A 111,121-nucleotide genomic window follows, 5' to 3' on the forward strand; every position below is an offset into this window, starting at 1 on the left:
CCGGGCGTGCGCGTCCGCCAAGGCCAGACCATCGGCTTTCTCGGCCAGACCGGCCTCGCCACCGGTCCGCATCTCCACTACGAGCTGATCGTCAACGGCACCAAGGTCGACCCGATGCGTGTTCGCCTGCCGGTCGGCAAGGTGCTGAAGGGCGACGACCTCGTCGCCTTCAAGCGTGAGCGCGGGCGCATCGATGATCTGCTCAAGCAGGAAGACAGTGATTCGCTGAAGGTCGCGAGCGCCAAGATCGAAGGCTGAGCCGACCTCGGAGCCTTTCTGGGCTCCTCAGCTTTGCGGATTTTCAGATCCACGCGACCATGGCAGTCGCTCGCCGGAAACAGTCGTCCACGCCACGACCGCCGAGAGCAGGCAAAGCAGCGCGGTCACCAAGGCGACGGCCGCGAACGCTGCGTCGCTGGCGGCAAGCCTTGCTGCATCGAGGTCCGATGCCAGGCCCGCCGGCGCCGGTTCGCCGAAACCCGGAACGCCGGATGCGGAACCGATGTTCAGCGCTGCCGCATAGACCCAGGCCGCCAGTGATCCCATCGCCGCCACCGCGATCAGGCCGCCAATGCGCGAGACGGCATTGTTGATTCCCGACGCGGCACCCGTATCCTTGTCCTCGACCGCCGTCATGATCGCCGTCGACAGCGGCGACACGACCAGCGCCATGCCGAGCCCCATCAGCGCCATCAGCGGAAACACTCCCCACCAGAAACTGTGGATCCCGGCATAGGCCAGCAAGGCAAGCCCGGCAAAGGCGACAGCGACGACAAGACTGCCGCTGGCGATCGGAAAACGCGGACCGATCCGGTCGGACCACTGGCCGATCGGCCCCGACAACAGCGCGATCAAGACCGACAGCGGCAGGAAGATGAAGCCGACCTCGGCCGCGCTCATCCCCCATCCGGCGATCAGCAGCATCGGCAGGTAGAACAGATTGGCCGACAGCGCGAAATAGAGGAAGAAGGTCGCCACATTGGCGCCGGCGAAAGCGCGGACCCGAAACAGCGAGAGATCGATCATCGGCTCGCGCTGCCGGCGCTCGAAGACAATGAACACGATGAGCAGCACAGCGCCGGCGGCAATGCTCGGGCCGGACATTTGCCCCTCGCCCTCTGCGCTCATCGAGGTCAAGCCATAGGCAAGCGCCCCGAACGCCAATGTGGCGAGGGCAGCGCCGCCGAGATCGAGGCTGCGCTTTTCCGTCGGAGCGTCGGCCGGGACCTTGGCGAGCAGGAGATAGATCGAGACAAGTCCAAGCGGCAGATTGACCGCGAAGATCACCCGCCAGATGCCGTCGCCGAAGGCCGACAAGACAACGCCGCCCAGCACCGGGCCAAGCGCCGTCGTCAGCGCCGAGGCCGCCGCCCAGATGCCGATCGCCCTGCCGCGCTCCTTCTTCGGATAGGCCTTGGCGATAATGGCGAGGCTGCCCGGCACCATGATGGCGGCACCGATGCCCTGAATGGCGCGAAACGCAATGAGCACTGGCGGATTCGGCGCCACCGCGCAGGCAAGCGAGGCGGCAATGAACAGCGCGATGCCTGCCACGAAAGCATGCCGCAGACCAAAACGGTCGCCGGCGGCGCCGCCGACAAGGATGAGCGCCGAAAGCGTCAGCGCATAGGAGTTGGAAATCCACTGCGCCTCGGCGAAACTGGCGCCGAGGTCGAAGCGGATCGCCGGCGTGGCGATAGCCAGGATCGAACCGTCGATGAAGCCGAGCGCGGAAGCCAGGATCGCCGCGATCAGCACGAACCTGCGCCGCGATTGCGGGCAAAACGTATCGGCCGGGAGCGGCCTGACCAGGGGGACGGCGTCGGCGCCGACTTCGCATGGAGAACGCATGAAGCCTGCTTAGACCTCCTACGCGCCCGCAACAACCGGCCAGAGGCTTGCTGTCGTTGAAACCAGAACAGGATCGAGACCTCTAAGTCGCCCGTCCGCGGTTCCTTGTCGTGCGAAGGATTTGGGATATGGCGCTCAGTCGATGAACTCCACCGTGACGCCCGGCGACACGATTTTGGCCAGTTCGCGCGCGTCCCAATTGGTCAGCCGCACGCAGCCATGGCTTTCGGTCTTGCCGATCTTGGAGGGGTCGGGTGTGCCGTGAATACCGTAGGTCGGCTTGTCCAGCGCGATCCAGACCGAGCCGACGGGGCCGTTCGGGCCCGGCGGGATGGTCAGTATCTTGTTGTTTTCGCCCTGCTTGAAATTGATGTTCGGGTTGTAGGTGTAGTTCGGGTCGAGAGCGATCCGCGACACCGCATGCGTGCCGGTGGGCGAAGGCGTGTCCGCCGAGCCGATGGTGGCTGGATAGGCCGCGATTAGCTTGCCCGACGCGTCATAGGCGCGGACCTGCTTCTTGCCCTTGTCAGCGATGATGCTTGCCACCGGCTTCGCTACCAGTCTGCCGAAATTGACGACCTTGATGATCGTGCCAGGACGGTTGAAATTGGCTTCCGGATTGAGCGCCTTCAGATAGTTCTCGTCCATGTGGAAGCGCTCGGCGAGCGCTTCGGTGACGGAGGTGTAGCTCAGCCGGTCGAGCTGCGCCTTCTGGCTGTAGTCTTCCGGCACCGAGGCGACATAGGGGCCGGCCGCATCTTCGGGCGTGATATTATAGGAGGCGAAGGCATCGCCGCCGGATTGCTCAAGGGCCGCCTGGATGCCGACCACATCGGTGGACCTCAGATTGCGGCCGGTGATCTCGTTGTAGGCGGCGAGCGCCTTGTCGACATTCGAGCCGAAGCGTCCGTCGACGACGCCGGGCGAAGCGCCGGCGCGGTCGAGCAGCACTTGCAACGCCGCAACATCCTGGCGCGCACCGAGCGAGAGCGACGGGTCGACCGCCGTTTCGCCGCCGATCTTTGGCGGCAGCGCCGCCTGGTCGCCCGGCGCCGTCGGCTCGACTGGCTCGATCGAAGCCTCGTTGAGTGGCTGGCGCTTGACGGTGCGCGGCTTTGCCGGCTGCTGCGCTTCCGGATAATTATTGCCATAGCTGCCGTCATCCCGCGGGGCTTCGGGAAAAGCTTCCACCGAATTGTCGCTGTAGGGGTCGTATTCATCGACCGGCGGCACGACGATCAGGCCTTCCTCTTCCAATTGCCTGCGGCGCAGGCGCGCCGTGTCTTCCGGATCGTCGAGATAATAGCGGTCGTCCTCGACCGGTCCGAGATTGCGCAAGCGCTCTTGGCGCAGCGCACGGCGGTCGAACCTGGTCTGCGGCGGCTGGATGGCAAGAACCTTGCCGGTTTCCGCATCGACGATGACGCGGTTTCCCCTGGCGTCGTAATAGACGTCGAAATCACCGTTCTGGGCGACCAGCACACCACCGGCATCGGCCGCACGGGCAGATCGCGGCGCGATGTCTTCCGTCGGCGCGGCCACTGCGCTCGAAGAGAGCAGCCCGGCGGCGAGCGCCGAAAGGGTGAAGATCGTGCGGAACATGTTGGCCAAATTCTCCGGTCCGTAATTGCCGCCGCCCGGCGTTGTCTCTTTAGAGCGCCGCGCGTCCTTCCGGACGCGCAAAGGGCGCTCTAACACTTTAATCTCCGCATCGCGCTTTTTTAAAATCGAATTGGATTTTCGGGCCGACGCGATAGATCAACCCCTTCGCCAGCAAATCAGTTAGCGACCATAAGGTTCCAACATGAACCGGGCATGAAGATGGCGGATTTCTGGCGGTCTGGAGCAAGAACACTAGCTGGCGGCGAGCCCCAATTCCTTGCGCACCTGTTTGGTCAGCTTGAGGACGACAAGGCGATGGCTTTCGCGCAGATAGTCCTTCAGCGCGTCATCGTCCATGCTTTGGCTTGTCTGGCGCTGGATCCATTTCATGCCGCGTGACGCGAGATAGGGCGCGGGCCGAAGGCCCGGCTGTTCCTTCAAGATGTCATAGGCGATGTCGGAGCATTTGAAGGTGACGAACGGCTCCTTCCCCTCGCTCCAACCGCCGATCGCAAAGACCTTGGCTCCGACCTTCCAGACATGGGCGCCGCCCCATTGGACGACATGGCTCGTTGCAGGCAACGAGGCGCAGAAGCTGTTGTAGTCATCCAGCGTCATCTGCGCCCCCGCCATTTATGCAAGCCGACTCGAAGTCAGGCCGCCGCCTCGGTCGCCACGACCGTCGGCTTCGACCGGAAATTCAACCGGTCGGAACCGGCGGTGACCTTGACGGTCGAGCCGTCGAGGATGTCGCCGAGCAGGATCCTTTCCGCCAGCGGGTCCTGCAACTCCTTCTGCATCACCCGCTTCAGCGGCCGCGCGCCATAGGCCGGATCGTAGCCCTTGGCCGCCAGCCAATCGACCGCCTCCTGGTCCAGCGAAAGCGTGATCTTGCGATCGACGAGCAGGTTTTCCAACCGCTTGAGCTGAATCTCGACGATGCGGCCCATATCCTGCCGGCGCAGCCGGTGGAACAGGATCACCTCGTCGACGCGGTTGAGGAACTCCGGCCGGAACGACGCCCTGACGACGCTCATCACCTCGTCGCGCACGACATCGACGTCCTGGTTCTCGCCGAGATTGACCAGATATTCGGCGCCGAGGTTCGACGTCATGATGATCAACGTGTTGCGGAAATCGACCGTGCGGCCCTGCCCGTCGGTCAGCCGGCCGTCATCGAGCACCTGCAGCAGCACGTTGAACACGTCGGGATGCGCCTTCTCGATCTCGTCGAACAGCACGACCTGGTAGGGCCGGCGCCGCACCGCTTCGGTCAGCGCGCCGCCTTCCTCATAGCCGACATAGCCGGGAGGCGCGCCGATCAGCCGGGCGACCGAGTGCTTCTCCATGAATTCCGACATGTCGATACGCACCATCGCGCTCTCGTCGTCGAACAGGAAGCTGGCGAGCGCCTTGGTCAGCTCGGTCTTGCCGACGCCCGTCGGTCCGAGAAACATGAACGAGCCGATCGGCCGGTTCGGGTCCTGCAGGCCGGCGCGGGCACGGCGAACGGCTTTCGACACGGCCTGCACCGCTTCGCCCTGGCCGACGACTCGCTTGCCGATCTCATCTTCCATGCGCAACAGCTTGTCGCGCTCGCCCTGCAGCATCTTGTCGACCGGAATGCCGGTCCAGCGCGACACGATATGGGCGACATGATCGGGAGTGACCACTTCCTCGACCATGCCGACCTTGCCGTCTTGCGCCTCGGCCTGCGTCAGCTTCTTCTCGAGTTCCGGGATCTTGCCATAGGCCAGCTCGCCGGCGCGCTGGAATTCACCCTTGCGCTGGGCGATGGCGAGCTCGTTGCGTGCCTCGTCGAGCTGTTTCTTCAGGTCGGCGGCGAGCCCGAGCTTCTGCTTCTCGGCCTGCCACTTGGAGGTCAGTTCGGTCGATTCCTCCTCCAGGGCGGAAAGATCCTTTTCGAGGCGGGCAAGCCGATCCTTCGACGCGTCGTCCTTTTCGACTTTCAACGCCTCACGCTCGATCTTGAGCTGCATGATACGGCGGTCGATCTCGTCCAGCGCTTCGGGCTTCGAATCGACCTGCATCCGGAGCCGCGACGCGGCCTCGTCGACAAGGTCGATCGCCTTGTCCGGCAGGAATCGGTCGGCGATATAGCGGTTGGACAGCGACGCTGCCGCGACCAGCGCCGAATCCGAGATGCGCACCTTGTGGTGCTGCTCGTATTTTTCCTTCAGGCCGCGCAGAATGGAGACGGTGTCTTCGACGGTCGGCTCATTGACGAAGACCGGCTGGAAGCGGCGGGCAAGGGCCGCGTCCTTCTCGACATGCTTGCGGTATTCATCGAGCGTCGTCGCGCCGACGCAATGCAGTTCGCCGCGTGCCAGCGCCGGCTTCAACAGGTTCGACGCATCCATGGCGCCATCCGCCTTGCCGGCGCCGACCAGCGTGTGCATCTCATCGATAAACAGGATGATGCCGCCAGCGGCAGCGGTGACTTCCGAAAGCACCGCCTTCAGCCGCTCCTCGAATTCGCCGCGATATTTTGCACCGGCGATCAACGACCCCATGTCGAGCGCCATCAACTGCTTGTCCTTGAGCGATTCCGGCACGTCGCCATTGACGATGCGCAACGCCAGCCCTTCGGCGATCGCCGTCTTGCCGACGCCGGGTTCACCGATCAGCACCGGATTGTTCTTGGTGCGGCGCGACAGCACCTGGATGGTGCGGCGGATCTCGTCGTCGCGGCCGATGACGGGGTCGAGCTTGCCGGCGCGGCCGTCGGCGGTGAGGTCGCGCGCGTACTTCCTCAGCGCATCATAGCCCTGCTCGGCGCTCGCCGAATCGGCGGTGCGGCCCTTGCGGACGTCGTTGATCACCTGGTTCAGCGCCTGTGGGGTCACGCCGGCTTTGGTCAGGATATCGGCGGTCTTGGCGGATTTCTCCACCGCCAGCGCCGTCAGCAGCCGCTCGACCGTGACGAAGCTATCGCCGGCCTTCTTGGCTAGTTCTTCGGCTGTCGAGAACACTTTGGCCAGCGGCTGCGCCAGATAAAGCTGGCCGTTGCCGCCTTCCACCTTGGGCATTGCCTCAAGTGCCGTCTCGACGCCAAGCTTGGCGTCGCGAACGCTGCCGCCGGCGCGCTCGATCAACGACGCGGCCAAGCCCTCGTCGTCGTCGACGAGCACCTTCAATATATGTTCAGGGGTGAACTGCTGGTGGTTGCGCGAGAGCGCCATGGTCTGCGCAGACTGGATGAAGCCGCGCACGCGCTCGGAGTATTTTTCAAGGTTCATATCTGTCTCCTTCCGTCACCGGCCCGCTTTGCGGCACCGGATCAGATTGCGGTGACGGACCCGCCCGTTCGAGCCGGGTCCTGTTCACGCGAGATATGGTGCGCAAGCCACGGCCCCTCAAGACGTCCGGTAATGGCGAACGCATAATATTCCACGGGGCGCACAAACAAAAACGGCGGAGATTTCTCTCCGCCGTCCAAGAATGTCTGAAAGCCTTGCTCGATCAGTTGTTGACGTCGACGATGGCGGGCTCGCCACCGGCGTCTTCCGCCGGCGCTGCATTCCCATTATCGGCGCCAGCATTGTCGATGCCGCCATCCACCTGGTTAGCATTGACGCGCGGACGGCGCGGACGCCTGGGGCGGCGGGCAGCGCCGCTTTCAGTGGCTGCTTCGTTCATCTCGGCCTGGGCAGCGAGAGCCGCCGGCGAAAAGTTTTCGAACTGCGGCGCGGGTTCGGCCACAGAAGCAGGCTCAACCGGAGACACAGCTTGCGCCTGCACGGGCGTTTCATTCTGTACCGGCGTCTCGTTGCGCCGGTTCTGGTCGCTGCGCTGTCCGCCCTGCTCGCCGCGCGCACCATATTCGCCGCGCTGGCCGTTCTGGCCGTAGCCGCCATTGGGGCGACGGTCACGATGGCGGCCGCCATCGCGCCCACCATTATCGCGCCCATCGTTATCGCGCCCACGGTTATCGCGATTGTCACGGCCGTTTTCCTGGTTGAACGCCAACTCGGCTGGCGTGCCGTCGATAACCGGCTGCGGGCCGGCCCCGTGGTTGACCACCGGAGCCGCCGTCTCACCGACGTTGCTGTTGCCGGCATTGTCGAACTCGTCGCGATCTTCGTCGCCGTCATCGTCAAAATCGTCGCGATTCTGCTGAGCGCTCTGGATCGGTATCTGCGCCTGCGCGGCAGCGATGATGCGATTGTAGTGCTCGGCGTGCTGGAGATAGTTTTCCGCCATCACCCGGTCGCCGGAGCTTTGCGCGTCACGGGCAAGGGTTGCGTATTTTTCGGCGATCTGCTGAGCCGATCCGCGGATCTTTACGTCCGGACCGTTGCTCTCGTAGTTGCGCGTCAGGGGATTTGGTCCCTTGCGGTTGTTGTTATTATTATTGTTACCACCGCCGCCGCTATTGTTGCGACCGCGCATGCGCCTGTTCTGCTGTTGTGGCCTCATTCGACTCTCTTCATTTTGAAATTTTCGAAAACTCTTCACGAACGGAGGCGCTCATGCAGCCAGCCGTTTCGTCTCTTCACCGGCGTTCGCCCGCATCGATTGCGTTGGCGCCACGTGTCATCCTGTTCCGGTTACATCACTTGTCGGACGATTCCCGCACGAAGCTTGGGCGTCGTTTGCGCAAGAAGGCAGCTATTTCCAAGGAAACCGAATCGCTAAGAGCACTGCCTGCTTCGTCTCATCCGGTTAAGGCGACCCTAGCCGCATTCCCCGGCATTGCCAAGCGTTTTTTCGCACTGCATCACGGCTTTGTCAGTTCAAAGATCAGAACCCTGTCGTTTCCGCCAAGATCGCGAAAAACCCCGGCCGAACCGTAGCCGGCTGCGGAGAATATGTCGGTGACCTCTTGGCGTTGCGTGTGGCCGATCTCGACCACAATCCTGCCCTCGGCTTCCAAAAAACCTGCCGCCTCGGCGGCGATGATCCTGTAGGGACTAAGACCGTCCACGCCGCCATCGAGGGCTTGGCGTGGATCGAAATCGCGGACTTCGTCCTGCAGATTTTCAATGTCTATGGACGGTATATAGGGAGGGTTGGCGGCAATTACATGGTATCGGCCAAAAACTTTTTCGAACCAGTCGGATTTGAGCACCTGGAACCGGGTGGCCAACCCCAATTCCCTGGCATTGCGCATGGCAGTGACCAGCGCGTCTTGCGAAATGTCGGCCCCAGTGGCGACCGCCGCCTGAACGGCGCTGAGCAGCGCCAGTGCGATAGCGCCGGTGCCGGTGCCGAGATCGAGGATGCGGCATTCGCCTTGCCGTTCTGCTGTCGTCTTCACAAAGGGCAGCACCGCTTCGACCAGCGTTTCGGTATCTGGTCGCGGCTCCAGCGTTTCCGGTGAAAGCGACAGGCGCAAGCCGTAGAATTCGCGATGGCCGAGGATGCGATGCACCGGTTCCCCGCCGATCCGCCGTCTCAAGGCTGCGTCGATCGCGGCAATCGCGCCGGCATCGACCCTGCATTCGGGATCGGCGATGGCTTGTGTGCGGGTGGTACCGGACAGATGTTCGACGATCAGCCTGGCATCCAGCGCCGGATCGGCGACTGCGGCCGCGGCAAGGCGTGCCCGCGCCGCTTTCAGCAGCAACCCGAGCGTACCGGGCAGATTGTCAGCCATCGAGGCCGATATCGGCGAGCAGCTTCGACTGGTGATCGGCCATCAGCGCGTCGATGATCTCGTCGAGTTCGCCCATCATTACCCGGTCGAGCTTGTAGAGCGTCAAATTGATGCGATGGTCGGTGACGCGGCCCTGCGGGAAATTATAGGTGCGAATGCGCTCCGAGCGATCGCCCGAGCCGACCTGCGATTTGCGCGATTCGGAGCGCTCCTCGTCAGCCTTGCCGCGCTCGAGGTCGTAAAGCCTGGCGCGCAGGATCTGCATGGCTTTCGCCCGGTTCTGGTGCTGCGACTTCTCCGCCTGCACCACCATGATGCCGGTTGGCAGATGGGTGATGCGCACCGCCGAATCGGTGGTATTGACGTGCTGGCCGCCCGAACCCGAGGCGCGCATCGTGTCGATGCGGATGTCTTCGGCCCTGATGTCGATGTCGACCTCTTCCGCTTCGGGCAGCACTGCAACCGTCGCCGCCGAGGTGTGGATGCGCCCGCCGGCCTCGGTCGCCGGCACGCGCTGCACGCGATGCACACCGGACTCGAATTTCAGATGGGCAAAGACCCCCTTGCCCGAAATGGTGGCGATGATTTCCTTGTAGCCGCCGACCTCGCCCTCGCTTGCCGATGCCGTCTCGAAACGCCAGCCGCGTGCCGCAGCGTAGCGTTCGTACATGCGAAACAGGTCGCCGGCAAAGAGAGCCGCCTCATCGCCGCCGGTGCCGGCGCGGATTTCGAGGATGGCGTTCTTGTCGTCGGCGGCATCCTTGGGCAGAAGCAGGATCTGGATGTCCTTCTGCAGCGCTTCGATGCGTTCCCTGACCTCGGGCAGATCGGCCTCGGCCAATGCGCGCATTTCGGCATCTGTGCTTTTGTCGGCGAGCATCGCCTCCAGATCGGCCTGTTCGTGCTCGGCGGTGCGCAGCGCCCTGATCTTTGCCACCATCTCCTGGATGTCGGCATATTCCGACGCCATCTTGACATAGGCGTCCGCCGCAGGCCCGGCCGACATCTGCGCTTCGAGCATGTCGAAACGCTTGACGACTTGATCCATACGGTCGCGGGGCAGGTTGATCATGTGAAAGTCTATAGCGGAATTGAGCGGTCGTCGGCAAAGGCCTGCAGCAGCGCCCGCATCGGCACTTTCTGGGACGGCGCCATGAGATTGTCGTCGAAAAACGCTTGCAGCTCGGCTAGCGGCAGTTCCGTCAGCATCGCCTTGACCGGACCGATCGAGGCCGGCGACATCGAGATCGATCGGTAGCCAAGGCCGATCAGCGCCATCGCCGAGATCGGCTTGCCGGCCAGTTCGCCGCACAAGGTCACCGGGGTATTATTGCGCACCCCGGCGTCGGCGACCTGTTTCAGAACGCGCAGGAATGGTGTCGACAGCGTGTCGAAACGGTCGGAGAGCTGCGTGTTGCCGCGATCGACCGCCATGACGAACTGGAACAAATCGTTCGAGCCGACCGAGACGAAATCGACGGCCTTCATCAGCTCGTCGAGCTGGAACAGCAGCGAAGGCACTTCCAGCATGGCTCCGAGCTTCAGGCTGGTCGGCAAATGATGGGCAAAACGCGACAGATGCCGCACCTCGCGGTCGACGATTTCGCGCGCCTGCGCTATCTCGCCGAGTTCCGTCACCATTGGCAGCATCAGCTTCAGTTCACGCCCGCCGCAGGCCTTTAGAAGCGCGCGGATCTGGGTGCGCAACAGGCCCGGCCGGTCGAGCGTCAAGCGGATGGCGCGCCAGCCGAGCGCCGGATTCTCTTCCTGGATCGTGTCCTTGAAGTAGGGCAGCACCTTGTCGCCGCCGATATCGATGGTGCGGAAGGTCACCGGCTTGCCGCGCGCCGCGTCGAGCACGTCACGGTAGAGCCGTTCCTGGGCTTCCGCACGCGGAAAGGTCGAAGCGACCATGAATTGCAGCTCGGTGCGGAACAGGCCGATGCCGGCGGCGCCCGCCTCGGCAAGCTGCGGCAGATCGACGGCCAGGCCCGCATTCATCAAAAGGTCGACCTGGACGCCATCCTTGGTCACCGACGGCTTCTTGCGCAGTTCGCGGTAGACCTCCTGCCGCCGCGCCCGGAAGCGGACCTTTTCGGCATAGGCGGCTTCGAGGTCGGGCTGAGGGCGCAGATGGATCGCGCCTTCTTCGCCGTCGACAATGATAGCGTCGCCGTTTTCCGCCATGGAAACGGCGCCCTTCATCTGGCCGGCGACCGGTATGCCCATAGCCCGCGCCACGATGACGACATGGCTGGTCGCCGCGCCGTCCTCCAGCACCACGCCGCGCAGCTTGTCTCTGGGATAATCGAGCAGTTCGGCGGCGCCCATCGAGCGGGCTACGATGATAGCGTCCTTCGGCAGCGAGGCCGCGACATCGTCCGGCCCGCGCCCCATCAACTGGCGCAGCAACCGGTTGGCCAGATCGTCGAAATCGCTCATCCGCTCGCGCAGATACGGATCGGTCATGTGCAGCATGCGGGCACGCATGTCGCTCTGCACTTTTTCCACCGCCGCTTCTGCCGTCAGGCCGTTGCGGATCGCCTCTTCCAGCCGGCGCACCCAGCCGCTGTCGTTGGCGAACATGCGATAAGCTTCGAGCACCTGGCGATGCTCGCCCTCGAAGGCGACTTCGCGGCGTTCCAGCATGTCGTCGATGGAGAGCCTGAGCGAACCGAGGGAAGCATCGAGCCGCTTGATCTCCTCTTCGCTGTCCTCGTTGAACAGATTGGTGACGACGATGCGCGGCTCGTGCAGCACGACATGACCAAGCCCGACGCCCTCGTTGAAGGACAGGCCGGTAAAGCTCACCGGGCGGCGCAGGTCGAGTTCGAGCCCGGGCCGGGTCAGCCGGGCAAGGTCGCCGGTGGCAATCATCTCGGCGATCACCATCGCCGTCGTTTCCAGCGCCTCGACCTCGTCGTCGCGATAGTGGCGCATGGTCTTGTTCTGGACGACCAGCACACCGAGCGTGCGCCCTGCCCTGAGCACCGGCACACCAAGGAAGGAATTATAGATCTCTTCCCCTGTCTCCGGCAGATAGGCGAAGGCGGGATGTTCCTGCGCGTTGGAGAGATTGAGCGGCCGTGCTGAGGCCGCGATCGTGCCGACGAGGCCTTCCCCCAGCCTGAGCTGCGCCAAATGGACGGCTTTCGGGTTCAAGCCCTCGGTGGCATAGAGTTCGAGCACCGAATCGGCGCGTAGCACATAAAGCGAGCACACTTCGGCGACCATGTTGGAGGCGATGTCGCGCACGATACGGTCGAGCCGCTCCTGCGGCTCCAGCGGCTCCTGCATGAGCTCGCGGAGCCGTTTCAGCAAAACGCGCGGGCCGCTGGCCGTATCACGCATCGCGGCTTGTTCTCCAATGGACATTCTGCCCGCCGCAGTTTCTCCCGCGGCCGGCGCTCACGCAACAACTCAATTAGAGCGCCATGCATCCAATTGGACGCACAAAGGACGCTCTAAGACTTTCGATCTGCTGCATCGTGCTTTCCGAGAATCGACTCCGATTTTCGGGCCGATGCAGTCTGCTACTGCTTATCCAGACCGTAGACGGAATGCAAAGTACGAACCGCAAGTTCGGTGTAGGGACCGTCGATCAGGATCGAAATCTTGATCTCGGAGGTCGTGATCGCGCGGATGTTGATCGCCTTGTCGGCCAGCGCCTTGAAGGCGGTGGCCGCAACGCCCGCATGGCTACGCATGCCGATGCCGATGACCGAGACCTTCGACATGCCGGCTTCCGACTGCACGACGTCGTAGCCGATCGTGGCCTTCAGCCGCTCGAGCACGGCAAGCGCCTTGTCGACATCGCCGGACGGCACGGTGAAGGTCATGTCGGTGAACTTGCCGTCCTCGGAAATGTTCTGGACGATCATGTCGACATTGATGTTGGCTTCGGCCAGCGGCCCGAAAATGCCGGCGGCGACGCCCGGCCGGTCGCCGACACGGCGCAGCGAAATCTGCGCTTCGTCCTTCGCGTAGGCAATTCCGGTGACGACCTGCTGTTCCACGATCTCTTCCTCGTCGCAAATAAGCGTTCCGGGCGGATTGAGCAAATCCCCCATTCCGGGCGCGTCGGGATCGTCGAAGGACGACCGCACGAAAGTACGCACCCTGTGCACCATGGCAAGCTCGACCGAGCGCACCTGCAGGACCTTGGCGCCGAGCGAGGCCATTTCAAGCATTTCCTCGAAGGAAATCTTGGCCAGCCGCCGCGCCTTCGGCTCGATGCGCGGATCGGTGGTGTAGACCCCGTCGACATCGGTATAGATGTCGCAGCGGTCAGCCTTGACCGCCGCCGCGATGGCGACGGCACTGGTGTCGGAGCCGCCACGGCCGAGCGTCGCGATGCGGTTGTCCGGCCCGATGCCCTGGAAACCCGCGACCACCGCCACCTGGCCCTCGCCGAAGCGCTTGATCAGGAACGCGCCGTCGATATCGAGAATGCGCGCCGCGCCATGCGCATTGTCGGTCTTGATCGGGATCTGCCAGCCTTGCCAGGAACGGGCATGGACGCCCATGTTCTGCAGCGCGATCGCCAACAGGCCGGCAGTCACCTGCTCGCCGGAGGCAACGACAGCGTCATATTCGCGTGCATCGTGCATGGGCGAGGCTTCGCGCGTCCATTGCACGAGCTCGTTGGTCTTGCCGGCCATCGCCGAGACGACCACCGCGACCTCATGGCCGGCATCGACCTCGCGTTTGACGTGGCGCGCCACATTGCGGATGCGGGCGATGTCGGCGACGGAGGTTCCGCCGAATTTCATCACGATGCGCGCCATGGAAGCGAAATGCCTTTGACTGGATGCCGGGCCGACGGCCGAAAAGCGGAAAGGGAGCGTCCGGCCGGGCCGGTCGCTGAATTCGCGGCCTCCTTAGCCAAATGCTTAGGGTTTCGCAAGGCATGCCGCCAGTTGCCGGTTGGGTGACGAGGCGCAGATCGCAGTCAGTGCCGCCTGGCATCATGAGCACTGGCCTGTCGACAGGCGAAATTGCTGCCTTGACATTCGCTGCCTCGCGACCGACTTCCTAGCGCACCAGAGCGCGATCAGCAAAAGTCGTATCCGGTTTTGCACCCGATCGCGCTCTGAACTTTTGAGTCTGCGGGAGACACGCCATGCCAGAACCCCGACGGTCGACGATCGATGCCGGAGAAGTGGAGCGCTTTTCCGCCCTTGCCGCCGAATGGTGGAATCCGAACGGCAAGTTCCGTCCGCTGCACAAGTTCAATCCGATCCGGCTTGCCTATATACGCGACCAGGTGGCGACGCGCTTCGGCCGCGACCCGCGTGCGGCGCGGCCGTTCGAGGGCCTGCGCTTCCTCGACATCGGCTGCGGCGGCGGGCTGTTGTGCGAGCCGATGGCGCGGCTTGGCGCCGAGGTGGTCGGCGCCGATGCATCCGCCACCAACATCGAAGTGGCCAAGCTGCATGCGGCGGAGGTCGGGGTGACGGTGGATTACCGTGCCACGACGGCGGAGGATCTGGCCGACGCCGGCGAGAAATTCGACGTCATCCTCAATATGGAAGTGGTCGAGCACGTCGCCGACATCGACCTGTTCGTCGCCAAATGCGGCGAGATGGTCAAGCCCGGCGGTATCATGTTCGTCGCTACCATCAACCGCACGCTGAAGGCGCTGGGCCTGGCCATCATCGGCGCCGAATATGTGCTGCGCTGGTTGCCGCGCGGCACCCACCAGTTCGGTAAGCTGGTGCGGCCAGACGAGCTGGAAAAGGCGCTTGCCGGCGCTGGTCTGAGCATCATCGACCGCACCGGCGTCGCCTACAATCCGCTCGCCGACCGCTGGCAGCGGTCGAAAGACATGGACGTCAACTACATGGTGCTGGCGGAGAAGGCACCCGCCTGAACTTTGTCACGAAATGCCTGAACCTTCTCACGCCGCCACCTTTTCACCCGTCTGGTTCTGCGCCTTTGTGGTGATCTGGCTTTGCGCTTTGGTGGTGATGAAGACGCCGGCGGTGATGATGACAGCACCCGCCCAGGTCAGCAATTGATAGTGCTCGCCCAAAACGATCGTCCCGGCAAACAACCCGACCGCAGCCGCGACATAGCCGATCTGGCTAAGATAGACCGGGCCGCCGACCGCCTGCAGGCGGAAGAAGAAGGCGAACATCGCCGCGGCCGACGCGATCTGCCCGACGACCACCAGCGGCACGCCGCCGAGCAGGGCGAGCGACCCCCCGCCTTGCTGCATGAGGATACCGCCCAAAAGCAGCGCAGCCGCTGCCAGATGGCTGCCGACGGCAAGCTCGATCGGTCCGGTCCCTTCGGGCCAGTCGACGGTGCGGTAGATGTTGCCGGCGGCAAGGCTGACCGGGATGAGCAGCCCTATCGCTACCCAGAAAAATTCGGCCGGCTGTCCGGCCTCGCCGCGCGTCATCGCCACCATGACAGCACCGACGAAGCCGACGGCAATGCCGACAACACCAAGCAGGTTGGGACGGCGAACGCCGAGCAGGATCGAAAACACCAGCGTGATCACCGGCGACAGCGTGAACATGATGCCGGTATAGCCGGCACCGAGATGCGGAATGGCCGAGAACATCAAGAGATTGGGGAAGGCGTAGGACACTGCCGCGGTGACGAAGAAGTAGCGCAGTCTGTGCGGGGTAAGCCGGATGCGCTGCCCGCGCAGCAGCAAGGCGCACAGAAGCACGCCGCCGGCGCCGAGCGATATGACGAGGGCCCAGACCATGGCGGAAACGCCAGCTGCCGTCGCGATCTTGCCGAACGGCAGCGTCAGGCCGAGCAGCCCGCCGGTGACGATCAATAGGCCGAGCGCCGAATCCCAGAGAAATTTCATTTCGTAGCCCTTTCGCCTATTTGCGGCTCTTGGCCGGCACTGCATCTTCAGATAAGATAATACAAAGATTCTTAACGTCAAGATATTTAATGGTGAGATAGATGGATCGCGCAGCGAACGCCATCGAGCAGTGGAAAAGGGAACGGCCGGATTTGGATGTTTCGCCGATGGCCGTGCTTGGACGATTGAACGAGGCCTCGTCGCTGATAGCACGAGAACGCCTCGCTCCGCTGTTTGCCCGTTTCGGTTTGCAGACCGGGGAATTCGATGTGCTGGCGACGCTGCGCCGTTCCGGGCCCCCTTATGCGCTGACGCCAACTGCTCTCTATGAAGCGACGATGGTGACGTCGGGCGCCATGACCAACCGGCTCGATCGGCTCGAAAAGTTAGGATTGATCATGCGCGGGCCGCATCCCAACGATCGGCGCGGAATTGTCGTCCAGCTGACCGACAAGGGCCTGACATTGATCGATGAGGCGGTCGCCGCCCACGTCGCCAACGAGCACGAGATACTTTCCGGTTTGACGCGCCAGGAGCAGGAGATGCTTGCTCGCCTGCTTGAGAAGTTGATAGCGAGCGTGAGATAACCTGTCAGTTCCGCTCGTCGGGAAAACTCGGAATCGGCATGAATTCGACGCCGTCCTCTATCAGGCTCTTCGCCTCCTCCAGCGTCGCCTCGCCATAGATGCCGCGCGGATCGCTCTCGCCGAAATGGATCTTGCGCGCTTCCTCGGCAAACTTGTCGCCGACATAATCGGCGTTCTCGCGCACCTTCTCGGCCATGGCTTTCAGTTGCGCCAGCGCCTGCTTCTGGGCCTCGCCCATGGCGAGCGCGATTTTTTCCTGTTTGCGCCCGGTGGAGACGGCCGGCGCCATCAACGCCTTCTCGACCTTGTGCGAGCCGCAACTCGGACAATCGACGAAGCCACGTTTCTTCTGGGTGTCGAAATCGTCATTACTGCGAAACCAACCCTCGAATTCGTGCTCGTGTTCGCAGATCAGGGAAAAGCGGATCAAGATGCTGCACCCCTAAGCGGCAGCGCCTCGGCCGATCCGCCGTTGACGGCAAAATCCCGCGCATTTTTCAGGTTCGGGATCTTCTTGCGCGCGGCGACCGACTGCGCTGGGTCGATCTCGGCGACGATCACGGCGGGCTCGTCATGCGCCGCCTCGGCGACGATACGGCCCCAGGGATCGACGATCAGCGAATGGCCATAGGTCTCGCGGCCGTCCTCGTGCAGTCCGCCTTGCGCCGCGGCGACGACATAGGCGCCGTTCTCGATGGCGCGTGCCCTGAGCAGCACATGCCAGTGCGCTTCGCCGGTCTGGCGGGTGAAGGCGGCGGGCACCGAAAGCAGGTCGGCGCCGGCCAGTGCCTCGGCGCGGAAGAGCTGCGGAAAGCGCAGATCGTAGCAGACGGCGAAACCCAGCCTCGCGCCATCGACCTCGGTAACGATGGCCTCGGTGCCCGGCTCGTAGGCGGCGGATTCGCGCCAGCTCTCGCCATTGTCGAGATCGACGTCGAACATGTGGATCTTGTCGTAGGTGGCTAATGTCGCGCCATCCGGCCCGAACAGAAGCGCGCGATTGGCGAGCTTGCCGTCGGCGCGCAGGATGGCGGTCGAGCCTATATGCAAGTAGACGCCAAGCTCTTTCGCCAGCTTGCGCGACGTCGAGACGATAATGTCCTTGTCCTCGGACGTGAAAGAGGCGGCCCGCGCCTGTTTGTCGCGGACCAGGGCACCGGTCATTTCCGGTGACTGGATATAGGTCGCGCCCTGGCTTGCCGCCTCGCGCACCAGCCGCTCGAGATCGACCGCGTTGTGCTCGGGGCTGGTGCCCGAACGCATCTGGATCGCCGCCGCCTTGAAAGCACCCATCGTCATGTCCTTAAATCGTCGAGCCATTGGCGAGCAGACGGTCCAGCCGACCCTCCGCCTCCAGTTCGTGGAGATCGTCGGAGCCGCCGACATGCGTATCGCCGATGAATATCTGCGGAAAGGTCGAGCGGCCGTTCGCGCGGGAGATCATTTCCTGGCGCAGTTCCGGCGAGAAGGAGGCGTCGTGCTCGGTGTAGGCGACGCCCTTGCGCTCGAGCAGCCGCTTGGCCGCCGCGCAATAGCCGCACATCACCCGTGTATAGATCGTCACGTCGACCATCGGTCAGCAATCCTGCCTTGTCTCAAAATCTTATATAGTCGCGGACTCGTCGGCCCGAAAGTCCCCCGGCAGCACGCGCGCAAAGGTCAGCACGTCGACGGTCCCGGCACCGCCCTTCTTCAGCGCCTTGGCGACCGCGCGGACAGTGGCGCCGGTGGTATAGACATCGTCGATCAAGAGCACCCGGCGGCCGGCAATCTCGATCTCGGCCTCCTCGGGCACGCGAAATGCGGCACGCACATTCTCCTCGCGTTCCCGCCGCTCCAGCCCGACCTGCTGACGAGTAAGCTTGACGCGCCTGACCGCTGAGGGCGCGAAAGGCAGGCTGCCAAGCTGCGATACCGCCCTTGCCAGCTCCGCCGACTGGTTGAACTGACGCCTGAAAAAGCGCCGCCAGTGCAGCGGCACCGGCACGACCACATCGGCTTCCGCGATCAGTTCGGCGCCGGCGCGCAGCATCCAGCGCGCCATCCACGGCGCCAGATCGGTGCGATCCTGGTATTTCAACCCTTGCACCATCTGGCGGGCGACACCGGAGTAAGCGACCGCGGCCCGCGCGCGCTCGAAGGGCGGCGGGTCGGCGATCGCCTCGGCCGACAGGAACCCCTCGCCCATGTGATGGATGAACGGTGTGCCCATCACCGGGCACCAAGGCCGTTCCAGGAGCCTGAGCTTCGGCCAGCAGGCGCCGCACAGCACGCCGGGCTGCGAGACATGCCGGCGGCAGCCGGCGCAAACCGGCGGAAACAGGATGCGCGCCGGCCAGTCCAATGCCTTTCGGGCGATACTCTTGATATCTGGCATTGGATCGGCCACGTGATTGGTTCTCCGCCACCCTATATCAGAGAGCGGAAACCAGGAACCAGCCGTTGCAGCCCATAGTCGACACCTCTCTCTGGCTGACGCACAAGCGCCGGGCCCTTGCCCGTCCGGCTGCGGGTGCGGATTTCCTGATGCGGCGGGCAGCCGAAGAGCTTGCCGACCGGCTGGGCGCCGTGGAGCGTAAATTTGACAGAGCGGCCGTGCTGTTTTGCCAGACGCCGGCGGCCGTCGACGTGCTCGCGACAAGCGGCAAAGTGACGGACATCGCGCGCGTGGAGGCGGATGCGTTGTTCCTAGACAATGCCGCGGGATTGGTGGCGCCGCTGGAGACCGTGCCGTTCGAGCCGGAAAGCCTCGACCTCGCCGTGTCTCTTCTGTCCCTTCAGGCAATGAACGACATTCCCGGCATGCTGGTGCAGATCCGTCGCGCACTGAAGCCGGACGGTCTTTTCCTCGGCGCCTTTGCCGGCGCCGGCACGCTTTCCGAGCTGCGCGAAAGCCTGCTCGCCGCCGAGACCGAGCTTTATGGCGGCGCCAGCCCGCGCGTCATCCCGTTCACCGACGTGCGCGACGCCGGGGCGCTTCTGCAACGCGCCGGCCTGGCTTTGCCCGTCGCCGACGTCGAGACGGTGACGGTGCGCTACGATTCCCTGTTCGGCGTGATGGCGGACCTGCGGGCGATGGGCGAGACCAGCGCGCTCATCGACCGTAGCAGGCGACCTGGGACGCGAAGGCTGTTTGCCCGCGCCGCCGAAGTCTATGCCGAGCGATTTTCGGATGCCGATGGCCGCGTCAGGGCGAGTTTCCCGATCGTCTGGATGTCAGGCTGGGCGCCCGACGCCTCGCAGCAAAAGCCGCTGAAGCCCGGCTCGGCGAAAATCTCGCTGAAGACAATACTGGAAAATCCCGAAGGGCACTGACCGGATCTTCGGATGCGGGTGCCCGGTCGTGATCACTGCGCGAAAGCGTTCACAAGCCTGCTGTTGTTGTCGCTGAACAGCCATTTGAGGGCATCGAACACCTGACCGGCCCCGGCAACGATGGCGAGCGACAGCACGGTCACGATGACGCCGTATTCTATGACCGTCGCGCCGGTCTCGTCTTCCAAAAACCGTTGCAACAATGTTTTCATGGCCGTCGATCCCGCCTGCCGGAACCCTAGTGCCGACCTGTTAAGAAAGGTTAATGGCACAGGCTTAACAGGCGATGAAACGACGCTTTAAAGGATGTCAGCAGTCGCCGCTGCGCTTGCCATTGTCGCGTATCACGCAGACCGAACTGGGCAACGGCTGCAGCACGCTCCTGCGCAGTGTGTAGGTATGGGCGATCGAGCCCGTGCTTCCAATCGACCCCGTGCTCATCCTGTCGAGGCCGCCGGCAAACCCATCGCGGGCGGACTGCAATCGCGTCCGGCTGTCAAGGAATGGCGTCGCGATCAAGGCCAGCGCCACCGCAGCCGAGCCGAACAGCAGCGTGATCCGCAATATGCCCATGCCAGCATGAACAGCGCTATCACGGCGGTCGGGCCGGATCGAATCCCAGTCCTTGTCGAGGCTCATGCAGTCGCTCTCCGGCGAAGGCCTGGACATGGCCTTCCCTCGATTTCCATGCCGTCAATTTTTCACGGCAAGATAAATCTTGCATTAACGCTGTCTAAAATCAGGCAGTGACGGCGCAAATCACAGAAGATCGATGAGGAACTGGATCAGCGGCGCGTCGGCCGGCGGCATCGGAAAATCGCGCATCTGGCGCGGCCGCACCCATTTCAGCACCTGCCCCTCCTTCGGCTGCGCGATGCCGCGGAAGCGGCGGCAGACGAACAGCGGCATCAGCAGGTGAAAATCATCGTAGGAGTGGCTGGCGAAGGTGAATGGCGCCAGGCAGGGAATATCGGTTTCGATGCCGATCTCCTCGTACAACTCCCGGATGAGGCATTCTTCCGGCGTCTCGCCGGGCTCGACCTTGCCGCCCGGAAACTCCCACAGGCCGGCGAGCTGCTTGCCTTCGGGCCGCTGCGCCAGAAGCACGCGGCCGTCGGCATCGACCAGCGCGCAGGCTGCGACCAGGAGCAGGCGCTTGCCCACAGGGTTCGCGCCGGTCATGCGCCGGGCGGCCGGCGATAGTGGTAACGATAGACTTCATCGAACCCGAGCGAACGATAGAGCGCCAGCGCCGGCGCATTGTCGGCCTCGACCTGCAGCCAGGCTTCCCGGGCGCCGCGCAGCCGTGCCCATTTCAGCGCCGACAGGATGAGATGGCGGCCATGGCCCTTGTTGCGCACCGATTTGTCGGTGGCGATCTCGAACAGTCCGGCAAGATCGCCATCATGGACGCAGATCAGCGTCGCCAGCGGCTCGGTGCCCTCTTCGAGCGCGAACAGCCCGGCTTCCGGCTGGATGGCGCCGATGATCTCCGACAGGCCCGGCCGCAGCGACACATCCGAGCCGCTCACCTTGAGCGACGCCCCGATGAAGCGGCTGATGTCCTTCAGCGGAATCTGGTCCATGGCGGCATCGAGCTGGGCGTCCGCGAGCGGCAGCCGCATGACCAGCGATTCGTCGAATGTGCTCCAGCCTTCGCTGTCGAGATGTTTGGAAAGAACCGGCCCCGACAGCGGCGATATGCGAAAGGTCAGCGGCCGGCCATAGGCGTCGAAACGGCGGCTGGCGCGGCCGATGCGCTCGGCAATGTGCTGGATGTCGCCCGGATCGAGCGGGTTGACCGAATTCAGCCGCTTGGCCGGGTGGCCCGCCGTCAGCCGCACCACCCAGGTGCCGTCATAATGGACGGCCGCCGCCGGCCAGGCGCGAAAGCCGGCCGCCTCGTAGCGCCGCACGATGGCAAGCACGCTTGCCGGATGTCTGGAAACCAACGCCATCAGCTCCGATAATCGCCGTTGATGGCGACATACTCCTTGGTGAGGTCGCAAGTCCACACCGTCGCCTTGCCGCGGCCGATGCCGATATCGGCACGGATGCGGATCTCGTCGCGCTTCATGTAGGCCGATGTCGCCTCTTCGGAGTAGGCGGCATCGCGCTCACCCTCATGCGCCAGCCTGTTGTCGCCGAACCAGATCGACAGAAGGTCGCGGTCGGCCGGTTCGCCGGCCTTGCCAACGGCCATGACGACGCGGCCCCAATTGGCGTCCTCGCCGGCGACTGCCGTTTTGACCAGCGGCGAATTGGCGATCGACAGCGCGATGCGCTTGGCCGAGCGGGCCGATTTTGCGCCGGTGACGGTGACCTCGACCTGCTTGCGGGCGCCCTCGCCGTCGCGCACCACTTGCAGGGCCAGCGATTTCAGCACCTTGCCGAGCGCGCGGCGGAAGGCGCCGAGGCGCGCATCCCCGGCATCCGTGATATCGGGCGCGCCGCGCCTGGCGGCCGTGCCGGTGGCGAACATCAGCAGCGTGTCGCTGGTCGAGGTGTCGCTGTCGACGGTGACCGCATTGAAGGTCTTGGCGGTGCCGCGCGCCAAAAGATCCTGCAGCACGGGCGCGGCGATCGGCGCGTCGGTGGCGATGAAGGAGAGCATCGTCGCCATGTCGGGCGCGATCATGCCGGCGCCTTTGGCAATGCCGTTGATGATGACGTCGGCGTCGCCGAGCTTCACCGTCGCGGTCGCCAGTTTCGGATAGGTGTCGGTGGTCATGATCGCCTTGGCGGCTTCGGTCCACAGATCCGGTCTGCCGTCCTTGACCAGTCCGGCGAGCAAATGGCTGAACTTGCCGGCATCCAGCGGCTCGCCGATGACGCCGGTCGAGGCCAGAAACACCTCCTCCGGCGCGCAGCCCACAGCCTTGGCTGCAGCCTCGCCGGTCATTGCCGTGGAGGCTCGGCCCTTCTTGCCGGTGAAGGCATTGGCGTTGCCGGAGTTGACGACAAGGACGCGCGCCTTGCCCTGCCCAAGGTTCTGCCGGCAGAAATCGACCGGCGCCGACGGGCATTTCGACTTGGTGAACACGCCGGCGACCGTGGTGCCGGCATCGAAGACCATGGTCAGCAGGTCGGTACGGTTCTTGTACTTTATCCCGGCCTCGGCTGTGGCGATGCGGGCGCCCTCGATATCAGGCATTTTGGGGTATTTCTTCGGCGCGAGCGGCGAAATCGTGGCTGACATGAAGACCTCGGGCGGGAAAAACGCAAGGGAACGCCGGTTTGCCCGATAGCGGGCGCCGGCGCAAGGGCGTTTTCCGACCGTTGCGGGCGGCGCTAAACTGCCGGCGGCTCGTCTGCTTTATTGGGCAGGATTGAGGAACCTCCGGAACGTCCTCTGCACGCCCGGAATGAGCCCCCAGATCATGATCGAGACCATCAACGGGGCGATGACCAGCGTGCGCTGCCAGATTTCCCACTCTTCGGTCAGCGGGAACACCGCATAGAGGATGGCTGTGATCAGCGGATAGACGCCGGCAAGCACCAGCAGGGCAAAGCGAGGGCGCGAGAAGCGGCTGGCGGCAGCAGTCGAGGTCATTGTTCTCTCCTTATCGTTACGAAACGTTCCGTTATATAAAACGAGCCGTTCCGTTTCGTCAAGCGGTCGTATATGAATGCTGAGGGGAAACTTGCCGGCAAGGAAAATGGTGGATGGGTGAAGACGCAGATCAGGCCCGCAAGTCAATTGGCGCGCGGCGCAACCCCGACAGCGCCGACGCCATTCTCGACGCCGCCGAGGCGGTGCTGGTCGAGGCCGGCTATTCCGGCTTCTCGATCGAAGCGGTGGCGCGGCGGGCGCGTGCTGGAAAGCCCACGATCTATCGCTGGTGGCCGAGCAAGGCCGCTTTGCTCTTCGACGTCTATCAGCGGCTCAAGCGCGTCGAGAATCCCGATACCGGAAACCTCGAGGATGATCTTGTCGGCTTCCTGAAGAACCTGTTCTCGCACTGGCATGAAACATCGTCAGGCAGCGTCTTCAGGTCGCTGATCGCCGAGGCGCAGTCGGATGCGACTGTTGCCGCCGTCCTAGTCGAATACACGAAAGGACGCCACGCCCATACCGGCCGGATGATCGAACGCGCCAAGGCAAGAGGCGAAGTGGCGGCCGACGTCGATCCCATGCTCGTCGCCGACCTGGTCGCCTCCTTTGCCTGGACGCATCTTTTGACCAATCGCCTCGACGAAGACGAAACGACCATACGCAAAGCGGTCCGCTATGTGATACAAGGCATCGCTCACAAGCGTTGACAGGGGGATCGGCGGCTTGCTTGAAAGAACATCTCCAGTGCTGCCCGTCAGCCTGATCATCGTGTCAGACTATCTGACGGCGGACGGCGACGCGGAATTGCGGCGCTCGCTGCGCGCCTACGCGCAGGACACGCGTGGCGTGCCGGCCGAGATTGTCATCATGCTGCCCAGCGGCCGTGCTTCAGAAAGCGGGCCTACCTCAAAAAATGAACATGCCTCTGCAATCGAGGCCGAGCTTGCCGGCAAGGCATATCTCTGCCCGTCGGTGATCGTGGCCACGCATGACAGCGACGAATCCTCGCAACTGAAGGACGCTGCGCTGTCATATTGCCGCCATGACCTCGTTGCGGTGGTCGAGGCCGATTGCCTGCCCGGTCCGCGATGGTTGGCGGCGTTGTACGAGACCGTCGAGAAAAACCCGAAGCTCGACGCGGTTTCAGGACGGACCAGCTACGGCGAAGAGAGCATGATGAAAAGGGTGATGTCGCTGCTCGACCGCGGCTTCATCGAGCGCCGCAACAGACTTGGCCAGATCATTCATGCCAGCAACAATGGCGCGCTTTATCGACGGTCGGTGCTTGAGCAATATCGTTTCGAGGCCGACCATGGACCCTTCATCAGCTCGCATCTGCGCCAGCACGCTATGCTGAGGGATGGCGTGGCGATGGAGCTTGCCGCTCAAGCCGTCTCGATCCACGCCTATGAGGGACTAGGGTTCATCTGGGATGTCCGGCGCAACAAGGGCTACCAGTTCGCGCGGATGCTGCTGCGCAGGAAGCGTCGCTTTTCAAGGCTCGGCCTGGCCGTTCGCGCCGTGGCGACATCGTTCAAGGAAAACCGCCAGACCGCGCAAGCCGTGGGCAATGAGTTCTGCCGATGGACGGACTGGCCGCTGTTCTGGGCAATGATGCTTCTGGTGCGGATCCCGGAATTCGCCGGCGCACTCGCCGCCGGCGATCCGGCGGCATTCAAGGCGTCGACGCACTATAGGTAAAGCGATCTCGGCGCCGCGCTCCTTTCCTTCTCCCCTTGTGAGACCTTTGCACAGAAGCCGAACGGTGATTCTGTGGTGAAGGTTGGAGCAGGGAGATTCGGGATGGCGGATCGTGTTTTGGGTCAGTTGAGTCTGGCGGACGGTCTGGCGGCGTCGGATGAGACGATTTTCGACCTAGTATCGAAGGAACTGGACTGGGCGCCGATCCGAACATTGCTGGGTCAGCGCAGCGGTCCTGGCTCGGGCAACACCAGCTATCCGGCGGAACCGCTGGTGCGCTGTCTTTTGCTGGGCATGTGGCATGGGCTGAGCGATCCGGCGCTTGAGGCGCAGATCCGGGACCGATTGTCGTTCCGCCGCTTTGCCGGTTTCAGCCTTTCGGACCGCACGCCCGACCATTCGACACTGTGGCGCTTCCGCGAGGAGCTGACGCGTGAGCGACTGATCGACAAGGTCTTTGAGGAGATCAACCGTCAGCTGGAGGAGAAGGGCCTGATCGTCAAGCGCGGCACCTTGGTCGATGCCACGTTCCTGCAGGCTCGTGGCCGTCCGCCCAAGCAGCCGAAGAAGGGCCACCAAGGTCCGGTCAAGCCGTCGGCCGATAAGGATGCGCGTTGGGGCAAGAAGGGCAAGAAGAGCACCTTCGGCTACAAGATGCACATCGGCGTCGACCAGGAGCACACCTTGATCCGGCGTGTCGAGGCGAGCGACGCCTCGGTCACCGACACCGAGCCGGCCGACCAGTTGATCTGCGGCGACGAGAAGGCGGCCTATGGCGATCAAGCCTATTACACCCACGCCCGCCATGCCCGGCTCGCCGCCGCCAACATTAAGGACCGGCTGATGCGGCGGCCCAACAAGCATCACCCCGAGTTGCCGCCGCGCCACAAGCTGCGCAACCGGCTGATCGCCAAGGTGCGGGCGGCAGTGGAGCGGCCTTTCGCCGTGTTCAAGGAGCGTTACGGCATGCGACGCCTGCGCTTCTTCAACCTCGCCACCAACCGCACGCAGTGCATACTGGCCGCCTGCGCTTACAATCTGCGCACCATGATTGGCGTCCTCTATCCACCCGATGAGAGGCGGACATGAGGGAGGAGTGCGTCCACAATCCGGCAGGATGGCTGCCTAAACCGACAAAGGCCCCGCAAGGGCCGCGGAAAACCGCTCTGCCGGCCTTCAAAAAGGCCCTCACTGACCACCGAAATCCACTTCGCTCCCCGTGCAAAGCCCTCCTTGTGGGAGAAGGTGGATTGGCGCGCAGCGCCAAGACGGTTGAGGGGTGTTGGACGGAGCGCTGTTGGTGCCAAGCTGGAACACCCCTCATCCGACCGAGCTTCGCTCGGCCACCTTCTCCCACAAGGGGAGAAGGGAAGACCTGACGCCAACGCCCCATAAGGTGGCGGGCAACTCAACCCTAAACCGACGGCCCTGCTTACCCTAGCCTCACGTTGGACTACTTGGTGTTTTCCAGCGCGTCGACCGTCTTCTTCAGCTTTTCGTCCGGAATCTCGACTTTGGCGTCGGCGCGCAGCGTCTTGACCAGCGCGACATACTTGTCGCGGATGACCGCCTGACGGGCCTGATCCTTGACAGCGTCGAAAGCCGGCGGCTGCTTGGTCCGCTTGTCCTCGACCTTGATGACGTGCCAGCCGAACTGCGTTTGCACCGGCTGCTCGGTGTATTTGCCGACCGCCAGCGCGGAGGCCGCCTTGTCGAATTCCGGCACCATCTGGCCGGGTCCGAACCAGCCGAGATCGCCGCCGCTGGTCTTGCCGCTCGGATCGCTGGTGTGCTCGTTGGCGAGCTTCTGAAAATCGGCGCCGCCGTCGAGCTGCTTGATGATCGCATCAGCCTCTTCCTTCGTCTTCACGAGGATGTGACGGGCATGCACTTCGTTGGTCGGCGGTGTGTTGGCGATTTCCTGGTCGTAGCGGGCGCGAACCTCGGCATCCGTGACCTTGTCGACGACATCCTTCTCGACCATTTCGCCATGCAGCGCGCGCTGCTGCAGGAACGCCATGCGGCGCTGGAAGTCGGGATCCTTGTCGAGGCCGGTGGTGACCGCTTGGGTTGCCATGACCTTGATTTCGATCGCCGCCGACAACGCGGCCGCGCGGCGCTGTTCGGGCGGCATCTGCGCGAATTGCTGCGACAGCTCGCCTTCGGCAAGCGCAAGGTCTGCCTCGGTCAGCGTCTGGCCGTTGATCGTGGCGACCACGGCGTTCGGATCGACCGGCGCGGCCGGCTGGGCGGGGGCGGCCGGTTGGGCGGGGGCGGTGTCCTGCGCCATCAGCGGCGACAGCGATAGGGCCGACAGCCCGAATGCCAGGCCGAGGCTGGCGAGCGACGCGCGGCGGAACAATAAGGACATACGATTAACTCCAATGGGGGATAGCTAGAGCGGGATGGCTTCAAGACCAGCCAGATTGTGGCGGAAGTTGGCGCGGTCGACAGGGCGAGCGCGGCGTTGACATCGATTGAGCCCCCTCTTATCTGTCCAACGACTTTGCGTCCAGAACCGTTTTCCGGGCGCTACGTGCGTTTGTCCGCGTTTCACGTGGATTTGATGGGGCCGGCCGGCACCCGTCGCAACGACTTGGAATGCTATCGAAAGGGCCATTGAATGGTCAGTTTTGGCGGTCTCGCCCGTAAGGTTTTCGGCTCCTCCAACGATCGTCGGGTCAAATCGACCCGGCCGCGCGTCGAGGCGATCAACGCCATGGAAAACGAGATGCGGGCGCTCTCCGACGCCGAGCTGACGGCCCGCACGGAAAAATTCCGCCAGGACGTCGCCAACGGCGCCTCCCTCGATGATCTGCTGGTGCCGGCCTTCGCCACCGTGCGCGAGGCAGCGCGCCGCGTGCTCGGCATGCGCCCGTTCGACGTGCAGCTGATCGGCGGCATGGTGCTGCACAATGGCGGCATCGCCGAGATGCGCACCGGCGAGGGCAAGACGCTGGTCGCCACGCTGCCCGTCTATCTCAACGCGCTCGCCGGCAAAGGCGTCCATGTCGTCACCGTCAACGACTATCTTGCCACGCGCGACTCCGAATGGATGGGCCGTGTCTACAAATTCCTCGGCCTTACCGTCGGCGTCATCGTCCATGGCTTGTCCGACGAGGAACGCAGCGCCGCCTACGCCGCCGACGTCACCTACGCCACCAACAACGAGCTCGGCTTCGACTATCTGCGCGACAACATGAAATTCGAGCGCGCTCAGATGGTGCAGCGCGGCCACAGCTACGCGATCGTCGACGAGGTCGATTCGATCCTGGTCGACGAGGCGCGCACGCCGCTGATCATTTCCGGTCCGCTCGAGGACCGCTCGGAAATGTACAACACCATCGATGCCTTCATGCTGAAGCTCGAGCCGGCCGACTATGAGATCGACGAAAAGCAGAAGACCTCGATCTTCACCGAGGAAGGCACCGAGAAGCTCGAAAACCTTTTGCGCGACGCCGGCCTGCTCAAGGGCGAGTCGCTCTACGACGTCGAGAACGTCGCCATCGTCCACCACGTCAACAATGCGCTGAAGGCGCATCAGCTGTTCCAGAAGGACAAGGACTATATCGTGCGCAACGGCGAGATCGTCATCATCGACGAATTCACCGGCCGCATGATGCCCGGCCGCCGCTATTCGGAAGGCCTGCACCAGGCGCTCGAAGCCAAGGAGCATGTGGCGATCCAGCCGGAGAACCAGACGCTCGCCTCCGTCACCTTCCAGAACTATTTCCGCCTCTACAAGAAGCTCGCCGGCATGACCGGCACGGCGCTGACCGAGGCCGAGGAATTCGGCAACATCTATGGCCTCGAAGTCACCGAGATCCCGACCAACCTGCCGGTCGTCCGCATTGACGAGGACGACGAGGTCTACCGGACCGTCGAGGAGAAGTACAAGGCGATCGTCAAGGAGATCAGGGAGGCGAGCGCCAAGGGCCAGCCAACGCTGGTCGGCACGACCTCCATCGAAAAATCCGAGCAACTGGCCGAGCGCCTGCGCAAGGAAGGCTTCAAAGATTTCGAGGTGCTGAACGCCCGCCACCACGAGCGCGAAGCCGCGATCGTCGCCCAGGCCGGCAAACCCGGCGTCATCACCATCGCCACCAACATGGCCGGCCGCGGCACCGACATCCAGCTCGGCGGCAATGCCGACATGCGCATCGCCGAGGAGCTTGGCGACATGCCAGCCGGTCCCGAGCGCGAAGCCAAGGAAAAGGAAATCCGCGACGACGTGCAGCGGCTGAAGGAAAAGGCGCTGGCCGCCGGCGGCCTCTACGTGCTCGCCACCGAACGCCATGAATCGCGCCGCATCGACAACCAGTTGCGCGGCCGCTCCGGCCGCCAGGGCGATCCCGGCCGGTCGAAGTTCTTCCTGTCGCTGCAGGACGATCTGATGCGCATCTTCGGCTCCGAGCGCATGGACGGCATGCTGCAGAAGCTCGGCCTCAAGGAAGACGAGGCGATCATCCACCCCTGGATCAACAAGGCGCTGGAAAAGGCGCAGAAGAAGGTCGAGGCCCGCAACTTCGACATCCGCAAGAATCTGCTGAAGTATGATGACGTCTCCAACGACCAGCGCAAGGTGGTGTTCGAGCAGCGCCTCGAACTGATGGACGGTGAAGGCCTGTCCGAGACCATCGCCGAGATGCGCGAGGGCGTCATCGACGAGATCGTCGCCAAGGCTATTCCCGAAAACGCCTATGCCGAGCAGTGGAACGTCGCCGGCCTCAAGGCCGAAGTCGCCGAATTCCTCAATCTCGACCTGCCGATCGAGGACTGGGTCAAGGAAGAGGGCATTGCCGAGGACGACATCCGCGAACGCATCGCCCAGGCCGCCGAGACTGCCGCCAAGGAGCGCGCCGAGCGTTTCGGCCCCGATGTGATGACCTATGTCGAGCGCTCGGTGGTGCTGCAGACGCTCGACCATCTGTGGCGCGAGCACATCGTCAACCTCGATCATCTGCGCTCGGTCGTCGGCTTCCGCGGCTATGCCCAGCGTGACCCGCTGCAGGAATACAAGGGCGAGGCGTTCGAGCTCTTCCAGGCGATGCTGGGCAATCTGCGCCAGGCCGTCACCGCGCAGCTGATGCGCGTCGAACTGGTCCGCCAGGCCGCCGAAGCGCCACCGCCCGAGGCGCCCGACATGTTCGGCAGCCATATCGACGGCACCACCGGCGAGGACGATTTTAACGGCGGCGAGACCGGGCTTCTGGTTCGCCAGGAGACCCACGCCATCGTCGCCCCCGAAAACCGCGACCCGAACAACCCCGCCACCTGGGGCAAGGTCGGCCGCAACGAGGCCTGCCCGTGTGGGTCGGGGAAGAAGTACAAGCATTGCCACGGGGCGTTTGCGTAAGCCGCAGCTTTCCTTCTCCCCGTTCACGGGGAGAAGGTGCCCGAAGGGCGGATGAGGGGCGGCGCGGACGCCCGCGCTTAGCCAATCTCCCCAGCTGAGGGGGAGATATCAGGCGGCCAGAGGGGGGCGCTGTCCCGCCGGCACCGGAAGTACCTATTACGAATTTGTTGTATCTCGACCGTCAGATTCCATCAGCTGGCCTGTCGTTTCGTCGCGCTCTGCCGCGAACGGCGAATATGAAGCAGCGCTCTGGCGCCGCCCCTCATCCGCCTGCCGGCACCTTCTCCCCGTGAACGGGGAGAAGGGAGCGCCCCACCACCCCACCCAACCGTTTCTTAATGTGTTTTCGTTAGACGCATACCCAGAAAAGAGGCGGAAAACGGAGAGTAGTGGGTGCGCTTTTCCGCGGCGACGACAGCCGGGCGGTTCCTGCCGCAGCGCCTTGCGCTGCGCGTAAAGCCGCTGCTTGGCCGCGTCGATGCCGTGCTGTTCACCGCCGACGAGCGCGGCGAGGCCGGCCGCATGTCGCTCATCGCCTTCTCCATCCGCATCGTCAGCGCCGTCATCGCCTTCATTAGCCAGGTGCTGATGGCGCGCTGGATGGGCTCGTTCGAATACGGCATCTTCGTCCTCGTCTGGGTGACGATGGTCATCGTCGGCAATGTCGCCTGCCTCGGCTTCCACACCTCGGTCATCCGCTTCATTCCCGAATATCGCGAGCGCAACTTGCTGGCCGAGCTGCGCGGCATCGTGCTGACCAGCCGCCTGTTCGTGCTGGTTGCCTCGACGGCGATCGCCGGCCTCGGCGCGCTCGGCGTCTGGCTGCTCTCGCCCTTTATCGAGAACTACTATGTCGTGCCGTTCATTCTCGGCCTCATCTGCATGCCGATGATCGCGATGTCCGATCTGTTGCAGGGACTGGCGCGGGCCAATTCATGGGCGCTGTTTGCGCTGGCGCCGACCTATCTGGTGCGGCCGGTGCTGATCCTGGCGCTCATGGCGCTGATGCTTCTGGTGGGCTTTGCGCCCGACGCCAGGACCGCGATCTTCGCCTCGATAGCCGCCGCCTATGCCACCACGCTCGGTCAGCTCATCGGCGTCACGGCGCGGATGGACAGGAGTATCCCGGCCGGGCCGAGGAAGGTGCATTTCGCGCAGTGGTTCCTCGTGTCGCTGCCGATCTTCCTGGTCGAAGGCTTCTTCTTCCTGCTCACCAATGCCGACGTGCTGATGGTCGGCGCCTATATGAGCCCCAACGACGTCGCCGTCTATTTCGCCACGGTCAAAACGCTGGCGCTGGTGCATTTCGTCTATTTCGCGGTCAAGGCGGGCGTCGCCCAGCGCTATGCGCAATTCACCCATGGCGAGCCAGAAAAGCTCGCCGCCTTCGCCCGCGAAACGGTGTCTTGGACCTTCTGGCCTTCGCTGTTCATGGCGCTGATGGTGCTGGTGCTTGGCGAGCCGATGCTGAGCTTGTTCGGGCCTGAATTCAGCGCCGGCTATCCGCTGTTGTTCCTGCTGGTGTTCGGCGTCGTCGCCCGCGCCGCCGTCGGCCCCTGCGAAAGCCTGCTCACCATGAGCGGCAACCAGAATATCTGCGCCGCCGTCTACGCCATGACGCTGGCCCTCAACATCGGCCTCAATTTGGTGCTGATCCCGCTTTTCGGCCTGTGGGGCGCGGCAATGGCGACCGCCTTCGCCATGATCTTCGAGGCCGGCGCGCTGTCTTTCACGGTCTGGCGCAAGCTCGGCATCGTCATGGCCATTTTCGTAGCCGCCGAAGGAGCCGCGTGATGGCCGCTGTCCCGTTGCTCGAGGAAACCAGCGGCGGCCCGGCCGGCGCCATGGTGATCGGCCTCGCGGGGCTGGCCCGCGAAGCCGATCCCGCCCATATCGAACTCTTGGCCAACGATCGGCCCGAGCGCAAACTGGCCATTTACCCGGCCTCCGCCGGCTTCGATCTGGTCGAGGAGCTCGACTATCTCTGCACCCGCACGATCGAGCCCAACGTCTTCTTCAACCCGCGCTTCCTGGCGCCCGCCATGCCGAGGCTGGAAGACCGCGAGGTGCGGCTGGCGGTCATCCGCGACGGCGACGAATACCGCAACCGGCTGCGCTTGCTGGTGCCGTTCTCGGTGGAGCGGCCGGCGGTGCCGCTCGGCGTGCGGGTCATGCGCACATGGTCGAGTCCGTTCGGCCCGATCGGCACGCCGCTGGTCGACCGTGACGATCCCGTCGGCGTCGTCGAGGATTTCTTCTCGATGCTGTCGCGGCCGCACCTCAAGCTGCCGAAAGTCTTTGTCCTGCCCGACATCCGGCTCGACGGCCCGGTGGCCAGCCTGCTGGCCACGGTCGCCGAGACGCGTGGCCTGACGCTGGTCACCACCGGCAAGGCCGAACGCCCGATGCTCGAAAGCGAGCTCGACGGCGATGAGTATCTGAAGGCCTCGCTGCGCTCGCACCACTATCGCGAGTTCCGCCGCCTGAAGCGCCGCCTTGCCGATCTGGGCCAGTTGGAGCATGTCGTGGCGCGCGGGCCCGACGAAATCCGTCATGCCATCGAACGTTTCCTGACGCTCGAGGCAGCCGGCTGGAAAGGCCGCGAGCGTACCGCCATGGCCATCGACCGCTACCGCGCCGCCTTTGCCCGCGAAGCCGTGCACCGGCTGGCCGAACAGGATCTGTGCCGCATCCATTCGCTGACGCTCGACGGCCGCACCATCGCTTGCCTGGTCGTCTTCGTCGAGGCCGGCGTCGCCTACACCTGGAAGACGGCCTATGACGAGACGCTCGCTGCCTATTCGCCGGGCACGCTCTTGATGATCGAGGTGACCAGGCAGCATCTCGACGATCCCAATATCATGATGAGCGATTCCTGCGCGGTGCCCGATCATCCGGTGATGGGCCGGCTATGGACGGAGCGCCGGCCGATCGGCACTCTGGTCATCGGCCTGACGCCGGACGCCGACCGCCTCACCCGCCAGGCGGCGTCGCAGCTTCACCTCTACCGCGAAACCCGCAACATGGCGCGCATCCTGCGCAACCGGATGAAGAGCCTGTTGGGGCGGCGGTAGGCCCGGGTGTTCCTGCTAGGGCCCAGTTCCTCGACACAGTGATATTGACAGGTCGGGCCAATCAGCAGCGACGTCGACAATTCCTGTCAGTGGCAAATCGCAACCTCTAAGATTAGCCGAAGCGTTCCCTACTTCGTCATCCCAGGGCTCCGTCAAAGAGCCAAATCACTGTGCCGAGGGCCTAGCTCATGAGGGTTAATTCTCCCAACCAGCGGAAAGGATTAGCATCGGCGATAATCTGGGCCGCGCAACCAGCATCATTGCCGCCTCGGTCTGCCGGCCAACAAAAACTGGGAGGAATGCATGACGAAAACAACTCACTTCAGGCGTCGCGGTGTTCTCGCTTTGATCGGCCTTGTTGGCGGCTGTCTGACCGCGGCCGCAGCTCAGGCCGCCGAGCCTGACAAGGCCGAGATCGATGCCCTGAAAGAATCGCTAACCAAGTACGAAGACTACAAGGCCGCCATCCGCGACCTCTATCTGTCGACGGTCGGATGCGTTTATTACAGCGGCGAAAAAGTGGCTGGGGCTATGGATTACCCGAAGGGCGCGATGGGCATTCATTTCGTCAACGTCGGGAGCGTCAGTCCGACACCAGATCCGACGCGCCCCAATGTCCTTATCTATGAGCCGGTCGACGGCGGCTTGCGCCTGGTGGCCGTGGAATGGCTTGTACCGTTGACGCCTGACACCAAGGAGCCGCCGAAACTCTTTGGACAGACGTTCCAGGGGCCGATGGAAGGGCACTATCCGCTCATTCCGGCGGAGTTCCATCATTACGATCTTCACGCCTGGCTGTTCAAGGACAACCCGCTCGGAATGTTCAGTCCGACGAATCCCGACGTGAAATGCGAAAATTACGCGTTTCCGATGCCGGAGCAGCCGACCAAGATGGTGCCGGGTCCGATGTGATGGCAACCTGAGCTACGCGGTCCGATGGTGTCGGGAAGGCCCGCGCCTCGATGGTGGTTATCCCAGCAGCGCCGAACCGAGCTTTCAAGGTGCTCGGATGGCAAATGGTGCCCCTAGCCGGGATCGAACCAGCACTCCTTGCGGAACTCGATTTTGAGTCGAGCGCGTCTACCAATTCCGCCATAGGGGCTCAGGCCGGGCGGCCTGGATGGGCGCGGACTATACGGTTGGAGGCCTGTTCGTCAACTGGCCAATTCCCGGCATCCCGGCCTTCGCTCAACCCCAGCCTTCGATTTCGTGAAGCTGCGGCCATTGTGCGGCGCGAAAAATCTTTCTAGACAGGCAGCGCACGTCATAGGGGTACCAATGCTTCGCGGACTTTACGACTGGACCTTGTCGCTGGCGGCAAAGAAATCCGCCGAATGGTGGCTGGCCTTCATCGCTTTCGTCGAAAGCTCGGTGTTCCTGGTGCCGGCCGACGTGCTGTACCTGCCGATGGCGCTGTCGCGGCCGGACCGCGCCTATCGCTACGCGCTGATCGCCACCCTGGCATCCGTTCTGGGCGGCATCGCCGGCTGGTACATCGGCCACTATGCCTACGACACGGTGGCGCGGCCGATCCTCGAATTCTACGGCAAGTATGACGACTTCGAGGCGCTGCGCGTCTCGTCGGGCATCGGCTTCATCATCCTGATGCTGATCACCTCCGGCCTCGCCCATCTGCCGCCGATCAAGGTGGTGACGATCCTGTCCGGCGTGATCGGCGTCAATCTCCTGCTGTTCATCGTGCTGGCGATCGTGGCGCGCGGCGCCCGCTTCCTTTTTCTCGCCTGGCTGCTGCGCCGCTATGGCGAACCGATCCGCGAGTTCATCGAAAAGCGCCTTGGCCTGATCGCGGGCGCCGCTGCCGCCGCCCTGATTTCGCTCTATATCGTCGTCAAATACGCTTTCTAGAGCAGGGATGTTCAAATCCTTTGCTCTGAGCGAGAACGGACGATAGATCGATGACAGCGACCGTGAATGCCGACATTGGACGCCAGCGCATGCGGACGGCGTTGTTCCTCGCCGTCGCCATGGCCGCCACCGTCGGCTCGGCGCTGGCCTTCCAGTATCTGGGTGGCTACATCCCGTGCAAGCTCTGCCTGGAGCAACGCACCCCCTACTACATCGGCGTGCCGCTGATGCTGCTTGCGGCGCTAGCGTCGACACTCCGCGCCCCGGCATGGGTTACCCGTAGCCTGCTGGCCGTCGGCGGCCTGCTGATGGTCTACGGCGTCTATCTCGGCGTCTATCACTCCGGCGTCGAATGGGCGTGGTGGCCGGGACCGACCGATTGTGCGGCGGCTGCCGGACCGGTGGACACCGGCGGCAAGGGCGTGCTCGACGCGCTCGACAAATTCGTGCCGCCCTCCTGCGACAAGGCGGCACTGCGCATTCTCGGCCTGTCGCTGGCCGGCTGGAACGCCATCGCCAGCCTTGTCCTGGCGGTCATAGCGTTCCGCGGCGCCTTTGCCCGCGACTGAGCTGCCGCAACACAGAGTTCGCGCAAAAATTCGTCAGGCCGGAACGCATGAGGTGGATTTCGAGAACCGGAGCGGAGCGTACTTAAGTACGTGAGCACCGGAAGCGCAGAAAGCCGCGTCAGGCGGCCGGCATGGCGGATTTGTGCCGAAGTCTATGGTTCCAGTTCGACATCCCAGTACAGATAATCCATCCAGCTTTCATGCAGATGGTTGGGCGGGAACAGGCGGCCATTGTTGTGCAGATCATGCACCGTCGGCTGAAACGGCTTCTGCAGCGGCCACATCTTGGCATGCGCCGGCATCATGCCGCCCTTCCTCAGATTGCAGGGTGAGCAGGCGGCGACGACGTTCTCCCACGTCGTCGCGCCGCCGCGATGGCGGGGAATGACGTGGTCGAAGGTCAGATCCTCCGGCGTGCCGCAATACTGGCACTGGAAACGGTCGCGCAGGAACACGTTGAAGCGGGTGAAGGCCGGATGCCGCGATGGCTTCACATAGGCCTTCAGGCTGACGACGCTCGGCAGCTTCATCGAGAAGGTCGGCGACGACACGGCGTGCTCGTATTCGGCGACGATATTCACCCGCTCGAGGAACACCGCCTTGATGGCATCCTGCCACGACCAGAGCGACAGGGGGTAATAGCTGAGCGGACGGTAATCCGCGTTCAGCACCAGCGCTGGAAGCCCATCCGGAGACACGGCAACCGTCACGTCATTGACCTCCTTGGCTCTACAACCGGTCGGCGCGGATACTGTAAGCCCGACATGACAGGGATGTGAAGCGGCTTGTCGATCAAACGAAGTGCCAAAACTGGATGATTTTCATGCTTTTTTGCGGATTTAGGCAGGGGGTGCAGCGTCCCTGCCCTTCAATTCGCGATAATAGGCCCAAAAAAGCCGCGATGCGACACCTCGCCACGGGCTCCATGATTCGGCGAGCTGGATCAGTCTTTTCTCGGGCGGACGCGGCTCGATGCCGAGCGCGTGACCGACCGCGCTCTGCAAGGCAACGTCGCGTGCCGGGAAGACATCGGGGTGGCCGGCGGCAAACAAAAGATAGACCTCCGCCGTCCACGGGCCGATGCCCGACACTTTGGTCATGGCTGTGATCGCCTCCGCGGCATCGAGCAAGCAGAGATGATCAAGGTCGAGGCCATCGACCACCGCCTGGGCCACGGCGATCAGGCCGCGCTGCTTTGGCCGCGACAGTCCGGCCTCGCGAAAAATGGCTTCGTCCGCGGCAAGGATCGCTTGTGGCGTCAGCGGATCGACGAGTTTTGTCAGCCGCCCGAAGATAGCGTCGGCGCTGGCACGGGAAACCTGCTGCGAGACGATGATCGAGGCAAGGCTTCTGAACCCCGGCTCGGAGAGCCGAAGCGGCACCTCGCCGGCCATGCCGCGCACCCTTTCGAGGCGCGGGTCGAGCAGACAAAGCGCGTCGAGCCCTTGTGAGATGTCGTCGAGCGTAGCGATGCGTTGCATGCTTGCTTGTTCCCAGCGCAAAATGGCAATTCGTAATCAGGCTCAAAGTAGCAACTGGCGAAAGCGCCGCACAACCCGATTGCCGCCCAAGGATGACACTCCTGACATTCCGCTTCGCGCCGAGCCCGAATGGCGAACTGCATCTCGGCCATGCCTATTCGGCGCTGCTCAATCAGAAATTGGCGAGGCCAACGGGCGGACGCCTGTTGCTGCGCATCGAGGATATCGACACGACGCGCTGCACGCCGGAATTCGAGGCTGGCATTTTTCGCGATCTCAAATGGCTCGGGCTTGGCTGGGAAGAACCGGTGCGCCGTCAGTCCGAGCATTTCGCGGACTATCAGGCGGTGCTCGATCGGCTGATTCGCGAAGAGCTCGTCTACCCCGCCTTCATGAGCCGTGGTGATATCAGAGCCTTCATTGCCGATAGCGAAAAGCGTGGTCGCGATTGGCCGCGGGACCCGGACGGCGTGCCGCTCTATCCCGCCATCGACAAGGCATTGCCGACCAGGGAACGCAAGCGACGGATCGCCGAGAATGCGCCTTTCGCCTGGCGGCTGGACGTTGGCGCTGCGATGGCGCGCGTCGGCACGGATCTGTCATGGCTGGAATTTTCGGATGAGAGGCTTTCCGCAACACGCGCGGTAGACGCCCGGCCGCAGGACTGGGGCGACGTGATCGTGGCGCGCCGTGAAATCCCGACAAGCTATCATCTCGCCGTCGTCGTCGACGACGCGCTGCAAGGCATCAGCCATGTGGTGCGCGGGCAAGACCTCTATTTCGCCACCGGCGTGCAGCGCCTGCTCCAGGAGGTTCTCGGCCTGCCGCAACCAAGCTACTTCCACCATCGCCTCGTCCTCGGCCCGGACGGACGAAAGCTCTCGAAGAGTCTTGGGGATACCGGATTGGCAGCACTGCGCAGGACGGGCGCCTCGCCAGATGACATCAGGCAAATGGTTGGTTTCTCGCCGCCGGAACCTGTAACCCCGGACTGGACGCTCGGCTAGGCTGTCGCGTCGACTCTGCGGCTTGGCCGGGCCGGGATGCGCCGGCGAATACCACGCTTGCGGCCGCCATCTAGCAACAACCGAGCTCTTTTAGAGTCGGTCAGGATCATTTCATTGCTCCATAGATATGTTTTTTTGAGCTATAGACATTGTTTATTGACCAAATGATTGGATCAGGATAGAAAAATAGAACCATAGTACGAAAAATCGTATCTCAGGGTCAGAAGGAGCAAGGAATGGCGTTCGTGACTGAGGAGAAGCTGGAAGAGGTGGCAAGGGTGTTGCGGGAGGAGGTCTACGAGGCAGAATTTCGCGGAAAAGACCGGGGGCGTTTTGCGATTACGCGTGCACAGCTCAAGCAAGCCCTTGGAGTCGAAAAGCTCCATGCTGCCACGCTTGAAAAGTTGCAGGATCGGGCATTAGAGAAGGGGCTCGTCGTCATCGATCTCGACGACATATTCCCGTGCATTGAGACCCGCGTCGCTAGGACGTATAGGAAGCCCCCCCGGCAAGCGTTTGATCAGTTCTTCCCCCCGGAGGAGGAGGAGCAAATGAGCGCGGAGGACGACGATTAAGCCAAATAGGGCGGCGGGAAACTCTGTCTTCCCGCCGTATGTCCGTGTGCAAGGGTGTTGTTTTGGTGAGCATACGGCGCCCACATTTTATGCTCGGATGGTAATTTCAACGGCCTCAACCGGGACGCCGAACATCGCAGATAGCCCCTCTTTGGCCTCAGCTATCGTGAGTTTCAAAGGCTGGCCGCCTTCCTCGGAAGCAGCTCCGCTTTGGGCTGTTCCAACCTCACTCCCAGGGGTTGGTTCAGGCATTGGCTGGAATACCAGACCGTTGACATCAATTCCGAGGTCTTCGAGCGTGGTGTAGCGAACAGGATTTCTCCAGCCTTTACCCCACGTATTTGGGATGGCGACTTCCGCGTACTCGGAGAACTGGAGCAACCAGCGATCCGGATTTTCGGGTGAGGTTACGACGTCGGAGATTCGGCCAATTAGGAAGGCGGCGCCGTGCGACTCAGGCCCTTCGGCCGACCGCGTGTTGGCGTTTCGAGTACATACTGCAAAGTCATACTTTCGAGCGTGGGCTCGGTTAAGCGCCCACGAACACGTGCCTCCCGCACTAAGAATATGCTCGCGACTCTTAAAAGTAAGAACGGCGATAGCTCGATTTATCTGGTGCATTGGGCGCCCCTTTGGGTTGCGTCGGCTTAGCAAGGGCTGTTTATGCCACAATGTATCAATAAACGCAACCATATTCCTTATAAAAAGTATCGATAATTTTGGGCACCTACTCCGAGAAGGGGTAAATTGCACTCCGCTTCAATTCGGATGAGCCAATGGATCAACCGTTTCGTTTTGCCTGCCGGGTTGAACCGCATTAGAGCAGTCCCGTAGTAAGCGCTTCACCGAACACGCGGCAGCCTCCCGAAAATGCACAGCATCAAGCGGTTCATCCCCGCCTCTTTCGTCGTCCTGTGGGCGACCGGCTTCATTGGCGCGCGTTACGCCATGCCATGGGCGGAACCCTTCACCTTCCTCGCCGCGCGCTTCGTTCTGGCGGCGATCCTGCTGGCCGTTCTGATGGTCGTGCTCGGCTCGAAGAGAGCGACCCGCGCCGAGGCGCTGCACGCCACCGGCGCCGGCATCCTGATGCATGGCGTCTATCTCGGCGGCGTCTTCTGGGCCATCCACAAGGGCATGCCGGCCGGGCTTTCGGCCCTGATCGTCGGGCTGCAGCCGCTGATCACGGCGGTACTCGCCGGCAGATTCCTCGGCGAAGCCATCTTGCCGCGCCATTGGGCCGGTCTCGGCATCGGCCTGATCGGTGTGGTCATCGTGCTCTGGCCGAAGCTCGGCGCACTCGGCGGCGGCGTGACGACTGAGACGCTTGCTGCCGCGCTTGTCTCGGTGCTTGGAATGAGCGCCGGCACGATCTGGCAGAAGCGCTTCGCCTCCGGCGGCGATCTCGTGGCGGCCACCAAATGGCAATATGTCGGCGGTGCATCGGTCATGGCCTTGGCTTCGCTCGCCTTCGAGACACGCACCGTCGTCATCAATGGCGAGCTGATCTTTGCCATGGCATGGCTGGTGCTGGTTCTGTCGATCGGTGCCATCTTCCTCTTGATGGTGATGATCCGCGACGGCGAGATGTCGAAAGTCGCTTCGCTGTTCTATCTGGTCCCGGCCGTCACCGCGGTCATCGCCTGGATATTGTTCGACGAGCAGTTGAGCCTGGTTCAGATCGTCGGCATGGCGATCGCGACGCTCGGCGTCGGGCTGGCAACCGCTCAGCCAACTAAGAATCAGCCAACGCGGGCGCGTGCCTCCAGATAGCGGCTGATCGCGGCATTGAGCTCACCGCCGAGGATGAAGATCGCCGAGACGATGTAGAGGAAGACGACCGCGATCATGATCGAGGCAAGGCCGGCATAGGTTGTCACATAGGACGAGAAACGGTCGAGGTAGGCGGCGAAGATGGTCGACCCGATGAGCCAGGCAATCAGCGTGAAGATGATGCCCGGTATGATCGAGACGAAGCGGCGCTTGCCCGCAGGCAGCCAGTAATGCACCGCGAACAGGCCACCGACGATGACGACGGAGGCGATGATGTAACGCCACAGCGTGATCGTGCCCATATAGGGTTTTATCCATTCGAAATTGGTCTCTGCCAGCCGCGCCAGCAAGGGCGCGAAGACCACGAGCACGCTGATCACCAGAAAACCCGCCGTGGCGATCAGCACGAAGACGATGCTCTGCACCCGGCGATAGATGATGCCGCGCGTTTCGGAGACGCGGTAGGCGCGGTTGAGCGAGGTGCGCAGCGCCTCTATGCCGTTCGAGGCGAAGAAGGCGGCGAGCAGCACGCCATATGTCAGCAGGTCGGTGCGCCGCACGGTAAGCACATTGAGCACTTCGCGCGCGATCGGCTTGGCGATCTGCTCGGGCCAGGTGTCGAAGACGAGATGCACGGCCGTGTCGGCAAAAGCCTGTGCGCCGAAAAAGCTGGCCAGTGTCGTGGCGAAAATCAGAAAAGGGAAAAGCGCCATCAGCGCCGTGATCGCCAGATGACTGGCCATCGCCCAGCCATCGTCCGCGTTGAAATGGCCGAGCGCGTCATAGAGCACGCGTTTGAGGGCTACGATCTTCCGCAACAAGAACCGCGTTCCCTTCGATTGTCTCGACGCCGCGAATATGGGAAGGGATTGCGGCAAATGGCAAGCCTAGGTCAAACCACGCTTCCTCCTGGAGAAGCGTTGCGCACCATCATCGTCACCGGTGCTTCTTCCGGGATAGGCGCCTATTGCGCCCGGGCGCTGAAGGCGGAAGGCTGGCGGGTCTTCGCGACGGCACGTCAGCCAGAGGATATCGCTGCCCTCGAAGCCGATGGCATCGAGGCCTTCTATCTGGACTACCGCGAACCCGTATCGATCGAGACGCTGGTGGCGTCGGTGCTGGAGCGGACGGGCGGACGGCTCGATGCCCTGTTCAACAACGGCGCCTACGCACAGCCCGGCGCAGTCGAGGACCTGCCGGTCGCAGCACTCAGGGAGCAATTCGAGGCGAATGTCTTCGGCTGGCATGACCTCACCCGTCGTGTCGTGCCGGTGATGCGCCGCCAGGGACATGGCCGTCTCGTCCATTGCTCCTCGATCCTCGGCTTGGCGCCGCTGCGCTTTCGCGGCGCCTATTCGGCATCCAAGCACGCGATCGAAGGGCTGATGCTGTGCATGCGTCAGGAACTCCAGGGCAGCGGCATCCATGTCTCGCTGATCGAGCCGGGGCCGGTGACATCGAAGATCGCCAGCAACGGGCTTGTATGGTTTCTCAGGAATATCGATCATGAGAATTCCGTGCACCGCCTCGCCTACGAGGCGCAGTTGCAGCGCCTGCGGGCTGGCGGCAGCACATCACGGCTGAAGCCCGGGCCGGAGGTGGTTCATGCGGCCTTGCGCCATGCGCTTCTGTCGCGGCGCCCGCGACCGCATTATGTGGTAACGGTGCCGGCCAGGATCGGCGTGATCCTCAAACGCATTCTGCCGGCAGCGATGCTCTATCGCCTGCTTGCCAAACGCGCCTGAACGCAATCGACTGGAAACACACTATGGCAACCGTCTTCAACATCCTCGCTGTCCTCGTCATGGTCGCCGTGGTGATCGTGCTGATCCGCGGCCTCATCAACATGATGCGCGGCGGCTCCGCCATGACCTCCAACAAGCTGATGCAGACGCGCGTCTTGCTGCAGTTCGTGGCATTGGTGCTGATCATGCTGGCCGTCTGGTTCACCCGCAAATAAGGCGACCCGCGATTTCAGGAGGCTGAGCGTGGTCAAGCTCAACAAGATCTACACCCGCACCGGCGACGACGGCACCACCGGCCTTGGCACCGGCGAACGGCGGCTGAAATCCGATCTGCGCATCGACGCCTACGGCACGATCGACGAAGCCAATGCCTGCATCGGCATTGCTCGCATCCACACCGCGGCAACATATCCGGCGATCGACGCGATGCTCGGCCGCATCCAGAACGACCTTTTCGACCTCGGCGCCGATCTGGCCGTGCCGGACGACGGCAAGCCGCTCGGCTATGAGCCGCTGCGCATCACCGCAGTGCAGACCGACCGTGTCGAAAAGGACATCGACTTGCTCAACAAGGATCTGCAGCCGCTCAAATCCTTCGTGCTCAACGGCGGCACGCCGGCGGCGGCTGCCCTTCACCTCGCCCGCACGGTGGCCCGGCGGGCCGAGCGCATCATGGTGGCGTTGACGCAGGGCCCAGGCGAGCATGTCAACCGCGAGGCGATAAGATACATCAACCGCGTGTCGGACTTTCTGTTCGTCGCCGCGCGCGCGGTCAATGACAATGGAAACGCCGACGTGCTATGGGTTCCCGGCAAGAACCGCTGAATCTGCCGAGGCGGGAGGGGGTCCGATGTTCATCCCGCTTTACGACACCAACAGGCTGCGCCACATCAAGCTGCAATATGTGACGATCAGCCTGATCGCGCTCAACACGCTCATCTACTTCGCCACCGCGCTTGGCGGCGAGCAGTTTTCCAACGCTGCTGTGCTGGGCCTCGGCTTCATCCCGTCGGTCGTCCACGACAGCGTCGAGCTCGCCCCACAGTTTGTCGTGATCCCCGAGAGCCTGAGCTACGTCACCTATTCCTTCCTGCACGCCGATATTTTCCATCTCGGCGGCAACATGCTGTTCCTCTGGGTGTTCGGCGACAATGTCGAAGACGCGCTCGGCCATGTCCGCTTTCTCGTCTTCTACCTGCTTTGCGCCATCGCCGGGGCCTTCTTCCAGGGTCTGATCGCCTGGGATTCGCAGGTTCCGCTGATTGGCGCCTCTGGCGCCATCGCCGGCGTGGTCGCCGCCTATCTGATCCTCTACCCCAGGGTGAAGGTATGGGTGCTGGCCTTCGCCCGCATCCCGCTGCGCATCCCGGCCTTCATACCGCTCATCCTGTGGATCTTGTTCCAGATCGTGATGTTCGCGGCCGGCGGCGAGGATCAGGTTTCCTGGGCCTGCCATGTCGGCGGCATCATCGCCGGGGCCGTGCTGGTGCTCATCTTGCGCAACCGCGCCGTACCACTGCTTGCCGGCGCGGACGAAGAGGCAGTGGTGGTCGCCGGCCAGGTGCCTGTTGCCGCAGAGCCGACGCCAAGCGACCCGCTGCCGGCGCAGCCGGCGCCGCGCTGGGGACGGGGAAGCGCCTCCAGTCCGGACTGAACCGATTTGAGTGCGTCGCGGATGATTTGCGCGCGCCCCAGATATTGACGTGCGGGGTCGCCGCAACTACGGAAGCTTTCCCACACTAGGCGGTCGGAGACTAGAATTCCGCCCGGAATGTCGGCTTTCGACAACTCTGAAGGGGCGTACGCTGCTATAGCGCGCTCAATTTATCTTGGAAGAGGTTGCTATCGTGAAAGAGGTGACAGGCAAATGAAGATCCTTGTGCCCGTGAAGCGGGTTGTGGATGCGAATGTGAAGGTTCGTGTGAAAGCTGACGGTTCGGCGGTGGAACTCGCCAACGTCAAGATGGCGATGAACCCGTTCGACGAGATCGCGGTCGAAGAGGCGATCCGGCTGAAGGAGGCCGGCAAGGCCGAAGAGATCATCGTTGTCTCGATCGGGCCGCAGCAGGCGCAGGAGACCTTGCGCACCGCACTCGCCATGGGCGCCGACCGTGCCATTCTGGTCAAGACCGACGAGCAGACCGAGCCGCTGGGTGTCGCCAAGGTGCTGAAGGGCGTGGTCGAGGCGGAACAGCCGGGTCTCGTCATTCTCGGCAAGCAGGCGATCGACGACGATTCCAACCAGACCGGCCAGATGCTGGCCGCACTTCTCGGCTGGGCGCAAGGCACCTTCGCTTCCAAGATCGTTATCGATGGCGACAAGGCCAAGGTGACGCGCGAGGTCGATGGCGGCCTGCAGACGGTGGAGCTGAAGATGCCGGCGATCGTCACCGCCGACCTTCGCCTCAACCAGCCGCGCTACGCCTCGCTGCCCAACATCATGAAGGCCAAGAAGAAGCCGCTCGACGAGAAATCGCCCGCCGATTATGGCGCCGACGTCAAGCCGCGGCTGAAGGTGATCAAGACCGAGGAGCCGAGCGGCCGCAAGGCGGGCGTCAAGGTCAAGAGCGTCGCCGAGCTGGTCGATAAGCTGAAGAACGAAGCCGGCGTGTTGTAGGAATTCATGTGATGCCGGCCTGCAAACGGCAGGGTTCTCCGCTTCCGGTGCTCACGTACTGAAGTACGCTCCGCTCCGGTTCTCGAACCCAACCGTTTTCGACTCGGCCTGACATGAATTTGAGACGTCCCCACTGAAGTGGATCAAGGAATAGAGAGATGACAATTCTTCTGATTGCCGAACACGACAATGCGACACTTTCCGACCAGACCGCCAAGGCGCTTTCGGCAGCACTGCAGGTCGGCTCGGACGTGCATGTGCTGGTCGCCGGCAAGGGTGCCAAGCCGGCAGCGGACGCCGCCGCCAAGCTCAAGGGCGTGGGCAAGGTGCTGCTCGCCGAAGCCGACGAGCTCACCGAGCGCCTCGCCGAACCGCTGGCGGCGCTCGTCGTCAGCATAGCCGGTGCCTATGACACGATCATCGCGCCGGCGACCTCGTCGGGCAAGAATGTCGCGCCGCGCGTGGCGGCTCTGCTCGATGTCGCGCAGGTGTCCGAGATCATCGAAGTGGTGTCGTCAGACACCTTCAAGCGGCCGATCTATGCCGGCAACGCCATCCAGACGGTGCAGTCGAGCGACGCCAAGAAGGTCATCACCGTGCGCACTGCCTCCTTCCAGGCCACACCCGAGGGCGGTTCCGCCCCGGTGGAGACGGTCCAGGCGGCGGCCAATCCCGGCCTGTCGATCTTCGTCGAGAACAGGCTTTCCGAGACCGATCGTCCGGAGCTGACTTCGGCCAAGATCATCATCTCGGGCGGCCGCGCGCTGGGCTCTTCGGAGAAATTCCAGGAGGTCATCCTGCCGGTCGCCGACAAGCTCGGCGCCGCCGTCGGCGCCTCTCGTGCCGCTGTCGACGCCGGCTACGCGCCGAACGATTGGCAGGTCGGCCAGACCGGCAAGGTGGTGGCCCCCGATCTCTACATCGCCGTCGGCATCTCCGGCGCCATCCAGCACCTCGCCGGCATGAAGGATTCCAAGGTCATCGTCGCCATCAACAAGGACGAGGAAGCGCCGATCTTCCAGGTCGCCGACTACGGTCTCGTCGGCGACCTTTTCGTCATTATGCCGGAACTGCAAAAGGCGCTTTGACGCTATCTGGCAAAGCGTATTAAATAGTGAGGGGTGGGGTAGACGAAGTCACCCCGCCCTTTTAGTTTGCACCGCACAAAAAGCAGGCCGCAAAGGCCTTTTGACGGGATCGGTGTAATGAGCAAGATCGAGACGATCGGCATCATCGGCGCGGGCCAGATGGGTGGCGGCATCGCCCATGTGTCCGCGCTTGCGGGCTACAAAGTGCTGGTCTACGACATCTCACCCGACCGCATCGAAAAGGGCATCGCCACGATCAGCGGCAACATGGCCCGCCAGGTCGGCTCCGGCAAACTTGAGGAAAAGCTGCGCAATGACGCGATGGCGCGCATTTCGGCAGCGCCCACCATGGCCGACCTTGCGGGTGCCGATCTGGTGATCGAAGCGGCGACCGAGGACGAGACGGTCAAGCGCAAGATCTACGCCCAACTCTGTCCGCAGCTCAATCCCGAAGCCATCCTGGCGACGAACACCTCGTCGATCTCGATCACACGTCTCGCCGCGCAGACCGACAGGCCGGAGCGTTTCATCGGCATCCATTTCATGAATCCGGTTCCGCTGATGAAGCTGGTCGAACTGGTGCGCGGCATCGCCACCGAGGACCAGACCTTCGAAGCGGCAAAGGCCTATGTGAACCATCTCGACAAGACGATCACCGTCTCGGAGGATTTTCCGGCCTTCATCGTCAACCGCATCCTGCTGCCGATGATCAACGAGGCGATCTACACGCTCTATGAGGGGGTCGGCTCGGTCGACGCGATCGACACCGCCATGCGGCTCGGCGCCAACCATCCGATGGGACCGCTGCAGCTCGCCGATTTCATCGGCCTCGACACCTGCCTGTCGATCATGCAGGTGCTGCATGACGGCCTGTCGGATTCGAAATACCGCCCCTGCCCGCTGCTGGTGAAATATGTCGAGGCCGGCTGGCTCGGCCGCAAGACCGGGCGCGGCTTCTACGACTATCGCGGCGAGCATCCCGTTCCGACGCGCTGACCGGCGATACGAGCCAACGGACATCGCGCGCGGTCGCGCTGAGTGAAGACCGCGTCGGGCTGATCCTTGCCCGAAGCCCGATGGATTTGGCTCAAACCAGCCCGGCAGAGCGTTTCACGTCGAGCATTTTGCGGCCAACAGGAACCACTTGGCGCACAAACGCAACTAAAACAAAGATAGAGCGGAATGCCGGATCAATCCAAACGCATTCCGCTTTAGAGTCAAAACTCAATCAGCGGGATGCCGCCAATAGCCGAGATGGATGGTTTCTGCCCTCCGCCTCGCCAATCGGAACGAGTAGGCAGCGCCATCTTTGGGCATTCACGATACGAACGCGAAACGCCGCATTCGTCACCCACTCCGCGCGTATCCTACGGCCGGGGCAAGAGGCGCGGTGTTCCGCAACCTCAACGGACGGACTATCGTTTGCGACCGCGAAGCCATCCGCATGCGTTCCGGTGAACTCGCCGCGTGGTGTAAATTTTCAATGTCCCATTGGCGGCCTACTTACTCCGGCAATCCGGCGTTGCGCAGGCCATCGAGCAGAGGTTTGAGCGCATCTCGGTGAGCATAAGGATTCACAGCGATCAGTTCCCGCGATGAGATGCTGGGTCTAAGTTCGCGAGCCTTCGCCAGCGCATTCGCAGCGAGAGCGGCATGGCCGAGATGGTCATGGGCGGCCGCCAGTGTGAGCCAAGCGGGGTGATCCTTTTTTGGCATGTTGTCCAAGGCCGCTACGACTTCGCCATATCTCCTCAGTTCCAACAAAATTTTGGCGCGAATTACCCAGAACCAGTGTGGTGGAAACGGGGTTCTCTTCAGCGCGTCGTCGATTGAAGCCAGAGCCTCCTCCGGCCGGCCGGCGTATCGCAACCAATTCGCTCGGTCCGCGCGAATTTGCGCATCGGCCGGATTGAGAGCGACGGCGCGGTCGAAATGGACGCCGGCCCGTTCGTATTCGCGGAGCCACACCATGACCATGCCGTTGGCGTGGTGGACCGTCGGATCGTTGCTGTCCAACTCCATGGCTCTTTGTGCGGCAAGTGACGCTTCGTGCAGCGTTCGTGGATCGGTGTCGAACCAGTAGCGGCCGAGGAGAGCGATCGCCAGCCAGGCGTGAGCGTGCGCAAAATCGGGATCGATCGCCGTCGCGCGGGAAAAAAGCGGAACGGCCTCCTTCTCCATGTTGGCGTCGGCCAGCTCCCGGCCCTGCAGGAAAAAGTCATAGGCCGTCCAGTTCGACGTTGGCCGCTTGCGCACCTGAAGAGCAGCAGCGGCCACCATTCGCCCCTCGAGCGTCGTCACGATTGCTGCCACGACTTCGTCCTGCACAGCAAAAATGTCGTGGCATTCGCGATCATACCGCTCCGCCCAGACGTGGTTGCCTGTCCTTGCGTCGATCAACTGTGCAGTAATGCGAATCCGCTCGCCCGCCTTCCGCACACTACCTTCGATGACGTAGTTCGCGCCCAGATCGCGGGCGGCCTGCATTGGGTTGATGCCCATCCTGGCAAGATGGAACGAAGCGTGACGCGCCGCGACGGTAAGATTTCTGAACCGCGACAATTCGGTGGTGATGTCCTCCGTGATGCCGTCCGAAAGGTATTGTTGACTGGGATCGCCGCTCAGATTGTCGAATGGCAAAACGGCAATGGAGGGCTTGGCAGCAGACGTCGTTGCGGCCCGCCCGCCCACTTGACCAGTACTCGTTTCCACACGGTAAACCCGCACCGGTCTGACGATATTCTTGAGCTCCACCTCGCCCATGTCCTCGAAGGCAGCGTTGCCTTTGCCTCGCAATTCCTCATGAACCTTGGCCGAGACGCAGACCCCGCCTGGCTCTGCCAAGGCTTCGAGGCGAGCCGCAACGTTCACACCGTCGCCATAGATGTCCGAGCCCTCACCGATCACGTCGCCCAGATTGATGCCGATACGCAGCAATATGCGGCGGTGCTCGGTGACGGATTGGTTGGCCTCCGCCATTTTGGCCTGTAGTTCGACTGCAGCCTCGACCGCGTTCACCGCGCTGGTGAACTCCATCAGCACGCCGTCGCCCATAAGCTTGACGATCCGCCCGCCGCGATCGCGAACGATCGGCTCCAGGATTGCCTTGCGCCGCTCCTTCAGTGCCGCCAGCGTACCCGCCTCATCCGCCTCCATCATTCGGCTGTAGCCGACCACGTCGGCCACAGCGATGGCGGCAAGACGGCGCTTGACGCGTTCATCAGCCATTAAGTGATCGCCTCACTGGTTGGATCGATGGTATTTGCGCCGCACGGAAGAGTCCATCGTGGCCAGCAACGAGAACGGCTACCTGGGGTGGAATGATGGTCTCCTACCCCTTTCGGGACATTGAGCCTTCAACAGTCAATGACTGCTTCGGGTCAGGGCTTGCCGTAGAAGTTCTCCGAGCGAAAGGGCCGCAACGGGGTCGAACGAGGTCGTTCAGAAATGAAATGAGTTTTGACGTTAGAGCATCACGGTCTCCGCTCGCGGGCCGTCGCTACCAGCGCACGAAAATCCGGGCGCCGAGCGCGCCGAGCGCGGCGAGGACGGCAATCGCGATCGTGTACCAGGTGGCGACGAAAAGCGGCGAGTCGTCGAAGCAGTGTGCGGCATAGAAAGTTGCCGCCAGCCCACCGGCGAGCAGGCCCGCCACCGTTCCGGCAAGCACCGGCCGCGTCGGCGCGCCATAGCGCAGCACCGCTATGAAGACGGCAAGCGGACCGATGCCGATCAGCGGAATGGACGTCAGGCAGATAACCATGTTGCTGCCGACCAGCCGTGTGCCCCAGTCGGCCGCAGGCACGGAAAGGAGCTCCAGAACCACCGCAATGATCACCAGCAGCGGTGCGGCAATCATCCAGGCCGCCGCCCTGCCTGTCGATGCACTGGGTGTGGACAGGGCCCGGATCAAGGCGAAGGCGCTGACGGCCAGAGCAGTCGTGAAGACGAACTTGGAGAGGAAGCGCATCGTATGCATGGCGGTCGCGATGTCGGCGCGTGGGCCGATCGCCAGCCAGAAAACCACCGCCGCGATCACGGTAGCCGCACCGGCGGCCACCCACCAGGCCGAGCCAAGCGGCATCGCCGTGCCGCGGGCATCGGCGTCAAGCGCCTTGATGAGATCGTCAGTCCTCATGTCATTCCCGCCCGAATTGTTTGGCCCCGGACCGTTTGGCGATGGCGGCAAGTCCGCGATGTAGCGACACGCGCACCGCCGTCTCGCTGATGCCGAACTTCGCTGCCGTCTCGCCGATGGAACGGCCTTCGACCGATACAGATGAGACCACGGAACGCTGCGCCGGCGGCAGGCCGTCCAGCGCCCGGTTGATGTCGCGCTCGCTGACTGTCTCGGCCTCCGGTTCGGCGAAGGTCTCGGCGATCTCGTCGATCTCGATCTCGACACGCCGCCCGCGCCGCCGAAAGGCGTCGATCAGCTTGAAGCGCGCAATAGCGTAGACCCAGGGCAGCACAGCCAGATCCTGACGCCACGTATGCCGTTTCACATGAATGGCCAGCAAGGTTTCCTGCACGACATCCTCGGGATCGACCCCGCCGTGGACGATCTTGCGCCTGACAAAGCCGCGAACGAGAGCAGCCGTCCGGTGCAGAAAGTCGGCGTAAGCCCTTTCATCTCCCGCGATCGCGGCCCGCATCAGCCGGGAAAGCTCGGCCTCGTCCTTGCCGGTCACAAGAGTTCACTCCCGATATTCGCGCCTCGGCGCTGGTTTGTTACGTGGCCGGCGAAATAATGTCCAAGCCAAACTATGGGAATGTCACGAAGATTTGCAGACGGCTCAGTGCCTAGAGCCGAGCACCGCGTCCCGGACAAACCTCAAACCTTTTCGGACGACCAACTTCCTGCGCCTTTTCCGGTACTCGCGCCGCAGCACCGCAAGAACTTCGAAATGCGTTCTATCGAGTTCCGCAGTCGATGACGGGTCGCGCGCATGCGGCAGCGCCAAAAGAGCATCGGCATGCATGTTGGCGTAGGGCATTGAATCATATTTGTCGAAAGGTGTTGGCGGATAACTCAGGACGGTCGGGTTGGTGTTGATCTCGAAGACCTGAATGCGGCCACCGACGATCGTGTAGTCGATCCGACCATATGTAATCGAGGCCTTTTCGAAAATCGCCATCAGATCCGGCGCATGGGGATTGTCCCTTACATAGTCCAGGTGCTGTTTTCTTGTAGCTTGCAGAATGCCCCTTCCAGGGTCCTTGATGAACCATTCTTCGTTGGCAAAACAATGCTGTGCGTAGGTCCGATCGCCGACGCGATAGGCCGCGTATTTTCGGTACAGGCCATCGGGGCCGGCCTTCGATCCGAATTCGACCACCATTGGTCGGACGAACTTCATGTCAGGCAGGGCGGCGAGAGCATTGTCCAGCTCGCGACGCGCTTGCAATAGCCGTGGCGCCTTGTAAGCGGCGCCTGTCTCGTCGCGTAGAAAAACGGGATAGCGTATATCGTCGGGCAGAGCATCTGGCCGGTGGACCTGGAAATTGTTGATGCCGTCCGCAAACAGTTTGCGCAGCAAATCGAAACGCTGAAAACTCTCTCGCGGATGATTGAGCTGAACGACGTGAGGTTGTTCCAGCTCCAATTTGCGGGCGAGCTCCGAGGCCGCATCGATTTCAACCCCACTCAGTCGGTCCATGTCGGACCAGATTACCGTTCCCGCAGAAAGCGACCCTAGAAGAGTTGCCTGTTCATAGGGGACCAAGCGAAAAAAGTTCTGCAAATCTTTTCGATAATAGAGAAGAAAGCTCGCCTGGGTGTAGGTATGCAGGCGATGGCAAACATAAAAAATCATCGGAAAATCAGCCGTTGCGGGGTCGCGCATGCACGACTAGCAAATAGAGATCATGCATTCTACACGGCATTGGCGGGCTGCCCTTCATGACAACCAAAAACATCAGATTTCACTCCCTCGACAAAGAAGACGTGCCGCGGATGGCCGAGATGGAGAATGCCGCATGGGGACCGCTTGGTGCCGGAGCGGACACTATCCGTCGTCGACTTTCCCTAGGGCATACGATGATCGCGGCCTCCATTGATAGTCTTGTCGCAGGCGCAATCTGCTTCGTAGAGACCAATCAGGATCCGCACGACACCGCAAAGTTTCCAAAGACCTTCTCCGCCTATTCTTCGATGGCCCGAAGTGAGCCTGCGCTTTCGCTCTATGTCTATAATCTCGGTGTGCGTCCGGAGTTCAGAGGAACCGATATCGCGCGTCGTCTGCTTTCCGAATTGATCGAGCACGGACGCCGGGTCGGTGCACGCTGGTTGGTGGGAGACGGACGCTGTCCGTCCTACGCAGGCGCGCAGCACGACACTCCCGACAAGGTGCTTCCGGATCAGAGGTTTCGCGCGACCATCGACGACTGGCACCGTACCGGCGTGACGCCTCCGGTGAAATCCATAATCCGGGATCCGCTGCTGCGATTCTACCGACGGGTACTGAACTGCGAATTTCTGCATCTGGCGCCTGGATTTCTGCCGGAGGATGCAAGCTCCGGGGGCTATCGTGTTATCTTTGCGGTGGATGTCACCCAATGATATCAGCCAAGCTTTTCAACCCTTTCGCTCTCGGCAACGATCGGTTTCCAGAATTCGCGCGGCGCCGGGCGACCGGGGGAGCAGCTTGGGGCGAAGCACCTTACCCCGAAGTGGGCCAAGCGTATTACGTGTTCAGCCATGCCCTGGTTTCGAAGGCGCTGAAACACCCGTCGCTTTTGCAAGCGCCGCCCGGCGCTTACCAGGCGACCCGGCAAAAGATCACCGCTAATTACGCGCTCGATCTGCTGACGAAATCCATGATGTTGTCGGATCCTCCGCAACATCTACAACTTCGCCGCCCGCTCGCGGGATCGCTGACGCCATCCCTGAGTGCGCGTCTCTTCGACAGCCTGTTGTCCACAGCATTACATTTGACGCAAAAGGCCACGGAAAAACCAGACTTCGACGCAGTGCGCGATCTGGCCGTCCCTTTGTCGTTCTCAACTTTGGAGAACATCCTCGGCATTGATATCGATAACCCGTGGTCGATGGGAGAGGATGCACAATGCATGGCCAAAGCACTGGAGATGAGACCTGAAGGCGTGGACCCCGACGCCAATGATGCCTGCCGCCGGCTGGAACTCTGGGTGTCGTCCGCGATCGACAAGGGTGCGATACGGCCAAACGGCATGGCCGCGCAGATGCTAGCAGAGGTCGAAGCCGGCCGCTGGCACCGCGACGACGCCGTTGCCAACATCGTGTTTCTCCTTTTTGCCGGACAGGCGACGGTTGTCGACACGTTCGGCAACGCGCTTGTTGCGCTTGAATGCTTCCCCGACCAGCGGAAACTTCTTGAAGACGGACGCGTAAGCTGGCTGTCCGCAGCGGAAGAACTGCTTCGCTATTGCGCTCCGGTTCACTATGCCGGAGCACGGATCGCTGCGAACGACTTCGATTTTGACGGTGTCGCCATCCGTGCCGGACAGGCTGTCGTCCCAGTGCTTGCCAGCGCCAATCGCGATGCGGCGGTTTTTCCGGCAGGCGACCAGCTGGACCTGAACGCCGCCGTCTCCGCTACCCTCACCTTCGGCACTGGCTTGCATGTCTGTCTCGGGCAGCATGTCGCCCGGCTGGAGCTAGCCGCCCTGCTGGAGGCACTGTTCACAAAGGCTGGAGGCTGGCGCCTGGACCTTCCCAGGGTTGTCAGACGACCCTCGGTGCTGCTTTACGGCCTGCAAACCGCTCCCCTGGTTTTGCCTTTCGCGTAGAAAACGCCACGGAACACGACCAGCTCCCGGCGACGCTTTGCTGCGGCCAGAGGAGACACACGTGCCTGCTCACACAAAATTGTCCGTCCGGCGCGGCTTTCGCGTTTCGATACTTGATTAACGCAGTGGCCAATGTTGACTACACCGGTCAGGAATTGATAGGTGCAGCCTTGCTAAATCAAGACCATCGAGATCGAGAGGGATGACGTCCATGAAATATGCTCTTTCCGCCCTTGCCGGTGCCACAGCACTTGCAATCAGCCTGATCACCGGCCCGGCGATGGCCCAGGACGGCGGCATCGTCGTCTACAATGCCCAGCATGAGAGCCTGACTAATGCCTGGGTGGAAGGTTTCACCAAGGAAACCGGCATCAAGGTCACCGTTCGCCACGGCGGCGACAGCGATTTCTCCAACCAGATCGTCGCCGAAGGCGCCGCCTCGCCGGCGGACGTGTTCCTGACCGAGAATTCGCCGGCTATGGCCTTGGTCGAGGCATCAGGCCTGTTCGCGCCGGTCGATGCCGACACGCTGGCGCAGATTCCGCAGGAGTATCAGCCGGCCAGCGGCAACTGGGTGGGCGTCGCCGCGCGCAGCACCGTCTTTGTTTACGACAAGACCAAGCTGAGCGCCGAGCAGTTGCCCAAGTCGCTGCTTGATCTCGCCGATCCAAGCTGGAAGGGACGCTGGGCCGCTTCGCCCTCCGGTGCCGATTTCCAGGCGATCGTCAGCGCGCTTTTGCAGCTCAAGGGTGAGGCCGCAACGGCCGACTGGCTGAAGGCGATGAAGGAAAACTTCACCGCCTACAAGGGCAACAGCACGGTGATGAAGGCGGTCAATGCCGGCGAGGTCGAAGGCGGCGTGATCTATCACTATTACTACTACGGCGACCAGGCCAAGACCGGTGAAAACAGCAAGAACATCGGGCTCCACTATTTCAAGAACCAGGATCCGGGCGCGTTCGTCTCGGTTTCCGGCGGTGGCGTGCTGGCCTCCAGCAAGCACCCGAAGGAAGCCCAGGCATTCCTGAAATGGGTGACCGGCAAGGGTGGTCAGGAGGTGCTGAAGACCGGCAATTCCTTCGAATACGCGGTCGGCAAGGGTGCGGAGTCCAATCCGGCGCTGGTGCCGCTAGCCGATCTGCAGGCGCCGAAGGTCGACGCGACGACACTGAACTCCAAGAAGGTGACCGATCTGATGACGGCAGCCGGCTTGCTTTAGTCGGCGTTCGTCCTAAAAGGGCAACCGACTGCGCTCCTGCGGGACTTCGCTTTCCGCAGGAGCGCTCTGTTTTTCGAGATGGCATTCGTCCATGACGACAGACTGCGTTTTTGGCCGCGTTTGCGACCCTTCGATCGTTTCCGCCACCGGGCGGCAGCGGCGCGGCGTCTGAGCTGATGCAGTCTGCGGCCGATCTTGCACGTTCAGGCTCGCCGACCGGCATGGTGGCTGGGCAATGGACGCGCCGGCGGCCCGTATCCTGGATTTCGCTCGCCGCCATCCTGGTCTCACTTTTCTCCCTGCTGCCGCTCGCCTTTATCATCTGGATTGCCGTGCAGACCGGCTGGGAAACCGTATCGGCATTGGTCTTCCGGCCACGCGTCGGCGAGCTCCTGGTCAACACCCTTCTTTTGGTGGTGCTGGCCGTGCCGATCTGCATCGTGCTCTCGGTGGCGCTGGCCTGGCTGACCGAACGCAGCGATCTCCCCGGGGCCCGCCTGTGGGCCTGGCTGTCGGTGGCGCCGCTCGCCATCCCCGCCTTCGTCCACTCCTATGCCTGGATCACCCTGGTCCCGGGACTGCACGGCCTGTGGGCCGGCGTCCTGGTTTCCGTCGTCGCCTATTTCCCGTTCCTCTATCTGCCGGTGGCGGCAGCTTTGCGCCGGCTCGATCCTGCCCTCGAAGATGCTGCGGCAGCCGTCGGCCTCGGGCCGTGGCGCGTGTTCCGGCGGGTGGTCTTGCCGCAGCTCAGGCTCGCCATCTGCGGCGGCTCGCTGCTGGTCGGCCTGCATCTCCTGGCCGAATACGGCCTCTACGTGTTCATCCGCTTCGACACCTTCACCACGGCAATCGTCGACCAGTTCCAGTCGACCTTCAATGGACCGGCCGCCAACATGCTGGCGGCGGTGCTGGTGACATGCTGTTTCGTGCTGCTCGGGATCGAAGTGCTCGTGCGCGGCGAGGAGCGCTATGCCCGCGTCGGCTCGGGCGCAGCGCGTCCCCTGCAACGCACAAGGCTCGGCCGCGCCACGATCCCGTGCCTGCTGCTGCCGGTCGTCACCGCACTGCTGGCGCTGGGCGTACCGTTCGTCACCATCGGCCGCTGGCTTGTGGCCGGCGGTGCCGATGTCTGGCGCCTCGACGAGATCGGCCTGGCGCTCGGCCAGACCCTGTTCCTGGCGCTCGCCGGCGCCCTGCTCGCTACCGTCGCCGCCATGCCGATGGCCTGGATCTCGATCCGCGCGCCCGGACCGCTGCAGCGTCTTCTGGAAGGCTGCAACTACATCGTTGGATCGCTGCCCGGCGTCGTCGTGGCGCTGGCGCTGGTCACCATCACGGTGCGCATCGCTTTGCCGCTCTACCAGACCCTGTTCACGATCCTCGTTGCCTATGCGCTGATGTTCCTGCCGCGCGCCCTGATCAGCCTGCGGGCATCGATCGCGCAGGCGCCGGTCGAGCTCGAACGCGCCGCCGCAAGTCTCGGCCGATCACCGCTCAAGGCGCTATGGTCGACGACGATCCGCCTGTCGGCGCCGGGTGCCGCGGCGGGCATGGCGCTGGTGGCGCTCGGCATCATGAACGAATTGACCGCCACGCAGATGCTGGCGCCCAACGGCACCCGCACGCTGGCGATGGCGTTCTGGGCCCACAGCGGCGAGATCGACTATGCATCCGCCGCACCCTACGCTCTCATCATGGTGGCGATGTCGCTGCCCCTGACCTGGCTGCTCTATGTCCAGTCGAAGCGGATGGCCGGACGATGAGCTTCCTCGAACTCACCAATGTGCACAAGCACTACGGCCCGGTGGCCGCACTGGCCGGCGTCGATCTCAGCGTGGCCAGTGGCAGCCGCACGGCGATCGTCGGGCCGTCCGGCTGCGGCAAGACGACCTTGCTGCGGTTGATCGCCGGCTTCGAGCCGCCGGACCAGGGCCGCATCGTGCTCGACGGCGAGGTACTGGCCAATGGCGGCGCCGCCGTGCCCGCATATCGGCGGAGCATTGGCGTGGTGGCGCAGGACGGCGCCCTGTTCCCGCATCTGACCATCGCCGCCAATATCGGTTTCGGCATGGGACGCCACGAGGACAAGCGCACCGAGCGCATCGTCGAGCTCGCCTATATCGTCGGGCTCGACAAGGCGATCCTGAAGCGTCGGCCGCACGAGCTCTCCGGCGGCCAGCAGCAGCGTGTGGCGCTAGCCCGCGCCATGGCCATGAAGCCTCGGCTGATGCTGCTCGACGAGCCGTTCTCGGCGCTCGACACGGGTCTGCGCGCCTCGATGCGCAAGGCTGTGGCCGAGCTTCTGGAGGCCGCCGGCATCACCACGATCCTGGTCACGCACGACCAGGCCGAGGCGCTGTCCTTTGCCAGCCAGGTCGCGGTGATGCGCGACGGCAAGTTCTCGCAAATCGGCACGCCGCGCGAGCTCTATCTCAAGCCGAAAGACAGGATGGTTGCCGAATTCCTCGGCGATGCCATCATCCTGCCGGCCAAGATATCAGATGGCTTCGCCAGCTCGCCGCTCGGCCGCATCGCCGTCGACAGCACCGAGCGGCGCGATATCGTCCGCATCATGCTGCGGCCGGAACAGGTGCTGCTGAAACGGACGTCGCGTGAAGGCATGTCGGGCACGCCGGATATGCTGTTCGGCGAGGTGACCGAGTCCGAATTCGCCGGCTCGATGTGCACCATCGCGGTGCGGCTCTTGAACAGCCCCGATCCGCCGGACGCCGCCGCAATCGGCAACACGCCGTTGATCCTGCGCAAGCCCGGCATGGACACGCCTGCCGTTGGCGAGATCGTCCTGCTGACTGTTTCCGGCAAGGCGCATGTGTTCGCCTGAATGGGCGCCCGGCCCGCGCCCTAGCGCTATCCGGCAGCAAACTTCGACGGTTCTGGCCGAAACAGCGGCGGCATCGTCCCCTCCCTTTGCTTGCCGGCCACCCGGAGCGGGCGGCAACGAGCTTGCTGGTGATTGCAAATCAGTGTGCGGGGACCGGCACGGAAGCCTTGAACGTATCGAGACGGCTCCCCGTTTGCGACGAGAAGAAATGCATCTCATCAGGCGAAAACATGAGCCCGACCGCCGTTCCGGGTGCCGGATGGACGGCTTCCGATGTCACCGCGCAAAAGGATGCCCCGTCGAGATCCACATAAACCACCCGGCCAGCACCCAATTCCTCGACGAGGTCGACCGTGGCCTTGAGCGCGCCCGGCGTGCCGGGCGCAACTAGACGCACGGCTTCCGGCCGGATGCCGGCAGCGACCAGCGTCCCCACCGGCAGGCCCACCCGCGGAATGGCCAGACGCCGGCTGCCGCCGAGCAACGACAGGCCATCGAGCTCGACGGCGCCTTCCAGGATATTCATCGCCGGCGCGCCGATGAAGGTCGCCACGAAACGGCTTGCCGGGCGCTTGTAGATTTCGCCAGGCGTGCCGACCTGCTCGACACGGCCGCCATTCATCACCACCAAATCCGTTGCGATTGCCGTGCGCCCAGGGGCGCCTAGTCCGACTTGGCGAGTGCCATCTCGACCAGCCGCCTCGCATCCGGCCCTGACCATTCGGCCGGGCCGTTCATATGGGCGATCAGGCAGCCTTCGCCGTCAATCAGCATGGTCACCGGCAGGCCGAGAGCCAGGCCGCGCGTCTTGAGATCGTTGAACAGCGCCATTGTCGAATCGCGGTAGTAGCCGAGCGCCTCGACGCCGGTTTCCTCGAGGAACTTTTTCGGCTTGGCGTCGTCGCCGGCATCGACGTTGACCGCGATGACTTCGAAGGCGTCGCTGCCCATTTCTTGCTGCAGCGCGTCGAGCGCCGGCATTTCGGCTCGGCAGGGCGCGCACCATGTCGCCCATAGATTGAGCAGCACCGTCTTGCCGGCATGGTCGGCGAGCGTCATCGGCTTGCCGCCGGGGTCGTTGAAGGCGAGGTTTTTCAGCGATTGCGGCGGATCGGCCGGCAAAAGTGCGGCAACCTGGCCGGTAGCAGCCGCCGCGACCGTCTTGGCACGATCGGCCTTGGCAGTGCAGGCGACATCGTCCTTGCTGTCGCCAACGGCAACTTGAGCGGGCGCGTTGTTGCCAGAACCGCTCTCGCTGACATATACCGCGACCGCGCCGGCCAGCACGCCCGCCACCAAAGCGGCGAGGATGAGGCGCGGGGCCGGGAAAAATTTATTGCCGTCTGCCATTTTCTAAAAACTGCTCCGGAGCACGGGTTATAGCGATGAGCGACAAGAAGGCCAGCAACCAGATGTGGGGCGGACGTTTTGCCTCGGGTCCGGCCGCGATCATGGAAGCGATCAATGCGTCGATCTCGTTCGACCGCAAACTCTACGCGCAGGACATCAGAGGCTCGATCGCCCATAGCGAGATGCTGGCGCAAACGGGCATTATTTCGGCGGCCGATCAAGAAAAAATCGCCCACGGGCTGAACACGATCCTGGCAGAGATCGAGGCGGGAAAGTTCGAGTTCTCGACCAGGCTGGAAGACATCCACATGAATGTCGAGGCTCGCCTTGCCGAGCTGATCGGCGCGGCTGCCGGCCGCCTGCACACCGCTCGCTCTCGCAACGACCAGGTGGCGGTCGATCTCAGGCTATGGGTCAAGGACGAGTGCTTTCGCGTCGCCGAGGCGCTGAAGGGCCTGATCACGGCGTTCCTGGAACGGGCCGAGGAGCATGCGGCAACGGTGATGCCGGGTTTTACCCATATGCAGGCGGCGCAGCCGGTGACCTTCGGCCACCATTGCATGGCCTATGTCGAGATGTTTTCGCGCGACCTGTCGCGTGTTCGTGACGCCATCGAGCGGATGGACGAAAGCCCGCTCGGTGCTGCCGCCCTTGCCGGCACCAGCTTTCCGATCGACCGGCACCAAACGGCCAAGGCGCTCGGCTTCCGCGAGCCGATGCGCAATTCCCTGGACAGCGTTTCGGACCGCGATTTCGCGCTGGAATTCTTAGGGCTGGCGGCAATCTGCGCGACGCATCTGTCGCGGCTGGCCGAAGAGATCATCATCTGGTCGACGCCGCAATTCGGCTTCGTCAGGCTGTCGGACTCATTCTCCACCGGCTCCTCGATCATGCCGCAGAAGAAGAACCCCGACGCCGCCGAGTTGGTGCGCGGCAAGACCGGCCGCGTCACCGGCCATCTGGTCGGCCTGCTGACTGTCATGAAGGGCATGCCGCTGACCTACGGCAAGGACATGCAGGAGGACAAGGAATCCGTGTTCGACGCCGCCGAGACGCTCGACCTGATGCTGGCGGCAATGACCGGCATGGTGCGCGACATGACGGTGAACGCTGCCACCATGAAAAAGGCGGCGGGTGCCGGCTATTCGACCGCGACCGACCTTGCCGACTGGCTGGTGCGCACGCTCGGCCTGCCGTTCCGCGAGGCGCACCATGTCACCGGCCGCGCGGTGGCGCTGGCCGAAGAGAAGAAGATCGGGCTCGACAGGCTGCCGCTGGAAGACTTGCAGTCCATTCACCCAGGCATCACCGCGGACGTGTTTTCGGTGCTTGCCGTGCAGAATTCGGTGAAGAGCCGCACGAGCTTCGGCGGCACCGCGCCGTCGGAAGTGAGGAAGCAGATTCGGTACTGGAAAAAGCGCATCGCCAAGGCGTGATGCCGGGGTGCAATGCCAGCAAAACTCAGCTAAAAGCGGCGGGCAAAAGTTTCGGACGGATGGCACGGATGACCGCAAGCAGGATTTTGGTGACGCTGACGCTGCTGGCGGCGATGGCAGCTGCTACGGCCTGCGGCCGGAAGTCCGGGCTCGACACGCCCTATGAGGCGGCCGTGCAGGCTCGCAAGGACGCCGAAAAGGCCAAGCAGCCCGTGCCGCCCGAGCCGGAAAAACCGGTCGAGGACAAGAAGTTCATCCTCGACCCGCTGCTCTAGCGTGATCCCGAAAAGTTGCAGACTTTTCGGACAAGATCACGCGAAAAAACAAGATCTAGAGACGATGAGATCGGCCGATCTCATCGTGCTCCAACTTCCGGAACCACTCTTGTGAACCATTTCGACTACCGCGACGGCGTGCTGCATGCCGAGGACGTGGCGATACCAGATATCGCTGCAAGCGTCGGCACGCCGTTCTATTGCTATTCGACGGCGACGCTGACTAGGCATTTCCGCGTGTTTGCGCAGGCCTTTGCCGGGCTCGACGCGCTGGTCTGCTATGCCATGAAGGCGAATTCCAACCAAGCGGTGCTAAAGATCCTGGCAAAACTCGGCGCCGGCGCCGACGTGGTCTCGGAAGGCGAACTGCGCCGCGCGCTAGCCGCCGGCATTCCGGCCAACAAGATCCTGTTTTCGGGCGTCGGCAAGACCGCGCGCGAAATGGATTTTGCGCTCTCGGCCGGCATTCTGTGTTTCAATGTCGAATCCGAGCCGGAGCTTGAATTGCTGTCGGCCCGCGCCACGGCACTGGGCAAGGTGGCGTCGGTCTCGCTGCGCATCAACCCGGATGTGGATGCCAAGACCCACAAGAAGATCTCCACCGGCAAGGCCGAGAACAAGTTTGGCATCCCCTGGCAGAAGGCGCGCCAGGTCTATGCCCGCGCAGCCGAACTGCCTGGCATCAAGGTCACCGGCATCGACACCCATATCGGCAGCCAGATCACCGAATTGCAGCCCTTCGACGACGCCTTCGCGCTGCTGGTGGAGCTGGTCGGCGTGCTGCGCGCTGACGGGCACGCCATCGAGCATATCGATCTCGGCGGCGGCCTCGGCATTCCCTACCGCGTCGATAACAGCCCGCCTCCCTTGCCAGACGCTTACGCCCAGATCGTCAAGAAGCACGTCACGAAGCTGGGATTGAAGGTGATGTTCGAGCCGGGCCGGCTGATATCAGGCAATGCCGGCATCCTTGTCTCGCAAGTGATCTTCGTGAAGGAGGGCGACGCCAAGAATTTCCTGGTTGTCGACGCCGCGATGAACGATCTGATCCGGCCGACGCTTTACGACGCCTTCCATGACATCAAGCCGGTGGTGCAGCAGCCGCCTGCGGCACCGCGCATGACGGTCGACGTCGTCGGCCCGGTCTGCGAGACCGGCGATTATCTCGGCCTCGACCGCGACCTGCCCCGGTTGAAGGCCGGCGACCTGATCGCCATCGCCACCGCCGGCGCCTATGGCGCGGTGCAGGCCGGCACCTACAACACCAGGCCGCTGGTGCCCGAAGTCCTGGTCGACGGCGACCGTTTCCATGTCGTGCGCCCGCGCCAGACCTATGACGAGCTGATCGGGCTGGATTCGCTGCCAGATTGGCTGGAATAGAGGCTGTAGCGACGCTACAGCCGGTGCTGAACCAACGCCCTGGTCTCGGCGATCCTGCCCTCGTCGCGGCGATAGAATGTCCACTGCTTGATGCGTTTGCTGCTGAGAAGGCCGGCCTGGGTGAGCACCCGCATATGCTCGCTGAGCGTCGCCTGGGTGATCCCCAGCTTTTCGGCGATCAGCAGCGCGCAGACGCCGTCCTCGACCAGATCGCCATCCGCTTGGCGTGGAAAATGCGCGCGCGGGTCCTTCAGCCAATCGAGGATTTGCAGCCTGCGCTCGTTGGCGATCGCCTTGAAGACATCGACCTCTTGCATTTAGCCATTTTGCTAAGTTACTAAGTGATGTCAACCCTTGGGAGCAGGCCATGCTAAACGCCAATATGATCACGCGCGAACGCATCGCCGCAATGGAACCGCGCATCCGGCCATTCGTGCGCCATACGCCGGTGCTGCGCGTCGACATGGCCGATTTCGGCCGTCCACCTCTTAGCCTCGACCTGAAGCTCGAATGCCTGCAGCATTCCGGCTCGTTCAAGGCTCGCGGCGCGTTCACCAATCTTCTCGAGCGGCCGATTCCCAAGGCTGGCGTCGTCGCCGCATCGGGCGGCAATCATGGTGCCGCGGTCGCCTATGCCGCCATGCGGCTCGGCCACAAGGCGACCATCTTCGTTCCCGAAGTGAGCCCTTCAGCCAAGCTGGAACGCATCCGCGACTACGGCGCCGAGCTGGTCGTCGGCGGCGCGCGCTATGCCGAGGCGCTGGCCGCCAGTGAAGACTTTGCCGAAAGGTCCGGCGCGCTGCAGATCCACGCCTTCAACCAGGAGGAAACGCTGGTCGGTCAAGGCACGCTTGGCCTCGAGATCGAGGCCGACCTGCCCGAGCTCGACACGCTGCTGGTCGCCGTCGGTGGTGGCGGCCTGATCGGCGGCATTGCCGCCTGGTTTGCCGGCCGCATCAGGATCATCGCCGTCGAGCCCGAAGGTGCGCCGACGCTTTATCGCGCCTTCGAGGCCGGCCGGCCCGTCGACGCGCCGGCGGAAGGCATCGCTGCCGACTCGCTGGCGCCCAAGCGCGTCGGCGAAATGATGTTTCCAATCGCCGAGGCTTTCGTCGAGCGTTCCATACTGGTCAGCGACGACGAGATCATCGCCGCGCAGGCGGCGCTTTGGGACCGGGTGCGAATCATCTCCGAGCCGGGCGGCGCTGCGGCTTTCGCGGCGGTCCTGTCCGGCCGCTACGCGCCGGCTGCAGGCGAGTGTGTCGCCGTGCTGGTCTGCGGTGCAAACGCCAATCCGGCTAAATTCTGACGATAACAGGGGCAGTCCTGTTCACGTTTTAGGGAACTGCCTCGCCTTCGCCGTGTTTCTTGGTATGTTTGGAGCGACGAGCATCTAAGACTTTGAGTCCTTCGCATCCGATTTTCGGGCCGGTGCGATAGATTTGTGAGGTTCGGGTTATCCCGCCCGAATCAGGAAGGGCCGATGACGCAACGACCCACCTCCACCAGTGATCGCAGCCTGGCCGGGCGCCTTGCTCTGAGCCGGCTGGCGACGCGGATCTCGATGACGGTCGAGCGTGGCTGGCCGTTGCTGCTTCCGCTGGTCATCGTCGCCAGCCTGTTCCTCAGCATCTCGTGGCTCGGCCTCTTCCATCTGCTGCCCGATATGGCGCGCATCGGTCTCGTGGCGGCGTTCGGCATCGCAGCCCTTGCCGCACTCTATCCCCTGCGTTTCTTCCGGGTGCCGACCAGCGCCGAGATCGATCGGCGCATCGAGGCGGCCAACCAGTTGCTGCACAGCCCGGTGCTGGTGCAGACCGACCGGCCGAGCGGCAGGGAAAGCATTTTTTCGCAAGCGCTGTGGCGCGAGCACCAGAAACGCATGGCCGAAAAACTCGGCGACCTCGGTGGCGACCTGCCACGCACCCGGGTCCCGGAGCGCGACCCGTGGGGGCTGCGCGCCGTGGCGGCGCTTTTGTTGGTCACCGCCTTTGCTTTCTCCTTCGGACCGTCGGGCGGTCGCATAGCAGACGGGTTCAGTGCCCACGCGGCGCGCGACACTGTCCCGCCGCGCATCGACGCCTGGGTGACGCCGCCGGCCTACACCGGCAGGCCGCCGGTCTTCCTCACCTCCCCAGCCCTCGCCAACCCAGCCCTCGCCAATAATGGCAATCAGGCTGCGTCCACCTTCACCGTTCCGGAAGGCAGCGACGTGTCGCTGCGCGTCACCGGCGGGTCGGGCGAGGAAACGCTGAGCTACGCCGACGCCGACGGCAATGCCCGCACCATCGAGCCGACCGGGCAGCAGGCCGACAAGGCCAAGCCGGCGGCGGCAACGCCCTCCACGGTGCGCCAGTTCACAGGAAAGCTGACGGCCAACGGCACGCTGACGCTGAGCTCGGGCAATGACGAACTCGGCAACTGGGCCTTCGCGGTGATCCCGGACAAGCCGCCGCAGATCCGCTTCGTCGGCGAGCCCAAACGCGCCGTCAATGGCTCCTTCGAGCTCAACTACCAGATCGACGACGACTATGGCGCGGCCTCCGCCAAGGCGGATTTCGTATTGGCCGACCCGCCGGCGCCGAATGCGCATCCGCTCTATGGCCCGCCCGAAATGCCGCTGTCGCTGCCGCGCCGCGGCGCCAAGGGGAATGCCGCCAAGACCACGAAGGACCTGACCGAGCATGTCTGGGCCGGCGGCAACATCAACCTCACGCTTGTCGCCACCGACGATGCCGGACATACGGCAACCAGCGAAACCAAGACGCTGGTGATGCCGGAGCGGCCTTTCTCCAATCCGCTTGCGAGGGCCGTGATCGAGCAGCGCCGCGTGCTGGCGCTCGACGCCAACGCCAAGAGCCGCGTGCTCGACCTGATGGACGCGATCACGCTCAGGCCCGAAGACACGTTCGACAACATGGCACACTACCTCGCCATCATGAGCGCCCGCACGCGGTTGAAGATGGCCGACAGCGACGATCAGTTGCGCGACGAGGTCGCCTATCTCTGGGAGATCGCGCTCGGCATCGAGGAAGGCAATCTTTCGGAGGCCGAGAGGCGGCTGCGCCAGGCGCAGCAGGCGCTGCAGGACGCCATCAAGAACGGCGCCAGCGACGAGGAAATCGACAAGGCGATGAAGGAACTGCGCGAGGCGATGAACCAGTTCCTGCAGGAATTCGCCCAGCGTGCGCAGCAGAATCCGAACGCGCCGCAGATGCAGCAGAACGGCCAGGAACTGCGCCAGAGCGACATCGAACGCATGATGGACCAGATCGAGAATCTGGCGAAGTCCGGCGACCGCGACAGCGCGCAGCAATTGCTTTCGCAACTGCAGGACATGATGAACAATCTGCAGGCCGGACGTCAGCAGCAAGGCGGCCAGCAGAACAGCGAGATGCGCCAGCAGATGGACAAGCTCGGCGAGATCATGCGGCGCCAGCAGGAGATGATGAACGAGACCTTCCGCATGGACCAGATGCAGCGCGGCCAGCAACAGCGCGGGCAGAACCGCGACGAACAGCTCGGCGAGAACGGCGAGCAGGGCCAAATGGGCGAACAGGGCGAGCCCGGCCCAGGTGAAGACCGCGATCCGCTCGGCCGGCCGAAGCCGATGACGCCGGAGGAATTCGCCGACGCGCTGAAGCAGTTGCAGGAAGGTCAGGGCAAGCTGCAGGGCGACCTCGACCAGCTGAGGAAAGGTCTTGAGGGTATGGGGCTCGAGCCCAATGAAGGATTTGGCGACGCCGGCAAATCCATGGGCAGTGCCGAACAGGCGCTTGGCGACAGCGATGGCGACCAGGCCGTCGGCCACCAGGGCCGCGCGCTGGAAGCGCTGCGCAAGGGCGCCAAGGACATGATGAAGCAACTGCAGGCCATGCAGGGCGACGAGGGCGAAGGCGAGCGGGGCGGCCGCCAGCAGAACGCCGACCGCGATCCGCTCGGCCGGCCACGCTCCACCGAGGGGCCTGATGATGGAAGTTCGGTGAGAGTGCCGGACGAGATCGACGTGCAGCGCGCGCGCCAGATCCTCGAAGCGATCCGCAAGCGGCTCGGCAACGCGCTCAGCCCCGACATCGAGCGCAGCTACCTGGAGCGGCTGCTGGAGCTGAAGTAAAGCCGCCCTCTATATCAGGAAGATCGCCGTGCGCGGATCGAGGTGGCCGCCATCGCCGGGCTGCAGCCTTTTGGGCGATATGCTCTACCGGTTGGTGAACGCCTCGCGGATCGCCTCTTGCATGCCGTCGATGGCCTCGCCGGAGGCGTTCGGATTGCGCCGCAGCACCACGTTCGAGGAATCGATGTCGCCGAACCCGTCGGCGGCCGTAAGTTCGCGGCAGCCGGCAGGGATGTTGCTGCGCGAGATCGGCGCAATCGCCAGCCCGGAGGTGACGGCGAGCCGCAGGCCGCCATTGGTATCGCTGGTATAGGCGACGCGATAGGCGAGACCGCGCTGCTCCAGCGACTTTATCGCGAAATCCTTGCACCAGCCGGCGCGGTTGTAGAGCGCGATCGGCACCGGCCGCTCCTCATGCATATGATGCAGCTCCGACGTCACCCATACGGTCGGGTCATGCATCAGCACCTCGCCGCCGAAGAGGTCCTGCCATTCGAACACCACCGCCAGATCGAGCTCACCGGCGGCGAGCGCCGCGATCTGCGCGCCGGAATGCGCGTAGCGGACGGTGACTTCGACCTGAGGATGGCGCTTGGCAAAGGCGCCGAGCGCGCGCGACAGGATGGCGTGGCCATATTCCTCCGGGATGCCGATGCGCACCGGCCCACCAAGCGGCGCCGCGACCATCGATGCCGCCGTCTCGTCGAGCAGCGATATGATCCGGCGGGCGTTGACGATGAGTTCGCCGCCGCGGCGGGTCAGCGCCACACCACGCGAGCCGCGCTCGAACAGGCTGTCGCCGACCACACCTTCGAGCTTCTTCATCTGCATCGAAACCGCCGACTGGGTACGGCCGGCCTGCTCCGCTGCCTTGGTGAAATTGCCGGTATCGGCAACCGCGACGAAGGTGCGCAGCAGATCGCTGTCGAGCGTGGACTTCATTTGTTCGCCATAAGAAAATCTGATTGCTGGCATCATTCCAATTCGTTTGCAACATGTCAAACGTCGGATGATAGTTGCTTCACCCATTGGATATGCGGCTGCGAAATCGGCCGCGGACCAATACAGAGTCCTCACTCGTACCCGCTGCCCGAAACGGTGGCGGGTTCTTTTTGCCCAAACCGCAGGCCCGGCTTTCGGGCCGCACATGCAAGGAGCCCGTTGAACGACATGCAGAACCGGATCGTTCTCGGCATGGCAAGTCTTTGCCTCGGCGTTCTGGTGTTCTCGCTCCAGGATCCGCTGATCAAGGCCGTATCGGGCACATACCCGGTGACCGAAGTGATGGCGATCCGCTCGATCGTCGCCCTGCCCATTCTTCTCGTGCTCGTTCATGTCGATGTCGGGCTCAGCGCGATCTTTTCGAAGCGTTTTCGCATGCTGACGATGCGCGCCTTGATCCTGTTCACCTCCTACACGGTCTACTACCTGGCGATCGCCGCCCTGCCGCTTGCCGACGCGGTGGCGCTCTATTTCATGGCGCCGCTGTTCATCATGGCGCTTGCCGGCCCTTATCTCGGCGAACGGGTGGCATGGCAGACGCTGGTCACCGTCATGGTCGGGATGCTGGGCGTGCTGGTGATGCTGCGGCCCGGCGCCGGGCTGTTCGACTGGGCGGCGCTGCTGTCGCTGGCCTCGGCTGTGCTGTACGGCTTTTCGCAGTTGATGGCCCGCAAGATCGGCGACACCGAATCGTCCACGGTCATGGCGTTCTATCAAAACGGCGTCTACCTCTTGGGCGCGGCAGTGGTCGCCGGGCTGTTCTGGCTGGCAGGAATAGCTCACGCCACACATCCGAGCCTCGAATTCCTGGTCAGGCCATGGATCTGGCCGACGACAATCGATTTCCTCAAGATGGCGACCTGCGGCTTCGTCGCCTCGGCCGGGATGATCCTGTTGTCGCAGGCCTACAGGCTGTCGCCCGCCAACAGCGTCGCCACCTTCGAATACACAGGCATCATCTGGTCGCCGCTGTGGGGCTTCCTATTCTTTGCCGAAGTGCCGCGATCGACCACCGTCGTCGGCGCTGCGCTCATCATCGGCGCCGGTCTGTTCGCGCTCGATGCCAGCCGGCGCCGAAGCAGCGCGCCGGCAATCGCGGCGACCTGCGATCCGGCCTGACCGCGGTCAGGCCTTAGGCTCTAGGCAAAGCAGGCGAGCGCCTGTTCGACACGCGCGCGGATTTCGGCCAGCGTGAACGGTTTCTGCACAACGTCCACAATGACGCCATTCAATTCCTCGGCGCGCTCGCGCTGATCGGCATAGCCGGTCATCAGCAGTATCTTCATCGCCGGGAAAAGCGACGCCGCCGCCTTGGCCATCGCGATGCCGTCCATCTCCGGCATGCGGATATCGGAGAGGACAAGATCGTAGCCGCCACGTGCCGCGCGGATCAGGGCAAGCCCTTGCGCGCCGTCGGCGGCGATGTCGATCATATGCCCGGCGCGTTCGAGCGCACGAGCGGCGAGAGTGCGGACGGATTCATCGTCCTCGACGATCAGGAGCTTTGCCATAGCGGAATGTTTGGCGGGGAAAAGTTGACTTTTCCTGAACCGCAAACGCGGTCAGGGAGAAAATCCGGAGCGCGCCGCATCGAAAAGTTGCGTACAGCGATTCCAAGCCCGCGCACCGGGATCGAGCACCAGGGTGTGTTGAGATTCAGGTCAGGCCGAGTCGAAAACAGCGGCTTCCGAGAACCGGAGCGGAGCGTACTTTTGGGTACGTGAGCACCGGAAGCGCAGGAAGCCGCTGTTTGCAGGCCGGCCTCACCTGAATATCAACACACCCTAGGCGTCGCCCTTGACGACGCCGACGAACGGCAGCTCGCGAAAGGCGTGGGCGACATCCATGCCGTAGCCGACGACGAAATAGTCGGGGCAGTCGAAACCGACATAGTCGGCGTTGAGCGCGGTCTGGCGGCGCATGCGCTTGTCGAGCAGCACGGCGATAGCGCAGCTTTTGGCGCCGCGCGACAACATCAGGTCGCGGGTGAAGGACAGCGTCTTGCCGGATTCGAGGATGTCGTCGATCAACAGCACGTCGCGGCCGGCGACCTCATTGTCGATGTCGCGCAGCACCCTCACCTCGCCGCTGGTTGTGCCGGCGCCGTAGCTGGAGATGAAGATAAACTCAACCTCGGGCGACAGGCCGACATCGTGCATGGCGCGGATGAGATCGGCGGCAAAGATGAACGATCCTTTCAGCACCGAAATCACCAAGAGGTCGTGATAGTCGTGCCCGGCGATCTCCTTGGCGAGCTCGAGATTGCGGCGGGCAATCGCCGACGCCGAAAACAGAACCTCGATATCCTTGCCGCGCACGACTGGCATTGGCCGCCCTTCCAGAAATGATCGCCCTAATCGGCGAAGGTGACCGAAACGGTCTTGACCCCGTTTCTAGGCACGTCGAGCCGGCTGGAAAAGCCAAATCTTTCGCCGGGCGCCAGCGAACGGTTGAATGTCCCCAGCGTATAGCGGGTCGTGCGCCTGTCATTGCCGGTGACCCGGATTTCCAGCGGCGGCAATGGCGACGGGCTGGCGCCGTCATTCGCGGCCTCGCCACCGACGAACAGGACAGGTTCCGGCCCGGACGCATCGATACGCGACGTGACGCCTGAAATAGTGAGGGCAGTGCCTGTTTCCTGGGCCGCGAGAAGAAGCGGCGCCTGGCGCATAAGCGCGTGCCCGCCCGATATCCAGAAGGCTGCAAACGCGGCACTGAGGCCGGCGATCCAGAAGATCGGTCCACCGCGCGATATCCGCAACCGTCCCGTCGCGGCTTCGGGCTTGCGCAGCATCTCCATGCCTTCGATCGACGGCGTGGCCACCACACGCGAAAGCGGTGGGGAAAGGTCCATGCTGCTGGTAAAGCGCGGCAGCACCTCGTAGTCGGCGTCGACGATGTCATCGGCTGGATCACGCATGATGCGTTCCGGCGCGGCGGCCGTGTCGGCCATGATTTCGCCGGAAACCGGGCGCGCGGTTCGATCCTCAGCCATCACGGCCCCAGCACTACGGCACTTGTTCGCTCTTCGTTTCTTTTGCGTAAACGGAAATGGTTAACGCTTCCCCATCGGAACCCTTGTGACGCGCCCAAAAAAACCCAGAATTAACCGCCGGTTAACCATGCCGGCCGATGGTCTTTTCTCAGAGAAGGCTGGCTCGTCGCCGCCGCAAGTTTCAGGTCGTCGAACGTGATCCGCTTCGAAAATGTCGGCCTCCGTTATGGCATGGGTCCGGAAATCCTCCGCGACATTTCCTTGCACATACCGGAGCGCTCCTTCCAGTTCCTGAGCGGCCCTTCGGGCGCCGGCAAGACGACGCTGCTGCGGCTTTTGTTCATGTCGCTCAAGCCGACGCGCGGGCTGATCACCATCTTCGGCAAGGACCGCTCGCGCATCTCGCGCACGGAGCTGCCGCATCTGCGGCGGCGCATCGGCGTGGTGTTCCAGGACTTTCGCCTGCTCGACCACATGACGACCTATGAGAATGTGGCCTTGCCGTTGCGGGTACGCGGGCGCGAGGAAGCGAGCTATCGCACCGACGTGACCGAGCTCTTGAAATGGGTCGGCCTTGGCGAGCGCATGCATGTGCTGCCGCCGGTGCTGTCGGGCGGCGAGAAGCAGCGCGCCGCAATCGCCAGGGCGCTGATCGAGCAGCCCGAGATCCTGCTTGCCGACGAGCCGACCGGCAATGTCGACCCGCCGCTGGCGCGGCGCCTGTTGCGGCTGTTCATCGAACTCAACCGGCTGGGCACCGCAGTGGTGATTGCAACCCACGACCTCGGCCTGATGGAACAGGTCGATGCACGGCGCATGATCCTGGCCGGCGGAAGGCTGGATATCTATGACTAACCTTTCCGTTGAACACGCCGAAGACCAACACGCCGAGAGGGCGGGGACGACGCAGCGCGTTCAGCGCAAGATGGCGCCGATCGTGCCGGCACAGAACATCGCCGGCCGGGCGCTGGTCCTGGTCATCGCCATCATGACGTTCCTCTCCTGTCTGACCTTCGGCGCGGTGACGCTGGTGCGTGATACCGCCTCGGTCTGGGAGAACCAGATCTCACGCGAGGCGACGATCCAGATCAAGCCGATAGACGGCCTCGACATGGAGGCAGCGCTTGCCCAGGCCTCGCAGATCGCCGGCGAATTTCCTGGCGTCAAGAGCGCCAGGATCGTCGACCGCGACGCCACGGCGCGGCTACTGGAGCCATGGCTCGGCTCGGGTCTCAATATCGACGACTTGCCGGTGCCGCGTCTGATCATCGTCACCATAGACGAGAGCAACCCGCCCGATTTCGCCGCAATGCGCGCCGCGATCACGCCGAAACTGCCTAGTGCCTCGCTTGACGACCATCGCACCTGGGTCGACCGGCTGGTGGCCATGGCCCGCACCACGGTGACCATCGGCATCGCCGTGCTGGCGCTGATGCTGTCGGCAACCGTGCTGACCGTGGTGTTTGCGACGCGCGGCGCAATGGCCGGCAACGGCCACATCATCGAGGTGCTGCATTTCGTCGGCGCCGAAGCGCGCTTCATCGCGCGCGAATTCCGCCACCACTTTCTTGTTACCGGCATGAAGGGCGCAGCCGCCGGGGGTGCGGCGGCGGTGCTCGTCTTCATCGTCTTCTCATGGTGGTCGTCGCGCAACATGGCAACACCGCAGGCCGATCAGGCAACCGCACTGTTCGGCAATTTCGCCATCGGTTCGGCAGGTTATCTCGGCGTCGTCCTCATGGTGCTGGTTATCGGTGCGCTGACGGCGGCAACCTCCCATGTCACCGTCGTCACCTATCTCAGCGACATCGATGTCCGCCAACCCGACGCGGGGTGATCACGGATAGAGAATTAGCGTAACGTAATGTGTGCTTTTTCACCTACTAAACGCCGCATTTCAGGGTTAACGATAAGATGATGGACGCGCGCGACTCGAGCGGAATGGCTGGACAGTTGCCCTTGGTGATTACGCGTTCCCGTGAGCGCGCCAAGCCCAGCCGATTGGCGGGCGCGTTTCGCATCTCCGCTTTCTTTCTGCTCGTGCTGGCAACGCTGTTTGCCGGCGGCTTCGGCTGGTTCGCCAACACTGTCAGCCGTCTCGCGACGCCTACCAATCCGGCAAAAGCCGATGCCATCATCGTGCTGACCGGCGGCCATTCGCGTCTCGACGCCGCCATGGGTCTGCTTGCGTCCGGCAAGGGCGAGCGGCTGCTGATCAGCGGCGTGCATCCTTCCGCCAGCCGCCGCCAGCTTCAGGTCGCGACCCGTGGCGACAAGAAACTGTTTTCCTGCTGCGTCGACATCGACCGCGCCGCGCTCGACACGATCGGCAATGCCGAGGAAAGCGCCAAATGGGTTGAGGACCACGCCTATGGCACCGTGATCCTCGTCACCAACAACTATCACATGCCGCGCAGCCTGCTGGAAATGGGCCGGCTGCTGCACAAGGCCAAGCTCGAACCCTATCCGGTGGTCAACAGCAATCTTGGCAATGGCGGCTGGCTGACCAAGCCCAGGGCGCTGCGCGTGCTGTTCACCGAATACAACAAATATCTGCTGGCGCTGGCGCGGGGCATCGTGCCGGTGAAGCCAACGCCAACCGGCATCGCGCTGGCCGAGGCTGCTGAGCCGATCTGAAACCGGCAGCGGTATCATTCCTTGGCGCTAGAGGCTCCGCGCAGGCGCGCGATCTCCTGTTCGAGACGTTCGATACGATTGTCCCGTTCGGCCAGCGCCGCCGCCACATCGGCCGCTTCGAAACGCTGTGGGATGTGCTGCGGGCAATTGGAATCCCAGGCCGAAACCGTGAACAGTATGATTTGCTCGGGGCGCGCCTTGTAGCCTTCCGGCATCAGCTTCGCCATCAGGTCGGCGTCGTCCTCGACGACGCGCGCACTGCCCCAGATCTTGATGCGCTGCCGGTGGGCATAGTCGATCAGGAACAGAAAAGCGCGGGGGTTGTCGTCCAGATTGCCCTGGGTGATGAATTGCCTGTTGCCGGAGAAATCCGTGAACCCGATCGTCCGCTCGTCGAGCACCTTGAGGAAGCCGGCCGGCCCGCCGCGATGCTGGATGTAGGGCTGGCCGTCACCATTGGCCGTCGACAGGAAGATGCTGGTCTGCGCCTCGATAAAGGCGGCGAGATCGGGCGTGATATCAGCTTGCCAGCCGCCGCGCTCCTCGACGCGGGCATAGGCATCACGTGAGCCTTTGCGGGCCTGGATCGCCTTGACGGTTGGCGTAAAGGCGACATCGCTGGTGAAGACGTGAGCATTCATGGAAAAGCCTCCTTCAAAGGCCGAGCTCCGACAGAGAGGGATGATCGTCCGGCCGGCGGCCAAGCGGCCAATGATATTTGCGGTCGGCCTCGTGGATCGGCAGGTCGTTGATGCTGGCGATGCGCAAGCGCATCAATCCATGTTCATCGAACTCCCAGTTCTCATTGCCGTAGCTTCGAAACCACGAGCCGCTGTCGTCGTGCCATTCATAAGCGAAACGCACGGCGATACGATTGTCGCGGAACGCCCAGACCTCCTTGATGAGCCGGTAGTCGCGTTCGCGATCCCATTTGCGTGTGAGGAAGGTCTGGATGGCGTCGCGCCCTTGCAGGAATTCGGCCCGATTGCGCCAGCGGCTGTCGATTGTGTACGCAAGCGCGACCCGTGTCGGATCACGGGAGTTCCACGCATCCTCCGCCATGCGTGCCTTCTGTGCGGCAGTCTCGGCGGTGAATGGCGGGAGCGGCGGGCGGCTTTCAGACATGGGAACTCCTTGTGATGGGGGCTAGAGCGGCGGGCTTTCAAGTCGAACCGTACCGCCGCTCTATCTCTTTTGTTTGAGCATCGGATTTTCCAAAACCGACACACTGGTCGCTGAAATTCAGGCTGCCTTGCGGACAGAAACGACCGGAAAGTCGATCTCCGTCCTGGCAACCTCATTGACATAGTTGGTCCAGACATTGAGAGCGACATGCTGGACGATCTCGATGATCTGCGCATCGTCGTAGCCTGCGAGCCTGACGGCGCTGAGATCCTCGTCACCGATATGGCCGCGGTCGCGCGCAATCTTGGCGGCGAAAAGCACGGCCGCGGCGGCCTTGGGATCGTTGGACCCGCCCGCACGATTGGCGACCATCTCGGCATCGTCAAGCTTGGCGAGGTTCTTGCCGAGATAGGTATGGGCGGAAAGGCAGTAGCTGCAGCCATTGATCTCGGCGACCGCCAGAGCGATGCGCTCGCGCGTCGGCGCGGGCAGGCGGCCCTTGGCAAGCGCTCCGGACAGACCGAGATAGCCTTCAAGCGCAGCCGGGCTATTGGAAACGAGCCTGAAGAGGTTTGGGACGACGCCGAGTTGCTTCTCGACGGCATGCAGCATCGGCCGCGACGCAGCAGGCGCGGCCTCTATGGACGCGGGTGTAGGGATACGGGGCATCGGCATTCCTTCTCGTTGATCAGCTTCGCCGTCAAACATGGCCCCTTCCATGTTTTGGATGTAGCTGGCATATTTGCAATTGATCCTTCCATTTTTCGGGAGAAGTATGGATCGTCTCGAGGCCATGTCGCTTTTCGTCGCCGCGGTGGAGGCCGGCAGCCTTTCGGCCGCCGGACGCCGTTTCGGCATTCCCCTTGCAACGGTCAGCCGCAAGGTCTCCGACCTGGAGCGGCATCTAAAGACGCGTCTCCTGAACCGCTCGACGCGGCAGCTGACGCTGACCGACGCGGGTCACGCCTACCTCGCTGCCTGCCATCGCATTCTCGATGAGGTCGGCGAGGCCGAGCGTACCGCCGCCGGCGAATACAGCGCCCCGACGGGCGAACTGATCATCACCGCACCGATCGTCTTTGGCCGCCTGCATGTGCTGCCGGTCGTCACCGGCTTCCTCGCCGCCTACCCCGACGTGGCTATCCGCCTGATGCTCGCGGACCGGATAACCCAGTTGACCGAGGAGCACATCGATCTCGCCGTCCGCATCGGCGAGCTTCCCGACTCGAGCCTGGTGGCCACCCGCATCGGCTCGATCCGGCGTGTTGTTTGTGCGAGCACGGCCTATCTGGCCGAGCACGGCACGCCGGAGACCCCGAAAGACCTTGCGTCACACAGCTGCATCACCTTCGAGGGGCTCACCGCTCCCGCCACGTGGACCTTTGCCACCGGCAAGACCGAACTCCCTGTTCCGATCCGCTCACGGCTTCGGGTCAACACCGCGGAAGCGGCGATCGATGCCGCGATTGCCGGCGTCGGCATAACGAGGGTGCTTTCCTATCAGATCACTGCTGCGGTGCGGTCCGGCACACTCCGCACCGTGCTGGAGGCATTCGAGCCGCAGCCATGGCCGGTCAGCCTCGTGCATGCCGGCCAAGGTCTGCTGCCGGTGAAACTGCGTGCGTTCCTCGACTTCGCCGCCCCACGCCTGAAGACGCGGCTCGTGCAGGCGACGTGGCAGGCCTGACGAACGGGGGCCATCGCACCGTTTCCTTTTTCCCGGCGCTTGGTGTAACCAACGCACACTTCCTCACCGGGCACTTCCCACATGCTCCATATCCGCTCGCTGGCGTTCAACCTCGTCTTCTACCTCAATCTGATCGTCCAGATGATCATCTGGACTCCGTACTATTTCCTGTCGCCGCGCCACCGCGCCTGGTTCGTGCCGAAATTCTGGTCGCGCACCAGCATGTGGCTCTACGACAAGATCGCCGGCACCAAGAGCGAGATCACCGGCCAGGAAAACCTGCCCGAGGGTTCCTTCATCCTGGCGCCCAAGCATCAATCCTTCTGGGATGCGATCGCCTTCTTCCCCTTCCTGCAGGATCCGATCTACATCCTGAAACGGGAACTGACCTGGATCCCGTTCTTCGGCTGGTACATCCTGAAAATGCGGATGATCCCGGTCGATCGCGGCAGCCGCTCGAAGGCGTTGAAAGCGGTGGTCGCCGCGACCAAACAGGAGCTGGCGCGCAATCCCCGCCAGCTGATCATCTATCCCGAGGGCACACGCCGGGCGCCGGGCGACGAGCCGGCCTACAAATATGGCATCGTCGAGATCTATGCGCAGCTTGGCATTCCGGTGGTGCCGGTCGCCCATGTCGCCGGCCTCTACTGGCCGCGGCGGAAATTCCTGCGCTATCCCGGCACGATCAAGGCCCGCTTCCTGCCGCCGATCCCGCCGGGGTTGGACAAGCAGGAATTCATGGAACGGCTGATCGGCGAGACGGAAGCCGCCTGCGACCAGCTGCTCGTCGATGCGTCCCGTGCGCCGAACCCGCCGCCCATGCCACCGACGGCGGTGAAGCGGCTGAGGGAATTGGCCCCGACAACCCGGCCTGAGCCGCCCGTCTGACCGGCAAGTCCCTAGGGAATCACAGCCAGCGCCGTGGTCAGAACCAGTGTCGCCGCAAACGTCAGATTGATGATCCGCGAGGCCAGCGGTTTGCGCAGAAAGCGCGCAAACGCGGCACCGGCGAGAAGCCAAATGACATGGATGGCGACGATCATCGAGACGAGGACCGCCAGCTTGAGCCCTGCATCGAGCTCACCGGCGGACGACGTGCCGGCGAACACGGCGGCAATCGCCACATAGGCTTTCGGGTTGGCGACGGCCAGAAGAAAGCCGCCCAGGAAGGTGGGAACTGCCGCCCCGCCGGTACGCGCAGCCAGAGGCGGAGCCGTTGCTATCTTGAAGGCGAGGTAGAGGATGTAGGCTGCGGATGCCACCGCCAAAAGCGGTGTGAGCCTCGGCACAGAGGCAAGCATCGCCGTGATGCCCGTCGCCACGACCAAAAGCACTGCGACCGTGCCAAGGATGATGCCCGAGGCGTAGCGGAGCGAATCGCGCAGACCGAAGGCCGCGCCAACGGCGGTGACGCTTATCGTCGCCGGCCCCGGGCTGCCCATCACGACCGCCGATGCCAGGATGAGCGCGAGCAATTGCTGCCATAGTTCCGGATGGGAAAAGACCTGTTTGGCCATCTGTATACCAGTATCCCGACGCGATGCGACCGATGGTATGGCAGGGCAGACCAAGTCGTCTTGAACGATCGTGCAGGGGAGTCTTCCGGCGCAGCCGTGCACGGTCCTTGGCTGCGGTTTGAGCAAGCCGCCGCTTCGCGCTAGCGTCTATGCGCTCGCGCTGTCGAGCTCGGCGATATCGTCCGAACTGAGATTCAACGATGCGGCGCGGGCGAAGCTGTCGACCTGATCCGGCTTCGTGGCGCTGGCGATCGGCGCCGTGACGCCGGGCCGCGCGGTCACCCAGGCGAGCGCCACTTCCGCCTGCTTGGCCGCGTGACGCGCCGACACCGCGTCGAGTGCCGCCAGGATGCGCATGCCGCGTGCGTTGAGGTAGCCCTTCACGCCGTCGCCACGCGCGCTTTTGCCGAGATCGGCTTCGCTGCGGTACTTGCCGCTCAAAAACCCCTTGGCGAGGCTGAAATAGGTGATGACGCCGATATCCTCGGCCATGCATAGATCGCGGAGCGGCCCATCGAAGGCGGCGCGATCGTAGAGATTGTACTCCGGCTGCAGCACAGCATAGCGCGGCAGGCCCCGCAAGCTTGCCACGTCGAGCGCGGCGCGCAACTGACCGGCATCGAGATTGGAGGCGCCGACGTGGCGGACCTTGCCCTTGGCGAGCAGCTTTTCGTAGGCGCCGAGCGTTTCCTCGTAGGGGGTGGTTGGGTCCGGCCAGTGAGACAGATAGAGATCGACGACATCGGTCTGCAGCCGCGTCAGCGACGCATCGATGGCCTTTTCGATATAGGCGGCGGAGAGGTCTTTCCTGCCCTGCCCCATATCCGATCCGACTTTCGTGATCACCACGACTTCATCGCGGTTGCCGCGGCTCTTCATCCATTTGCCGATGATCGTTTCGGATTCGCCGCCCTTGTTGCCGGGAACCCAGCGCGAATAGGAATCGGCGGTGTCGATGGCGTTGAGGCCGGCGCCGACGAAGCGGTCGAGCAGGTCGAAAGAGGTTTTCTCGTCGGCGGTCCAGCCGAAGACATTGCCGCCCAGAACCAGCGGCGCGATGGACAGGTCGGTTTGACCGAGACGACGTTTCTGCAAGACTGATCTCCTGGGGAATGGAAAGAATGGGCGAAAGCCCATGACGGGCTTAACCTATGGCGTGCGGCACAGACGTCAAAGGGCCGTCCGTCTTTTCCACTGGCCAGCGCTTCACAAAGGCGCGATCCGCCGCGCCGATGTTCGGCCGGTGACCTACTGGCTCTGGCGCCGGTATTCACCAGGCGGCAGTCCGACCACGCGGTTGAAAAGCCGGCTGAATGAGGCCGTATCCTGGTATCCAACCTGGTAACATATCTCCGCGATGCCGAGCTTGGTGCTTTCAAGAAGTGTTTTCGCGGCCTCAAGGCGCCGGTCCTGGACCCATCGGCCGGGCGTGGTGTGCAATTCATCGGAAAACCGGCGCGCCAGCGTTCGCGGCGATAGACCGAGTTGCGCTCCAAGGAAGGCAAGGTCGAGCGCTCCGAGCTGTTTTCTGGACAAGGCTTCGAGCCGGTCGCGGAATGGCTCTTGCGAAGGCAACAGATCGGTGAGCGGGAACTCGTAGGGTGTCTGGATCTGCCGCGACGGCGGCAGCACCAGCAATTTGCGAACCAGGCGCTCCTCCCTGGCGAAGCCAAGGTCCCGCAGAAGCGCCTTGCCGAGCTCCAGGCCCGAAAAACCGCCACCGCAAGTGTAGATCCGTCCACCCCCAATCAGCACACGTGAAGCGTCCCAACGCACTTTTGGAAAGCGGCGCTGGGCATCGGCCTTCAGCCACCAGGAGATCGTCGCGCGCTTTCGGTCGAGAAGACCGGCGTCTGCCAGGAAATAACCGGCCCCGCAATGCGCGGCGATGATGGCGCCGTCGCGCTGCGCGCTTGCGATAAGCGGTGCCGCGTGCCGGCTCTCTTCCTCCAACGCGGCAACAAGCTCCGGGATTTGCATGCCGGGCATGGCCAGCAGGATCAGCAGGTCCATGCGCTGCGAGGGCTCGCGTCTGGTGTGAAAGGAGATCCCAGGCGTCGTCGTGGCGTCAGCCTGCCGCGCCACGAATTCGAAGGAAATCGCCGGCGCGCCGCGAATGGTGTTCACCAGCTCGAACATTTCGACAAGTGTCGCGGCGACGGCCGAATAGAAGGTCGACGGCAGCCAGATCACGGCATGGAGGGGGCGGTTGTCCAAGATGCCTCCTTTGAACAGCTATGGCAAGTTTAGCATATAGATTGTCAAATCTGCCAATTCCGATTTTTGCCAGCGACCTTAGGTTCCGCGACACCGATGCAAACACCGGTGCTGCAATCTGGTGACGTCCAGGCTGCTAGCCCCAGATCCGCCGTTACTGGAGACCAAGATGAAAGCAATTGTATTCGACGCAATCGGCTCGCCGCGGGACGTGCTCTATCTCGGCGACCTGCCCATGCCGCGAATTGGCGACGGCGAGGTGCTGGTCAAGATGGTCTCCGCCTCGGTCAACCCTGGCGACTTCCTGTTCATCCAGAACCTCTACCCCGAACCGAAGAAGCCGCATTTCCCCCGGCAGGTGGCCGGAAACCATGGCGCCGGCGTTGTCGAGGCCGTTGGCGCGAACGTCGCTTTGAAACCGGGCACGCTTGTCGCGTTCAGCTACTACGACAGCTGGGCCGAATATGCGGCCGTTCCGGCCGAATGGCTGATCCCGCTGCCCGCCGACTATCCGCTCGAACGCGCCGGGCAGATGGTGAATCCCATCACCGCCTGGGACCTCTTGGCGGACTCCCGCGTGCAGCCTGGACAGTGGCTGGCCGTCACGGCCGGCTATTCATCGGTTTCGACGATGGTGATGCAGTTCGCCCAACGGCGCGGCATCAAGGTGATCGCGCTTGTGCGACGCTCCCACGACAGGCTGGACCTGAAGCGGCTTGGTGCCACGGCCATCCTTGATCTTTCGGACCTGGAGGCCGGCATCAGAGAGACGGTCATGGAAATCACGGCCGGCGCGGGGCTGAACGGGATCATCGATAATGTCGGCGGACCCGTCAGTGGCGAATTGATCCGCGCCCTCGCGCTGGGCGGGCAGATGGTCATCAATGGCGGCATGAGCGCCGAGCGTTTCGAACTGCACAATTTCGACGTGCTGCTGAGCGGCGTCGAGATCAGGGCAAATATCTACCGCTACTTCTTTTCGCCGCCTGTCGAAGCCGACCGGCCAGTGTTGCACGAGATTGTCGATACCTTCGGCCAACCCGATTTCCATGTCCCTGTCGGCGGCATCCATCCGCTGTCGGAGTTCGAGCTCGCCGTGACAAACAGCCTGGATCGCGCCGATCTCGGAAAACAGATTTTCAGGATGTAGCCCTGACCATCACCCGAACCGAAGGTCAGCGAAGCAAAAAGTGGGAACCGGTTTTCGGAAAAGATCATGGTCAACAGCGAAAGCGATCACGACCCGATCCGTTTCGCCACCTCTTCCAGCCAGTGGTCGCGGATCCCCAACGCCTCGAGGTGCTCCAGCGTGCTGAGCACATAATCCTCGTTCTTTCCCGACTGGCCGACGGCGCCGGAAACGACGGTCGCCGCATCAGCCGCATCGAGCGCGCCGGCATATTGCTCGTGGGCACGGTCGACGACATAGGCGACCGCCGAGACCGTCTCGCCGCCGTTCGTATCGCCCCCGTTCATACCGCCACCGTCGAGCCGAATGCTAAGTGTGCGCTCGAGATAGACATTGGTGACCAGCTCGCGCTCGCGCAGATAGCTGATGACCTCGTTGCGCAGATCGCCGGGGACGCGGAAAGCCAGCCCGATGCAGGAGCCGCCACGGTCGAGGCCGAGCACCAGGCCGGGCCGTTCGCGCGTGCCGCGATGCACGAAGGAGTAGACGCACAGCGACCGGCGATAGCCGTGAAGGCGGGCGCGCCGCGTCTCGACATGCGCAAATCCCGGCCGCCAGATCAGCGAGCCGTAGCCAAAAACCCAAAAATCGCCCATATCGCCAAGCCTGGTTGCAGCACTGCACTGGAATCGGTGTTTTTTAAAATCCGTCTCCGTCTACCCGATGTTGCCGGAAACGACAGTCCCCTCTGCAACACGCGTTAACGAGAGCCGCAGCATGACGTCAAGTGACGAGCGCCCGCCGAATTTTCGCCGCCGCCTCTTCTGGCTTGGCGCTTTCATCGTCGTGCTGTTCGGCCTCTACAGCGCCGGCTGGTTCTACCTGGCAGACAAGGTCAAGAGCGCAGCCGCCAAAGCAGTCACCGAGCTCAACGGCAATGGCATCGAGGCGGACTGCGCCAATCTCACGGTTAGCGGCTATCCCTCGAGCTTCGCCATTTCCTGCGACAGTCTGGCTTATCAGGACGACACCAGGAACGTCGCCGCCTCGCTCGGCAGTCTCAACGCGGTTACGCACATCACCCAAATCCTGTCGCCTGGCGCCGACTTGCGCGGGCCGCTCAGGACCTCAGCGCCGGGAATGACGCCGCTGTGGATCGACTGGGATAATCTGCGAGCGAACCTGAAACTGTCCTGGCCGCTGCCCCGGCGCGTTTCACTGGAGGCCGAGGGCCTGTCGGCCCAGACCGATCCGGCTGATGGCACTGACCCGGTCGAGCTGTTCAGCGCCGGGACAGCGGCCGGACAATTGCGTCCGAACGGTCAGGACATCGACTATGCCGGGAGTTTTACCGATCTCGAAATCGATTCAGGGGCGATCGATGGGCGCGTGTTGCCGCCGCTCGACGGCAGCGGCGACGTGACGCTGAAGAACGGCGTGGCTTTGATCAAGACGCAGCCAAAGAGCCTGCGCGGCCAGGCGGTCGATATCGGCAAGCTCGATCTGTCGTCGGGGACCGCGCGCGTCACCGTTTCCGGACCGGTGTCTGTCGGCGCCGATGGGCTGATCGACGCCGACCTGATGATTAGGCTTAGCGACCCGAAAGCCGTGGCGGCAATTCTCGGCACCGCCATTCCCGAGCAGAAGAGCCAGATCAAAACAGGCTTTGCCGGTCTGGCGCTGCTTGGCAACGAACCGTCGATGCCCCTCAAGATCGTCAAGGGCAAGGCCTCGCTCGGCTTTATCCCGCTGGGCAGGATCAAGCCGGTCGATTAGACCATGATTGCGAACCTACAGTTCGCAAAAGATCATGGTCAAACAGGAAGACAGATGAACAGCCCGGTGAAGCTCCTAAGTGTTGGCGCGCTGACGCTCGATACGATCCTTCGCGTCGACACGCTTCCGACACGTCAGGGCAAGTTCATCGCGTCCGACGGCGTCCAGATCGCCTCGGGCATGGCTTCGAGCGCGGCGTGCGCCGCACGTCGCCTCGGCGCGGAAGTATCGCTGTGGGCGAGCGCGGGTGACGACCCTGTCGGCGATCAGCTGGTCGCCGGGATCGAGGCCGAGGGCGTCGATTGCAGCTTTGTCCGGCGTGTCATCGGCGCGCGGTCGGCACTGTCGGCCATCTTGGTCGACACGCATGGCGAGCGGATCATCGTTCCTTTCTATGACAGGCTCGCCCAGGCCGCCCCCGAGACGCTCCCCACCCAGGATCTCACCGCATTCGACGCCGTCCTGGTCGATGTGCGCTGGCCGGGCGCAGCAGCTTTGGCCCTGGCGGCGGCGCGCGCAATCGGCCGTCCGGCCATACTGGACGCCGACACCGCGCCACGGGACATATTGGAACGTCTGTTTCCGCTGGCCTCGCACATCGTCGCATCGGAGCCGGCGGCGTTCATCCTCTGCGGCGAGGAGCAAGGCCCGCAAAGGGCCTGTGAAGCGCTGGCCAGACGCACCGATGCATTTGTCGCGGTGACGGGCGGCGCTGCGGGAAGCTGGTGGTTCGACCGCTCGGTAGGGTCCGTGCGCCATGTCGCGGCGCCAAGGATCAAGGCAGTGGATACGCTTGCCGCCGGCGACGTGTTTCACGGCGCCTTCGCCGTCGGGCTGGCGGAGGCCATGCCGATCGAACGGACGTTGCGGTTTGCCAGCGCCGCCGCCGCGCTCAAATGCCAGCGCTTCGGCGGCAGGTTGGGCGCGCCGGACAGACCCGAGACACTGGCGATGATGGCGGCTCACTGGCCGGCGGACTAACGGCCTGGCGGTCGAGACAGGCTACTGTTTGGCTGGATGCTCGACCGCCTGCCGGCCAAAGTCCGGTACGTCGATGTCCTGGCCGGCCTCGATGATCGAGCGACGGACGGCGCGAGTGCGGGTGAACAGGTCGAACAGCTTTTCGCCGTCGCCCCAGCGGATCGCCCGCTGCAGCGAGGCGAGGTCCTCCGAGAACCGCGCCAGCATTTCGAGAATGGCATCCTTGTTGTGCAGGCAGACATCCCGCCACATGGTCGGGTCGGAAGCGGCAAGGCGCGTGAAGTCGCGAAAGCCGGAGGCTGAATATTTGATGACCTCGGATTTCGTCACCGACTCCAGGTCGTCGGCGGTGCCGACAATGTTGTAGGCGATGATGTGCGGCAGATGCGAGACGATGGCCAGTGTCATGTCGTGATGCTGGGGATCCATCGTGTCGATGTTGGAGCCGCAGCGGCGCCAGAATTCCGAGAGTCTTTCCAGCGCCTCGGGATCCGTGCCGGGCAACGGCGTGAAGATGCACCAGCGGTTTTCGAACAGTTCGGCAAAGCCGGCGTCCGGGCCCGATTTTTCAGTGCCGGCCAACGGATGGCCGGGGATGAAATGCACGCCATCAGGCACATGCGGTTGCATCTGCGCAATGACCGATGCCTTGGTCGAGCCGACATCGGTGAGGATGGCGCCTGACTTCAACCCGGGTGCGATTTCGGCGGCAACCTCGCCCGAAGAGCCGACCGGCACCGAAACGATAACCAGGTCGGCATCGCGGACCGCCTCTTTCGCATCCATCGTGTAGGAGGAGCCGAGACCGAGCTCGCTTGCCCGCGCCAGCGTTGTTTCGCTGCGTGTCGAGATGGCGACGTGGCGGGCAAGACCTTCGCGGTGGATGACGCGGGCCAGCGACGAGCCGATCAGGCCGATGCCGACCAGCGCGATCTTTTCGAACATCGGTGATGTCATTGTCTCAGCTTTTCAGAAATGTCGTGAGCGCGGCGACAACGCCGCGATTGGCCTCTTCGGTGCCGATGCTCATGCGCAGTGCATTCGGGAAGCCGTAGCCGGAAACGCGCCGCAAAATGTAGCCGCGCGCGGAGAGGTATTCGTCCGCAGCTGCCGCCGAATGTTTTTTGTCCTCGGGAAAATGGATGAGGACGAAATTGCCGACGCTCGGCGTCACCCGCAGCCCGAGCTTGGTCAATTCCTCGCTCACCCATGACAGCCAGGTCTCGTTATGCGCCACGCTGCGCTCGACATGGGCACGATCGCGGATCGCTGCAATGCCGGCCTCGATCGCCGTCGCGTTGACGTTGAAGGGACCCCGCACGCGGTTGATCGCGTCGATGATATGCATCGGCGCGTACATCCAGCCAATCCGCGCGCCGCCGAGGCCGAGCTTTGAGAAGGTGCGGGTCATGACCACGTTTTCCGCGCCAGCCACCAGTTCGACGCCGGCTTCATAGTCGTTGCGGCGGACATATTCGGCATAGGCGCCATCCAGCACCAGAAGCACGTTTCGAGGCAGGCCGGCATGCAGGCGGCGCACCTCCTGGAACGGCAAATAGGTGCCGGTCGGGTTGTTGGGATTGGCGAGGAAGATGATCCTGGTGCGCGGCGTCACCGCAGCGAGGATCGCATCGACGTCGGCGCGCTCATTGGTTTCCTGGACCGACACCGGGACAGCACCTGCCGACTGGATGTAGATCTTGTAGACCATGAAGGCGTGTTCGGTGATGACAGCTTCATCGCCGGGCGCGAGGTAGGTCTGCGCAAGCAGGCCCAGAATCTCATCGGAACCGTTGGAACAGACGATGTTCGCAGGGTTGAGGCCATGCACCTCGGCGATCGCCTCCCGCAGGCGCCTGGCGGTGCCATCGGGATACATGTCGAGTTTGGCTGCGACGTCACGCGCGGCTTCTATCGCCTTCGGCGAGGGGCCGAGCGGGTTCTCGTTTGACGACAATTTATGGACCTTGGCAACGCCGGCCGGCGCCGTGCTTTTGCCCGGCACATAGGCTTCGATGTCCATGATCCCCGCGCGGGGCGTTGGACGTGCCTGATCCGATGCCTGCTTCATATTGCAAAAATCCGTCGAGAACGCTTCCGCCTGGGGAAGCCGCAGCGGAAATACAAGCCGTGGCCTGGAATGTCGAGAGGCGGCTATCATGGGTGAACGACTGGCATGGGTGAGCGACTGGCCGTTGACGCCGAGGCGCGCCGGTCCTAGAAGCAAGGCGAAATCCCGTGGTGATTTGGCCGGTCGGCTTGCAGCCACGTTAAACAACTCGCTAAAGGGCCGTTTGCATCCTGTAACCGGCTTTGCGAAGGCGATGCCGGTTTTTTTGTTGTCCGTAGCCGGCCGGACAATCGCATCGACCCGAAAATCGGTATCGATTTTCGGAAAAGCGCGATGGGTTGATGTAAGAGGATGCGATGGTCGCGCTGCGCACTAAAAGAACCAACAACGAGGCCGACGAGCCGTCGAGCCCGGTGTTGCGTTTCGGTGCCGAGAAGCCGCTCAAGCTCGACGCCGGCACGCTGCTGTCACCGTTCCAGATTGCCTACAAGACCTACGGCACGCTCAACGACGCCCGCTCCAACGCCATCCTCGTCTGCCATGCGCTGACCGGCGACCAGCATGTCGCCAGCACCAATCCGGTGACCGGCAAGCCGGGCTGGTGGGAGGTGCTGATCGGCCCCGGCAAGATCATCGACACCAGCCGCTTCTTCGTCATCTGCTCAAACGTCATCGGCGGCTGCCTCGGCTCCACCGGCCCCGCCTCGACCAATCCCGCCACCGGCAAACCCTACGGGCTCGACCTGCCGATCATCACCATCCGCGACATGGTGCGGGCGCAGTTGATGCTGGTCGACCATTTCGGGATCGAAAAACTGTTCTCGGTGCTCGGCGGCTCGATGGGCGGCATGCAGGTGCTGCAATGGGCGTCGAGCTACCCGGAGCGCGTTTTCTCGGCACTGCCGATCGCCACCGGCGCGCGCCATTCCTCGCAGAACATCGCCTTCCACGAGGTCGGCCGGCAGGCGGTGATGGCCGACCCGGAGTGGCATGGCGGCAAATATTTCGAACAGGGCAAGCGCCCGGAAAAGGGACTGGCTGTGGCGCGCATGGCCGCTCACATCACCTATCTGTCGGAGGCCGCCCTGCACCGGAAATTCGGCCGCAACCTGCAGGATCGTAAAGCGCTCACCTTCGGTTTCGACGCCGACTTCCAGATCGAGAGCTATCTGCGCCATCAAGGCATGACCTTCGTCGACCGCTTCGACGCCAACTCCTATCTCTACATGACCCGGGCGATGGACTATTTCGACCTCGCCGCCGACCATGGCGGCCGGCTGGCCGACGCCTTTGCCGGCACCAAGACCCGTTTCTGCCTGGTCTCCTTCACCAGCGACTGGCTGTTCCCGACTGAGGAGAGCCGCTCGGTCGTTCACGCGCTGAACGCGGCCGGCGCCTCGGTGTCCTTTGTCGAGATCGAGACCGACCGCGGCCACGACGCCTTCCTGCTCGACGAGCCGGAGCTGTTTGCCGCCATCAACGGCTTCATCGCCTCGGCGGCCCGCGCCAGGGGGCTCAGCGCATGACCTCTGAAGATTGCAGGCCTTCCGGATCGGCATCATGCTCGAGGCATTCGCGCATGACCCCGAAAAGTTGCAGACTTTTCGGATCAGGATCATGCGCTAACCAAAAGGCACGATCATGAGTGTCAACCACGCCCAGCGCGTCGACCTCGAAGTCGTCGCCGGTCTCATCCCGGCGCAGGCGCGGGTGCTAGACGTCGGCTCCGGTGATGGTCTGCTGCTCGAATTGCTGCAGGCGACGAAGCAGGTCGACGGCCGCGGGATGGAACTGTCGCAACGCGGCGTCAACGAATGCGTGGCGCGCGGCCTGTCCGTCATCCAGGGCGACGCCGATAAGGACCTCAAATTCTATCCCGACAAGGGTTTTGATTTCGTCGTCCTGTCGCAGACCTTGCAGGCAACCCGCAACCCGAAGCTGGTGCTCGACGAATTGCTCAGGATCGGCAAGCACGCCATCGTCTCCTTCCCCAATTTCGGCCACTGGCGGGTGCGCCTTTCGCTGTTCCTCGACGGGCGGATGCCGGTGACCAAGGACCTGCCATACTCCTGGTACGACACCCCCAACATCCATTTCTGCACCATCCGAGACTTCGTCAATCTCTGCGATGAGCTCGGCGCAACGGTGGAAAAGGCAACGGCGCTCGACGCCAATGGTCAGAAAATCGGACTCTCGATGCCATGGTGGTTCTGGAATTTCTTTGGCCAGCAAGCGGTATTCTTGCTGAAGCGATAGCTGTTGTTCGCCCCTTCGTCGGCCCCTCTGACGGTTGAAGTGCCGAAGGCTGTTTGCAAGCCGATTTACCGACGGGCTAAGACATGGACAAGAACTCAGGTCGCTCCGAGGACTGCGGTGTTTCTTGATCAGCAGGCGTGCCTTTGCATAACTAACCGGAACCAGTATCTTCGCGGGCCGCGACGACTATAGTCGCTTGGCCTCTGGTAAATTTTTGGTGCAAAGATGGTTGAAGGACAGCCAACCTATTCACTCGTTGTGGAAATGGATAACGCCAAGTCGATCGACTGGGACGAGATCGGCGTTGGGTTGACTGCCTTGGCTCGAGAAATCGCCGTGGTTTCCTCAGCTGGTCTTGCAAGACCGCAGGTTGTCATCTCCCACGGCGGGCGAGATGAGGACGCCGCCTCGCTGCGTAGCAGTATCACAATTGAAGCGCCGCAGTTGGAACGGGTTGCCGACCTGATCTTCACCGCTTGCCCAGGCGGTCGATATTACGACCTCAAGAACAACGGCATCCTGTCAACCAATGGAGATATCGTCATCTTCATCGACTCGGATACCGTGGCAGAATCGGGCTGGCTCCCAACTCTGCTTGACCCGTTTCAAGATCCTGAAATTATTTGCGTGAACGGATATACATATCTTTCGTACGATGATTTCTTTTCCAGGACGTTCGCGCTGCTTTGGTTTTTCCCTATGCCTGAGGCAGATGCACGATTTGCTAACAAGCGAGCGATCAACGCCAATAACAGTGCCTTTCGGCGCGACTGGATTGTCAGCCATCCCTTTGCGAAACACAATGGATTCAAGGTTTCTTGCACTCTGCTGACGCATGAGCTTCGACGTGCAGGCCACAAGATTCTGAACGTCAACGCACGCGTCTATCATTACTCGCCACGTGGTTGGCGGTTCTTTTTCTGGCGCGCGTTGGTAACAGGCCGCGATGCCGACCGGAAGTTTGTGGAGCTGAAGTCGCCCAGCCGCACGCAGCGGATCGTGAAATCGTTCAGCCGATGGTTCACCATGTCGTGGCGCACAATGCGACGCGTAACTGGCCATGCCCGCCAGACAGGCATGCCGCTTTGGCAAATTCCATTTTCCTTGATTGTCGGTCTGGCATTCTACAGCTTGGCGTTTTGGGGCCAACTCAGTTTCGCTGCGGGTCTCGTTGGCGACGAAATCGAAGTCGTGCCTGATTATGTCGGACATAGTTAGGTGCTGCTGCGTTCGTGGTTTCGGTCGTTTCTTTGAATGGGTTAGGAAGCGGCCACCAAGCGGCTCTAGCGTGGCATCAAGAATTCGCCAATGCCCGACGAGTTCCGCCGCAATACTTTGTGATGACATGATCGCTTCTTTTTTGTAGCGTCGAATCGAACTCAATCCTGGGGGCGGGCATGGAAACGAACATCCGGTCTATTCGATGGCTGTGGAACGCGGGGCGTAGCTGACGCGACATGCCCGAGATGGACCCTGCTCCACTCATCACGGTGATCACGCCGACCCACAACCGGCGCAGCACGGTCTTGCGCGCCGTGGAGAGCGTGCTTGCGCAGAACCTTACCCGCTTCGAGCACATTGTCGTCGACGACGGCTCGACCGATGGCACGGAAGCGGCGCTGGCTGCCATCCGCGACCCTCGCCTTATTTATGTCGGCGCGAAATGGCGAGGCGCCAACGCCGCCCGCAATGCCGGCATCGAACGGGCGCGGGCGCCTGTGGTGACATTCCTGGATTCCGACGACGTCTACTTGCCGAACCGGCTGGAGCGGACACTGGCGTGGTTCGAGGAGAATCCGACGCTTGAAGTGCTCATCAGTTCGTTCGTGTCCCTGAAGGGCGACCGCAGCAGCAAATGCATCAACCGCGGCGCGTTCCTGACACGGAACACGCTGGAAAGGGCGTTGGTCGCGCAGACGATCTTCATAGCCGGATCGGCGATTACCGCCCGGCGAGAGGCCTTGCTGGCGATCGGCGGCTATGACAGCGACATAGCACGGATGCAGGATCGCGAGTTGCTGTTGCGCTTCGCCGGGCGCAGTGGCGCGCAACTGTCCGAAGAGGTCGACTGGAAAAAGTACAATTCGGAGAATTCGATTTCGCGACAACGCGACGGCTATGTCGAAGCCTACGCAAACCTGATCTGCAAACACCCCTACATCATCGACCGTTATCCCGACATTCCGCCTTACATGATCGCACGGCAGATCATCGCCGATACGATTAAGGGCAGGATTTCGCAGGCATTTGCCGGTTATCTGGCCAACCGGTCGTCGAAAGCGCTCGGCTACTCGCTGCCGCAACTGTTGCGCGGCTATGTCGGCGGCCGGCGCTGGCGTCGTGATCTCTACGATGAGTTCCGCACCAAATATGGCGCACGGCCAGCCTAGAGCACTTCATCGTTTCACGGAAACGCCGAACCGCTCTAAGTATTTGTTTTTACGCAATTCCGGACGGAAAGCCGCTCCGCACTTTTCCTGGAATTGCTCTAGAGCCAACCAGAGGCTCATCGGTCAAGTTCCGGAAAATACGGATCGGAGAAAAACCGCCGGCCGCGCTCGCCTTGCAAACAGTCGACTGGTGCTGCCGCGCCGATCCGGATCGTTCCGGGACCGGCCTTGGGATCAGCCCAAGGGTCGGCAACACCGCTTACCTCTAGGACCAGCTTGCGGCGTATGGCGGTCACGAATTCGGAAGCGGCGTAGACCGGCAGCACGAAAGAGCCAGGCCCGCCGGTAACGCACTCGGCATAGTATTGGTCGAGATGGCTGAAGCTGGGCGATGGGCTGATCAGGATCGGCAGGCCGTTGATGACGATGCCGTTTGCCACCGCGGCGTCGCGTGTCGTGGTGACGGGCATGCCGATGTTGTTGGGGCCATCGCCTGAAATGTCGATCACCCTGCGTGTCGCGTCGAAAGCGGTTCCACCGAGAAGCTTCGCGCCGAAGGCGAGCGCACCAGAAATCGAGGTGCCGCGAAAGCTCCTGAACGGGCGGGCCTCGATCTTGTCGGCAAAAGCGCTGGCGCTCTCGGCGTTGTCGATGACCTGCCAGGCAATGAGCGCATCGTCGCGGACGGTGCCTGCCCATTCGAAATAGGCGAGCGCGATGCGGCCCTTCACACCCGAGCGTACCGCCTTGATGAAGTCGGGATGGCGCAGCGCCTCGACATAGCCGGCGCGCTGCAGGGCGAATTCCCTTTCGTCCATCGAGTGCGAAATGTCGACCGCCAGCACCAGTTCGACGTCCACGGCAATGGTATCGGCAGGCGCGGCCAGTGGTGCGGCCTGAGCCCAGGCAAGGCAGGCAAGCAGGCTAATGCATGTCGCCCAAAAGTGCGCAGCGGTTCTGGGGTAACGACATGCATAGAAACAAAGACTTAAAGCGTGTCGCATGAATCTCTTCAACGGGACGCGCTTTAAGCGCGTCAAGCATGGGTTCAACGCCGCAGACCTCCGAGCGATACCGGCAATCTTTCGCTGCGATCACGGCGAAATAAAGCTTGGCTGGGATGGCCGGCTATGTCTCTTGGTAGGTTGCGGCGACGGCCGGGGGAGGCTCGATCGCGCCGGCCCTGACACGGACTGGCTTGAGGGCTGGTCGGCCGACATCTCTCACGATCGCCAATGAGCGCGGAAAGAATTCACTGTTATGTTGGCCACGGCCGATATTGAGGATCGCGGCGTCGGCAAGACGCGCCTCCAGCATCGACAGCACCCGCCTCAGCGTCGCGCCGTCGAACGTGTCCAAAGCCTCGTCGATGATCACCCATTTCGGCTGCCGCAGGACCAGCCGGGCAAAGGCAAGCAGGCGCTGCTCGTCATCGCTCAATTCGCGCTCCCAGCGCGCCGAGCGGTCGAGCGAGGACGACAGACGCTCGAGACCGACCTCGGCAAGCACCGCCGAGATCTCGGCATCGCTGACCCCGGCATTGGCGTGGTCGAGCACCTCGCGCAGTGTGCCGAGCGGGAAATAGGGCTTGCGGGGAACGAAGGCGGGCACCTCTCCGGCCGGCATGCCGATCCGCCCGCTTCCCCACGGCCACAGACCGGCAATGGCGCGAAAGAACAGCGTCTTGCCGGCGCGCGGATCTCCGGTGATCATGACGCGCTCGCCGGCGCGGATTTCGACATGGGCCTCGGCGAGCTTCGTGCATCCATCCCGCGACGCAATCTCGAGTTTCTCGAATGTCAGCCTGCCATTCGGATTTTCGCCGATTGTGATGCGTTCTTTGGCGTCGTGCAGCACATCCGTTTCAACAAGCGCGATGCGGAAATCGGCGACGCGCATCAGCGTGGCGCGCCAATCGGCGATGCCGCCGATATTGTTGATGAACCAGCGCAACGAGGAATGCACCTGGTTGAAGGCGCCGACAGCCATCATCAGCCCGCCGAAGCTGATATCGCCGGCGAAATAGACCGGCGAGGCGACGAGGATCGGCGCGACGACAGTGATCCAGCCATAGGTGTCGGTCACCCAGGAAAGATTGATCTGAGCGCTATAGATGCGCCGCATCGCGCCCAGCACCGTGCCGAGGTCGAACTCCAGCCGTCGTCTCGCGTCGGCCTCGCCGTGCGCAAGCGCGATGGCATCGACATTCTCGTTGACGCGGACCACCGAGGAGCGCAGCTCCGCTTCACGCGTGTAGCGGTCGCTATTGAAGCGGATGAGCGGCCGTCCGACCAGCCAGCTCAACCAGGAGGCGGTGCCGGCATAGAGGATCGCGGCCCACACCATGTAGCCCGGAATGGCCAGCGAATAGCCGCCGATATGGAAAACGAAGCCCGAAGACAGCGACCACAAGACGCCGACGAAGGAAACAAGCAGAATGAACGACTGCAATAGCCCTATGCCGAGACCGGTAGAAAGATCGGAGAGATGCCCAGCATCCTGCTGCAGGCGCTGGTCAGGATTGACGCCGATGGCGCCGGCATTGGCAAGCCGGAAGGCGCGCGCCGGCCGCATCCATTCGCCGATCAGGTCGAGGGTCAACGCCTCACGCAGCTTCAGCCGGATCATCTGGTCGAGCCAGGTCTGGCCGACATTGAGCACCACAAGCCCGCCGGCGATGGCGGCAAAGATCATAAGCTGGTGCAGGAAACCCTGCATGTCGCGCCGCGCCAGCGCGTCGTAAAAGGGCTCGTTCCAGCGATTGAGCAGGACCTGCCCGATCGAGGTTGCCACAATGACGGCGACTATGCCGATGCTGGCCCAGAGCAGTTGCTTGCGGATCGGCGAGGTACCTAGCGCCAGCTTGATTGTCGCCAGTTGGTCGCGCAGGCTGCTGGCCTCGATCGACGCGGCAACCGGCTTGGCCCTGGCCTCGACATCCGGATGATCAGCCATTGATGAAGTCCTTGGATTCGAAAAGCGGTGCTGAAACCGGTGAACAAGTCGACTCAATCGGGTAGCGAGCCCGTCCTCGACAGATAGGCGAGAAAAACGCGATTCCGATCACGAAAATGTCATCGACGGACCGGCAATGTTGCGTTCCCGGTCCGCGCTATCCGGCCGAGCCTTGTGGCGCCATGCGGCGAGAAAACCGGCACGAAGACGCGGCGAGAGGCGCGCTGGACGACCGGCACGCCCTGATAGAGCCGCTTCTGCGCCTCGACCACGATGACGCCGGAAAAGATCGGCCAGAGCCTGCGGCCGGCGCGTTCCAGCACGTTGTGGAGCTGCATCATGAAGCGTCGCCGCGATGGTGGGAAAAACAGGGCATCGGACCAGGCGGCGGGCGTGAAGTTTGCTTCGCGCAGCAATTCGGTGAGCTGGCCGCGCGAGAAAGGCCGGCCGCTGCCGAACGGCGTATGCTCGAAACGGGCCCAGACACCGCGCCGGTTTGGCACGACGATGACGACGCGGCCGGCGGGCGACAGCACCCGCCAGATTTCGTTCAGCGTCTCGCGCGGGTTCTCGGCATGTTCGAGTGAATGGACGAGCAGCATGCGGTCGATGGAAGCATCGACCAGCGGCAATTCCTCATCGAAGACCAGCGCGGTCGCGGTCGGCCCCGTGGCCGGCCAGACCACCGCGCCTTGCGTCGCCGGCATGAAAGCAAAGACCCGCTCTGCGTCGGCGCCGAATCGCTCCAGCCACGGCAAGGTGTAGCCAAGGCCAACCAGCCGCTCATTGGGCACGACAGCCCATATTGAGGACAACGCCATTGTGATCGAGCGTTCGGCCAATCGCCCGAGCGTGGTCGAATAGAAAGAGCGGAGATCGACGATATCGGAATGCATGCGCGGGACGGTATCTTCGATGCAGTCCAAGTTCAACAAAGGCGGATGACATCCGCGGGCAAGCGCCGTATGTCTGCGGCGATAAAGGAGAGATGCGATGCCGGTCGAAATCGAACAGTTCATGTGCCGCAGCGACAATTTCGGTGTGCTGGTGCACGACCCCAAAAGCGGCCAGACCGCGATTATCGACGCGCCGGAGGAGGCGCCGATCCTGGCTGCGATCGAGCGTACCGGCTGGACGCCGACGATGATCCTGACCACCCATCACCATGTCGACCATGTCGAAGCCAATCTGGCGCTGAAGGAACGCTTCAAGCTGCGCATCGTCGGGCCGGAGGCGGAAAAGGCCAAGATCCCCGGCATCGACGAAACCGTGGAGCAAGGCTCGGTCATCCACCTCGGCGAGGAGAGGATCGACGTGATCGCCACGCCCGGCCACACGGCGGGCCATGTGTCCTATCATCTGCCGGCGTCGAAAGTGGCGTTCACCGCCGACACGCTGTTCGCGCTCGGCTGCGGCCGACTGTTCGAATGCAAGCCGCCGGTGATGTACGATTCGTTGAAGAAGCTCGCGGCACTTCCGGCCGAGACGGTCGTCTATTGCGGCCATGAATACACGCTTTCCAACGCCCGCTTCGCGCTGACCGTTGACCCGACCAATTCGGCACTGAAGGAACGCGCCGCGAAAATCGAGGCGCTGCGCGCCGATGGCAAGCCGACGCTGCCGACCACGATCGGCGAGGAACTATCGACCAATCCGTTCCTGCGCTGGCATGATCCGGCAATCCGCAAGCATCTCGGCATGGAGAAAGCATCCGACGTCGAAGTGTTCGCCGAGATACGCAAGCGCAAGGATAATTTCTGAGCGCCATTGATGGTCTGGAAACCGTGACCACCTCCGCCGAAATCATCGAAACGCTCGGCCTGAAACCGCATCCGGAAGGCGGCTGGTATGCCGAGACCTTCCGCGATGGCGCAGAAGGCGCGCGCGGCCATTCGACCGCGATTTACTTCCTGCTGGAGCAAGATCAATTGTCGGCCTGGCACCGGGTCAGGACGCGGCCGAGGTCTGGCACTTCTATGCCGGCGCCCCGCTGGCGCTGTCGATGCATGAGAAAGACGGGCCGGTGATCGAGCAGGTGCTCGGCACGGCACTGGCGGCAGGCGAGCGGCCGCAGATCGTCGTGCCGGCAGGCTGGTGGCAGTCGGCACGCAGCCTGGGCGAATGGACGCTGGTCGGCTGCACCGTGGCGCCGGGCTTCGATTTCGCGGCCTTCGAACTGGCCGCACCAGGCTGGAGTCCTAACCCAGCAGGAAACCCAGAGTGATCCCCAGTTGGGCGGCGTAATACAGCGCCCAGACCGCGTAGCGCATCCAGGCGCGGTGCGGCGAGATGGCGGACAGCAGGTACTTTTCCGAGGCGAGCAGCCCGTCGGACGCCATGAACAGCACGGCGCCGCCGATAACCCAGACATTGCTCAGGGTGAGTGCTGAAATCCCCATAGCAAGGATTGCCGCGATATAGACGCTGACGGGAAGGCGCAAGGCGGGACCGACGCGGCGCCAGAGCGCAAAAAGCATGGCGAGCGCGAACACGATCATTACCACGGCAATCGCCGCACGCCACGGCTCGGCCGAGAGCAGCCCGATCCCACCGCCGGAACGCAGGAACAGCGCGATGTAAAGCCCATGCGCAACGAGAAAACTGGCCAGCCCGCCGAGAAAAGCCTTTTCAGCGTCGCGCGACAGGAATGCATCGCCGGTGGCGCTGAACGCCAGCGCCGCGACGAGCAGCCATGGACCGCCCTGCAGCGAGGCCAGCACGGCAAGCATTGCCACGGCCAGCGTCTTTGCCGCCGAGCGCGCCAGCGTTGGTGACATGTCGATGGTGAAGGCGTAGATCACGGCCGCCACCAGCGAAAACAGCAGCGTCGCATTGGCGTTGGCGTCGATGCCGCCGGAAAACGGCATCACGCGCTGGCCTCGCTCGTTGTCTGCTTGCGTAAGAACAGCGATTTCGCCGCAAGGGCTGCCCCGCCGGTGATCAGCACGCAGGCAGCGAGGATGCGCAAGGACGGCTCGGCGAAACCGGCTGATATCAGCACCAGCGTCGACAGCAGCGGCGCGGCATAGCTCGCCGCGCCCAGCACCTGGATGTTGCCGCGCTTGACGCCGATATCCCAGGCGTAGAAGGCCGCGCCCACCGGCATCAGCCCGAGGCCGAGCACGGCCAGCCACTGGCCGGCGCCGACGGGCAGCACCGTCTCTTCCAGCATGAGATGGCAGATAAGCGAAAGCGCTGCGGTAGCCGCACAGAACCAGGTGACGATGCTGGTAGGCACCGACGGGAAGCGCCGCGACAACAGCGAATAGGACGACCACAGCACGGCGCAGACGCCGGCCATCGCATAGCCGAAGGCATAATGTGCGTCGAAGGCAAGCCCACCGCCCTTGGTGACGATCAGGAAAGTACCGGCAAGGCCGAGCAGCGCGCCGACGACATGGTTCCAGGCCAGCCGCTCGCCCGGCATCAGCGCCGACCCGAGCACAATCAGCAGCGGCCATAGATAGGCGATGAGGCTCGCCTCCACCGCCGGCGCGTTGCGCAGCGCGGTGAAGTAGAAGAAATGATAGCCGAACAGGCCGGCAATGCCGATCACCCACACTCGGCGCGGTATCTTCTCGCTCCTGTCGGCGGCCGGCATGAACAGCCGCGCGACGAGCCCGACACCGGTGCCGATCGTGAAGGTGATCGCCGAGAGCAGGAACGGCGGCACCGCGCCGGAAGCGTCCGTAAGCAGCGCCAGCAGCGCCCACATGGCGACCGCCGAGAAGCCGATCAGTGTTGCGCGCCCCATATCCGTCTCCGGCGGCGCGCGATCGCGCCTATTCTGTTGCTTCGAACCGCTCCGCGCTGACGGTGAGAGTGCCGATTTTCGTCGTGACCGTGGCGTGGATCGGCGCATATACGCCGGTTTGGCCAAGCGGCGCAAACGTCACCATGATGCGGCTGCGCTTCTTCAAGTAATTCAATGCTTTGCGGTTCTTGCGATAACCCGCCACCGGCTCAAAACCCATCCTGCAAGTGACGGTATCGCCCTTGTAGCCGCGCACCGAGGTCGAGCCCTTCGAATCGTAGGTCAACGTCAGATCGGCGCGCATCTCGCCGTCGTAGAGTTTCACCGTGCGCCCGCAGACCTCGTCGAGACTATCGGCATGGATCACGGTGGCGGCCATCGGATCGAGCACCGAGGCGAGATCGCTGGCGCCCAGCGGTATCCAATTCTTCGGATTGCGCTTCTTCGGCGCCGGCACGACCTTTGTCGCGGTAACAGTGCCATTGGCGAACTGTATATCGATCATCGACGCCTTCTCGCCCGACTTGTAGTCGGCGCGGAACGCCTGCGGCTGCAATCGCTTGCCCAAAATCTTGCCCTTTGATGAGATCGTGCCACGCGTGTCGTCGAACATTGTGGCGAGGCCGGCGCTGGAGACGCTGCCATCGATCGAATAGGTGTCGCCTTGGTAACTGCTGGAAAAGGTTGCCTTCGCCACAGAGAGGCCGAGGATCGACACCGTATACTCGCCCTTGAAGGATTGCGGCGTGGCGGCAGACGTTGCCGTCGGCAGCGCCACGGCAAGCGAGGCAAGGAGAGCATGAGACGAACGAAGCATGGCGGGATCGGTCCTCGATTTTTGACCGGAGATGGCAACTCCGGCCTGGCATGTCCCTGTGCGACCGCTTATAGGCTGAATTCCGGCCTTTATGTGAAAGGCGCCGTCACACCATGCGCAAGCCGGAGCTTGACGCATCGGCGAAATGCAACTAAGGAACGCCAACTTTTCCATAAGGCCGCCTGACCGAAACCGCGCGCCACCCGGCGCGGGCTCAAAGGTTTGGCCAGACCGAGAACTGAAGGTTTAGAACCATGTCCCGCACCTGCGAACTCACTGCCAAGGCAGTCATGTCCGGCAACAATGTGAGCCACGCCAACAACAAGACCAAGCGTCGCTTCCTGCCGAATCTCGTCAATGTGACGCTGATCTCGGAAGCGCTGAACCAGAATGTGCGCCTGCGCATTTCCGCCAACGCGCTGCGTTCGGTCGAGCATCGCGGCGGCCTTGATGCGTTCCTGGCCAAGGCCGACGCCAAGGAGTTGTCGCAGCGCGCCCGCCTGCTGAAGAAGCAGATCGCCAAGAAGCTGGCCGAACAGCCGGCCGCTTAATTTTTCAGGCGGCTGCCTTCCAAGGAGTGTCGTCCGAACTCGGTATGACACCCCGCTGGTTCCATTACCCAGGATAAAAAAATGAGTTTTTTCTCCCGATATCTGCCCTTTGTTGCGGCCATGGCGCTTGTCGTGGTGGCGTCGAACATCCTCGTGCAGTTTCCGGTGCAAGGTGCGATCGGCGGCCTGTCGCTGGCCGACATTTTGACCTGGGGCGCCTTCACCTATCCCTTCTCGTTCTTGGTCACCGACCTTGCCAATCGCCGCTACGGCCCGGCCGTGGCGCGCCGGATCGTCTTTGTCGGCTTCATGGCGGCGGTGATCTGCTCGATCCTCATCCCGCCCTTGCTGTTCCGCCACGGCCTGATCGAATTCGAGACGGCCGCCGACCGGCTGGTGCGCATTGCGGCGGCTTCCGGCGCCGCGTTCCTGATCGCGCAATTGCTCGACGTGACCGTATTCAACCGGCTGCGCCGGCAGAGCTGGTGGCGCGCGCCGATCGTCGGCACGCTGGTCGGCTCGGTGTTCGACACCGCCGTGTTCTTCACCGTCGCCTTTTCGGCGGCCTTCGCCTTCGCTGGCCCGAACGATGGCTTCGCGCTCGAAACCGCGCCGCTGATGGGCGTGCTGTCGGTCGAGACCATGCGCTGGGTGTCATGGGCGCTCGGCGACCTCGGCGTGAAGCTGATCATCGCCGTGGTGGCGCTGATCCCCTATCGGCTGCTTGCCGCCCGCTGGAGCCAGCCGGCACTGGCGGCATAGGCAGTGATCCCATGGGTCCAGCTCGACACTGCAAAAACGCCTGACGGCGGCCAGGAGCTTCGCCTGAAACGGCGCGGCGCCGAGTTCTCGATCATGCTTGGCTCGAACGAGCTGATGAACAGCCGCCTCAGCGGCTCCGAGGAAGCGCTGGCCAGCCTGACTTGCCAAAGGATTGCCGGCCGCAGCCAGCCGAAAATCCTGATCGGCGGGCTGGGCATGGGCTTCACGCTGCGCGCTGCCCTTGCCGAGCTTGGCGCCGATGCCGGTATCGTTGTTGCCGAGTTGGTGCCCGCCGTCGTGGCGTGGGCGCGCGGCCCGATGGCCTCGGTGTTCGGCGGCTGTCTCGACGATCCGCGTGTGATTGTTCGCGAAGCGGATGTCGGGCAGCTCATGCGATCGGAAGCCTCTGCCTGGGATGCCATTCTGCTCGACGTCGACAACGGGCCGGAAGGAATCGTCCACAAGGCCAACGATGCTCTTTACAGTCTAGCCGGGTTGAACAGCGCGAGAGCAGCGCTCAAGCCCGGCGGCGTGCTGGCGGTCTGGTCGCAGGGACCCGACAGCGGTTTTACCCGCAGGCTCAAGCAGGCAGGCTTCGCGGTCGAGGAAGTCAAGGTCCGCGCCAACGGCAAGCGTGGCGCGCGCCACGTCGTCTGGGTCGCGATCAACGGACTCCGGCCTGCGGCAGCCAGCGCGAAGCTTTAGACTTCTTTTCGGCTTATCGGCCATCCCTCGCCGACCGCCTCTCAATCCTCGTGCAGGACGAATTCCAGGTAGAGGTTGCGTTGCAGCATCGAGTGGTTGTCGTCCGAGATCAGCGACACCATCAGCGCGCCATCGTCGCGGGTCCAGACGTCGAGCCCTTCCATATTGTCGATCTGGTAGGCCATGTCGGCTTCCATCAGCACCGGCCCGTCGGCGACGGCGCCCTTCTCGACGCTTTCACCATAGATGCGCCTCAGCCGCATCTTGACGCCGCCGGCCATCGAGAAGCTGCGCTCCAAAAGCAGAAGGTCGCCGTCCGGCAGGAACGCACCGTCGGTGATGTCGAATTCACCGTTGCGCTTGACGGTGAAGACGCCCTTGTGCGGCCCTTCGATGACAGCCGCATAGATATTGCCTGATTTGTCGAGGCTCTTTTCCGACACCACGACCAGCCCGCCCTCGTGCTGCCCGTGAGGATTGGCATGGGTGCCTGTCTCAAAGCCGCGATTCCGACGAAGCTCCCAGGCCGGAATCAGGAAGTCCAGTTGCTTCAACGGCGCCTTCATATCGTGCGGATCGAATTTGAACTGGGCGACACGGTGGTTGCGCTCGAAGCCGACCGTGGCAATGCCGTCCTTGACCGCAAGGCCTTCGGCGTCGACCTCCCATTTCTCGTCGATCGGCTGGCCTGATGCGTCGATCATCTGCTGCATGCGGAAATTCTGGATGCCCGACGGGCGCTTGTCGGCATCATGAGTGACCGTGCCGAAGAACCAGAAACCGGTGTCGGCGACGCCGATGAAATCACTGCCGGGCTTGAGGAAGCGAAACGCCGACAGCGCGCCGAAATCGCGTGACGGCGAAGTCATTTCCAGCCCGCCGACGAATTCGAGCGGACCGAACCGCTTTTCGTCACGGCCGATGTGAAACCGGGTTATCGGCCGTGCCGAGATTTCGATCGGCTCGACCGAAACCGGGCCGACGGCGATGGAAGGCGACAAGGCGATGCCGGCAACGAACAGCGCTGTGGCGGCGAAAAGCGTCTGCCGAAAGCCGCCCCGCAAAAAAATCATCCGGCACGCCGCATGCCGCCGCGTCGCGTGTCCCGCGCGCTTTCCTCGCCAAACAGCGACGCGAGCTGCTCGGTCATGGCGCCGGCCAGTTCCTCGGCGTCGACGATGGTGACGGCGCGCCTGTAATAGCGGGTGACGTCGTGGCCGATGCCGATGGCCAAGAGCTCGACCGGTGAGCGCGTCTCGATCAGTTCGATAACGGCGCGCAGATGCCGTTCGAGATAGTTGCCCGGATTGACCGACAGTGTCGAATCGTCAACCGGCGCGCCGTCCGAGATCATCATCAGGATCTTGCGCTGCTCCGGCCGGGCGATCAGGCGGTTATGCGCCCACAGCAACGCCTCGCCGTCGATGTTTTCCTTAAGCAGGCCCTCGCGCATCATCAGGCCCAGATTGCGGCGTGCCCGCCGCCACGGATGGTCGGCGGATTTGTAGATGATGTGGCGCAAATCGTTGAGCCGCCCGGGATTCGGCGGCTTGCCTTCCTTCAGCCATTTCTCGCGTGCCTGACCGCCCTTCCAGGCGCGGGTGGTGAAGCCGAGGATCTCTACCGAGACGCCGCAGCGCTCCAGCGTCCGCGCCAGAATGTCGGCGCAGGTGGCGGCGACCGTGATCGGCCGGCCGCGCATCGAGCCCGAATTGTCGAGCACCAGCGTCACCACCGTGTCGCGGAATTTGGTGTCCCGTTCCTGCTTGAAGGACAGCGGCTGCATCGGATCGATGACGACGCGCACCAGCCGCGCCGGATCGAGATAACCCTCTTCGAGATCGAAATCCCAGGACCGGTTCTGCTGCGCCATCAGGCGGCGCTGCAGCCGGTTGGCCAGCCGGCCGACAACACCCGACAGGTTGGCAAGCTGCTTGTCGAGGAAGGCGCGCAGCCGATCCAGCTCCTCTTCCTCGCACAGGTCTTCCGCACCCACCGTCTCGTCGAAGGCGGTGGTGAAGACCTTGTAGTCGATCTCCTTCGACAGATTGGCGAAGGGATTGTCGTTGCGGCGCGCCTCGCCGGGCGTCTCGGCATCGGCGTCGTCATCGTCGGACAGGTCGTCGGCGGTGGCATCTGACGCCTCCGTCTCGGCCGATTGCTCGTCGTCGGACGACGCCTCGGTGTCGTCGGACTGCGACTGCTCGGAGCCGGAATCGTCCTCGCCGCCCTCCTCGCTCTGCTCCTCGCCTTGCGGCTGGTTGTCGTCATTGTCCTCGGAGTCTTCGGTCTCCTGGTCGTCGCCGAGCTCCTCGGCCATTTCCATGGAAGCCAGCATCTCGCGCACGACACGGGCGAAGGCCTGCTGGTCGTCGAGCTTTGCCGACAGCCCGTCGAGATCGGCACTGGCCTTCTCCTCGACCCACGGGCGCCAGAGGTCGACCAGCCGCTCGCCGCTCTTCGGGACAGTGCGGCCGGTCAGCTTTTCGCGCACCATCAGGGCCAACGCCTCCTCGATCGGAGCATCCGCCTTGTCCTTGACGTCGATGAGGTTGGCTCTGGCGTATTTGTCCTCGAGCATCGAGCCGATATTGTCGGCCACACCTTGCATGGCGCGGGAGCCGATCGCCTCGACGCGGGCCTGCTCGACCGCATCGTAGATGGCGCGGGCCTGCTTGCCTTCCGGCGCCAGCCTGGTGTGGATGCGCGCGTCGTGGCAGGCGCGCTTCAGCGCCATGGAATCGCCGAGACCGCGGGTGATGGCGATATCGGCCTTCGACGCCTTCTTCGGCAGTTCAGGCAGACGGGCGCGGCTGCCGGCGAGCGCCGGCCGGTCCTTGGCGAAACCGACCTCGAGTTCTTTGTCGCCGGCAATCGCGCGCATGCAGACGGTGACGGCACGCTTGAAGCTGTCGGCTTCAGACCCCGTCTTCGACTTGTTGCGCGTGTTGTCGCCCGGACCCGCCATCGAGAACTCTGTTTAGCCCAGCACCACATTGGCCGCCGATTCCGGCAGATCTTCGCCGAAGGCACGCTGGTAGAACTCGGCCACGAGCGAGCGTTCCAGCTCGTCGCACTTGTTGAGGAAGGTCAGCCGGAACGCCATGCCGATATCACCGAATATTTCGGCATTCTCGGCCCAGGTGATGACCGTGCGCGGGCTCATGACAGTCGAAAGATCGCCGTTGATGAAGGCCGAACGCGTCATGTCGGCGACGCGCACCATCTTGTTGACGATCTCCTTACCCTTGCCGTCGCGGTAGTGCTTGGCCTTGGCCAGCACGATGTTCACCTCATTGTCGTGCGGCAGATAGTTCAGCGTGGTGACGATCGACCAACGGTCCATCTGCGCCTGGTTGATCTGCTGGGTGCCGTGATAAAGGCCGGTGGTATCGCCCAGCCCGACCGTGTTGGCGGTGGAAAACAGCCGGAACGCCGGATGCGGGCGGATAACCCGGCTCTGGTCGAGCAGCGTCAGCCGGCCGGACGATTCCAGCACGCGCTGGATGACGAACATCACGTCCGGACGGCCGGCATCGTATTCGTCGAAGCACAGCGCGACATTGTGCTGGTAGGCCCAGGGCAGGATGCCGTCGCGGAACTCGGTGATCTGCAGCCCGTCCTTGACGACGATCGCATCCTTGCCGACGAGATCGATACGGCTGACATGGCTGTCGAGATTGACGCGCACGCACGGCCAGTTGAGACGGGCGGCGACCTGCTCGATATGCGTCGATTTGCCGGTGCCGTGATAGCCCGACACCATGACGCGGCGGTTGTAGGCGAAGCCGGCGAGGATCGCCATCGTCGTGTTCTTGTCGAACAGATAGTCCGGATCGATGTCGGGCACATGCTCGCTCGTCACCGAGTAGGCCGGCACCACCATCTTGGACTCGAAGCCAAATTTCTCCTTCACCGACACCGTGGTGTCGGGCAGGTTGGCGATGTCGCGATCGACCTTGTTCATCACTATCAACGTCTCCACGGGCGAAACGCCTGATTTCGCCGGCAATCTATTTTGTCCGGGGGCGGTCTTAGAGCCTTTTCCAACCTTATGAAAGTTGGAAAACGACACGAACCGTAAGGTCGCTCAGCACAATCCTGCCTGCTTGAGCACGCGATATGCCTGGAGCACATCGCGGAACCGGTCTTCCGAACCTCTGTCGCCGCCATTCGCATCCGGATGGTGGCGTTTCACCAGTTCCTTATAGCGCGCCTTGATATCCTTGCCAGTCGCCTTTGTATCAAGGCCAAGCGTTTCCAGCGCCTTGGCCTCAAGCGGCTTGGCCTTGCGCTCGCGCACCTCGCGCGGATCCTTCGGACCTTTGAACAGGTCGAACGGATCGCGCATGCGGTTGTAGTAGCCGGCGCGGCCGGAACGCTGCTGGGCGAAATCCGGCGAGGAGCGCGTCGAGGCGCCGTTGACGCCCATCTTCCATGTCGGCCGGTGGCCGGTCATCGCTTCCTTCTGGAAGCGGGCGATCTCGGTGTCGGGGACGCCGGAGAAATAATTGAAGCCCTTGTTGTACTCACGCACATGATCGAAGCAGAACTGAAAATATTCGCCCTCCTTCATGCGCCCGACCGGCGCGCGATGGGTGCCGGCCTCCTTGCAACCGTCCCACTGGCAGATCGGCGAGCGCGACTTCAGCTCCGCATCCTTCTCCGGGCGGATGCGGATTTTCTCGAAATATTTGGGGTACGGTTTCATCTCACCCATTTATGGGCTGTTCGCCGGTGCGAAACAAGAATTGACATTTTCGCGATGATCGCCCTAACCGCTGAATCGCGGCATAAAGCGGGCGATTGGCGAATTTTGTCGCGGCGACGGCATTGCGCGTCCTCCTGGACGCGCAAAGAGCACCGATTTTCGGGGATCATGCGCCAGCCATATGTGGTGAAGGGAAGTACGAATGTCCATACAGTCAACGATGGAAGGCAAGTTGAAGAAGGCGTTCTCGCCGGAGCGGCTGGTCATCATCAACGAAAGCCATCTCCATGCCGGCCATCACCATCAGGACTCCGACCATCACGGCACCTATGACGGCACCGGCGAGACGCATTTCCGCGTTCGCATCGTCTCCTCAGCCTTTGCCGGCATGAGCCGCATCGAGCGCCACCGCGCGGTCAACGAATTGCTGGCCGACGAGCTGAAGGCCGGTGTCCATGCGCTGGCGATCGAGCCGGCCGCGCCGGACGAAAAGACCAGGTGGTAGGCATCAGCCGAGCGCTGCCTTCAGGAAAATCATCACCGCACGGGTCAAGGCGTCGCCTTCGTCGCCGAAATCGCGATTGATCGACATGTGCGAATAGGCGCTGCCGTCGAACAAAATGACTTCCGTTCCGGTTGCCCGCAGGCGCTCGGCGAAGGCCTGTGAGGCTGCCGCACGACCCGCTGCGCGCGAATAGGCGACGAAGGCAGGCGGATGCTTGCGGCTCCCGACGTGGAAGGCTGGCGACAGCGCGCGCCATTGCGCCGGATCGGGAAAGGCCCGGGCATAGGCGCGTGTCATGTCGCCGCTTCTCGCAAGCGCCTCCAAATCATAGGCCCTGGTATCGTTCAGTACCAGCGCCGCGACGCCGGGCAGACCGCCGCGCAGCCCGGTCAACGCAGCGAGATGGCAGCCGGCCGAATGGCCCATGATCGCTATCCGGTTCGGATCGCCGCCGTGTCTGGCGATGTTGGCGCGCACGTAGCGATATGCCTGCTCGACGTCGTCGGCCTGGGTGGCGACATCGGCCTTAGGCAGCATCCGATAGTCGATGGAGACGAAGCAGAAGCCATTGTCGAGCAGGAAGTCCGGCTTAACGTTGACGTTGGTGCGGTTGCCGGCCCGCCAGGCACCGCCATGGATAAAAATGACCACAGGCAGGCCGGTTGCGCCATCGCGCGAGTAGATGTCGAGCTTGGCCGGTCCGTAGTCGAACGTTTGCGGAGAAAGAGAGCGCCGGCGCGATGACGCTGAAGCGCTGGCAGGCAGCAAAGCCATCGACATCAAAAGCAGGGTTCGCCGATCGATCACCGTCATCTCCAGACAGCCCAGTCGAAAGTGCACGCGAGCGCGGCGAGCGTCCAGTCAAGGATTGGTTAGCCGGGACAAGAAGCTAAATGTCGCCGGCCGGCCTGATCCTCAGCCTTGCGATCCGGTTCTTGTCGCGCTTCATGACGACGAAGCGCTTGCCGTGAAAGGTGAAAGCCTGCTTCTCGTCCGGGATCAATTGCGTCTCGTGGATGACGAGACCGGCAATGGTGGTGGCTTCCTCGTCCGGCAAGTCCCAGTCGAGCGCCCGGTTCAGGTCGCGGATCGGCACAGTGCCGTCGACGACGACGGAGCCGTCGGCTTCCTGCTTGACGCCCTGAATGTCGATATCGTGCTCGTCGGCGATCTCGCCGACGATCTCCTCGATGATATCCTCCAGCGTCACCAGCCCCTCGACCTCGCCATACTCGTCGACGACGATGGCGAAATGCGCCTTGCGACGCAGGAAGGCGTTGAGCTGTTCCTGCAGCGTCGTGGTGTCGGGCACGAACCACGGTTTTGTCGCGATCTTCATCACGTCAATCTGGGAAAAGTCGTTGCCGACATCGTTCAGCGCGCGCAGGAGGTCCTTGGCATGCAGCACGCCGACGATGTTGTCGAGTGAGCCCTTCCACAAGGGCATGCGGGTATGCGGGCTCTGCAGGATCTCGCGCACCACCGCTTCCGGCGGATTGTCGGCGTTGACCGAGCGCATATTGGTGCGGTGGACCATGACATCGGACACTTCGAGCTCGTCGAGATCGGACAGGCGGCCGATGCGGCCGCGATCCTCGCGCACCGCCTGGCCGTTGCGCCGAACATCATCGACGGCGCCGCGCGATTCATCATGGTTCGAATGCTGCGGCTCGATGCGCTGCAGTTCATAGCCGAAGGCGGCGAGCAGGCGCGCGCGAAAGGCGAAAGCGAGCAGGCCGAGCCCGGCTAGGACAGCAGCGACAATCCAGCCGGTCTCGTTCATCCCGGGCGGCTTTTCTGCTGACCCGGGCGGCTTTGCTGACCCGGGCGGCTTTGCTGACCCGGATGGTTCTCCCTTAGAAACGACAGCACCTCCGATGCCGGCACGTCCCTGGCGATGAACGCCTGGCCGATGCCGCGCGTCAGGATGAAGGTCAGCGCGCCGCGCGACACCTTCTTGTCCTGGGTGATGAACGCAAGCAGCGCCTCGGCATCAGGCAATTCGCCCGGAATATCGGCCATGCGCCAAGGCAGGCCGACGGCGCGAAGATGCGTCTCGACGCGCGCCGCATCGTCGGGACTTGCCAGATTGAGGCGTGACGAAAAGCGATAAGCCAGCGCCATGCCGATGGCGACCCCCTCACCGTGGACGAGACGGGCGCTGTCATAGCGGGTGGCGGCCTCCAGCGCGTGACCGAACGTGTGGCCGAGATTGAGCAACGCGCGGTCGCCGGTCTCGAACTCGTCGCGGGCGACGACATCGGCCTTGGCGCGGCAGGCTTCGGCGATGGCTTCGGCCCGCTCCGGGCCGCCGGCAAACACTTTGCCCCAGTTTTCCTCCAGCCAGGCGAAGAAGCCAGGGCGATCGATGAGCCCGTATTTGGCGAGTTCGGCATAACCGGCCCTAAATTCCCGGATCGGCAGCGTGTCAAGCACTTCGGTATCGGCCAGCACCAGTTTCGGCTGATGGAAGACGCCGACGAGGTTCTTGCCGCGCGCGCTGTTGATGCCGGTCTTGCCGCCGACCGAAGAGTCGACCTGCGCGAGCAGCGAAGTCGGTATCTGCACGAAATTCATGCCGCGGCGCACGATGCCGGCGGCAAATCCGGCCAGGTCGCCGATGACACCGCCGCCGAGCGCGATGACGACATCGCCGCGCTCAAGCCTGGCTGCCAGCACGCCGTCCACCACCTCCTCGAGATGCGCGAAACTCTTGGTCTTTTCCCCAGCCGGCAACGTGATGACGGCAGGCTGAATGCCGCCCTTTTCGAGGCCGGCCTTCAACGTTTCGAGGTGTGCTGCGGCGACATTGTCGTCGGTGACCACCGCGGCGCGCGTGCCTGGAAGGCGACGCGAAATCTCGGTGCCCGCGCGCGAAAGCAGGCCGGAGCCGATTAAAATGTCATAGGCACGATCGCCAAGCCCGACTTCGACGGTGACTGTCGCATTGACGCTCACGACCGCACCTCGCCTGTCGCGGCCGCAACGCCGAAATACCCGCAAAGCGCGCTCACCACCTCGGCCGCAATGACCTCCTTGCGATCGTCGCGGGTCGGCACGGTGACATCGGCGCCTGCGTAGACCGGATAGCGCTCGGCCATCAACCGCTCGATCACGGCGCGGGGATCGGCGCTTTTCAAGAGCGGCCGGTTTTGCTTCTTGGAAACGCGGTCCATCAAGAGGTCGATCTCGGCCTTCAGCCATACCGACACGCCATGGCCGGCGATCGCCTCCCGCGTCTGCGCGCTCATGAAGGCGCCGCCGCCCGTCGACAGCACCTGCGGGCCGTGCTCCAGCACGCGCAGGATGACGCGCTGCTCGAGCGCCCGGAACTCGGTCTCGCCATAGCGTTCGAACAATTCGGGGACACTCATGCGCGACACGCTTTCGATCTCCTGATCGCTGTCGATGAAAGGCAGTCCCAGGATCCCCGCCACCTTGCGGCCGATCGCCGTCTTGCCGGCGCCCATGAGGCCGACAAAGACGATGGAACGGTTGCCCAGCCGGCTGAGCAGCGCGGCATGGCTCTCGTCAGGAGGATTTGCTGGTAGCGCGCTCATACGGACCTCGTTGCCGGCGTATCGACATCAAAAGCCTGTTTGCGTCAAGCGTGGCGCGCGCCGAGCTTCGTCCTTGAATTGGCCGGATTGGCGTCTCATAAGGGCACAGGGTTTGGAAACGCAGAACAACAAGACGGGCGAAAATTGATGCCGACACTGTTCCGCTTTGTCGTGACGCTCACGATTCTGGCCGGCATTGTCTATGGCGCGATGTTCGCTCTGGCGATGTTCGTCGAGCCGAGAAAGGCCGAAATGAGCGTGCGCATTCCTCCGGAAAAGCTCAATCCCAAGAAAAACTGATCCCAGGAAAACTGACCCAGAGAAATGAACAGCGCAGCCCGCATCGAAGCCTTTCTGGAAATGATGAGCGCCGAGCGGGGCGCAGCCGAAAACACGCTTTCCAGCTATCGCCGCGACCTCGAAGACGCTTCGGCCGAGATCGATGGCGGGCTTGCGGGCGCCGCCGCCGGCGATATCCGCGCCTATCTCGACGATATCGCCGCGCGCGGTTTTGCCGCCACCTCGCAGGCACGCAAACTGTCGGCGATCCGCCAGTTCTTTAAGTTCCTTTACGCTGAAGGCCTGCGCCGCGACGACCCGACCGGAACCCTGGACAGCCCGAAGAAGGGCCGGCCGCTGCCGAAGACGATGAGCGAGGCCGACACCGGCCGGCTGATCGACCGTGCGGCGCAAGAGGCAGCTGACGCCTCGCTGAACGATGGCGACAGCCTGGCGGCGCTGCGCCTGCATGCACTGGTCGAGGTGCTCTACGCCACCGGCCTGCGCGTTTCCGAACTGGTCGGCCTGCCGGTGACGGTAGCGCTGCGCGACGATCGTTTCTTCATGGTGCGTGGCAAGGGCGACAAGGAACGCCTGGTTCCGCTGTCGGCAAAGGCGCGCATGGCGATGCGGACCTGGCTCTCTGCCCGGGCAACGGTGCCGGCTCTCGCAGACAGCCCATTCCTGTTTCCGGCAGCAGGCGATAGCGGCTATCTCTCCAGGCAGGTCTTCGCCCGCGACCTGAAGGGCCTTGCGGCGCGGGCCGGCATCGCCTCGGCGAAAATATCGCCGCATGTGCTGCGCCATGCTTTCGCCAGCCATCTCCTGCAGAACGGCGCCGACCTCAGGGCCGTGCAGCAGTTGCTTGGCCATGCCGATATTTCAACGACGCAGATTTACACGCATGTGCTGGAGGAGCGGCTGGTGCGGCTGGTCAACGATCATCATCCGCTTGCCGACTAGGCGTCATATCGCTATGTGAGGACCACGTTCCATCGCCCGGAGCCTCTATTTCCTGGGTTCCGCCAGTCATTGCCTCCCGGTCTATCGGTCCGCTCAAGAATGTACAATTACCTCGATTTCGAAAAGCCGGTCGCCGATCTCGAGGGCAAGATCCTCGAGCTGAAGAAACTCGCCGAGAATGGCGAGGCGGTCGATGTCGGCGATGAGATCAGCCGTCTTGAGAAGCGTTCGCGCGACGCCCTGCGCGACGCCTACAAGGCGCTGACCCCGTGGCAGAAGGTGCAGGTGGCGCGCCATCCGGACAGGCCGCATTGCATCGACTACATCAAAGGCCTGTTCAACGATTTCACGCCGCTTGCCGGCGACCGCAATTTCGGCGAGGATCAGGCGATCGTCGGCGGCTTTGCCCGCTTTCGTGGCGAGCCGGTGGCGATCATCGGCCAGGAAAAAGGTTCGGACACGGCCAGCCGGCTGAAGCACAATTTCGGCTCGGTGCGACCGGAAGGCTACCGCAAGGCGGTGCGGCTGATGGAACTCGCCGACCGTTTCAACATCCCGTTGCTGACGCTGGTCGACACGGCCGGCGCCTATCCCGGCGTCAACGCCGAGGAGCGTGGCCAAGCGGAAGCCATTGCCCGCTCGACATCGGCCTGTCTCGGCCTGAAGGTGCCGTCGATCTCGGTGGTCATCGGCGAAGGCGGGTCGGGCGGTGCCATCGCCATCGCCACCGCCAACCGCGTCTACATGCTCGAGCACGCCATCTATTCGGTGATCTCGCCGGAAGGCGCCGCTTCGATCCTGTGGCGCGACACCACCCGCTCGAAGGATGCAGCGACCAATATGAAGATCACCGCCCAGGATCTGCTGGAGCTGAAGATCATTGACGCCATCATTCCCGAACCGCTGGGCGGCGCCCATCGTGGCCCGGAAGCGGTCATCGCCGCCACCGGCGACCTCATCGCCAAGACGATGAAGGAATTCTCCGGCGCCAACACCGATTTTCGTGAGCAGCGCCGCGAGAAATACCTGGCTATGGGGCGAAATCTTTAGCAAGACGAGGTTCGGCGCCGCAATGTGGCGAGATTGAGCACGTCCGCCACAAAAATGCCGCGGCATTCGGTTCAATCAAATTGCCGTAAGGGGATGCGCCCGGCGCTTGCGGTAAGGAATTTTCAAGG

The 111,121-nt window shown here is 63.1% G+C and carries 113 protein-coding genes, 1 tRNA gene, 1 pseudogene and 1 riboswitch (1 of these 116 cut by a window edge); of the genes and pseudogenes, 55 read left to right on the top strand and 60 right to left on the bottom strand.

Annotation, left to right across the window (positions count from 1 at the left end):
- A protein-coding gene (locus RPG13_RS01790; RefSeq protein WP_337124301.1) for a M23 family metallopeptidase crosses the window boundary here: on the top strand, positions 1-258 show its 3' end. The gene continues 1,704 nt to the left of window position 1, outside the view; only the last 258 of its 1,962 coding nucleotides appear in the window; its start codon lies off the left edge, out of view; its stop codon occupies positions 256-258.
- A 27-nt stretch (positions 259-285) separates the two neighbouring features.
- On the opposite strand, the gene RPG13_RS01795 is transcribed toward RPG13_RS01790, so the two are convergent.
- The 9 genes from RPG13_RS01795 to RPG13_RS01835 all read right to left on the bottom strand — a co-directional run bounded on the left by RPG13_RS01795 (position 286) and on the right by RPG13_RS01835 (position 13,860).
- A complete protein-coding gene (locus RPG13_RS01795) occupies positions 286-1,851 on the bottom strand; it encodes an MFS transporter (protein ID WP_337124302.1) in 1,566 nt (521 codons plus the stop codon).
- 135 nt (positions 1,852-1,986) lie between these two features.
- Positions 1,987-3,453, bottom strand: coding sequence for a L,D-transpeptidase family protein (locus RPG13_RS01800; protein ID WP_337126972.1), 1,467 nt, complete (start codon positions 3,451-3,453; stop codon positions 1,987-1,989).
- A 252-nt stretch (positions 3,454-3,705) separates the two neighbouring features.
- Positions 3,706-4,071, bottom strand: a complete 366-nt coding sequence (locus RPG13_RS01805) for an MmcQ/YjbR family DNA-binding protein (protein WP_337124303.1) — start codon at positions 4,069-4,071, stop codon at positions 3,706-3,708.
- 35 nt (positions 4,072-4,106) lie between these two features.
- Positions 4,107-6,713 (bottom strand): ATP-dependent chaperone ClpB, encoded by a 2,607-nt coding sequence (clpB, locus tag RPG13_RS01810; RefSeq protein ID WP_337124304.1) that lies wholly within the window; start codon positions 6,711-6,713, stop codon positions 4,107-4,109.
- Positions 6,714-6,936: 223 nt separating this feature from the next.
- Positions 6,937-7,893, bottom strand: coding sequence for a DUF4167 domain-containing protein (locus RPG13_RS01815; protein WP_337124305.1), 957 nt, complete (start codon positions 7,891-7,893; stop codon positions 6,937-6,939).
- Between the two features lie 301 nt (positions 7,894-8,194).
- Positions 8,195-9,073, bottom strand: a complete 879-nt coding sequence (gene prmC, locus RPG13_RS01820) for a peptide chain release factor N(5)-glutamine methyltransferase (RefSeq protein WP_292506442.1) — start codon at positions 9,071-9,073, stop codon at positions 8,195-8,197.
- Positions 9,066-10,145, bottom strand: coding sequence for a peptide chain release factor 1 (gene prfA, locus RPG13_RS01825; RefSeq protein ID WP_126104786.1), 1,080 nt, complete (start codon positions 10,143-10,145; stop codon positions 9,066-9,068). Before prfA ends, prmC begins: the two co-directional genes overlap by 8 nt.
- An 8-nt stretch (positions 10,146-10,153) precedes the next feature.
- The gene (gene ptsP / locus RPG13_RS01830; protein ID WP_126104785.1) at positions 10,154-12,424 is read right to left on the bottom strand and encodes a phosphoenolpyruvate--protein phosphotransferase; all 2,271 of its coding nucleotides are present in this window, start codon (positions 12,422-12,424) and stop codon (positions 10,154-10,156) included.
- Between the two features lie 182 nt (positions 12,425-12,606).
- Entirely contained in the window at positions 12,607-13,860 is a 1,254-nt protein-coding gene (locus RPG13_RS01835; RefSeq protein ID WP_095486022.1) for an aspartate kinase, read from the bottom strand.
- A gap of 335 nt (positions 13,861-14,195) precedes the next feature.
- On the opposite strand from RPG13_RS01835, the gene ubiG reads away from it, so the two are divergent.
- The gene (ubiG, locus tag RPG13_RS01840) at positions 14,196-14,945 is read left to right on the top strand and encodes a bifunctional 2-polyprenyl-6-hydroxyphenol methylase/3-demethylubiquinol 3-O-methyltransferase UbiG (RefSeq protein WP_095486021.1); all 750 of its coding nucleotides are present in this window, start codon (positions 14,196-14,198) and stop codon (positions 14,943-14,945) included.
- A gap of 27 nt (positions 14,946-14,972) precedes the next feature.
- On the opposite strand, the gene RPG13_RS01845 is transcribed toward ubiG, so the two are convergent.
- Positions 14,973-15,902: a DMT family transporter gene (locus RPG13_RS01845; RefSeq protein WP_095486020.1), complete on the bottom strand. Its 930-nt coding sequence runs from the start codon at positions 15,900-15,902 to the stop codon at positions 14,973-14,975.
- Positions 15,903-16,003: 101 nt separating this feature from the next.
- Here RPG13_RS01845 and RPG13_RS01850 point away from each other — a divergent pair, with 101 nt between their 5' ends.
- Positions 16,004-16,489 carry a MarR family winged helix-turn-helix transcriptional regulator gene (locus RPG13_RS01850; protein WP_095486019.1) on the top strand — a complete coding sequence of 162 codons (486 nt, stop codon included), beginning with the start codon at positions 16,004-16,006 and terminating at the stop codon, positions 16,487-16,489.
- Between the two features lie 4 nt (positions 16,490-16,493).
- Here the strand turns inward: RPG13_RS01850 and RPG13_RS01855 are convergent, their stop codons facing one another.
- Genes RPG13_RS01855 through RPG13_RS01870 form a run of 4 tightly spaced genes read right to left on the bottom strand, consistent with a single transcriptional unit; the run spans position 16,494 to position 18,878 of the window.
- Positions 16,494-16,919, bottom strand: a complete 426-nt coding sequence (locus tag RPG13_RS01855) for a DUF1178 family protein (RefSeq protein WP_095486018.1) — start codon at positions 16,917-16,919, stop codon at positions 16,494-16,496.
- Positions 16,916-17,782, bottom strand: a complete 867-nt coding sequence (locus tag RPG13_RS01860; RefSeq protein WP_095486036.1) for a carbon-nitrogen hydrolase family protein — start codon at positions 17,780-17,782, stop codon at positions 16,916-16,918. The genes RPG13_RS01855 and RPG13_RS01860 overlap by 4 nt, the downstream gene beginning before the upstream one ends.
- A gap of 10 nt (positions 17,783-17,792) precedes the next feature.
- A complete protein-coding gene (gene grxC, locus RPG13_RS01865) occupies positions 17,793-18,062 on the bottom strand; it encodes a glutaredoxin 3 (RefSeq protein WP_095486017.1) in 270 nt (89 codons plus the stop codon).
- A 30-nt stretch (positions 18,063-18,092) separates the two neighbouring features.
- On the bottom strand, positions 18,093-18,878 hold the full coding sequence (locus RPG13_RS01870) for a ComF family protein (RefSeq protein ID WP_095486016.1): 786 nt from the start codon (positions 18,876-18,878) through the stop codon (positions 18,093-18,095).
- Positions 18,879-18,931: 53 nt separating this feature from the next.
- On the opposite strand from RPG13_RS01870, the gene RPG13_RS01875 reads away from it, so the two are divergent.
- Positions 18,932-19,804, top strand: coding sequence for a methyltransferase domain-containing protein (locus RPG13_RS01875; protein ID WP_337124306.1), 873 nt, complete (start codon positions 18,932-18,934; stop codon positions 19,802-19,804).
- A gap of 32 nt (positions 19,805-19,836) precedes the next feature.
- Here the strand turns inward: RPG13_RS01875 and RPG13_RS01880 are convergent, their stop codons facing one another.
- From RPG13_RS01880 to RPG13_RS01905, 6 genes are all read right to left on the bottom strand, one after another.
- Complete coding sequence (locus tag RPG13_RS01880; RefSeq protein WP_095486014.1) at positions 19,837-20,016, bottom strand: Flp family type IVb pilin; 180 nt, start codon at positions 20,014-20,016, stop codon at positions 19,837-19,839.
- A 97-nt stretch (positions 20,017-20,113) separates the two neighbouring features.
- A complete protein-coding gene (locus RPG13_RS01885; RefSeq protein ID WP_126104781.1) occupies positions 20,114-20,443 on the bottom strand; it encodes a hypothetical protein in 330 nt (109 codons plus the stop codon).
- A 120-nt stretch (positions 20,444-20,563) separates the two neighbouring features.
- Positions 20,564-20,986, bottom strand: a complete 423-nt coding sequence (locus RPG13_RS01890; protein WP_128244195.1) for a (deoxy)nucleoside triphosphate pyrophosphohydrolase — start codon at positions 20,984-20,986, stop codon at positions 20,564-20,566.
- Positions 20,983-21,762, bottom strand: coding sequence for a GNAT family N-acetyltransferase (locus RPG13_RS01895; RefSeq protein WP_206072960.1), 780 nt, complete (start codon positions 21,760-21,762; stop codon positions 20,983-20,985). Before RPG13_RS01895 ends, RPG13_RS01890 begins: the two co-directional genes overlap by 4 nt.
- Complete coding sequence (gene argJ, locus RPG13_RS01900) at positions 21,762-23,003, bottom strand: bifunctional glutamate N-acetyltransferase/amino-acid acetyltransferase ArgJ (protein ID WP_337124307.1); 1,242 nt, start codon at positions 23,001-23,003, stop codon at positions 21,762-21,764. Before argJ ends, RPG13_RS01895 begins: the two co-directional genes overlap by 1 nt.
- Before the next feature lie 117 nt (positions 23,004-23,120).
- A complete protein-coding gene (locus RPG13_RS01905; RefSeq protein WP_126104778.1) occupies positions 23,121-23,357 on the bottom strand; it encodes a hypothetical protein in 237 nt (78 codons plus the stop codon).
- A gap of 113 nt (positions 23,358-23,470) precedes the next feature.
- On the opposite strand from RPG13_RS01905, the gene RPG13_RS01910 reads away from it, so the two are divergent.
- From RPG13_RS01910 to RPG13_RS01920, 3 genes are all read left to right on the top strand, one after another.
- Complete coding sequence (locus tag RPG13_RS01910) at positions 23,471-24,067, top strand: TetR/AcrR family transcriptional regulator (protein ID WP_292724446.1); 597 nt, start codon at positions 23,471-23,473, stop codon at positions 24,065-24,067.
- Positions 24,068-24,083: 16 nt separating this feature from the next.
- The gene (locus RPG13_RS01915) at positions 24,084-25,061 is read left to right on the top strand and encodes a glycosyltransferase (RefSeq protein WP_337124308.1); all 978 of its coding nucleotides are present in this window, start codon (positions 24,084-24,086) and stop codon (positions 25,059-25,061) included.
- Positions 25,062-25,163: 102 nt separating this feature from the next.
- Positions 25,164-26,150 (top strand): IS5 family transposase, encoded by a 987-nt coding sequence (locus RPG13_RS01920; RefSeq protein ID WP_126103272.1) that lies wholly within the window; start codon positions 25,164-25,166, stop codon positions 26,148-26,150.
- A 364-nt stretch (positions 26,151-26,514) separates the two neighbouring features.
- Here the strand turns inward: RPG13_RS01920 and RPG13_RS01925 are convergent, their stop codons facing one another.
- Positions 26,515-27,432, bottom strand: a complete 918-nt coding sequence (locus RPG13_RS01925; RefSeq protein WP_337124309.1) for a peptidylprolyl isomerase — start codon at positions 27,430-27,432, stop codon at positions 26,515-26,517.
- 252 nt (positions 27,433-27,684) lie between these two features.
- Between RPG13_RS01925 and secA the strand changes: the two genes are divergently transcribed.
- From secA to RPG13_RS01945, 4 genes are all read left to right on the top strand, one after another.
- A complete protein-coding gene (gene secA / locus RPG13_RS01930) occupies positions 27,685-30,417 on the top strand; it encodes a preprotein translocase subunit SecA (RefSeq protein ID WP_337124310.1) in 2,733 nt (910 codons plus the stop codon).
- Between the two features lie 393 nt (positions 30,418-30,810).
- Entirely contained in the window at positions 30,811-32,211 is a 1,401-nt protein-coding gene (locus tag RPG13_RS01935; RefSeq protein ID WP_337124311.1) for a lipopolysaccharide biosynthesis protein, read from the top strand.
- Positions 32,211-33,491, top strand: coding sequence for a GNAT family N-acetyltransferase (locus RPG13_RS01940; RefSeq protein WP_337124312.1), 1,281 nt, complete (start codon positions 32,211-32,213; stop codon positions 33,489-33,491). The genes RPG13_RS01935 and RPG13_RS01940 overlap by 1 nt, the downstream gene beginning before the upstream one ends.
- A gap of 303 nt (positions 33,492-33,794) precedes the next feature.
- Complete coding sequence (locus RPG13_RS01945) at positions 33,795-34,403, top strand: hypothetical protein (protein WP_337124313.1); 609 nt, start codon at positions 33,795-33,797, stop codon at positions 34,401-34,403.
- A gap of 105 nt (positions 34,404-34,508) precedes the next feature.
- On the opposite strand, the gene RPG13_RS01950 is transcribed toward RPG13_RS01945, so the two are convergent.
- Positions 34,509-34,593: transfer RNA gene (locus tag RPG13_RS01950), tRNA-Leu, on the bottom strand.
- A gap of 176 nt (positions 34,594-34,769) precedes the next feature.
- Here RPG13_RS01950 and RPG13_RS01955 point away from each other — a divergent pair.
- Together RPG13_RS01955 and RPG13_RS01960 are read left to right on the top strand one after the other, a co-directional pair.
- Complete coding sequence (locus RPG13_RS01955; RefSeq protein ID WP_095485998.1) at positions 34,770-35,357, top strand: YqaA family protein; 588 nt, start codon at positions 34,770-34,772, stop codon at positions 35,355-35,357.
- Between the two features lie 50 nt (positions 35,358-35,407).
- Positions 35,408-35,926 carry a disulfide bond formation protein B gene (locus RPG13_RS01960; RefSeq protein ID WP_127288567.1) on the top strand — a complete coding sequence of 173 codons (519 nt, stop codon included), beginning with the start codon at positions 35,408-35,410 and terminating at the stop codon, positions 35,924-35,926.
- Positions 35,927-36,078: 152 nt separating this feature from the next.
- On the opposite strand, the gene RPG13_RS01965 is transcribed toward RPG13_RS01960, so the two are convergent.
- Both RPG13_RS01965 and RPG13_RS01970 read right to left on the bottom strand, forming a co-directional pair.
- Positions 36,079-36,636, bottom strand: a complete 558-nt coding sequence (locus tag RPG13_RS01965; RefSeq protein ID WP_095485996.1) for an HNH endonuclease — start codon at positions 36,634-36,636, stop codon at positions 36,079-36,081.
- Between the two features lie 129 nt (positions 36,637-36,765).
- Positions 36,766-37,407, bottom strand: a complete 642-nt coding sequence (locus tag RPG13_RS01970; RefSeq protein WP_127288566.1) for a DNA-3-methyladenine glycosylase family protein — start codon at positions 37,405-37,407, stop codon at positions 36,766-36,768.
- A 92-nt stretch (positions 37,408-37,499) separates the two neighbouring features.
- Between RPG13_RS01970 and gluQRS the strand changes: the two genes are divergently transcribed.
- Together gluQRS and RPG13_RS01980 are read left to right on the top strand one after the other, a co-directional pair.
- Entirely contained in the window at positions 37,500-38,414 is a 915-nt protein-coding gene (gluQRS, locus tag RPG13_RS01975) for a tRNA glutamyl-Q(34) synthetase GluQRS (RefSeq protein WP_337124314.1), read from the top strand.
- Positions 38,415-38,650: 236 nt separating this feature from the next.
- The gene (locus RPG13_RS01980; RefSeq protein ID WP_128285210.1) at positions 38,651-38,989 is read left to right on the top strand and encodes a hypothetical protein; all 339 of its coding nucleotides are present in this window, start codon (positions 38,651-38,653) and stop codon (positions 38,987-38,989) included.
- An 87-nt stretch (positions 38,990-39,076) separates the two neighbouring features.
- On the opposite strand, the gene RPG13_RS01985 is transcribed toward RPG13_RS01980, so the two are convergent.
- Positions 39,077-39,370: a hypothetical protein gene (locus RPG13_RS01985; protein ID WP_206637171.1), complete on the bottom strand. Its 294-nt coding sequence runs from the start codon at positions 39,368-39,370 to the stop codon at positions 39,077-39,079.
- A 489-nt stretch (positions 39,371-39,859) separates the two neighbouring features.
- Here RPG13_RS01985 and RPG13_RS01990 point away from each other — a divergent pair, with 489 nt between their 5' ends.
- Positions 39,860-40,762, top strand: coding sequence for a DMT family transporter (locus RPG13_RS01990; RefSeq protein WP_128285212.1), 903 nt, complete (start codon positions 39,860-39,862; stop codon positions 40,760-40,762).
- Here the strand turns inward: RPG13_RS01990 and RPG13_RS01995 are convergent.
- Positions 40,732-41,583, bottom strand: a complete 852-nt coding sequence (locus RPG13_RS01995; RefSeq protein WP_095485993.1) for a YihY/virulence factor BrkB family protein — start codon at positions 41,581-41,583, stop codon at positions 40,732-40,734. The two genes, RPG13_RS01990 and RPG13_RS01995, sit on opposite strands and share 31 nt — an antisense overlap.
- A 57-nt stretch (positions 41,584-41,640) precedes the next feature.
- Between RPG13_RS01995 and RPG13_RS02000 the strand changes: the two genes are divergently transcribed.
- The 7 genes from RPG13_RS02000 (at position 41,641) to RPG13_RS02030 (ending at position 47,208) form a co-directional block, all read left to right on the top strand.
- Complete coding sequence (locus RPG13_RS02000; protein ID WP_128285213.1) at positions 41,641-42,507, top strand: SDR family oxidoreductase; 867 nt, start codon at positions 41,641-41,643, stop codon at positions 42,505-42,507.
- Positions 42,508-42,530: 23 nt separating this feature from the next.
- The gene (locus tag RPG13_RS02005) at positions 42,531-42,722 is read left to right on the top strand and encodes a twin transmembrane helix small protein (protein ID WP_095485991.1); all 192 of its coding nucleotides are present in this window, start codon (positions 42,531-42,533) and stop codon (positions 42,720-42,722) included.
- 28 nt (positions 42,723-42,750) lie between these two features.
- Positions 42,751-43,332, top strand: coding sequence for a cob(I)yrinic acid a,c-diamide adenosyltransferase (locus RPG13_RS02010; RefSeq protein WP_128243841.1), 582 nt, complete (start codon positions 42,751-42,753; stop codon positions 43,330-43,332).
- Between the two features lie 25 nt (positions 43,333-43,357).
- Positions 43,358-44,161 (top strand): rhomboid family intramembrane serine protease, encoded by an 804-nt coding sequence (locus RPG13_RS02015; protein ID WP_128243840.1) that lies wholly within the window; start codon positions 43,358-43,360, stop codon positions 44,159-44,161.
- 213 nt (positions 44,162-44,374) lie between these two features.
- Positions 44,375-45,124 carry an electron transfer flavoprotein subunit beta/FixA family protein gene (locus RPG13_RS02020; protein WP_095485988.1) on the top strand — a complete coding sequence of 250 codons (750 nt, stop codon included), beginning with the start codon at positions 44,375-44,377 and terminating at the stop codon, positions 45,122-45,124.
- Between the two features lie 158 nt (positions 45,125-45,282).
- Positions 45,283-46,212 carry an electron transfer flavoprotein subunit alpha/FixB family protein gene (locus tag RPG13_RS02025; RefSeq protein ID WP_095485987.1) on the top strand — a complete coding sequence of 310 codons (930 nt, stop codon included), beginning with the start codon at positions 45,283-45,285 and terminating at the stop codon, positions 46,210-46,212.
- Positions 46,213-46,329: 117 nt separating this feature from the next.
- Entirely contained in the window at positions 46,330-47,208 is an 879-nt protein-coding gene (locus RPG13_RS02030; RefSeq protein WP_095485986.1) for a 3-hydroxybutyryl-CoA dehydrogenase, read from the top strand.
- 507 nt (positions 47,209-47,715) lie between these two features.
- Here RPG13_RS02030 and RPG13_RS02035 read toward each other — a convergent pair.
- The 4 genes from RPG13_RS02035 to RPG13_RS02050 all read right to left on the bottom strand — a co-directional run bounded on the left by RPG13_RS02035 (position 47,716) and on the right by RPG13_RS02050 (position 52,058).
- The gene (locus RPG13_RS02035; protein ID WP_337124315.1) at positions 47,716-49,440 is read right to left on the bottom strand and encodes an adenylate/guanylate cyclase domain-containing protein; all 1,725 of its coding nucleotides are present in this window, start codon (positions 49,438-49,440) and stop codon (positions 47,716-47,718) included.
- 271 nt (positions 49,441-49,711) lie between these two features.
- Positions 49,712-50,350, bottom strand: a complete 639-nt coding sequence (locus RPG13_RS02040; protein WP_292650946.1) for an NrsF family protein — start codon at positions 50,348-50,350, stop codon at positions 49,712-49,714.
- Position 50,351: 1 nt separating this feature from the next.
- Positions 50,352-50,903: a sigma-70 family RNA polymerase sigma factor gene (locus RPG13_RS02045; RefSeq protein ID WP_337124316.1), complete on the bottom strand. Its 552-nt coding sequence runs from the start codon at positions 50,901-50,903 to the stop codon at positions 50,352-50,354.
- A 105-nt stretch (positions 50,904-51,008) separates the two neighbouring features.
- Positions 51,009-52,058: a hypothetical protein gene (locus RPG13_RS02050; RefSeq protein ID WP_292650942.1), complete on the bottom strand. Its 1,050-nt coding sequence runs from the start codon at positions 52,056-52,058 to the stop codon at positions 51,009-51,011.
- A 56-nt stretch (positions 52,059-52,114) separates the two neighbouring features.
- Between RPG13_RS02050 and RPG13_RS02055 the strand changes: the two genes are divergently transcribed.
- The 5 genes from RPG13_RS02055 to RPG13_RS02075 all read left to right on the top strand — a co-directional run bounded on the left by RPG13_RS02055 (position 52,115) and on the right by RPG13_RS02075 (position 58,043).
- Positions 52,115-52,774, top strand: coding sequence for a GNAT family N-acetyltransferase (locus RPG13_RS02055; protein WP_158302585.1), 660 nt, complete (start codon positions 52,115-52,117; stop codon positions 52,772-52,774).
- Positions 52,775-52,902: 128 nt separating this feature from the next.
- Entirely contained in the window at positions 52,903-53,982 is a 1,080-nt protein-coding gene (locus RPG13_RS02060) for a cytochrome P450 (protein ID WP_337124317.1), read from the top strand.
- Positions 53,983-54,193: 211 nt separating this feature from the next.
- Positions 54,194-55,201 (top strand): iron ABC transporter substrate-binding protein, encoded by a 1,008-nt coding sequence (locus tag RPG13_RS02065; RefSeq protein ID WP_128243835.1) that lies wholly within the window; start codon positions 54,194-54,196, stop codon positions 55,199-55,201.
- Positions 55,202-55,377: 176 nt separating this feature from the next.
- Positions 55,378-56,964: an ABC transporter permease gene (locus RPG13_RS02070; RefSeq protein WP_164897534.1), complete on the top strand. Its 1,587-nt coding sequence runs from the start codon at positions 55,378-55,380 to the stop codon at positions 56,962-56,964.
- The gene (locus RPG13_RS02075) at positions 56,961-58,043 is read left to right on the top strand and encodes an ABC transporter ATP-binding protein (protein ID WP_127288553.1); all 1,083 of its coding nucleotides are present in this window, start codon (positions 56,961-56,963) and stop codon (positions 58,041-58,043) included. The genes RPG13_RS02070 and RPG13_RS02075 overlap by 4 nt, the downstream gene beginning before the upstream one ends.
- 139 nt (positions 58,044-58,182) lie before the next feature.
- Here RPG13_RS02075 and RPG13_RS02080 read toward each other — a convergent pair whose 3' ends face one another.
- Both RPG13_RS02080 and tlpA read right to left on the bottom strand, forming a co-directional pair.
- On the bottom strand, positions 58,183-58,665 hold the full coding sequence (locus RPG13_RS02080; protein WP_281035171.1) for a TOBE domain-containing protein: 483 nt from the start codon (positions 58,663-58,665) through the stop codon (positions 58,183-58,185).
- 41 nt (positions 58,666-58,706) lie between these two features.
- Entirely contained in the window at positions 58,707-59,393 is a 687-nt protein-coding gene (gene tlpA / locus RPG13_RS02085; RefSeq protein WP_128243833.1) for a thiol:disulfide interchange protein TlpA, read from the bottom strand.
- 35 nt (positions 59,394-59,428) lie between these two features.
- On the opposite strand from tlpA, the gene argH reads away from it, so the two are divergent.
- From argH to lysA, 3 genes are all read left to right on the top strand, one after another.
- Positions 59,429-60,829 (top strand): argininosuccinate lyase, encoded by a 1,401-nt coding sequence (gene argH, locus RPG13_RS02090; RefSeq protein ID WP_127288551.1) that lies wholly within the window; start codon positions 59,429-59,431, stop codon positions 60,827-60,829.
- A gap of 68 nt (positions 60,830-60,897) precedes the next feature.
- On the top strand, positions 60,898-61,104 hold the full coding sequence (locus RPG13_RS02095) for a hypothetical protein (protein WP_126104750.1): 207 nt from the start codon (positions 60,898-60,900) through the stop codon (positions 61,102-61,104).
- A 111-nt stretch (positions 61,105-61,215) separates the two neighbouring features.
- Entirely contained in the window at positions 61,216-62,484 is a 1,269-nt protein-coding gene (gene lysA, locus RPG13_RS02100; RefSeq protein ID WP_126104749.1) for a diaminopimelate decarboxylase, read from the top strand.
- A gap of 14 nt (positions 62,485-62,498) precedes the next feature.
- Here the strand turns inward: lysA and RPG13_RS02105 are convergent, their stop codons facing one another.
- Entirely contained in the window at positions 62,499-62,801 is a 303-nt protein-coding gene (locus RPG13_RS02105; RefSeq protein ID WP_095485972.1) for an ArsR/SmtB family transcription factor, read from the bottom strand.
- Positions 62,802-62,851: 50 nt separating this feature from the next.
- On the opposite strand from RPG13_RS02105, the gene RPG13_RS02110 reads away from it, so the two are divergent.
- Both RPG13_RS02110 and RPG13_RS02115 read left to right on the top strand, forming a co-directional pair.
- Complete coding sequence (locus RPG13_RS02110; protein ID WP_337124318.1) at positions 62,852-63,793, top strand: threonine/serine dehydratase; 942 nt, start codon at positions 62,852-62,854, stop codon at positions 63,791-63,793.
- A 174-nt stretch (positions 63,794-63,967) separates the two neighbouring features.
- The gene (locus RPG13_RS02115; RefSeq protein ID WP_095485970.1) at positions 63,968-66,598 is read left to right on the top strand and encodes a TIGR02302 family protein; all 2,631 of its coding nucleotides are present in this window, start codon (positions 63,968-63,970) and stop codon (positions 66,596-66,598) included.
- A gap of 84 nt (positions 66,599-66,682) precedes the next feature.
- Here the strand turns inward: RPG13_RS02115 and RPG13_RS02120 are convergent, their stop codons facing one another.
- On the bottom strand, positions 66,683-67,540 hold the full coding sequence (locus RPG13_RS02120) for a LysR substrate-binding domain-containing protein (protein ID WP_292652015.1): 858 nt from the start codon (positions 67,538-67,540) through the stop codon (positions 66,683-66,685).
- 228 nt (positions 67,541-67,768) lie between these two features.
- Between RPG13_RS02120 and RPG13_RS02125 the strand changes: the two genes are divergently transcribed.
- Complete coding sequence (locus RPG13_RS02125; protein ID WP_292714160.1) at positions 67,769-68,719, top strand: DMT family transporter; 951 nt, start codon at positions 67,769-67,771, stop codon at positions 68,717-68,719.
- Positions 68,720-68,739: 20 nt separating this feature from the next.
- On the opposite strand, the gene RPG13_RS02130 is transcribed toward RPG13_RS02125, so the two are convergent.
- The 3 genes from RPG13_RS02130 to RPG13_RS02140 all read right to left on the bottom strand — a co-directional run bounded on the left by RPG13_RS02130 (position 68,740) and on the right by RPG13_RS02140 (position 70,598).
- Positions 68,740-69,111, bottom strand: a complete 372-nt coding sequence (locus RPG13_RS02130; RefSeq protein WP_292714158.1) for a response regulator — start codon at positions 69,109-69,111, stop codon at positions 68,740-68,742.
- Between the two features lie 273 nt (positions 69,112-69,384).
- Entirely contained in the window at positions 69,385-69,927 is a 543-nt protein-coding gene (gene hpt, locus RPG13_RS02135) for a hypoxanthine phosphoribosyltransferase (protein WP_027153387.1), read from the bottom strand.
- A 26-nt stretch (positions 69,928-69,953) separates the two neighbouring features.
- Positions 69,954-70,598 (bottom strand): hypothetical protein, encoded by a 645-nt coding sequence (locus RPG13_RS02140; protein ID WP_126104740.1) that lies wholly within the window; start codon positions 70,596-70,598, stop codon positions 69,954-69,956.
- Positions 70,599-70,790: 192 nt separating this feature from the next.
- On the opposite strand from RPG13_RS02140, the gene ftsE reads away from it, so the two are divergent.
- The 3 genes from ftsE (at position 70,791) to RPG13_RS02155 (ending at position 73,232) form a co-directional block, all read left to right on the top strand.
- Complete coding sequence (gene ftsE, locus RPG13_RS02145; protein ID WP_010911739.1) at positions 70,791-71,450, top strand: cell division ATP-binding protein FtsE; 660 nt, start codon at positions 70,791-70,793, stop codon at positions 71,448-71,450.
- Positions 71,443-72,432, top strand: a complete 990-nt coding sequence (locus RPG13_RS02150; RefSeq protein WP_126104739.1) for a cell division protein FtsX — start codon at positions 71,443-71,445, stop codon at positions 72,430-72,432. The genes ftsE and RPG13_RS02150 overlap by 8 nt, the downstream gene beginning before the upstream one ends.
- A gap of 77 nt (positions 72,433-72,509) precedes the next feature.
- Positions 72,510-73,232 (top strand): YdcF family protein, encoded by a 723-nt coding sequence (locus RPG13_RS02155; RefSeq protein WP_095485962.1) that lies wholly within the window; start codon positions 72,510-72,512, stop codon positions 73,230-73,232.
- Positions 73,233-73,246: 14 nt separating this feature from the next.
- Here the strand turns inward: RPG13_RS02155 and RPG13_RS02160 are convergent, their stop codons facing one another.
- The 3 genes from RPG13_RS02160 to RPG13_RS02170 all read right to left on the bottom strand — a co-directional run bounded on the left by RPG13_RS02160 (position 73,247) and on the right by RPG13_RS02170 (position 75,026).
- Positions 73,247-73,873, bottom strand: coding sequence for a pyridoxamine 5'-phosphate oxidase family protein (locus RPG13_RS02160; RefSeq protein WP_127288542.1), 627 nt, complete (start codon positions 73,871-73,873; stop codon positions 73,247-73,249).
- Positions 73,874-73,886: 13 nt separating this feature from the next.
- On the bottom strand, positions 73,887-74,357 hold the full coding sequence (locus tag RPG13_RS02165; RefSeq protein WP_126104737.1) for a nuclear transport factor 2 family protein: 471 nt from the start codon (positions 74,355-74,357) through the stop codon (positions 73,887-73,889).
- A 117-nt stretch (positions 74,358-74,474) separates the two neighbouring features.
- On the bottom strand, positions 74,475-75,026 hold the full coding sequence (locus RPG13_RS02170; RefSeq protein ID WP_095486032.1) for a carboxymuconolactone decarboxylase family protein: 552 nt from the start codon (positions 75,024-75,026) through the stop codon (positions 74,475-74,477).
- A 106-nt stretch (positions 75,027-75,132) separates the two neighbouring features.
- On the opposite strand from RPG13_RS02170, the gene RPG13_RS02175 reads away from it, so the two are divergent.
- Complete coding sequence (locus RPG13_RS02175; RefSeq protein WP_292648868.1) at positions 75,133-76,044, top strand: LysR family transcriptional regulator; 912 nt, start codon at positions 75,133-75,135, stop codon at positions 76,042-76,044.
- Positions 76,045-76,125: 81 nt separating this feature from the next.
- The gene (locus tag RPG13_RS02180; protein ID WP_292648865.1) at positions 76,126-76,932 is read left to right on the top strand and encodes a lysophospholipid acyltransferase family protein; all 807 of its coding nucleotides are present in this window, start codon (positions 76,126-76,128) and stop codon (positions 76,930-76,932) included.
- An 11-nt stretch (positions 76,933-76,943) separates the two neighbouring features.
- On the opposite strand, the gene RPG13_RS02185 is transcribed toward RPG13_RS02180, so the two are convergent.
- From RPG13_RS02185 to RPG13_RS02195, 3 genes are all read right to left on the bottom strand, one after another.
- The gene (locus tag RPG13_RS02185; RefSeq protein ID WP_292622392.1) at positions 76,944-77,561 is read right to left on the bottom strand and encodes a LysE family translocator; all 618 of its coding nucleotides are present in this window, start codon (positions 77,559-77,561) and stop codon (positions 76,944-76,946) included.
- Positions 77,562-77,708: 147 nt separating this feature from the next.
- The gene (locus RPG13_RS02190; protein WP_337124319.1) at positions 77,709-78,656 is read right to left on the bottom strand and encodes an aldo/keto reductase; all 948 of its coding nucleotides are present in this window, start codon (positions 78,654-78,656) and stop codon (positions 77,709-77,711) included.
- A 153-nt stretch (positions 78,657-78,809) separates the two neighbouring features.
- On the bottom strand, positions 78,810-79,778 hold the full coding sequence (locus RPG13_RS02195; RefSeq protein ID WP_292714150.1) for a GlxA family transcriptional regulator: 969 nt from the start codon (positions 79,776-79,778) through the stop codon (positions 78,810-78,812).
- Between the two features lie 169 nt (positions 79,779-79,947).
- On the opposite strand from RPG13_RS02195, the gene RPG13_RS02200 reads away from it, so the two are divergent.
- Entirely contained in the window at positions 79,948-80,928 is a 981-nt protein-coding gene (locus tag RPG13_RS02200; protein ID WP_337124320.1) for a quinone oxidoreductase family protein, read from the top strand.
- An 86-nt stretch (positions 80,929-81,014) separates the two neighbouring features.
- On the opposite strand, the gene RPG13_RS02205 is transcribed toward RPG13_RS02200, so the two are convergent.
- Positions 81,015-81,563: a gamma-glutamylcyclotransferase gene (locus tag RPG13_RS02205; RefSeq protein WP_126104730.1), complete on the bottom strand. Its 549-nt coding sequence runs from the start codon at positions 81,561-81,563 to the stop codon at positions 81,015-81,017.
- A gap of 121 nt (positions 81,564-81,684) precedes the next feature.
- Here RPG13_RS02205 and RPG13_RS02210 point away from each other — a divergent pair, with 121 nt between their 5' ends.
- Together RPG13_RS02210 and RPG13_RS02215 are read left to right on the top strand one after the other, a co-directional pair.
- Positions 81,685-82,683, top strand: coding sequence for a DUF2125 domain-containing protein (locus RPG13_RS02210; RefSeq protein WP_337124321.1), 999 nt, complete (start codon positions 81,685-81,687; stop codon positions 82,681-82,683).
- Positions 82,684-82,737: 54 nt separating this feature from the next.
- Positions 82,738-83,664, top strand: a complete 927-nt coding sequence (locus RPG13_RS02215; RefSeq protein WP_337124322.1) for a sugar kinase — start codon at positions 82,738-82,740, stop codon at positions 83,662-83,664.
- Between the two features lie 21 nt (positions 83,665-83,685).
- On the opposite strand, the gene RPG13_RS02220 is transcribed toward RPG13_RS02215, so the two are convergent.
- Positions 83,686-84,621: a prephenate/arogenate dehydrogenase family protein gene (locus RPG13_RS02220; RefSeq protein WP_292714138.1), complete on the bottom strand. Its 936-nt coding sequence runs from the start codon at positions 84,619-84,621 to the stop codon at positions 83,686-83,688.
- Positions 84,622-84,625: 4 nt separating this feature from the next.
- A complete protein-coding gene (gene hisC, locus RPG13_RS02225) occupies positions 84,626-85,735 on the bottom strand; it encodes a histidinol-phosphate transaminase (RefSeq protein ID WP_292714136.1) in 1,110 nt (369 codons plus the stop codon).
- Between the two features lie 157 nt (positions 85,736-85,892).
- A riboswitch (SAM riboswitch) is annotated at positions 85,893-85,970 on the top strand.
- Positions 85,971-86,091: 121 nt separating this feature from the next.
- Here hisC and metX point away from each other — a divergent pair.
- The 4 genes from metX (at position 86,092) to RPG13_RS02245 (ending at position 90,381) form a co-directional block, all read left to right on the top strand.
- Complete coding sequence (gene metX / locus RPG13_RS02230; RefSeq protein WP_337124323.1) at positions 86,092-87,261, top strand: homoserine O-acetyltransferase MetX; 1,170 nt, start codon at positions 86,092-86,094, stop codon at positions 87,259-87,261.
- 115 nt (positions 87,262-87,376) lie between these two features.
- Positions 87,377-87,991, top strand: a complete 615-nt coding sequence (metW, locus tag RPG13_RS02235; protein ID WP_127288532.1) for a methionine biosynthesis protein MetW — start codon at positions 87,377-87,379, stop codon at positions 87,989-87,991.
- A gap of 225 nt (positions 87,992-88,216) precedes the next feature.
- A complete protein-coding gene (locus RPG13_RS02240; RefSeq protein ID WP_292714131.1) occupies positions 88,217-89,209 on the top strand; it encodes a glycosyltransferase in 993 nt (330 codons plus the stop codon).
- Between the two features lie 239 nt (positions 89,210-89,448).
- Entirely contained in the window at positions 89,449-90,381 is a 933-nt protein-coding gene (locus tag RPG13_RS02245; protein ID WP_095485944.1) for a glycosyltransferase family 2 protein, read from the top strand.
- 116 nt (positions 90,382-90,497) lie between these two features.
- Here RPG13_RS02245 and RPG13_RS02250 read toward each other — a convergent pair whose 3' ends face one another.
- The 3 genes from RPG13_RS02250 to RPG13_RS02260 all read right to left on the bottom strand — a co-directional run bounded on the left by RPG13_RS02250 (position 90,498) and on the right by RPG13_RS02260 (position 94,232).
- Positions 90,498-91,310 (bottom strand): DUF1194 domain-containing protein, encoded by an 813-nt coding sequence (locus RPG13_RS02250; RefSeq protein WP_292714194.1) that lies wholly within the window; start codon positions 91,308-91,310, stop codon positions 90,498-90,500.
- 199 nt (positions 91,311-91,509) lie between these two features.
- A complete protein-coding gene (locus tag RPG13_RS02255; protein WP_337124324.1) occupies positions 91,510-93,336 on the bottom strand; it encodes an ABC transporter ATP-binding protein/permease in 1,827 nt (608 codons plus the stop codon).
- 119 nt (positions 93,337-93,455) lie between these two features.
- Positions 93,456-94,232 (bottom strand): class I SAM-dependent methyltransferase, encoded by a 777-nt coding sequence (locus tag RPG13_RS02260; protein ID WP_095486031.1) that lies wholly within the window; start codon positions 94,230-94,232, stop codon positions 93,456-93,458.
- Positions 94,233-94,329: 97 nt separating this feature from the next.
- On the opposite strand from RPG13_RS02260, the gene gloB reads away from it, so the two are divergent.
- Together gloB and RPG13_RS02270 are read left to right on the top strand one after the other, a co-directional pair.
- Positions 94,330-95,097 (top strand): hydroxyacylglutathione hydrolase, encoded by a 768-nt coding sequence (gene gloB / locus RPG13_RS02265; protein ID WP_095485941.1) that lies wholly within the window; start codon positions 94,330-94,332, stop codon positions 95,095-95,097.
- 23 nt (positions 95,098-95,120) lie between these two features.
- Positions 95,121-95,560: pseudogene (locus tag RPG13_RS02270) on the top strand (cupin domain-containing protein).
- Here RPG13_RS02270 and RPG13_RS02275 read toward each other — a convergent pair.
- From RPG13_RS02275 to RPG13_RS02285, 3 genes are read right to left on the bottom strand one after another with little or no spacing between them, the layout of a single operon-like run.
- The gene (locus tag RPG13_RS02275) at positions 95,535-96,203 is read right to left on the bottom strand and encodes a lysoplasmalogenase (RefSeq protein WP_292714191.1); all 669 of its coding nucleotides are present in this window, start codon (positions 96,201-96,203) and stop codon (positions 95,535-95,537) included. The pseudogene RPG13_RS02270 and the gene RPG13_RS02275 sit on opposite strands and share 26 nt — an antisense overlap.
- A complete protein-coding gene (yddG, locus tag RPG13_RS02280) occupies positions 96,203-97,090 on the bottom strand; it encodes an aromatic amino acid exporter YddG (protein ID WP_292714125.1) in 888 nt (295 codons plus the stop codon). Before yddG ends, RPG13_RS02275 begins: the two co-directional genes overlap by 1 nt.
- A 28-nt stretch (positions 97,091-97,118) precedes the next feature.
- Positions 97,119-97,907 (bottom strand): DUF3108 domain-containing protein, encoded by a 789-nt coding sequence (locus tag RPG13_RS02285; protein WP_292714123.1) that lies wholly within the window; start codon positions 97,905-97,907, stop codon positions 97,119-97,121.
- 254 nt (positions 97,908-98,161) lie between these two features.
- Here RPG13_RS02285 and rpmB point away from each other — a divergent pair, with 254 nt between their 5' ends.
- From rpmB to RPG13_RS02300, 3 genes are all read left to right on the top strand, one after another.
- Positions 98,162-98,458 (top strand): 50S ribosomal protein L28, encoded by a 297-nt coding sequence (rpmB, locus tag RPG13_RS02290; RefSeq protein ID WP_006328411.1) that lies wholly within the window; start codon positions 98,162-98,164, stop codon positions 98,456-98,458.
- A gap of 81 nt (positions 98,459-98,539) precedes the next feature.
- Positions 98,540-99,220: a queuosine precursor transporter gene (locus tag RPG13_RS02295; protein ID WP_127205121.1), complete on the top strand. Its 681-nt coding sequence runs from the start codon at positions 98,540-98,542 to the stop codon at positions 99,218-99,220.
- A 3-nt stretch (positions 99,221-99,223) separates the two neighbouring features.
- A complete protein-coding gene (locus tag RPG13_RS02300; protein ID WP_126104719.1) occupies positions 99,224-99,925 on the top strand; it encodes a spermidine synthase in 702 nt (233 codons plus the stop codon).
- Positions 99,926-99,966: 41 nt separating this feature from the next.
- On the opposite strand, the gene RPG13_RS02305 is transcribed toward RPG13_RS02300, so the two are convergent.
- The 4 genes from RPG13_RS02305 to RPG13_RS02320 all read right to left on the bottom strand — a co-directional run bounded on the left by RPG13_RS02305 (position 99,967) and on the right by RPG13_RS02320 (position 104,645).
- A complete protein-coding gene (locus tag RPG13_RS02305) occupies positions 99,967-100,998 on the bottom strand; it encodes an esterase-like activity of phytase family protein (protein WP_127288527.1) in 1,032 nt (343 codons plus the stop codon).
- Positions 100,995-102,893, bottom strand: coding sequence for a cobaltochelatase subunit CobT (gene cobT, locus RPG13_RS02310; protein ID WP_095485931.1), 1,899 nt, complete (start codon positions 102,891-102,893; stop codon positions 100,995-100,997). The genes RPG13_RS02305 and cobT overlap by 4 nt, the downstream gene beginning before the upstream one ends.
- Before the next feature lie 12 nt (positions 102,894-102,905).
- A complete protein-coding gene (gene cobS, locus RPG13_RS02315; protein WP_095485930.1) occupies positions 102,906-103,892 on the bottom strand; it encodes a cobaltochelatase subunit CobS in 987 nt (328 codons plus the stop codon).
- A gap of 123 nt (positions 103,893-104,015) precedes the next feature.
- Positions 104,016-104,645, bottom strand: coding sequence for a J domain-containing protein (locus RPG13_RS02320; protein ID WP_095485929.1), 630 nt, complete (start codon positions 104,643-104,645; stop codon positions 104,016-104,018).
- Between the two features lie 193 nt (positions 104,646-104,838).
- Here RPG13_RS02320 and RPG13_RS02325 point away from each other — a divergent pair, with 193 nt between their 5' ends.
- Positions 104,839-105,141, top strand: coding sequence for a BolA family protein (locus RPG13_RS02325; protein ID WP_123148609.1), 303 nt, complete (start codon positions 104,839-104,841; stop codon positions 105,139-105,141).
- A 3-nt stretch (positions 105,142-105,144) separates the two neighbouring features.
- Here RPG13_RS02325 and RPG13_RS02330 read toward each other — a convergent pair whose 3' ends face one another.
- The 4 genes from RPG13_RS02330 to RPG13_RS02345 form a co-directional block, all read right to left on the bottom strand.
- A complete protein-coding gene (locus RPG13_RS02330; protein WP_337124325.1) occupies positions 105,145-105,948 on the bottom strand; it encodes an alpha/beta hydrolase in 804 nt (267 codons plus the stop codon).
- Positions 105,949-106,030: 82 nt separating this feature from the next.
- A complete protein-coding gene (locus RPG13_RS02335; RefSeq protein WP_127288523.1) occupies positions 106,031-106,924 on the bottom strand; it encodes an HlyC/CorC family transporter in 894 nt (297 codons plus the stop codon).
- Entirely contained in the window at positions 106,921-108,099 is a 1,179-nt protein-coding gene (gene aroB, locus RPG13_RS02340; protein ID WP_337124326.1) for a 3-dehydroquinate synthase, read from the bottom strand. Before aroB ends, RPG13_RS02335 begins: the two co-directional genes overlap by 4 nt.
- Positions 108,096-108,701, bottom strand: a complete 606-nt coding sequence (locus tag RPG13_RS02345) for a shikimate kinase (RefSeq protein WP_128242943.1) — start codon at positions 108,699-108,701, stop codon at positions 108,096-108,098. Before RPG13_RS02345 ends, aroB begins: the two co-directional genes overlap by 4 nt.
- A gap of 147 nt (positions 108,702-108,848) precedes the next feature.
- On the opposite strand from RPG13_RS02345, the gene RPG13_RS02350 reads away from it, so the two are divergent.
- The 3 genes from RPG13_RS02350 (at position 108,849) to RPG13_RS02360 (ending at position 110,993) form a co-directional block, all read left to right on the top strand.
- Positions 108,849-109,001, top strand: coding sequence for a histidine kinase (locus RPG13_RS02350; RefSeq protein WP_095485924.1), 153 nt, complete (start codon positions 108,849-108,851; stop codon positions 108,999-109,001).
- A gap of 24 nt (positions 109,002-109,025) precedes the next feature.
- On the top strand, positions 109,026-109,943 hold the full coding sequence (locus tag RPG13_RS02355) for a site-specific tyrosine recombinase XerD (RefSeq protein WP_126104712.1): 918 nt from the start codon (positions 109,026-109,028) through the stop codon (positions 109,941-109,943).
- 99 nt (positions 109,944-110,042) lie between these two features.
- Entirely contained in the window at positions 110,043-110,993 is a 951-nt protein-coding gene (locus RPG13_RS02360; RefSeq protein ID WP_095485922.1) for an acetyl-CoA carboxylase carboxyltransferase subunit alpha, read from the top strand.
- Positions 110,994-111,121: the final 128 nt, after the last annotated feature.

It is taken from the genome of Mesorhizobium sp. ISC15 (assembly GCF_037162615.1).
Classification (GTDB): domain Bacteria; phylum Pseudomonadota; class Alphaproteobacteria; order Rhizobiales; family Rhizobiaceae; genus Mesorhizobium; species Mesorhizobium mediterraneum.

Bases quoted from the DNA above. Each gene is read 5' to 3' on its own strand.
- RPG13_RS01795 (WP_337124302.1), bottom strand. From the start codon at position 1,851: ATGCGTTCTCCATGCGAAGTCGGCGCCGACGCCGTCCCCCTGGTCAGG.
- RPG13_RS01800 (WP_337126972.1), bottom strand. From the start codon at position 3,453: ATGTTCCGCACGATCTTCACCCTTTCGGCGCTCGCCGCCGGGCTGCTC.
- RPG13_RS01805 (WP_337124303.1), bottom strand. From the start codon at position 4,071: ATGACGCTGGATGACTACAACAGCTTCTGCGCCTCGTTGCCTGCAACG.
- clpB (WP_337124304.1), bottom strand. From the start codon at position 6,713: ATGAACCTTGAAAAATACTCCGAGCGCGTGCGCGGCTTCATCCAGTCT.
- RPG13_RS01815 (WP_337124305.1), bottom strand. From the start codon at position 7,893: ATGAGGCCACAACAGCAGAACAGGCGCATGCGCGGTCGCAACAATAGC.
- prmC (WP_292506442.1), bottom strand. From the start codon at position 9,073: ATGGCTGACAATCTGCCCGGTACGCTCGGGTTGCTGCTGAAAGCGGCG.
- prfA (WP_126104786.1), bottom strand. From the start codon at position 10,145: ATGATCAACCTGCCCCGCGACCGTATGGATCAAGTCGTCAAGCGTTTC.
- ptsP (WP_126104785.1), bottom strand. From the start codon at position 12,424: ATGCGTGATACGGCCAGCGGCCCGCGCGTTTTGCTGAAACGGCTCCGC.
- RPG13_RS01835 (WP_095486022.1), bottom strand. From the start codon at position 13,860: ATGGCGCGCATCGTGATGAAATTCGGCGGAACCTCCGTCGCCGACATC.
- ubiG (WP_095486021.1), top strand. From the start codon at position 14,196: ATGCCAGAACCCCGACGGTCGACGATCGATGCCGGAGAAGTGGAGCGC.
- RPG13_RS01845 (WP_095486020.1), bottom strand. From the start codon at position 15,902: ATGAAATTTCTCTGGGATTCGGCGCTCGGCCTATTGATCGTCACCGGC.
- RPG13_RS01850 (WP_095486019.1), top strand. From the start codon at position 16,004: ATGGATCGCGCAGCGAACGCCATCGAGCAGTGGAAAAGGGAACGGCCG.
- RPG13_RS01860 (WP_095486036.1), bottom strand. From the start codon at position 17,782: ATGGGTGCTTTCAAGGCGGCGGCGATCCAGATGCGTTCGGGCACCAGC.
- grxC (WP_095486017.1), bottom strand. From the start codon at position 18,062: ATGGTCGACGTGACGATCTATACACGGGTGATGTGCGGCTATTGCGCG.
- RPG13_RS01880 (WP_095486014.1), bottom strand. From the start codon at position 20,016: ATGAAAACATTGTTGCAACGGTTTTTGGAAGACGAGACCGGCGCGACG.
- RPG13_RS01885 (WP_126104781.1), bottom strand. From the start codon at position 20,443: ATGAGCCTCGACAAGGACTGGGATTCGATCCGGCCCGACCGCCGTGAT.
- RPG13_RS01890 (WP_128244195.1), bottom strand. From the start codon at position 20,986: ATGACCGGCGCGAACCCTGTGGGCAAGCGCCTGCTCCTGGTCGCAGCC.
- RPG13_RS01895 (WP_206072960.1), bottom strand. From the start codon at position 21,762: ATGGCGTTGGTTTCCAGACATCCGGCAAGCGTGCTTGCCATCGTGCGG.
- argJ (WP_337124307.1), bottom strand. From the start codon at position 23,003: ATGTCAGCCACGATTTCGCCGCTCGCGCCGAAGAAATACCCCAAAATG.
- RPG13_RS01905 (WP_126104778.1), bottom strand. From the start codon at position 23,357: ATGACCTCGACTGCTGCCGCCAGCCGCTTCTCGCGCCCTCGCTTTGCC.
- RPG13_RS01910 (WP_292724446.1), top strand. From the start codon at position 23,471: ATGGGTGAAGACGCAGATCAGGCCCGCAAGTCAATTGGCGCGCGGCGC.
- RPG13_RS01920 (WP_126103272.1), top strand. From the start codon at position 25,164: ATGGCGGATCGTGTTTTGGGTCAGTTGAGTCTGGCGGACGGTCTGGCG.
- RPG13_RS01925 (WP_337124309.1), bottom strand. From the start codon at position 27,432: ATGTCCTTATTGTTCCGCCGCGCGTCGCTCGCCAGCCTCGGCCTGGCA.
- secA (WP_337124310.1), top strand. From the start codon at position 27,685: ATGGTCAGTTTTGGCGGTCTCGCCCGTAAGGTTTTCGGCTCCTCCAAC.
- RPG13_RS01940 (WP_337124312.1), top strand. From the start codon at position 32,211: ATGGCCGCTGTCCCGTTGCTCGAGGAAACCAGCGGCGGCCCGGCCGGC.
- RPG13_RS01945 (WP_337124313.1), top strand. From the start codon at position 33,795: ATGACGAAAACAACTCACTTCAGGCGTCGCGGTGTTCTCGCTTTGATC.
- RPG13_RS01955 (WP_095485998.1), top strand. From the start codon at position 34,770: ATGCTTCGCGGACTTTACGACTGGACCTTGTCGCTGGCGGCAAAGAAA.
- RPG13_RS01960 (WP_127288567.1), top strand. From the start codon at position 35,408: ATGACAGCGACCGTGAATGCCGACATTGGACGCCAGCGCATGCGGACG.
- RPG13_RS01970 (WP_127288566.1), bottom strand. From the start codon at position 37,407: ATGCAACGCATCGCTACGCTCGACGACATCTCACAAGGGCTCGACGCG.
- gluQRS (WP_337124314.1), top strand. From the start codon at position 37,500: ATGACACTCCTGACATTCCGCTTCGCGCCGAGCCCGAATGGCGAACTG.
- RPG13_RS01980 (WP_128285210.1), top strand. From the start codon at position 38,651: ATGGCGTTCGTGACTGAGGAGAAGCTGGAAGAGGTGGCAAGGGTGTTG.
- RPG13_RS01990 (WP_128285212.1), top strand. From the start codon at position 39,860: ATGCACAGCATCAAGCGGTTCATCCCCGCCTCTTTCGTCGTCCTGTGG.
- RPG13_RS02000 (WP_128285213.1), top strand. From the start codon at position 41,641: ATGGCAAGCCTAGGTCAAACCACGCTTCCTCCTGGAGAAGCGTTGCGC.
- RPG13_RS02005 (WP_095485991.1), top strand. From the start codon at position 42,531: ATGGCAACCGTCTTCAACATCCTCGCTGTCCTCGTCATGGTCGCCGTG.
- RPG13_RS02015 (WP_128243840.1), top strand. From the start codon at position 43,358: ATGTTCATCCCGCTTTACGACACCAACAGGCTGCGCCACATCAAGCTG.
- RPG13_RS02020 (WP_095485988.1), top strand. From the start codon at position 44,375: ATGAAGATCCTTGTGCCCGTGAAGCGGGTTGTGGATGCGAATGTGAAG.
- RPG13_RS02025 (WP_095485987.1), top strand. From the start codon at position 45,283: ATGACAATTCTTCTGATTGCCGAACACGACAATGCGACACTTTCCGAC.
- RPG13_RS02030 (WP_095485986.1), top strand. From the start codon at position 46,330: ATGAGCAAGATCGAGACGATCGGCATCATCGGCGCGGGCCAGATGGGT.
- RPG13_RS02035 (WP_337124315.1), bottom strand. From the start codon at position 49,440: ATGGCTGATGAACGCGTCAAGCGCCGTCTTGCCGCCATCGCTGTGGCC.
- RPG13_RS02040 (WP_292650946.1), bottom strand. From the start codon at position 50,350: ATGAGGACTGACGATCTCATCAAGGCGCTTGACGCCGATGCCCGCGGC.
- RPG13_RS02050 (WP_292650942.1), bottom strand. From the start codon at position 52,058: ATGCGCGACCCCGCAACGGCTGATTTTCCGATGATTTTTTATGTTTGC.
- RPG13_RS02055 (WP_158302585.1), top strand. From the start codon at position 52,115: ATGACAACCAAAAACATCAGATTTCACTCCCTCGACAAAGAAGACGTG.
- RPG13_RS02065 (WP_128243835.1), top strand. From the start codon at position 54,194: ATGAAATATGCTCTTTCCGCCCTTGCCGGTGCCACAGCACTTGCAATC.
- RPG13_RS02070 (WP_164897534.1), top strand. From the start codon at position 55,378: ATGCAGTCTGCGGCCGATCTTGCACGTTCAGGCTCGCCGACCGGCATG.
- RPG13_RS02075 (WP_127288553.1), top strand. From the start codon at position 56,961: ATGAGCTTCCTCGAACTCACCAATGTGCACAAGCACTACGGCCCGGTG.
- RPG13_RS02080 (WP_281035171.1), bottom strand. From the start codon at position 58,665: ATGAATGGCGGCCGTGTCGAGCAGGTCGGCACGCCTGGCGAAATCTAC.
- tlpA (WP_128243833.1), bottom strand. From the start codon at position 59,393: ATGGCAGACGGCAATAAATTTTTCCCGGCCCCGCGCCTCATCCTCGCC.
- argH (WP_127288551.1), top strand. From the start codon at position 59,429: ATGAGCGACAAGAAGGCCAGCAACCAGATGTGGGGCGGACGTTTTGCC.
- RPG13_RS02095 (WP_126104750.1), top strand. From the start codon at position 60,898: ATGACCGCAAGCAGGATTTTGGTGACGCTGACGCTGCTGGCGGCGATG.
- RPG13_RS02105 (WP_095485972.1), bottom strand. From the start codon at position 62,801: ATGCAAGAGGTCGATGTCTTCAAGGCGATCGCCAACGAGCGCAGGCTG.
- RPG13_RS02110 (WP_337124318.1), top strand. From the start codon at position 62,852: ATGCTAAACGCCAATATGATCACGCGCGAACGCATCGCCGCAATGGAA.
- RPG13_RS02115 (WP_095485970.1), top strand. From the start codon at position 63,968: ATGACGCAACGACCCACCTCCACCAGTGATCGCAGCCTGGCCGGGCGC.
- RPG13_RS02120 (WP_292652015.1), bottom strand. From the start codon at position 67,540: ATGAAGTCCACGCTCGACAGCGATCTGCTGCGCACCTTCGTCGCGGTT.
- RPG13_RS02125 (WP_292714160.1), top strand. From the start codon at position 67,769: ATGCAGAACCGGATCGTTCTCGGCATGGCAAGTCTTTGCCTCGGCGTT.
- RPG13_RS02130 (WP_292714158.1), bottom strand. From the start codon at position 69,111: ATGGCAAAGCTCCTGATCGTCGAGGACGATGAATCCGTCCGCACTCTC.
- hpt (WP_027153387.1), bottom strand. From the start codon at position 69,927: ATGCCAGTCGTGCGCGGCAAGGATATCGAGGTTCTGTTTTCGGCGTCG.
- RPG13_RS02150 (WP_126104739.1), top strand. From the start codon at position 71,443: ATGACTAACCTTTCCGTTGAACACGCCGAAGACCAACACGCCGAGAGG.
- RPG13_RS02155 (WP_095485962.1), top strand. From the start codon at position 72,510: ATGATGGACGCGCGCGACTCGAGCGGAATGGCTGGACAGTTGCCCTTG.
- RPG13_RS02160 (WP_127288542.1), bottom strand. From the start codon at position 73,873: ATGAATGCTCACGTCTTCACCAGCGATGTCGCCTTTACGCCAACCGTC.
- RPG13_RS02165 (WP_126104737.1), bottom strand. From the start codon at position 74,357: ATGTCTGAAAGCCGCCCGCCGCTCCCGCCATTCACCGCCGAGACTGCC.
- RPG13_RS02170 (WP_095486032.1), bottom strand. From the start codon at position 75,026: ATGCCCCGTATCCCTACACCCGCGTCCATAGAGGCCGCGCCTGCTGCG.
- RPG13_RS02175 (WP_292648868.1), top strand. From the start codon at position 75,133: ATGGATCGTCTCGAGGCCATGTCGCTTTTCGTCGCCGCGGTGGAGGCC.
- RPG13_RS02180 (WP_292648865.1), top strand. From the start codon at position 76,126: ATGCTCCATATCCGCTCGCTGGCGTTCAACCTCGTCTTCTACCTCAAT.
- RPG13_RS02185 (WP_292622392.1), bottom strand. From the start codon at position 77,561: ATGGCCAAACAGGTCTTTTCCCATCCGGAACTATGGCAGCAATTGCTC.
- RPG13_RS02200 (WP_337124320.1), top strand. From the start codon at position 79,948: ATGAAAGCAATTGTATTCGACGCAATCGGCTCGCCGCGGGACGTGCTC.
- RPG13_RS02205 (WP_126104730.1), bottom strand. From the start codon at position 81,563: ATGGGCGATTTTTGGGTTTTTGGCTACGGCTCGCTGATCTGGCGGCCG.
- RPG13_RS02210 (WP_337124321.1), top strand. From the start codon at position 81,685: ATGACGTCAAGTGACGAGCGCCCGCCGAATTTTCGCCGCCGCCTCTTC.
- RPG13_RS02215 (WP_337124322.1), top strand. From the start codon at position 82,738: ATGAACAGCCCGGTGAAGCTCCTAAGTGTTGGCGCGCTGACGCTCGAT.
- RPG13_RS02220 (WP_292714138.1), bottom strand. From the start codon at position 84,621: ATGACATCACCGATGTTCGAAAAGATCGCGCTGGTCGGCATCGGCCTG.
- hisC (WP_292714136.1), bottom strand. From the start codon at position 85,735: ATGAAGCAGGCATCGGATCAGGCACGTCCAACGCCCCGCGCGGGGATC.
- metX (WP_337124323.1), top strand. From the start codon at position 86,092: ATGGTCGCGCTGCGCACTAAAAGAACCAACAACGAGGCCGACGAGCCG.
- metW (WP_127288532.1), top strand. From the start codon at position 87,377: ATGAGTGTCAACCACGCCCAGCGCGTCGACCTCGAAGTCGTCGCCGGT.
- RPG13_RS02240 (WP_292714131.1), top strand. From the start codon at position 88,217: ATGGTTGAAGGACAGCCAACCTATTCACTCGTTGTGGAAATGGATAAC.
- RPG13_RS02245 (WP_095485944.1), top strand. From the start codon at position 89,449: ATGCCCGAGATGGACCCTGCTCCACTCATCACGGTGATCACGCCGACC.
- RPG13_RS02255 (WP_337124324.1), bottom strand. From the start codon at position 93,336: ATGGCTGATCATCCGGATGTCGAGGCCAGGGCCAAGCCGGTTGCCGCG.
- RPG13_RS02260 (WP_095486031.1), bottom strand. From the start codon at position 94,232: ATGCATTCCGATATCGTCGATCTCCGCTCTTTCTATTCGACCACGCTC.
- gloB (WP_095485941.1), top strand. From the start codon at position 94,330: ATGCCGGTCGAAATCGAACAGTTCATGTGCCGCAGCGACAATTTCGGT.
- RPG13_RS02275 (WP_292714191.1), bottom strand. From the start codon at position 96,203: ATGCCGTTTTCCGGCGGCATCGACGCCAACGCCAATGCGACGCTGCTG.
- yddG (WP_292714125.1), bottom strand. From the start codon at position 97,090: ATGGGGCGCGCAACACTGATCGGCTTCTCGGCGGTCGCCATGTGGGCG.
- RPG13_RS02285 (WP_292714123.1), bottom strand. From the start codon at position 97,907: ATGCTTCGTTCGTCTCATGCTCTCCTTGCCTCGCTTGCCGTGGCGCTG.
- rpmB (WP_006328411.1), top strand. From the start codon at position 98,162: ATGTCCCGCACCTGCGAACTCACTGCCAAGGCAGTCATGTCCGGCAAC.
- RPG13_RS02295 (WP_127205121.1), top strand. From the start codon at position 98,540: ATGAGTTTTTTCTCCCGATATCTGCCCTTTGTTGCGGCCATGGCGCTT.
- RPG13_RS02305 (WP_127288527.1), bottom strand. From the start codon at position 100,998: ATGATTTTTTTGCGGGGCGGCTTTCGGCAGACGCTTTTCGCCGCCACA.
- cobT (WP_095485931.1), bottom strand. From the start codon at position 102,893: ATGGCGGGTCCGGGCGACAACACGCGCAACAAGTCGAAGACGGGGTCT.
- cobS (WP_095485930.1), bottom strand. From the start codon at position 103,892: ATGAACAAGGTCGATCGCGACATCGCCAACCTGCCCGACACCACGGTG.
- RPG13_RS02320 (WP_095485929.1), bottom strand. From the start codon at position 104,645: ATGGGTGAGATGAAACCGTACCCCAAATATTTCGAGAAAATCCGCATC.
- RPG13_RS02325 (WP_123148609.1), top strand. From the start codon at position 104,839: ATGTCCATACAGTCAACGATGGAAGGCAAGTTGAAGAAGGCGTTCTCG.
- RPG13_RS02335 (WP_127288523.1), bottom strand. From the start codon at position 106,924: ATGAACGAGACCGGCTGGATTGTCGCTGCTGTCCTAGCCGGGCTCGGC.
- RPG13_RS02345 (WP_128242943.1), bottom strand. From the start codon at position 108,701: ATGAGCGCGCTACCAGCAAATCCTCCTGACGAGAGCCATGCCGCGCTG.
- RPG13_RS02350 (WP_095485924.1), top strand. From the start codon at position 108,849: ATGCCGACACTGTTCCGCTTTGTCGTGACGCTCACGATTCTGGCCGGC.
- RPG13_RS02355 (WP_126104712.1), top strand. From the start codon at position 109,026: ATGAACAGCGCAGCCCGCATCGAAGCCTTTCTGGAAATGATGAGCGCC.
- RPG13_RS02360 (WP_095485922.1), top strand. From the start codon at position 110,043: ATGTACAATTACCTCGATTTCGAAAAGCCGGTCGCCGATCTCGAGGGC.